The sequence below is a fragment of the Acinetobacter sp. 1207_04 genome, from assembly GCF_052850415.1.
The window spans coordinates 230,686-346,028 of record NZ_VXCQ01000001.1 but is presented as its reverse complement, the minus strand read 5'-3'; the positions used below and the strand labels follow the sequence as shown (position 1 = coordinate 346,028).

Below are 115,343 nucleotides of genomic sequence, written 5' to 3'. Positions count from 1 at the left end.
TACGAAGTTCACGCGCAATTTGCTCATCCGATGCTAACAATCCAGCACGTGCATCTACGACAAAAACAATAATATCGGCTTCATTAATGGCAGTCTTTGATTGCTCAGCCATATATGAGTCAATTCCCCCTTCATTTTCACCAATACCCCCAGTATCAACGACAATGAAAGATTTATTTTCATACTTAGCGTCGCCATATTTACGGTCACGAGTAAGACCTGCAAAGTCAGCAACGAGGGCATCACGGCTCTTGGTAATCTGGTTAAATAACGTTGATTTGCCGACGTTTGGACGACCAATGAGCGCAATTACGGGTTTCATAAAATAACCTTTATTCAAGATCAGCCAGTATGACTGGTCTGAACATCAGAAATGTATCGGAAGAAAACAGGCATATGCCTAAAATAAAAACACGGGGTATCGATTTTTCAATCACCCCGAGTTTTAGAATATAGTGTCTTTAGTTTAACACAAGACCGTTAAAAAATTAACGACTCTGCCAAATGCTTAATTCACCTTTGCGTGTCGCAACAAATAATTGGTTGTCAAGCACACGTAGTGTACGCACTTCGCCACTGGTTTTCGCACGCCCTACAAGAGTTCCAGTATTTGGATCAATCAGATGTAAAACTCCATCCAAATCCCCAACCACCAATTGTTGTCCGAGTAACACTGGGTTACTTAAATTACGGTTTAACAATTGCTCATTTTCCCACAACTCTTGACCTGTTGCTAAATCAAAAGCTTTTAATTTGCCATCACGTTGTGCAACAAAAACTTTATTTTCTGCAACTTCCGGACGGTTAATACTACTTGCATCAACACTCCAAGCCACACGCTGTGCTGCCAAATCAAGTACAGTCACTTGTCCTTGGAAGCTATTGGTCACAACATACTGACCTACAACAACAGGCTCAGCATCAATATCGACCAAGCGCTGAATATCAGAGCGACCATCAGACACTGCAACACGGCGCTGCATACGTGGAGCACCAGTTAAACTATCAATGGCATATAAATAACCATTTGATGATGCTACAGCAATGGTACGAGGATCTAGACTAACAGGTGATGCTTGACCACGTAAGCTAAATGCTGCATTTGCCATTTTATAGGTCCAAGCTTGTTGACCTGTTGCTTCATCCAGTGCAAAAACAGTACCATCATTGGCCACTAAAATCACACGTCCTGTTTGAATCAAAGCTGGACTAATCACTGCACCAGACAATTGTGCAGTCCATTTTTGCTCACCCGTTTGTTGATCTAAAGCAAAAACTTGACCTTTACGGCTTGCGACAACAACTAAGCCATCAGCTGCTTCAACACCAGAAGTCAACTCCTGTTTAGTCACTTTGGTTTCCCAAAGACGTTGTTTACCTTTATATGCTGTAACTTCACCTTTAGGATTCATCGCGAAAATTACGCCATTATCGACATCTAAACGTAAACGTAATGGGTCTTGCTCAGAAGATGCGGAAACCTTATGTGAAAATACTTCAGTTAAACTGGTTGCTTGCACTAATTTTGGTAACGGATTCGGTTTTACTTTTTCAACTTTAACTTTGTTACTTGAACATCCAACCATAGCAACCGATAAAATTGCTAATGCAAACGGTATTTTATATTTTATATCCATCAAGACTCATCCACTTGTGTTTCCAGAACCGGGCGTTCAAGTTCAGGATCATCTACTAATATTCCAACACTTTCGAGTTTAATTTGTAAAATCTGACGTTCTTGTTTACGTTCAAGTAAACTGTCCCATGCAGCTTGATACGATTTTTTTGCATTTTCAATATCATTTTTAGCAACATAAATATCACCTTTTTCTTCTTCGGCTGTCGCTTTAAATGCTGGCTCTGTGACACTTGCAAGGGTTTTCAAAGCTTCATCATATTTCTTTTGTGCAAGCTGTGCATTGGCAAGGCGTAATTTTACAATCTGCAAAATACCTGCATCTTTTAACTTTGAATTTTCAACTTTTTTCAGCTCACGTTCTGCTGTTGCATAATCACCTTTATCATAAGCAATACGCGCCATAATAAATTGTGACTCAATCGCATGAATTGAATCAGGATTTTCTTTAACCAATTTATCTGCTGATGCAACCAACGCACTATAAGCCGCAGGATTTGTTGCTGCAACTTTAGCATCTTCAATTAATTGTTGGATTTTTGCTGTACGAACTTGATTTTCTGCTAGCGTTTTCTTCTGCCAATATTCCCAACCGAAAAAGGCAATCAACGCAATTAAAATTCCACTCAACATTGCTGAGCCATATTTTTTGAAAAATGACTTTAAACCATCAAGTTGTTCATCTTCAGTCATCGCGTTCATGTGACTACCCTTTCCTTTATGGTTGACTTATTGTGAAGAAAATTTTTCTGTAAAAACGGATACCACTTCAGTTACGGCAACGTCAAACTGTTCGGCCGTAGCCAATTGTTTTACCGTAAATTGTTGTGCTTCCCATTCACGTTCACCGAGAATTAAAGCATAAACTGCACCCGATTGGTCTGCTTTTTTCATCTGACTTTTCATTGAGCCATAAGAGCCCACTTTCAAGCGGATTGAACTATTCGCAGTTTCGAGTTGATCACGAATTTGTTCTGCAAGAACCAAGGCTTTACCTTGTGATGCTGGATCTGCAACAAGGAACAGTTCACATTCACGTACGGGTGTATTATCTTCAAGTTGCTCTAGAAGAAGTAATAAACGCTCCATGCCCATCGCAAAACCAACAGCCGGTACAGATTGATCTGGTTTACCTTTGAGTTGACCAACCAAACCGTCATAACGTCCGCCTGCACATACAGTGCCTTGCGAACCTAAATGTGTGGTTGTCCATTCAAAAACTGTTTTATTGTAGTAATCTAGGCCACGAACCAATTTTTGGTTAATAACAAATTCTAAGCCAGCATCAGTTAAATACTGTTTGAGTTGCTCAAAATGAGCCAGTGTTTCTTCACCCATGAAATCATGCAATTTTGGTGCATTTTCAAGAATCTGCTGCGTTTTCACATCCTTAGAATCTAAAATACGCAGTGGATTGGTCTCTAAACGGCGCTGAGAATCTTCATCAAGATCAGCTTTATGCGACGTTAAAAACTCAACCAAAGCAGCACGGAATTCAGCACGTTCAGCAGATTCACCAAGTGTATTTAATTCAAGTTGTACTTTGTCCGCAATGCCCATACGTTTCCACAAACGTGCAGTCATCAAAATCAATTCTGCTTCTTGATCTGGTGTTGCAATACCAAAAGTTTCTACACCAAACTGATGAAACTGACGATAACGACCTTTTTGCGGTTTTTCATAACGGAACATTGGACCCACATACCAAACACGCGGGTTTGCGCCACGAAGTAAGTTGTGTTCCAACATTGCACGTACGCAACCTGCGGTACCTTCAGGACGCAAAGTCAAAGATTCAGGTGGATTACCTTTGTCTAGGAATGTATACATTTCCTTTTCAACAATATCGGTTGCATCACCAATAGAACGTTTGAATAAATTGGTTTGTTCAACAATCGGCAAACGAATTTGTTGATAACCATAAGCATCCATCAACGATGCGAGATGTTGTTCTAAACGTCTCCATGCAGCAGTCTGAGATGGAAGAACATCATTAAAACCTTTAATTGCAACTATTGAACTCATGACTTACTCAAAAACTTGTACGAATAATTTCTTTAGCTTTAGCTTCTTCAAGCTCGATAACACGTTGACGAACCATCGCCTCAATTTCATCAACCAACTGATTGGTATCAATCAAATGGCTCTTTTCACCATTACGATAAACCAATGAACGTGGTGCTGCGCCCACTACACCAATGTCTGCTTCTTTGGCTTCACCTGGACCATTGACCTTACAACCAATCACCGAAACATCCATTGGAGTACGAACATCTTCAAGACGTTCTTCTAAAGCTTGCATCACTTGAATCACGTTAAATTCTTGACGTGAACAACTTGGACAAGCAATAAAATTAATCCCGTTTGAACGCAAACTGAGTGATTTTAGAATATCAAAACCAATCTTAATTTCTTCTTCCGGCTCTGCTGCCAATGAAATACGCATAGTGTCACCAATGCCTTCCATAAGCAGACCACCTAAAGCAATCGCAGACTTGACTGAACCTGTACGGTAAACACCTGCCTCAGTTACACCCAAATGTAGCGGATTATCAATTTGTGCCGACAATAAACGATACGCATCCATGGTCAAAAACACATTAGATGCTTTAACTGAAATTTTAAACTCTTGGAAATCCAAACGGTCTAAAATATCAATATGACGCATAGCAGATTCAAGTAAAGCCTGACCTGTCGGTTCGCCATACTTCTTCTGAATGTCTTTTTCTAGCGAACCGGCATTGACACCAATACGCATAGAAATATCATTGTGGCGCGCTGCTGCAACAACCTCACGAATTTTGGCTTCTGAGCCAATATTTCCAGGGTTAATACGCAAACAATCTGCACCTAAATCGGCAACACGTAATGCAATTTTATAATCAAAATGAATATCGGCAACCAAAGGAACTGGCGAACGCTTACGAATTTCACCAAACGCTTCCGCAGCTTCCATACTTGGCACTGACACCCGCATGATGTCTGCACCAACATCGGCACAGCGTTCAATCTGTGCAACCGTTGCATCTACATCACACGTTTCAGTATTGGTCATACTTTGGATGCTGATTGGGGCATCGCCACCCACATACACTGAACCAACTCGGATTTTACGTGTCGGACGGCGTTTGATCGGATTTACAATCATGATAATGCTCTACGCTTTGTCCATTAACGAGACAAACGGAATTCTGCCTTTCCGTTCACTGTATATGGAGACAATGAAATCTGCTCGTTATTTAGAGTCAATGATACAGCTGTCGCATCATCAAGACGAATTTGGAATGGTGAGTTACCATTTAAAGTCAATGTCGATGACTGACGACCTGATGCTAAAACTTTACCCGTACTATCCACAATATGTACAGATGTCGGATGGCTAAAATTCAACACCATCTGTTCACCTGTTGCTGAAGTCGCATTATTCAAATTCAACACTTCAACTTCAGATTCTTGCTGTGGTTTTACCTCGGTATCATCAGATTTTGATGATGACCAATTTTGAACAGCCGCAATCACGCCCCAAATCACAGCAATTGCAATAATTGCAATTAAACTACGTTTGAGCCATTTTCTATTACGGTCACTGTTTGAACCTGGCAATTTACCCATAATTTTAATAGGTGAATTATTTAAAGCATGATTCGGTAACAAACCCGTATCATTCTGATAAATATCATCAAAACGTTGAATAATAGTTGAAGCATCGACTTTTAAATATTTTGCATAAGCACGATAGTAACCTTTAATAAAGGTCGCTTCTGGCAAACTCTTATAATCGTCCTGTTCTAATGCCTGTAACGTTTTTAATGGCATCTTTAAATCAGCAGCAACATCATTAATATCACGAATCTGTGAAACTCTGATCTGGCGCAGATATTCTCCAGGACGTTGAACATTGCCCAAAGAGTTCTGTACTGCATTTGAACCAGTAGGTTGCTGTGAATTCGGATTTACTTCCATACGGCCTCAGTACTGTACTGTAATTGCAAATAGCGTTTATATTCCTGACTTTCTGGAAATAATGCACGGAGCTGATTCACTAGCACCTGCATTCCCATCGTGTCATTATTGGCCCGCGCAATACGCAGCCCAATCCAAAGTGCCCGAGGGCTTAGGTTTTTCTGCCCCATCACACGAACATATTGTTCGTAAAGCTGAGTGGCAGACGGTATATTACGCTGTAAATAGAAAATTTCGGATAACTCTAACATTGATACAACAGAATCGCGATTTACAGTCAGTGCTTGCTTGAATGTTTTTTCAGCATTTGCAACATCACCAACCTTTAAATAGATCCGCCCTAAGTTTTCTAACGCACGATAACGTTGTTCATACCCTAAAGTTGTTCCCGCAATACTTAGTTGTTCAATAGCTTCATTATAGCGCCCCATCTGATACAAGTACGTACCATAATTATTACGCGCTTGGGCATCTTTAGGATCTATCGAAAGGGCTCGCTTAAAATAAGCATCAGCCTTTTCCATATTTTCCTTACTACCTTCTTGTTGCAACAACACCCCCATCATCATGTTGGCTGTTGCATCTCGTGATTCCGCTTCAAGTGCCTGATCTAAAGCGCGTTTAGCAGCATCTAAATCGCCTGTACGAATATATTCTGCTGCAAGTTGCGTTCTAACTTTGGCTGCTTTTTCGGGGTCTTTTTTAACAATCGTACCGGATGTTGTGGTTTGACAACCCTGCATATGCATTGCAGCAACACATATTGCAATCATTAAACCTGTTTTTTTATATCCAAATATATGCAAAATCAGCCCCCAAAAAATTTAACCTTGTGATCGTATAATTACATTCTGTTCTTCAACTTTTTTCTTCCATTGTTCTGCACGGCGGGTACGATCCGCAACCTGTCCAACAAGTTGCCCACATGCTGCATCAATATCATCACCGCGCGTCTGACGAATCGTACACACAAAACCAGCATCAGACAAAGTTTTTTGGAAAGAAATAATACGATTTCGGCTTGAACGACCATAAGGTGCATGCGGAAATGGATTAAATGGAATGAGGTTAATTTTACTTGGTAAGTTTTTCAGTAACTTAATCATTTGCTGTGCATGTTCAGGCTGATCATTAACGCCTTCTAACATCACATATTCAATAGTCACATGCTTACGGGAACTTTCATTACCATCTTTGGCAATATAACGCTGACATGCTGCAATAAGTTTTTCTAATGGATATTTTTTATTGATTGGAACCAATTCATTACGAAGTTCATCATTTGGTGCATGCAATGAAATTGCCAAAGCAACATCAATATCTTTCACCAATTGATCAATTTTAGGCACAACGCCAGACGTTGAAAGTGTTACACGGCGCTTAGACATACCATAAGCAAAGTCATCAAGCATAATATGCATTGAACTGAGCACAGCATCATAGTTGAGCAAAGGCTCGCCCATACCCATCATCACGACATTAGTCACTGAACGTTCACGATCCGCAACAGGAACATCTTCCATATAAGAATAGTTTGCAACCCATAACTGTCCAATAATTTCATCTGGCGTTAAATCACGTTGAAAACCCTGCTTACCTGTCGAGCAAAATGAACAGTCAAGTGCACAACCCACTTGTGAAGAAATACACAAAGTACGACGCAATCCTGAGCGGTGTTCCGCAGGAATCAATACAGTTTCTACAAGAGAGCCTGCACCCTCTCCGACACGAAAGACCCACTTACGAGTACCATCTTTAGAATAATTTTTATGAACAACTTCGGGTGCTTTAATTTCAGCAATTTTTTCTAATTTCTCACGCAACTTTGCTGAAATATTACTCATTTCAGCAAAATCAGTCACAAAGAACTGATGTACCCATTTCATCACCTGACCTGCGCGGAATTTTTTCTCACCCATATCTTCAAAAAACTTTTCCAGCTGCGCACGGGACATTCCCAATAAATTCACTTTCTGAACAGGATTGATCTGTGCAGACTTTAATGGTGCTTGCTGTTGTTCATCAAATGTTGATGATGAAGCGACAACTTCAGAATTCATGTGTAGTACCTAAACCATGCTGGGAGATGAAAGATGCTCAATATATAAGCGGATAATATTTTAAAGGAATAAAAAAACCAGACAAGTATTATATCACTTATCTGGTTCTTGGTCTGTTAACAATTTATAAATCGTGAAACACGATTTTGACGTTCAGCAGACCTAACGCAGTTCGAATTAACGAGTACGTGGGCAAACTTCAGTTTGAGCGAAGAAGTAGTTAACTTCACGATCAGCAGAAGCTACAGAGTCAGAACCGTGAGCAGCATTTTCATCGATGCTTACAGCGAAATCTGCACGGATAGTACCAGGAGCAGCTTCTTTAGGGTTTGTAGCGCCTAAAATTTCACGGTGAGCAAGAACTGCGTTTTCGCCTTCAAGAACTGAAACAACAACTGGACCAGAAGTCATGAACGCAACTAAATCACCAAAGAAACCACGTTCTTTGTGTTCAGCATAAAAACCTTCAGCTTCAGCTTTAGAAAGCTGTTTCATTTTAGTTGCAACAATTTTAATACCCGCTTTTTCGAAACGAGAGAAAATGTCACCAATGTTGTTATTGCCAACAGCATCTGGTTTTACGATAGATAAAGTACGTTCAATAGCCATTGATAGGCTCCTTAAGTCAAATTGACACGAAAATTTTGCGCATTATAACGGTATAAAATGCTTTTTTCTGCGTTTGATGTGTAAAAAATAAGTTTTTTTAGACAGATTGATTAATTTGCTTCGTCAATCCATGCCATTTGAATACCTTCAAGCAAACCTTCAGTCGATTTAGTCGGATCATCGGTGAAATTAGGCAATGCGCAAATCCAAGCATGCATATCGGTAAAACGTACCCATTGTGGATCGACATCGGGGTGTGCGTCTAAAAGTTCAATGGCGATATCAAGCGTATCTGTCCAACGTAAGCCCATAGCAATTTCCTGTAGTTTTAAGCGCTACTACTTTAGCAAATTTATGGTCCATTGAAGAGAATTTACCAAGTAATTTATGCACATCAATAACGCATATTTACAACATGATATTCAATAATGGCGCACAGAGAATAGTTAAACTTGCGACAGTTATCCCAATCAACGCACCGACAATCACATCACTCGGATAATGTAAACCTAAAACCATACGAGATAAGGCAACCAATATCGTGAAAGGCAACATTAAAAATAACAGGATAGGTGCAATATAACCAAGTACCGTTGTTGCCATGACTGCATGCAATGTATGACCAGAGGGAAAGCTGAAATGATCGAGTGGACGCTCACCCATCACAATCACCTGATGTACTTGGTAAGGTCGAGGACGTACTGTGGTTTTTTTCAATACTTTGTAAATTGCTGTACCAATGCTTCCGCCCAACAAAATATAAAGCAATTGAAAACCGTAAGCAAAACCCTTTTGTAGCCAGACCAATAACACCATGGCATACCAAAAAGCACCATCACCCAACCGACTAATAATTTTAAAAAATAGTGCTATACGCTGAACATTGGATAAATGGTTCAGGTAAATGCAGCCTTTCAAATCGAGATCAAGTATTTTAATTTTTGTGGCTTTTAAATTCATAATGATGCTCCTCTTTCTCAGCGGAGTGAAGCACAACATTTGTGCAATATAAAATTGATAAATTTATGAGACCATTCGACGATCCTGTACAACTTGATACAGCGCTGTTTCAAATTGCTGTACCGCATGTTGCCAACCTGTTTTTTGTACTTGTTGCATCGCAACTTGTCCCATTTGGTGCAATATTGCTTGTTCAGGAAGTTGTAACATTGTTTGAGTAAAGACTTCCGTTCGCCCTAGTGGGCACAACCAACCCGATTGCTGATGTTGAATTTGTTGCTGTGCACAGGCGTAATCATAAGCAATTACGGGTAAACCACTCGCCATTGCCTCAAGCACAACATTACCAAAGGTTTCAACTTGGCTCGCAAATACAAAAACATCTGCACTTGCATAAGCTTCAGCAAGTTCCATGCCGACAAGACTACCTGTAAAAATAACTTCAGATGCTATGGGCATTTTCTGTAAGCGTGAAAGATCAGGACCATCACCAACAATCACTAATTTAACTTTCTGTTGTTGTCTAAGCATGAGTTGATAAGCGCCTATCAACACATGGATTTCTTTTTCAGGCGATAAACGTCCCACATACAGCATGACACGTGTATTTTCATCGGCACCCCAACGCTTACGTAAAATTGCTGATCGATACTTCGAGGAAAAACGCTGCGTATCGACACCTCGCCCAACCACTGCCAACGGACAAGTTACACCAAAAGCTCTCAGTCCTTGCTCTGTATGCTTACTCGGGACACAGGTCAGTTGAGTATGATTATGAAACCATCGTAAATAATGCTGGATTGGCTTAACCAAAAATGCTAAATCAAAGAAACGACTAAATTCTTGAAAGGGCGAATGAAAACCACTAGATACCACAATTTTGCGAACTTTAGCGACATGTAAAGCAGCAAAACCCAAAGGTCCTTCCGTCACAATATGCACCACATCAGGTTCAAAACTGTCTATCGCCTGTGTAACCTTGCCATATTGTGGCCAACCAAATTGCATACTTGGATAACGCGGAATACCTTGTGGCATAACCAAGCATTCTTTATTTGGTGAAAATTCCTTACATTTTTGTTTTTGCGTAGGACGAATTAATAAAATTTTATGTCCCTGCTTTTGCAGACCTTTACAGAGTTGTAATAAAGACAAGGCTACACCATTAATTTCAGGTGCCCAAGTTTCAGTCACAATCGCAATTTTAAGGCGTGGGCGAGTCAACTTCTCCAAAGATGTCTTATGATTTACCTGAGAATGCTGATTATTTTTACGAAAGTAAATTTTAAAATATTCAGGAAAATTTTGTTGTTTGTAATACAAGGCTTCTGCGTACGGTCTAGTCATACGTCACCTGATCTGTTTTATTTTCTAGAGTTTAATCTGCATTATTGACAGTTTTATGATAATTATATGACCGTTTTTTGACTCACCCAAAAACATCACATTGGAGCAAACCACATCGTAATATTTTTCTGCCTGCATACGAATAAAAGCCTGATACCCTAATTGCACTGTAATAAAATATATTTCTTCCCTATTTTTATATTTTACTCTACAAAAAACAGCCCACATATTTGATTATTGACTACTCATACTTATTTTTGTGCTGAGCTTATACACAATTGCCCTTAGAATATGATGATTATTTTAATCATAAAAAAACTTTAAATAGCTTTAAACTGAATGACTAACAACTAAATAAAACTATTGAAAGATTTATTTACACTACTGTCTAATCTATTCATCTTAGTCAAGACTAGACAGTATATTTATACATTTATGATCATAAAATATTGATATTTTGACATAAATTAAATCTGTCATCATATTTAACCCTATCTTTAAAACTCAAGACTGACATATAAATGATCTTGATAAGTACCTGCTGGTGTAAAAGCTGTTGGTCGCTCCAACAATTGAACCAACACGACAAATTTTTCATTTATACCTGCTGGTTGCACTAAAGGAACATTCCAGCGTGAACTAGAAGCACCTGTAATATTCATTTGAGTTCTCAGCTTGTTGTTGCGCTGGTTAACCAAATAGCTTGCTCCATTCGTATTTGTTAAGTTTCGAGCATTAAACTGAATGGCATATCTCGTATCACATGAAACCGTAAAAGAGGTTGCCGCCTGACTCAAATAAGATGAACTTAATCTTAATTGATTTGATGTAAATCGATCAATCTGACATGGTTTCGCATCCACAGAAGCCACATAAAAGAATGATGCAATGATGATACAAACTTGAAGTTTCATATCCTACTCCTTCTATTTACAACTTATATCAACAGGCTGATTATTTTGCTCAGTCTGTTTATCCTTAACGACTAACTCAGCCTTACAATCCTGCTCCTCCTTTGACTTGATTGTTAAATGATATGTTTGTGGTATCAAACCATACAAAGTGACTGTTCCATCCGAAGATAAAGGATAGACATCTCCATCACTATTATTGACATAAACTTCCGAAGCAGCATCGAAGGTTTTTCCTTGAGCATTAACAGGACGAACAGTCACTTGTTTGGCATGATATATTGGAAAATCAATTGCATAACCACGCTGATTTAATGCTGTAATTTGCTTATTGGAATATAAAATTTTATCTTCAACAGGTAGCTGATTTTCATCAAAAGCGATGTCATATTTCACATAAGGAATAATGTCATGTACAAAGGCATAACCTTCTTTATTGGTTTTATCAACATGATTTAAAGCCCGATAAATATCAATGTCTGGATAAGAGTCAACTTTCACCAACGCAAATGCGTTATCTACTGCTTTGGTAAAGTTGAACTTTTTATTCAACATAACAACTGCACCACGATAGTAAACCTGCGACTCTCGATAAGAATCACTTTGTTGATGACTCAACTCCAAATCACCGACTTCAGTTTTTAAACGACCATCTACATTATATAAAATCTCGCCATTTCTCCGATTTGCACCGAAAGCATAGTCAAAACCAACTTGATTCGTATCATTTTTAACAAATTGAACATTACTATCTTCAGCGGTCGAATGACTCATATATAAAGTTTTTTGACTATCAAAACTATAACTTAACGATAGTGTCGCACCTGAGTCAGAACGATCTCCTGTTTCATTAAAATAATTTAAACCGAGAATCATTTTTCGCCCAATTTGACGACTAAAACCAGCACGGAATATTCGCCTATCATCTCGTTCAAAAGTTTCATTTTTATAATATTTTTGTTCTGCAAAATTCAAATTAATATTTTGCACCAGTGGAACACCACTTATGCCCAAATAGACAAGATTCTCAAATTTTGGATAGCTACTTTCATTATTTAGCTCATCTCCTAAAAACTTAAAATGTTGTTCGGTATATTTACTATTTGCACCAAAGGAGAAACGACCAATGTCTTTACTTAATGATAAACCATATGAAAAATTGGTATCATTTCGATCATCATGTGAAGCTTGAGCAACACTTTCAAATAAAAACCAATTGCTTACCGCTTGTGTCCACATTAATCCTAGATTTTGAATATCTTGACTATATAACGCATTAATACCTAATGATGTACTATTTGATATACCTCTTCTGAAAAATGTGTTCGCAAAAAAATCACGGTAATCACTACTTTCTAAATTGTAGTTATAACGCAACTTTCCGAGGGAAACATTGTATTCATTCAAGCCCGGACGAAGTAATTTACTGGTCACCATAATTGGAAAACTCTGAACACTCCGATTACCCAAAATATCTTCAACAACAATTTGAGCATTACCAGATTGTTGAATTTGTGCACCCGTCTGTAAATTATAATCCCCAGGACTAACTTTTTGATTATAAATATTGACGCCATTAACGTAGAGTTCAACTGTCGATGGCACTCGAGCACTACCTTCCAAAGAAGGTACATTCCAATAAATAAAGTTAGGTCTTTCTGTAAAATTAGTTCCCCAACTTAACCCACCAAAACGCAGTGAATTGATAAGTGGATTGTAAACTGTTGTGGTATCACCCAATGTCAGCCTTGTCATTTTTTCTGGAAATTCAAAATCAATGCTACTGTTGAGACGAATAAACTTATTTATTTCATCCTGATTTTGATAAAGCATCGCATTTTTAAATAGCCAAAAATCTTTAAAAACACCAAGTTCAGTTAAGCCGCTATAGCGATTTCCAGCATCACTATTGGCATAAAATAATTCATAATTAAAAAATCCACCTAGACTCGCTTTCTCAGGCATTTGAATAGTTTGATCAAATGTATTGGAAATAAAAAAACCTGAAGGTACCGTGACTTTTATTGCTTGTGACCCTTCATCAAAAAGCGATTGAACCTGTCCATCTGAAATAGAACAAAATTCGGGTTTCGACTGTAAGATTTGAAATCGTGCAATATCAATTCCCTTTTCTTTTAAAATACTGCATTCAATATAAAATTGATTGTTTTGTTTAATGAGCGTGACATCCGTATTCATATCCAACTCATTGACCCACAAATTTGCAAGAATTGGATCTACATTAGATTCACTCGCCTGAGCACTAAAGGCCCAGAAAATATTAATCATGATTAATATTTTATTTTTAATAGGCATATAACCCCCTACAAACTACATACTAGTCTGAAATTTGGAATTCAACGACCTTGTCATCTTTATCTGTATTGACTTGGACAGCATATTTTTGAGCACTATTTAATCGAGTATTTCCAAGATCATAGCTATAGCTCTTTTTAGCCAATAAATAATTCATTTCATTACTTTTAAAGATTTCTTTTTTTGCAGTATCAACTATTTTTAAATTTGTAATTTGAACATGTGAATTTGCTTCATTGATAACTTTCAACTGGCTTCCAGAATGTTTAAAGATAAGCTTTAAATCATCTTGCTTACCGACAAAAAGCGGTAAGTTGAAATTAAATAAAAAGTTAACCGAATTATCTTTGACCACTTGTGGCATTTCTTCAAGAATAATACGCCAAGCTTTTTCTTGACCACTCTCAACAATTGAAGCAACAGGACGTGAAAAACCAATTCTAATGGTTTGTTGTTTATATGGATTTAGGATAAAACTTTTTGGATTGATCATCACACTATCATCTGGACTTAAAATATTTTTCCCAGATTCATCTTGTGTCCAACTCAATGCCTTAATTTCAAATATTTTTTTTTCGGTTTCATCGATAGATTCAACAGTTAATGTTGTTGATTTTTGTTTTGCCGTATCACGAATATAAAGCTGAACAGGATTAACAGCCACACCCGCATAAGTTATGCTACCCAATAGCATGCTTATGGTAAAAAAAGAGATTCTTTTTTTCATTTTTACACCCTCTTATTCTGAAAAATAAAACCTAACTCAATTAAGTCATTAAGTTAGGTTCATATCGGGCTTATATGTGTTTAGTAGAACACTCTGATTTTGTATGTATCAGTATAAGTGCCAGCTTTATTTGCTGCTGTTGTTGCAGGATTATCTACGGTCACTGTGTAGTTATCAGTACCAAAACCTACATGGTTTGAAGTACCCCAACCCACTGCACCACCATTCGTTTTAATTGTTGTACTCACTTTCGCCAATGGATCGGTTACATGACGTACAAATGTTGCTGAACTTGTGCCTGCGTTAGCAGTGGATAACTCCAATACATAGTTTGTATTACTTTGTATTGAATATGCCGAAGTTTTAGTACCACCATTCGCACTTAAAACAATCGGATTCCCCCCAGTAACTACACATTTTTTAGGAACTTCGAGTGTAATTGGAATATCCTTACTACATCCTAGCTCTGTACAGCTATTCCAGTCTGGACCACCACCTCCACCACCACCTTTTTCTGCAAGTTCGTCTGCATAAACGCCTGTTGAACAAACACCCAATACCAATGTCGCTAATGCGGCCTGTGTCATTTTATTCATGTTATTTCTCCCATTTTTCTTTATTCAAGAAAATGTTTTAGTAAATAAAACAATCCACAACTACACATATTTTCAACTCTTCTTTGAGTTATCGTGTAACTGCAACTAAAAGCTTATTCCCATCTTTCTAAACTTGACTGAAATATAATCAATTCACATGATTTATCACATACTCGTATTTTTAATAAAAGTTATAACCAAACTACTGTTTTAATTATTTATTGAATAAAAAAAATATCATCGAAATTACAATGCAAAATCATAAAATCAATTACTTACATCACTAAACACAACAAATATATAATTTTTATAAGATTTTATAATTTACAAAATATTTCTAGACTTTTCATTTTGAATTATAACGTTACAAAAACCGCCTATTTTTTTATCATTATTAAAAAAAAATATTCAGACTTCTTCTTGATTATTTTACTATTCCATTAAACTATTTAGAATATCTAAACACTTAATTAAATTATGGATTAATAATGCGCAAATTACGTCACATTTTGCTCAAATTTGTGCGAATAAATATATGGTATTTATAAGTTAAACCAACAGATGTTTAAAAAATCAAGTAAAAACCAATCTATAGAAATGTTAAATAATAATAACAAGTGAATAGATTATTTCAGCGGTTCCTGCACATTATCAAAGAATACAGACTGGACTTCTAAATTGACCATTGAATAGAATCACCTCAAACAAAAACCACCAACCAGTAGAGTTAAAAAAATTAAAAAACAGCTAGATATTAAAAAAAAATACCAAAAAAAAGGCAGTTTTTAACTGCCTTATATATTCAACCTATGCCTCTTACTGACGATCAATTTTCCTTAACAGACCTTTCTCTACTTGATATATTTGTCCATTACCAAAATCAATTTGTTGTTTTTCACCATGTAATACTGGTAAACCTACAATTTTTTCCATTTGTGCTGAACGCTGAAACTGACTAGTCTTTGGGTTATACATCCAATAGATATAACGTTTATCTGCAATATCTTTACCACCCGATAAGTCAGATAAAATGACATCATAATAACCATCAAAGTTAATATCCATATAACCCATACTACCGGCATAGGCGGTAAAACCTGTCAGGCTTTGGACAATCGAGTTATCAACTTTATTCAAAACATCAACTCGCTTTAACGCATTTCCAAGCGGTTGCTTAGGATCATTTTGACCATAAAATTTAAAAATAAATGTTGGTTTATTTGCAACTTTAAATGCTGGTTCAAACTGCATCGACTTACCTGTAGTTTCTGCATTTTCAGAAAATAGAACCTTGAAATTCCCCGTGTTGGCATTTAATGTTCCGCTAATTTGATATTTCCCAGCCTCATCACGCTCACTCGCTACCGACTTCATAATGATCTGATCTGCTTTTTGAGTACCTTTAAATGCAATCTCTTTTACGCTCATCAAGTCATATAAAGTGCCATGTGGATTGGGAATACCTGCATATAAGCTCATGAAATAGCGACCTTCACCCGATTTCAACATTCGTTGCATCGATACACGTACGCCTGACAAAGGTTTAAGCTCAGTTGATACGATTTGTGCAGTTTCAGCAAAGCTAAAGCATGAGATAGACAATGCAGTCAAAGTGATAAGTAGTTGCTTTTTCATGAGTTAGCCCAAAAAATTAAATTCATAATAAGTATTAAAATTATGCGTAATCTATCACAATTAAATTTTATAAGCAGTATTATAAATACTGTAAAGCCCCCATTATCCCAAGCAAAAAATCTGCATATTGAATTGAAAACAAGTTTTCAATAAAAAACCCACTCAATTGAGTGGGTTTTTTTAAAGAACTAAGTTTTAGTTCTTTTCTTTATCTACGATTTTATTCGCTTGAATCCAAGGCATCATAGAACGTAACTTGTTACCTGTTACTTCGATGCCATGTGCAGCATTTTGACGACGACGAGCAGTCATAGAAGGATAGTTTAAAGCACCTTCGTTAATAAACATTTTCGCATATTCGCCAGATTGGATACGCTTAAGTGCATTACGCATTGCTTCACGAGATTGTTCATTGATAACTTCAGTACCAGTTACATATTCACCATATTCAGCATTATTCGATACTGAATAGTTCATGTCTGCGATACCGCCTTCGAACATCAAGTCAACGATCAATTTAAGTTCGTGTAGACATTCAAAATACGCCATTTCTGGTGCATAACCCGCTTCAACCAAAGTTTCGAAGCCCATTTTAACCAATTCAACCGCACCACCACAAAGAACTGCTTGCTCACCAAAAAGGTCAGTTTCAGTTTCTTCACGGAATGAAGTTTCGATGATACCTGTACGACCACCACCCACGCCTGAAGCGTAAGAAAGTGCTACGTTGCGCGCATTACCAGAAGCATCTTGGTGAATAGCGATTAAGTCAGGAACACCTGAACCACGTTGGTATTCTGAACGTACTGTGTGACCTGGTGCTTTTGGAGCAACCATGATTACATCTAAGTCAGCACGTGGAACAACTTGGTTATAAAGAATAGAGAAGCCGTGAGCAAATGCTAAAGTTGCACCTTGCTTAATATTCGGTTCAATTACGTCACGGTAAAGTTGTGATTGGAACTCATCTGGAGTCAAAATCATAACAACGTCAGCTTGAGCAACAGCAGCAGGAACTTCTGAAACTTTAAGACCAGAATTTTCAGCTTTTTTCCAAGAAGTAGAACCTGCACGTAGACCAACAGTTACATCAACGCCAGAATCTTTAAGGTTAAGCGCATGTGCATGACCTTGTGAACCGTAACCAATAATTGCTACTTTTTTGCCTTGGATGATCGATAAGTCTGTGTCTTTATCATAAAAAATTTGCATTGCTGTCTCCGCTTAAATGCTTTGTTTCCTCGTCTTAACCTGAGGATCTTGTTTTGATCAATTTACAGGTTAAGTCCCTCTCCTGTTTGTAAGGAGAGGTTATACATGAGGTTATAAAAAATCAATTAACCAAATGGTTAAAACCTTAAATTTTTAATATCTGAAAAAATTAAATCGATAAAACTTTTTCGCCACGGGCAATACCAGATACACCTGAACGCACGACTTCTAAGATCGTGTTTTCAGCAAGTGCATCAATAAAACCGTCAATTTTCTCTGTTGTCCCTGCAATCTGAATCGTGTAAGTCGTTGGTGTTACATCAACCACCTGACCACGAAAGATGTCTGCTGTACGCTTAATTTCAGCACGCGCAGAACCAAGCGCTTTTACTTTAATCAGCATCAACTCACGTTCAATGTGTGCACCTTCTGACAAATCTACAACTTTCACAACTTCAACTAATTTGTTTAATTGCTTCGTGATTTGTTCAATTTTATGATCATCACCATAAGTCGTCAGCGTTAAACGTGACATGGTTGCATCTTCAGTTGGCGCAACGTTTAGCGTTTCAATGTTATAACCACGTTGAGAAAACAAACCAACTAAACGAGATAACGCACCAGCTTCGTTTTCAACGAGTACAGAAATTATATGTCTCATTCAGTGCGCTCCCCTTTGCCTAACCACATATCTTTCATCGATTGACCTGCAATCAACATTGGATAAACGTGTTCTGCACGATCTACCATAACGTTGATAAATACGCACTTATCATTTATTGCCATTGCTTCAGCAAGTTTTGACTCAAGTTCATCGGCATGATCAATTTGAATACCCACATGACCGTAAGCTTCCATCAATTTTGCAAAATCAGGCAATGAATCAATATAAGAACTTGAATGACGCCCTTCGTAATTCATATCTTGCCATTGTTTAACCATACCCAAAGCCTGGTTATTCAAACAAAGAATTTTGACATTCAAGTCATACTGTTTACAGGTAGACAACTCTTGGATACACATCTGAATTGATGCTTCACCTGTAATACAAACTACATCTTGCTCTGGGAATGCAAGTTTTGCTGCCATTGCGTATGGCAAACCTACACCCATTGTGCCCAAACCACCTGAATTGATCCATTGACGTGGACGTGTATAACGGTAGTAGTTCGCACCAAACATTTGATGTTGACCAACATCAGACGTAATGATCGCTTGGCTATTGGTGATTTTATCGAGCGCTTCAACCACTTGCTGTGGCTTCATTACCCCATTTTCACCCGCTTCATAACGTAAGCCGTGAACTTTGCGCCACTCATCAATTTGAGACCACCAAGCCGAAATATCTTCAGGGTTTGGCTTAGAAACATTGAGTTGTTTTAACTGGCTCAACATTTCCTGCAACACAGGCTCAACCGCGCCCACAATTGGAATGTGCGCCATAATGGTTTTTGAAATTGTTGCAGGATCAATATCAATGTGAATGACTTTTGCATTGGTACAGAACTTTGCAGGGTTATTGGTTACACGGTCATCGAAACGAGCACCAATTGCCAAAATAACATCTGCATTATGCATGGTCATATTAGCTTCATAGGTTCCGTGCATACCCAACATACCAATGAATTGAGGATCATTGCCCGGGAACGCACCCAAGCCCATCAATGTATTGGTTACAGGGTAATTTAATAAGTGTGCAAGCTCTGTCAATAATGCAGATGCATTGCCCTGAACCACACCGCCCCCCGTATAAATCACAGGACGTTTAGCATTCAATAACTCATCAATTGCTTTACGAATCTGACCAGAATGCCCACGATGTGGCGGCTGATAAGAGCGCATTTTTACTTTTTCAGGATATTCGTAAGCAAATTTATCAACAGGATTGGTCACATCTTTTGGAATATCAACAACCACAGGACCTGGACGACCTGAAGATGCAATATAAAATGCTTTTTTAATAATGCCTGGAATTTCACTTGCATGACGCACTTGGAAACTATGTTTTACGATTGGTCGAGATACGCCAACCATATCGGTTTCTTGGAATGCATCTTCGCCAATTAAATGTGACGGAACCTGACCTGATAAGATCACCATTGGAATGGAGTCCATGTAAGCAGTCGCAATTGGCGTTACAGTGTTGGTGGCACCTGGACCTGAGGTCACAAGGACAACGCCTGTTTTACCCGTTACACGCGAGTATGCATCTGCCATATGACCAGCAGCTTGCTCATGGCGTACAAGGTAATGATTGATTTTTTCTTGTCTAAATAGCGCATCATAAATATGTAAAACTGCGCCGCCTGGATACCCAAAAACATGTTCTACGCCTTCATCCGCTAAAGCGCGAACAAGCATGTCACCACCAGATAAAAGTTCCAACGTATTCACCCTAATCTTTATTCCACGACCTGTATGGGAGACATACAGCGTGCTTCATTGATTGACTTGTGTGCACTGTTATAGCACACATATTTCATAAGTTTTTGCTGCAATATAAAAAAATGTGACTGCACTGTCTTTTAAAAAGTTTGGTCAACCTAAAATACGCTGGGATAAGCATATTTAAGTAATATTCAATTTTTCGGCTTAGAAAAATTGGTACTGCAAGCGATGTATTTATTCAAAGGGTGGTCGAATAAAAACACATAAAACTGTTTAGGCATTTTTGTAGGTTCAGCGACCAAAGTCAAGGTTTCAAAGACGCTTTTCTGGATTATTTTCAGTCTAATATTTTAAGCAACACATAACTTTTTTTTATCAATTGTATTTTTTATCATTAATTTTATTATTAACTTTTGCACTAAAAAAAGAACTAGCCTTTTCATTTTCTAAAAATCGTATAAAATACAGACAGAAATAAAAATCTCATCACAACCCTTATTGTTGATGTATCCATCCATTTCTTCCGATAAAATAATCACAAAATATTTTTCTGCATATATAAGGTAATTCACATGCAAAAGCTTCAATGGTTCAAAACTTCTTTGCTCTCTGTTGCTTTGGTTTCAATCACAGCCTTCACCGCAACACAAAGCTTTGCCAAGCAATATTATAAATGGGTCGATGCAAATGGCTCTACCCACTACACCACTACACCACCACCAGCAAAAGCGAAAAAACACGGTAAAGTCGATACTTATGGTGCTTCACGTAGTTCTTCTAGTGCACCGGTACAAAATAATACAACATCACAGCCTCAAAATAATGCAACACAGAATAATACCGAACAAGCTCAGCATATTCCTGTTGCTCAATCTCAAAGTGCGCCTGTCGAAAATCGCCTAGATGCACCACAATAAAATTTTCAAATATTTCACATCATTTTAGCTGTATAAATTTCAGCGCAAAACTCACTTTTTAGTGCGTTTTGCGCTATGCTGTATTTCAAATTTTCTAACCGTTCTCTTATATTACGTATATGACTACTCACATTGACCCTGAATATCAAGCAAGTGCGATTGAACCGACTGTCCAACAGGACTGGGAAACTCGCAAATCATTCAAAGTTGCCGACATTGTAGAAGGCCCACGTCGTTATATTCTCTCGATGTTCCCTTACCCAAGTGGCAAACTGCATATGGGTCATGTGCGTAACTATACCATTGGTGATGTGATCAGCCGTTTCCACCGCCTCAAAGGTGAAACCGTACTACAACCGATGGGTTGGGATGCCTTTGGTCTACCCGCTGAAAATGCTGCAATTGCGCATCAAGTTGCGCCTGCAAAATGGACATTTGAAAACATCGCGTATATGCGAGACCAACTGAAAAAATTAGGTCTTGCTGTCGATTGGGATCGTGAATTTGCAACCTGTACGCCTGAATATTATCGTTGGGAACAATGGTTATTTGTTCAGCTTTATAAAAAAGGTTTAATTTACCGTAAACTTTCAACAGTAAACTGGGATCCTGTCGATCAAACTGTATTGGCGAATGAACAAGTTGAAAATGGTCGCGGTTGGCGTTCAGGTGCATTGGTTGAAAAACGTGATATTCCAATGTATTACTTCCGTATTACAGACTATGCACAAGAATTATTAGATGATTTAGATACGCTTAAAGACGGTTGGCCACAACAAGTATTGACCATGCAGCGTAACTGGATTGGTCGTTCACAAGGGATGGACATTACTTTTCCATCAGCAAACCCTGATGTTTATGCAGATGGTTTAACAGTATTTACCACACGTGCCGACACCTTAATGGGTGTAACGTATGTTGCAGTTGCAGCAGAACATCCAATAGCGCTTAAAGCTGCTGAAACAAATCCAACATTGGCTGCATTCATTGAAGAATGTCGTATGGGTTCAGTAGCAGAGGCTGATCTTGCCACTGCAGAAAAGAAAGGCATGGCAACAGGTTTATCTGTTAAGCATCCAGTCACAGGCGAAGAAGTTCCTGTTTGGATTGCAAACTACGTGTTGATGTCCTATGGCTCAGGCGCAGTGATGGCTGTTCCCGCACATGACGAACGCGATTTTGAGTTTGCCAATAAATTTGGTTTAAATATCCAACAAGTGATTGATGCTAAAGGTGCAGAAGATGCAGATTTTGATGCAAGCACTTGGCAAGAATGGTACGGTTCAAAAGAAGGTACATTGGTCAATTCAGGCGAATTTGATGGTCTAAATTTACAAGTGGCTTATGATGCCTTCCTTGCAAAATTAGCACCAACAGAGCTTGCGAATTCTAAAGTTCAATTCCGTTTACGTGACTGGGGTGTATCTCGTCAACGTTATTGGGGTTGTCCAATTCCAATGATCAACTGTACCAAGTGTGGTCAAGTACCTGTACCTGAAGACCAGCTTCCTGTGGTTTTACCAACCAATGTCGTTCCCGATGGCTCTGGTAATCCACTGAATAAAATGCCTGAGTTCTATGAAACGACATGTCCAACCTGTGGTGGCGAAGCTCGTCGTGAAACTGATACTTTAGATACTTTCGTAGAATCTTCTTGGTACTATGCGCGTTACGCATCACCTGAATTTACAGGCGGTATTGTTGATCCAGCTGCAGGTCAAACCTGGTTACCTGTAAATCAATATATCGGTGGTGTTGAACATGCCATTCTTCATTTACTATATGCACGCTTCTTCCATAAATTAATGCGTGATGAAGGTGTCGTACAAGGCAATGAACCATTCACCAATTTGTTAACCCAAGGTATGGTTCTTGCAGATACTTACTACCGTGAAGCAGATTCAGGTAAGAAAACATGGTTTAACCCTGCTGATATTGACCTTGAACGTGATGAAAAAGGTCGAATCATTTCTGCAAAATATCAAGGTGATGGCCAAGACGTTGTGGTTGGTGGTCAAGAGAAAATGTCGAAATCGAAAAATAACGGTATCGACCCACAATCTATTATTGACCAATACGGTGCAGATACTGCACGTGTATTTATGATGTTTGCTGCGCCACCTGATCAATCACTTGAATGGTCTGATGCTGGTGTTGAAGGCGCGAATCGCTTCTTAAAACGTGTATGGCGTTTAACGGCAGGCTTCCTTGAAAAAAGCAACAATGCATCTGCAATTGATACCACAAAATTATCAACAGAAGCGCAAGACTTACGCCGTAAAACCCATGAAACCATCCAAAAAGTGGGTGATGACATCGAACGTCGTCATGCATTTAACACAGCAATTGCAGCGATGATGGAATTGCTGAATGCAAATAATAAGTTTGAAACTAAAGATGATAATGATGTTGCTGTTGCTCGCGAATCAATCACCACGCTTTTAACTTTGCTTGCGCCATTTGCACCGCATTTAAGCCAAGTGTTATTGGCGAAGTTTGATATTGAGTTAACATCTGTTTTATTTCCTCAAGTGGATAAATCAGCTTTAACCCGTAATACGCAAACTATTGTGGTTCAGGTGAATGGTAAACTTCGTGGCAAATTAGAAGTTGCAGTTGATATTTCTAAAGATGATATTTTGGCACTTGCGAAAGCATTGCCTGAAGTTCAACAATTCTTGACAGGTCCAACCAAGAAAGAAATTGTTGTTCCAAACAAATTAGTCAATTTGGTGGTTTAATGCTTTTAAGCCTCCCTTTTTGAAGGTGAGAACATCGCTTCGCAAGGGAGAGTTTTAAATAAATGAATCCCCCGAAGTCCCCCTTTTGCAAAGGGGCACTTCCTCTCCAAAAATAAAAAGAGAGATTCTCCTCTCTTTTTTAAAAGGACTTGCGTAGCGATGCTACTCAGGAGGGATTTAAAACAAAACCCAAACAAAGCCCGTTGTCAGTCAACGGGCTTTGACTTTACAATCAAGATTCCAATTGGGAAGATATTCCCATCAATTTTTAGACAAGATGAACAGAGGACAAAACATGCACTTAGCACAACGTTTGGCAGCAATTGTTTTAACTTTAGGCTTAAGTGCGGGCTTAGTCGGCTGTGGCTTTCATTTAAAAGGGACAAACCCTCAAACAACACCTTTGGTCTATACTAAACTTGAATTGGCTTTGCCTAAAAATGCCAGCGACCTTGAGAAAAAACTCAGCGTTTATTTGGCTGCAAGTGGCGTACAGCTCAGCAATGCAAACGATGCTTACGTTTTACGTGTACTCAATTACACACCCTATCGCCATGAGCTCAACGGTACATTGGTTGAAACATTACTCCGCCTGAGTGTCACCTTCCAAATTGAAGATCGCCAAGGTAATCCAATTACAGAACCTCGTACATTAACGTCATCTCGTAGCTATCAATACAACATCAATACGGTCAATACCGACGATCAACAATATCATTATTTAAGTCAGATCATGGTTGATGATATTGCTCAACAAATTTCCCGCCAAATTTCGGCAAATCGCTTACCAAAAGCAAAAGTGAACGCAACGCTTCCAACTCAACAAGCTGTTCAATAATCGGTTGTACTCATTCTTATGAAATTCGATTATATTCAAGCACTCAAACGCACACATGAAGCCCGTGGTGCTTGGATTATGCACGGTCAAGAGCCTTTGCTTGAGCAAAACTTGATAGATGCTTTTCGCAAGAGTTGGAACATCCAAGAAGTTGAACGCCAACGCTTTGACATTAGTAGCGTAAGTGAGTGGAAAAATGTCTTTAATGCACTCAATAGTTTGTCACTATTTTCGCAAAATCTTGCGATTGAAGTTCATGGTAATATCAAACCTGATGCCAATGCGCTTAAACTTCTAAAACAATACATTCAGCATAATGAACATAATTTACTACTGATTATTATGCCGAAGCAGGATGCGAGTAGCCTAAAATCTGCATTCTTTCAAATGGTCGAAGCTAATGGTGTCGTGGTTCAACTGACTGCGAATTACCCTCAAGATCGTCAACGAATTTTAAGTATTGAAGCTGAAAAATTAGGCATTGAACTGAATCAGGATGCTTGGTCTTGGCTTGAACAACACCATGAACATAATTTATTGGCTGCTCGTAATAGCTTAATGCGTGTCGCAGATACCTTTCCTGAACAAAAACAGATTCAAATCGAACAGTTGTATGAATGTTTACAAGATCAATCTCGCTATACGACATTTGATTTAAGTGATGCCCTCATTGCAGGAAATTTAGCTCAATCTGCACGTATTTTTCAATTTTTAATATCTGCAGGTGAGCCCGCAAGTTTAGTTTTATGGACGATTAGTAAAGAAATGCGTCTTCTCATGCAACTTTTTGAGCAACCACAAAATGCACTACAACTTGGTATTTGGAAAACCAAAATTTCCAATTACCAACAAGCCTTAAGACGACTCAATCCACAGGCTTTTTTACATTGGCCACAACTTCTGTTACGCATTGATGCTGCCATTAAAGGGATGAGCAAAGAAAATCCTGAGCATTTAATTCTGCAAAGTATTACTGAACTTTGTGGTAAAACTCTATTCCGCTAAGTGATCATTTTCATGATGCCATTTAATAAAAACCCAAAACTCTTCAACACCCACATAGAAAAATAAGTCATTGTATTATAAATATATTTACAGAAATCTCAAATAAACATCTTAGGCTTAATATTTATGTCTATAGCATTAACACCTGATCAAATTCAACAGCTTAAAACACTATTTTCAAAGGCTGATAGTCTAATTTTTAGTGCTGGTGCAGGCATGGGAGTCGATTCAGGTCTACCTGATTTTCGGGGCAATCAAGGGATGTGGAAAGTCTACCCTGAACTTGGGCGAAAAAACTTTGATTTTACTCAAATTGCCAATCCTGCCGCATTTCGTTCTCAGCCTCACCTTGCTTGGGGCTTTTATGGACATCGCTTGGCTTTATACCGTAAAACCCAACCTCATCAAGGCTTTCAACTTCTAAAGCAACTCGCAGAGCAATTGAATATACCCTATTTTGTATTTACCTCTAATGTCGATGGTCAATTTCAAAAAGCGGGTTTTGATCCAAAATTCATTTATGAATGTCATGGTTCTATTCATCATATCCAATGCCTCAATGCATGTACCAATGAAGTTGAAACTTCCGACACGCTTAAACCTCAAATTAACTCAGATAGTTGTCAATGGCTTGGCAATCTTCCTAAATGTCTTGAATGTGGTGGCTTAATGCGTCCCAATATTCTCATGTTCAATGATGCAACATGGATTTCAACACAGTCAGATCAGCAAGATAAACGCTTAAAAAAGTGGTTAAATCAATACCGCTCACCTTTAGTCATTGAAATAGGCGCAGGCACCGCTATTCCGAGTGTTCGCATGTTTAGTGAACAGTTTTCACCTCATCTTCTTCGGATCAATCCACGTGAGGCAAAAGTGGCTAAAAATGGTGGAATGTCACTTCCATATACTGCACTCAATGCTATTTCATTGATTTTTAATGCACTCATCACCAATTAAAAGTAAATAATTCTCATTTAAGTTTCAAAAAATCCACGCTTTATCCTTATTTCATCTCTATAATTTGTCCATCTTTCAGTTTGCCTAGACTTGCAACTATGCCAAAAATAAAACCGTCAAAAATCATTGTCATTGTATTGGGCATTGCCCTACTTATTGGACTCACATGGGCATATTTCAAACCAAAAAATACCCAACCACAGTACATCAGCACTGAGGTCACACGGGGTGATATTGAAGATTCAGTCCTTGCAACAGGTGATCTTGAAGCGACTAAAATGGTCAGTGTGGGTGCGCAGGTATCGGGTCAGGTCAAACGCATGTATGTAAAATTGGGTGATCAAGTCAAACAAGGGCAATTGATTGCACAAATTGACTCTGTACGTCAGACCAATGATCTTAAAACAGCTGAAGCAAGTATTAAAAATCAACAAGCACAACTTGCAACCAAACAAGCGAACTTGACCAAAGTCGAAGCGGAATATAACCGTCAAAATACGATGTATGCACAAGATGCGACATCAAAAGCAGAACTTGAATCTGCTTTGGCAAGTTTTAAAACGGCACAAGCCGATATTGCTGCGGTCAATGCACAAATTGAGCAATCTCGCCTCACCCTTGCAACAGCAAAAGAAGATTTAGGTTATACGCAAATTCTTGCACCTATTGATGGTACGGTTGTTGCGATTGTGACTGAAGAAGGTCAAACGGTAAATGCGAATCAAAGTGCGCCAACCATTGTTAAACTTGCAAAACTCGACACTATGACCATTAAGGCTCAAATTTCTGAAGCCGATGTTATGAAAGTTCAAGAAGGTCAAACGGTTTATTTCACCACATTGGGTGATAGCGAGAAAAAACGCTATGCAACTTTACGTCAAGTCGAGCCTGCACCAGATTCAATCAATACAGAAACAAGTAATAATTCAACATCTACGTCAAGTACAGCAATTTATTATAATGCCCTATTTGATGTTCCAAATGATGATGGCAAATTGCGTATTGATATGACTGCACAGGTTTATATCATTTTAAATGAAGCAAAAAATACCCTTACTGTACCTTCAGCGGCACTTCAAGTATCAAACCGTTCAAAGCGAGCAAGCAGTAAAGATGCTTCATCAGCAGATCTGAAATCAGGTCAAAATACAAATACCACGGGTACAAATAAAGACAGTAAAAATAGCCCACAAGGCGAACGTCCTGAACGCCTAGAACTCACAGCAGATGAAAAAGCACTTATTGAACAAGGCAAAGCTTCTGTTGCAACAGTTCGTGTCTTACAAGCTGATGGTTCAGTAAAACGTAAACAAGTTTTAATTGGACTAAACAACCGAGTCACGGCACAAGTTTTACGTGGCTTAAATGAAGGCGACAATGTTGTTATTGCTGATGGTTCTGATACGTCTAACGATTCAGCAAAACGTAGCAATAAAAACAGCGGCCCAATGAGATTATAAGCATGGATCAGAACAACAATCAGAAGAAACAACCTCTGCTTGAGGTTCGTGATCTGATTCGTGAATTCCCTGCGGGTGAGTCCACCATTCAGATTCTAAAGCGTATTAATTTAGAGATTTTTGCAGGAGAATTGGTTGCCATTGTTGGGCAATCAGGTTCAGGTAAATCGACCCTAATGAACATTCTCGGTTGCTTAGATAAACCGACATCGGGTAGTTATAAAGTCAGTGGGCGTGAAACAGGACAACTTGAACCCGATGAGTTGGCACAACTGCGCCGAGAATATTTTGGTTTTATTTTCCAACGCTATCATTTACTTGGTGATTTAAATGCAGCGGGAAATGTCGAAGTGCCTGCCATTTATGCAGGGCTTGATCCTGAAGAACGTCAAAAACGTTCACATGAACTTTTGAGTGAACTGGGACTTAGTGACAAAACTCAAAACCGTCCAAGTCAATTGTCGGGGGGGCAACAGCAACGTGTTTCCATTGCCCGTGCGCTGATGAATGGCGGTGATGTAATTCTTGCCGATGAGCCTACTGGTGCCTTGGACAAAAACAGTGGTGTTGAAGTCATGCGTATTTTGCGTGAATTGAATGCCAAAGGACACACCATCATTCTTGTCACACATGATATGAATGTGGCAAAAAATGCAACCCGTATTATTGAGATTAGTGATGGAAATATTATTTCCGATCAACCTAATGTACCTGAAGTTCAGGTTGCAGAAGATCACAGCTTTGATGCGAATATCAATAAAGTACAGAAAAAATCATCGACTTTTCGTGCCACTTTAGACCGCTTTAGTGAAGCCTTTAATATGGCATTGTTAGCGATGAATGCACATCGTATGCGTACATTTTTGACTATGCTTGGGATCATTATTGGTATTGCTTCTGTGGTTTCTGTAGTTGCACTGGGTAATGGTTCACAAAAACAAATTTTAGAAAATATTAGCAGTTTAGGCACCAATACCATCACTGTGTATCAAGGGCGAGGTTTTGGCGATAACTCCAAAACAGCACAAGTCAAAACCCTTATTCCAGCAGATGCAGAGGCACTTTCAGAACAACCTTATGTCGATGGTGTTAGTCCATCGGTCAGCTCAAGTGTCACAGGACGTTTTAAAGACACAGAAGCCTCCATTAGTGTCAATGGTGTAGGCGAGGACTTCTTTTACGTCAAAGGACTCACCTTCCAATCTGGACAAGCCTTTGACAAACAAAGCGTAACTGAACGTGCGCAAGATGTTGTCATTGATTCCAATACCAAAAATACATTCTTTGCTGATGGTACAAATCCTGTTGGACAGGTCATTTTATTGGGTAATTTACCAAGTCGAATTATTGGTGTGACCGATGCACAAAAGAGCATGATGGGGAATTCTGACAGTTTGAATGTGTATTTACCTTATTCTACTGTGATGAGCCGTATGCTCGGGCAGTCTAACGTCCGCAATATTATTGTTCGAGTAAAAGATGAATACCCAAGTGCGATTGCTGAAAATGCCATTCTTACTTTACTTGAGCAACGTCATGGCGCACAAGATGTCTTTACGCAAAACTCCGACAGTATTCGTGAAACCATTGAGCAAACCACTCAAACTATGACCCTGCTTGTGTCTGCTATTGCTGTGATCTCGCTCATTGTGGGTGGTATTGGTGTCATGAACATTATGTTGGTATCAGTGACCGAACGCACGCAGGAAATTGGTGTACGAATGGCTGTAGGTGCACGTCAAAGTGACATTCTGCAACAATTCCTCATCGAAGCGATTTTGGTTTGTATTTTGGGCGGTATTTTAGGTGTGTTGTTATCGCTCGGTATTGGGCAGGTGATTGGACACTTTGCCAAAGGTACATTCCAAATGGCGTATTCGACAACGTCCATTATCGCAGCCTTTGTTTGTTCAACCATTATTGGTGTAGTGTTTGGATTTATTCCCGCACGTAATGCCGCACAGCTCGATCCTGTCGATGCACTGTCTAGAGAATAAGGACTCCATTTATGCAAATGAATATGACAAAACTTGCAGCCGCCTTAGTTCTAGGAAGCTCACTCATTGGGTGTGCGGCTGTGGTGAAAACACCGTATCAAGCCCCTGCCGTACAAATTCCTGAAGGTTTTGCTTATAACAAAGCCAATCAAGCACAACTGCATACCGATGTATATGCAGACCAATGGTGGACGCTATTTGGTGATCAGCAACTCAATACCCTAGTCAATCAAGTCTTAACGCAAAATACCGATTTAGCCGTTGCAGGCATCCAGTTACAACAAGCACGTTTACGTGCAGGCTTGGCAGCAAATCAGCAAGGTATTCGGGTCAACTCTGGTGTTTCTACAGGACATCGCTTTGATTTAAATTCAGGCGATGACACATCATCTGGACTTTCACTCAGTGCAGGCGTGAGTTATGAAGTTGATTTATTTGGTAAACTTGCACGTCAAACTGAAGTAAGTCGTTGGGAAGCTTTAGCGACTGAGCAAGATTTACAAGCGACAGGTCAAAGTCTGATTGCTACAACTGCCAATTTATACTGGCAATTAGGTTATTTAAATGAACGCTATAATACTGTTCAGCAAAATTTAGCATCAACGCAAAAAACCTATGAATTAGTACGCTCACAATATAAAGCAGGCGCAGTTTCAGGCTTAGATTTAACCCAAGCAGAACAGGCTGTACAAAGCCAAAAAGCAAGCTTGAGCCAAATTGATCAGCAACGTGTTGAAACGCGTACAGCGTTGGCTGTGCTACTGCAAATACCTGTACAACAGCTCAATATTCAAGAACCAAAACAACTGCCACGTATTAGTCTACCTAAAGTATCTGCTGGTTTGCCTGCTGAATTACTCTCACGTCGCCCCGATTTAAAAGCGGCTGAGTTACGTTTACGTGAAGCTTTGGCATCTAAAGATGCGACCAAAGCAAGCTACTATCCTTCAATAAGTTTAACGGGAAATTTAGGTTCAAGCAGTACCTCACTGACACAGCTTTTACAAAATCCCGCGCTGTCTTTGGGTGCAAATTTAAGTCTGCCTTTTCTTCAATATAACGATATGAAAAAGGACTTAAAAATAAGTGAATTGGACTATGAAAAAACCATTATTCAATATCGCCAAACCTTATATCAAGCTTTTGCTGATACTGAAAATGCATTGTCTAATCGTAGCGAGCTAGACAAACAAGTGGCTTTACAGCAACGTAATTTAGAACTTGCAGATAAAACTGAACGTCTGACCCAAGTACGTTATAAGAATGGTGCAATTGCGTTAAAAAATCTTTTGGATGCACAAGAAACTACACGTAATGCACGCCTGACCTTAGTACAGACCAAACAAAGCCAATACAATGCTTATGTGACACTAATGCAAGCTTTGGGTGGAAGTCCAATAAAACAACTCCCGTTAGTTGAATAGTTTTATTGTTTAAGCTTGTTATTTTCTATTAAAAATAAAAAAGAGCTTCAATTGAAGCTCTTTTTTATTTACAAAATTTCTATGCCTATATTTACGATAAATTAAGCTTCTGGCTTTTCTTCAGCAATTTTCACACGAATACCATGACCATGTAAGCGTAAAGTATTTAAACCTTTCACTGCTTTAACACCTTCACGTGCATTTGGCATATCAACAAAAGCAAAACCTTTCGACTTACCTGTTGCTGCATCCATAATCAAATCACATGCGGCTACAGTGCCGTATTGTTTAAACAATTCAAGCAGTTCTGCTTCAGTTACAGTACGCTGTAAACTACGAACTAAAATTTTCATCTCACAACCTTCAATCTAAAATAGGCAAAAAACATCAAAAAGCACTCGCCTACACTACTTTTTGAATGAAAACGGGATTGCTATAGTTTAATCGAGATCAATGCCAAAATCTAAATTAATCGCCTGTCGTTCGAGTAAAGCACTTTTAACGGTTTGTTGACGCTGTTTATAATGTGTTTCCGTGGTACATAAATGACGTGTTAGATCATTGAGAAAATAGCTTTCAACCTTACGACCTTGCTCATCAACTTGACTACTTGCCCACATATTTAAATTTTGTTTGGTCAATATTAGCTCATTCTTCGCACGTGTCATCGCCACATAAAGCACACGGCGTTCTTCTTCAACTTCATCAAAATTTCCTTGCGCTCGAGCATGAGGGTACTGTCCTGCAGACACATTTGCCACATAACAGACTTTTTGCTCTGTACCTTTTGCTGAGTGGATGGTAATAAGTGTGACTACATCATCTTGCGATTGACGTTCAATTTCTGAAATGGACACAGGATCTAAAACATATTCTTCTAAAAACTCACTGAGCTGAGAATGTTTAGATGCAAGTTGTTTGACGAGATCAAAATCACCTATACGCTTGTTCCAATCTTTCTTAGCATAATTTTCTTCAAGCTGGTTAAGAATCGCTTCCACACCCAATTTTACGCAAGCTTCCACTTCCGTTTTGAGTACATTCATTTGTTTCATAATCAGCAATGTACTTTCAGGAATGCGCCCAAATTTTTCGAGTTTTTCAGTAATTTTATCGAAATCGGGCTCAGCTAGTAATTGTTGAGCAAGTTTACTTGCACTCACATCGCCCACACCATTCCACAGCGTCAGAAAACGCATCCACGCAATGTCATCGAGCGGATTGGCAATCACACGTAATAAGCTGAGTAAATCCTTCACATGCGCTGTTTCAAGTAGTTTCATGCCACCAATAAAACGATACGGCACATTCGCTTGAATAAATGCAGCTTCAATATGTCGTGCAGCAAAGGCCGAACGCACCAAAACCATATGATTGTTCCAAGCAGAACCTTCAAGCAAATGACGCTCTTTAATGTCAATGGCAATCCATTTGGCTTCATCAAATTCATTCGGAAATACGTGCATACGAGGTTTAATGCCGTCACCGCGATAAGCCTCAAGTTTTTTATCATAATCAATTGAGCTTTGATCCAACAACCAATTGGAAAAATCTAAAATTTCTTGGGTTGAACGATAATTTTTTTCGAGTTTGAAAATTTCAGCATCAGGTACACGATCTTTAAAATGGTGAATGTTTTCAAAATCTGCACCACGAAAACCGTAAATCGACTGTGCATCATCACCGACACAGAACAATGAAGTTTTGTCTTTTAAAGGTTCTAAAATTGCCCATTGCAAAGGGTTTGTATCCTGCATTTCATCGACAAGTATGTGATGACAAAGTGATGCAACATAGTCAGTTAGACCTTCCGATTGCGCTAAACCTGAAGCCACCACAGCCAAAATATCGTCATAATCTAAAAAATAACGTGCCTGTTTCCGAGCTTCGTACTCTTTCATTACTTCGGCAATTTGATCTTTATATTCTAAAAATTCAGGCATCTGCTTTTCTAAAGCAAGGCTGAGTTTTTGACGAGTATTTCGTGCAAATGAATACAGATCACAGAGTTCTTTCGGCTTTGGTAAGGCATTTGGATTCTTTTTATCGTCTTTGCCACGAATCAGGCGAAACAACATGAGCTGATCATCACGATCAATAATTGAAAATTGATCTAAGCCAAATGCTTTTGGTACACGGCGCAACAAATACATGCAGAATGTATGGAATGTTGATGCACGTAAGCCTTTAGCATCATCACCCAAAGCAAGTTCAACACGAGCGACTATTTCACTTGCTGAACGACGAGTAAAAGTGAGAATTTGGATTTGATTGGCAGGCACGCCTTGATCAATCAGATAGGCTGCTCGTGCCACGATGGTTTTGGTTTTACCACAACCTGCCCCTGCAAGGACTAGACTGTGCTTAGTTTCAGTCATAGCAGCTTGTTTTTGTTGAGGGTTTAATTCGTTAATCAGGTTGGCTAAACTCATGGGTACTCATCACATTGTGGATGATGCTAGTTTAACAGAGCTATAGGTAAATGAGGCGGTTTCTACTTTAAGATGATGTCATCTTAACATAAGCTATAATTTCACTTATAAACTCGAATTGTATGGCGATCAATTACTTGATAATTCAAGCCCAATTTCTTCGTTGTTACATCAAGATATACGAGAAAATTTTGGTCTCGTAAATTAATAGGAAAGCTTTTTTTCGTATCTATATTTTTATCAAAAATGACTTTTATCCCTTTTTCATGTTGGATGAGATATGCCACAGTACCGATTGAATTATCTTCGAATCGGAAAGAGGTTTTCTTCCCTTGTTGTAAATAATTTTTGACTTCATTTGTCATATCAGATTGAGCAAAACCAAAATTTTGAATACTCAACATTAAAATACCAACCATTATTTTTTTCATTTTTGATCTCTATATTATTTCAATACCTTAACCACATTAACACAACAGCGTTCCAAATTTTTTTCACCATTTTTTAATGCCGTTTGCAAATCACATGCACCATCTACTATGCCGAAAATTGCAGTAAATCCCTCATCATATAATTCCTCAATACCTTTCCCCACATATCCTGCAAAGGCAATCACAGGTTTATTGAATCGCTTCGCTACTTGTGCCACACCAAATGGTGTTTTACCAAACTTCGTTTGAAAGTCAATTCCCCCCTCACCTGTAAATACATAATCTGCCTGGGCAATTTTTTCACTTAACCCTGTTTCTTCAATCACAATTTCCACACCTGAGCGAATCTTTGCCCCTGCAAAAGCCATTAAACCAAAACCCAACCCACCTGCTGCGCCCGTACCTTGAACATGGGCAATATCAAGATTTAATTGCTGTTTAACCAAGTTAGCAAAATGGCTGAGATTTTGATCTAAAACATCTACCATTTCAGATGTTGCACCTTTTTGTGGAGCAAATACATGAGATGCGCCATTTTCACCACATAAAGGATTATTTACATCACTGGCAATAACAATTTCAGTCGATTTCAAACGTGGATCAAGTTGTGAAAGATCAATGCTTTGAATTTGATCCAGTTGACCACCACCCACTTGAACAGCCTGACCATTTTCATCCAAAAATTTTACACCTAACGCCTGTGCCATGCCTGCACCTGCATCATTAGTCACACTGCCACCTAAACCAATAATGATTTTGGATACACCTAATTCTAAAGCCACTTTAATTATTTCCCCTGTACCTAAAGTCGATGTCAGTAACGGATTTCGCTGTGATGATTCAATCAGGTGAATACCATTTGCTAACGCCATTTCAATCACAGCGGTTTGATCATTTTCAATTAAGCCAAAATAACTTTGCACTTTTTGCTGAATAAATGGACCTGAAACATCTAGCTCAACTTTTCGACCATTTCTGGCAGCAACTAAGGCATCTACCGTTCCCTCACCGCCGTCTGCCATAGGTACATAAATAAATTGTGCATCGGGTAGAGCTTTTACAATGCCTCGTTGCATAGCAGCACAAGCTTGCTCAGCCGTCATACTTTCTTTAAATGAATCAGGTGCTAGGAGAAAAGTTTTCATAATTTGTGAATATTTGATGTTTCAAATATTATTAACACAAATCTAAGCTTAGATAAATTTTCATTCATAAACGATAACTACAAAATAAAAATGCCTGATTAAATCATCAGGCATTTCTTTAAATCAATAATATTTAACATTTAATAACTTGCGGGAGGAATCCGTTTAATTGCTGCAGCAAAAGTGAGATAATTCACGCCTTGAAATAAGATATCAACAGCTAAAAATAAACCTAGCACCCAAAATGGCGCATCTGGTGAAGCTAAAATCATAATACCTGTAATGAGTGTGAGTAAGCCCGAAAATAATGTCCACCCCCAACCTGACATTGGTTTAAGTATAAATGCATTAAATATTCGAATAAAACCAGCAATTAACAATGCAACCGCCAATAAATTTGTGAGTACTATGGCTGTAGTGATTGGTGATTTAAATGCGTAATATCCAGCCACAAGATACAAAATACCAAATAGCGCCCATAACCATCGAAAACCGCCATCAAAGATTTTAAATGCAGCAATAAGATGAAGTACACCGCCGATCATCATCAATACACCAAATAGTGTAACAACTGTGAGTGTTGCCATACCTAAAGATGCCAATAAAACTAAACCAAAGATGACGAGCAATGCCCCCAATAACAAATACCATTTACGATTTTCATGTAATTGATGACGAACAAGATCATTTCCCACAGTTTTCATCTGACGTACTCCTCTGTTCTATATTCATTTTTTAATTGAAGTTTTATTGTTAGCTCAAATATTTCCAACTGTCTGTTTCATTTTGTCGATTACTTTTAACTATTGAGCTGAAATATTTTCTATGATTTATGATCATTGTGGATAAAACAATATTTATCCACATTATAACTTCTTAAGTTTTCAACAAATACTTATCACTATTTCATCCAACCTATTTCCTGTGCCGTTGTTGGACTCATCATCGTATCTTGTAAGCTTTTAGGCGTCACACTTTTATTTTCAGATAACGGAATATAACCGCCCATGATTTCCGCCATACTTTGTGGATACAAAGGTTTACGATCAGGCTCTGCATATCCCAAAGGATAAATTGGCTGTCCACTTAGCATGTCATATTTATCTGTTGCACCAAAGGCATGCAATAACTCATGTGTCGCAACCACTTGATTCGAGCCACGATATTTTTCGGATGCAAATAAATTGACTGTACCAATGCGACCACGTTGTAATGCCACAGAATGCTTAAGTACATTGGTTTTTTGCGGATTATAAAAATTTAAATAAAGTGTTACATCGGGAGAACCATCTGCACTTTGATGCTGTTTCCAAGCATAATAACGGAATTTTAAACTCCATAAAATATTATCCAACATACTGTTCGATACTGGTACTTTCGGAGGAAGTTCCGTCAATGTTCGCCCCAATTGAAAGTCAAAAAAGATAGCTTGCCCACGGAACTGTCTAGAATTTTCAGCTAGGAAATGCTGTGTTTGATCTAGGTTTTCAATGGAAATTTGCTCAATATATTTTGCCGTTACTGGATCCCCATCAGCATTGATAGGATGTAGCAATACAATCACTGATTTGTTCCAATCTTGATTCATATCTTGCCAAGTACTAAATGCTGCCCATGCTAAAATCAGCAGTAATATCGAAACTCGAATTTTTTTCCACACTTCAATATACTCCTTGATTCTATCTTTTCATTATGCTGAATAATCTTTCAGTTTTATTTAATTTTTAGGAGTAATGATGGCTTTTGTAGTACGAAATTTTCCCAAATAAAATCATACAACTTTCTCTGATTTGAAAATACTGCTAATTTTTTTGCTTTTTGTATACTACACCACTGATATTCTGTATGTTCATGATTCAATTCAATGCTCTGATTCGGCTCACAATAGCCAACAAAGACAGGGATCATTTCAATCACATTTAAGCTCGGTTCATAAAACTGTTCAATAAAATCTGCACTAAATAATTGCTGAACATGAGTGCCCGTTTCTTCTAGAATTTCACGTAATATAGCTTGACTCGCAGTTTCGTTAGGCTCAACTTTACCTGCAACATGACACCAAAAATTACCCTTAACACGGTTCATTAGCAAAATTTTGAGTTCACCTTCTATTTCTGATAATAGAACGGCTGAAACGACGACTGAACGAATTGGAATCATAAGTAAGTGACTTCACTTTATTCAATTATATATTTCACATCATATAAAAAATGCCCACTAAAGTGAGCATTTTATTTGTATTTTTAAGCGCGCTAAAACTTAAGCTTCAACCCATTTTCCATCTTGGTAAACCAAAGACCATTTGGTTTGTTTTCCTTCAGGCGTTTCAGAACCAATATATTGCACTTGGTTTTTACGACTGAATTTTACCAAAGTTGGGTTTCCTTCAGGATCTTGATCGGGTGCTTGCAAAATAAATTGGTATTTTGGATCAAGCTGATCAGCAACGGTACGTAGCTCTGCAACCTTCGGTGCACGAGTTTCACGAACTTTCGGGAACTTACTTGCAGCTAAGAATAAACCTGCTGCACCATCACGTAAAACAAAGAAGTCATCGTGCTTAGTTGAACGTAAATGTTCCATTTTGATCGGATCTACACGAGGTGGTGCAGGCTGACCACTTTTTAAAACTTTACGCGTATTATCACAACTCATACAGGCAAAATAAGGACCGAAACGCCCAGTTTTCAACTGCATTTCGCCATCACACTTATCGCATGGAATAGTTGGACCATCATAGCCTTTGATCTTGAACTCACCTTCTTCAAGCTCATAACCATCACAATCTGGATTATTCCCACAAATATGTAATTTACGTCCACCATCAATCACATAACTGTCCATTGCTGTTTCACAGATTGGACAACGTTTTTTCGACATCAAATCTGCAGTTTCAGCAGAGTCATCATCAGATAAAATTGCAAGTGACTCTACAGGTGTCAGGTTCAACGTTCCTTTACAACGCTCTTTCGGTGGTAAGTTATAACCTGAACATCCTAAGAATACGCCTGTTGTACCTGTACGAATCTGCATTGGGCGTTCGCATTCTTTACAATGCACAGCTTCAACTTCGACAGGTAAATTACGGCGCATGCCATTTTCACCCTGAGCTTTGGTTAAACGCTGTTTAAAATCGCCATAGAAGCTATTGAGTAGTTCTTTCCAATTACGTTCACCATCGGCAACTTTATCGAGTTGAGCTTCCAAATCTGCGGTAAATGCATAATTCATCAGATTATTAAAGTTTTCATCTAGACGATCTGTAACAATCTCGCCCATCTTCTCTGCATAAAGGCGACGGTTATCAAGCTTCACATAACCACGGTCTTGAATAGTCGAAATAATCGCAGCATAAGTCGATGGACGACCAATGCCTTTTTTCTCTAACTCTTTGACCAACGATGCTTCAGTAAAACGTGCAGGCGGTTTAGTAAAGTGCTGTGAAGGGTCAAGTTTTTCAAGACTTAAAACTTCACCAACTTTTACAGCAGGCAATAATACATCATCATCAGATTTGTTTTGACCACGAACACGGGTAAAACCATCAAAAACTAAAGTACGACCTTTGGCTTTGAGTTCAATGCCATTAGCATCTACCAGAATAGTCGATGACAAATACTCAGCAGGTGTCATCTGACATGCCACAAACTGACGCCAAATCAGATCATATAAACGCTGTGCATCACGTTCCACACCTACTAAGCTGTCACCTTTTAAAGTCACATCAGATGGACGAATCGCTTCATGGGCTTCTTGCGCACCTGCTTTATTACCATAACGATTTGGCTTTACAGGAACATACTTTTGACCAAATTCAGTTTCAATATGTGTACGTACCATATTGACTGCATCATCACTTAAGAACGTTGAGTCAGTACGCATATAGGTAATAAAACCAGCTTCGTACAAGCGCTGTGCCAACATCATAGTTTTCTTCACTGAGAAGCCCAGACGGGTACTGGCTGCCTGTTGCAAAGTCGATGTGATATACGGCGAACTTGGATTAACCTTGGTTGGTTTATCTTCACGTACAGCGACTTTATATTCCGCATCATTTAAAATTTTTAATAAAGCATCTGTTTGCGCTTTATTTTGCAATTTTAAAGTTTTACCACCTTGTTTGACGGCTTCTAAACGAATGTGATCTTTTTTAGATTTCGTATCAGCAAAAACTTGCCAATATTCTTCAGGAATAAAAGCACGAATCTCACGTTCACGCTCAACAACAAGTTTAGTGGCAACAGATTGAACACGACCTGCCGATAAACCACGGGCAATTTTTTCCCAAAGTAATGGTGAAATCATAAAGCCCACAACACGGTCTAAGAAACGACGTGCTTGTTGTGCATTAACTTTATCAATATCAAGGCGAGAAGGTTGTTTGAAGGCTTCTTGAATCGCATTTTTAGTGATTTCGTTGAAGACTACACGTTGATAACGTGACTCATCACCACCAATCACTTCTTTTAAATGCCAAGCAATCGCTTCCCCTTCCCTATCCATATCCGTTGCGAGATAAACTTCGTCAACTTGTGAAGCAAGCTTTTTCAGTTCCGCAACGACATGTTCTTTACCTGGCAATACTTCGTACTTGGCTTTCCAATCATGTTCTGGATCAACGCCCATACGATTAACGAGGGCATTTTGAGCTTTTTCAGCTTTCTGTTCATCCGTCAATTTGGTGCGTGTTACTGGTTTTTTTTCAGTCGACTTACTTGAACCACCAGTAGGTAAATCACGAACATGACCAACCGATGATTTCACAATGTAATTTGAGCCAAGATATTTATTAATGGTTTTCGCTTTTGCAGGCGACTCCACAATCACTAGGGCACGTTTTTTTCCAGCATCAGGAGAGTCTGCTGTAGTGCTTTTGCTTGTTGTAGAGCGAGGAGCTTTCGCCATGTGAACTGTTAATCCTATTTTTAAAGTTAAATTTCAGCCAAATGCAGTAGATATGCTTTCATATCTTCTAGCTGGGATGCTTTTAGGTCTGATTCTTCATCCCAATAAATGCCCACATAGTTAGCCTGCATATCAATAGCATAAATCCCTTTTAATGCAATGGGAAAATCATTAAATTTCTCATCACCCTGAATCAGTTTCAGTTTTTGATCTTCGACTTTGGCACGCATTAAAGGTAAGCGAGTATCAGGCATTATTACACTATAATATGCGACCATGCTCGCACGGTTTTCTGTTGCCATTGGTACACCCGTCCAATCAGGTGCAACAATTAACCGAGGATTTAAACCCATTTTACGGGCTTTTTCCCGCATCATTCCCAATGCTTTTTCTCTTGGGCTGACACGTAGTCCAAAAATTGATCCCAATAAAAAAACACCAATAAAAATCGCAACCCAAAGACCTGTGTGTTCCATAACTCACCTTTTCATTCTCCTATTAGATTTGCATAAGCAATAGGTCAAAGGCAAGTTTTAAATGTTTCACAATCTCATTGGTAGATTAAAATACAACAATAATTATTTATAGGACATTCATATAATTATGATTTTTGAAATTAGGTAATAAATTCTGAATATTACCCGTTACTTTTGGTCAATAAAAAGGATTACCCATATTCATCAAAAAATAATGACTTTAAACACTAAGTCATGGTCTTAATTCAAGTACATCTCATGGCTATAAACCACCTCATAACCATTCCAATAAATATACCCTTTTTCAATCAGCTCTTTCAGTAAAAGTCGAATGTCAGATTGTGGGAACATCTCTTCAAGCATGTCACGTAAAGCATAAATATCTTTAGGTTTATCTGTTTTTAGATCATGCAACTTACGAATCACTTCCATTTGCATGGGATCAATTTGTGTAAAATTTTTAAATAAAGGGCGCTGCACACCATGAACATCTTCACTTAAAGCATCATCCATGCGAACCAATTGATGCGTATCAGATTGTAAATTCTCCAGAATCGTATCAATTTTTTCCAATTTTGACTGCTCAATTTCTTTATTGAGATCAAGATCGACCCATTGTTTCAAAACCTTTTTCCGCACAGATACTTTCTGTTCTTCACGGCGAATAATATTTAGGTTAATAAGTATTCCCACTAAATTTTGAGCTTTTTCTGGGACAATTTTTAAAATATTACTCACTGAATTACGTAAACTTTCTACTGTATTAGGCTGACCTGTCATTTGCCCCAAAGCATCACAATATTTTTTAACCAAGCTCAATTGTGGCTTTTGTCTAATCGTTTCAATATCGGGTAAAGATACTTTTTTCTTACTAGATAATTTGACTGGTTCACGTTCAATTTGAATCAAACTACAATCTAAATTGGAAGAAGCCATCATCTTGACCAACAAAGTGCTTTCAGGCATGGCTGATATAACTTCTGTATGGGTTTCAGGCTCAAGCAACGCCATTAACTGTCCAACAATCATGGCATATTCAAATTCTTTTTCACGTGCAGGTGGTGTCTCTAAAATGACAATCTGCCCACTGCTGATCCATGTTGAAAGCTCAGTCATATCTTCAAGTGCAAACTCAAACTGACCTGTACAATTAAAAAAGTAAATGACAGGATAGTGCTCAACAATATCGCTTAACATTTTTGCTGTCGGCATATTATTTTCAAGGTCAAGCAAAACAACTTTTTTTAACATGGGAGAGTATAATTGTGTAGAACAGAAAAGAGATATTACACAAACCTTTATGAAAAAGGTCAAATAAAATAGATAAATAAATAGATTTTATGGTAAAAATCACTCAATAAAAACATCAAAAAACTCCATAAATTATAAGTAAAATTATGGAGTTAATGTTGTTTTTTTAATCTAAAAATAATAATTAATGGACTTCAAATTCTGCATCTGCAGGGTCAAATCGCCAAGTTCGAACAATACGTAGTTCTGAAATATCTTTCATTTTGGCATCAAAACGACCAAAAGGCGCACCCTTTCGAACAGAGTTTTTCGCAGCTTCATCCAAAACACTATGTCCTGAACTATCAATCAAACGGATGGCACGAATCCCACCTTCCCGATTCAAAATTACCATTAAACGCACTTCGCCCGATAAGCGTTGTTGTTTAGCCAAATCAGGATAATATTGATTGCCGTACGCTTCTACTTTTTCACGAAATTTATCGAGATAGCCTGCCGAAGCATCCTGTTTTGCTTGAATACCATCAAGCGTTTTAATTTGTTGCAAGCGACTAAAATTTTGCTGTTTCTGCATATATTGGGCTTCTAGACTCGCCACCATAGCAGCTTTTGCCTGAAACTGACTTTGCATTTCATCTAAGGCTTTTTTACGTTCACTCTCTTCGGTTTGCTTCTGCCAACTCAACACTGTCATCAGCACTTTTTCTTCAAATTTGAGTTCACGTTTTTGTTGAATTTGTTCAAGCGCTTGTAATTGCTGATCGCCTGCACTGATATCTTCAGACTGTGCTGGCATTTCGCTGGTCATTCTATGCGCTTCGCGAAATATTCCTGAACCTTGCTGATCTTCTTGTGCCAAAAAATCTGCATTTTTTATTTTTTCACTACTTGGTCGCAATGTCACAGCAATATCTTTACTCTGTGTGTCTGATTCTGTAGGCATACCAAACTGTATTGCTAAAACTCCACCGTGCACAAGAATAGCTGTTAAAACAGCGCCTAAAAATAAGCGATCGTGCCACCACGTTGAAACAGGCTTTGGGAAATGAACTATCGTTTTTATCATGATTTTAAACCGATCAAACACCTGATCTTGAAAACAAAAAGAGTATAAAACAGTACGAACCTACAGTGGTTTTAAACAGTTATCACAATTATGCTAAAGCGTGATGATGATAAAAATTTCCGACCTGTTATTTTAAATCAAGAAAAATGGTGCATGGAATTTTGCTAAACTGCAATCACTAGACTTGAAAATTTTTAAAAAATCGACAAGATAACAGCCCTATAAAATGTCGTTCACTTAGGAAAACATCTATGCCGACGTTGCTTACCAACATTGCGAATCGCATTCGTCAAGTATATCAAAAGGCGGAAGGATTCATAGAAGAAGAACGAGAGTTTCCTGTTTCTCAAGTTTTTCTGAACGCGACATTTAAGCGTTTTGTCACCGATAATGTCAAAATTCTTGAAGATTTACACGCCGATTTACATGATGATTGGTTACGCCTATATGCGACAATCAACGTCAAAGGTATGCATTTGGTTTTAGGTGTAAACCTCAAATTGGTTCAGATGGAATTTAACAAAGATATGCAGCTAATCGTCTTTGAACAAATCAGCAATACTGAAATTATTGAAGCACGCTATCCAAGTATTTGGATGAAAATGGCGGTAAAATGCGCAGTATTTTTCTATCATAATTTTTTACATAGCGACCCTTTAGGTCCAATTTTACAAAAATTTAATGTCATTGAAGTCAAAGATGATTTACTGCATTTGGACTTAAATCGTTGGCTCGGAAAAAATCGTTCAATCATGCAAACACTAAACAAGGTTCATGTGAACCATGCTGAACTTAGAGAAACCGAACTTGTTGTTGTAGGCAATGTCAATTTAGCTGCGGTCTTTAGCAAACTTGCGGTCAATCGTATGTCTTCTACTTTTGAAGATGATGAGGATCTACCTGAAGAAACAGTCACTCCGATCCGACAGAAAGAAAATACTTAACCTATGCATACGGAACACAAGTTAAATTCAAAAGATACACAACTCTACATTTTTGCGCTAAAAACTGATTTCTTCTCCTTAATTGAGTCGCATAATAGCGAGAATGAACCATCGCAATTGAATTTGCACAGGATTATTTCAAATGACACAATATCTATTTAAAACACCCGTCTTTAAAAAATTAGGTCTTGCTACAGGAACAACTGCTGTCCTGCTACTGTCAGCTTTTTCAGGACAAGCCTATGCAATGAGTCCATTTCAGGCAACTTATCAATTTGCCTACAACGGTAAAAATGTCGGAACAGCAACCCGTACATTAAGCCAAAGTGGTAACAACTGGAATTATGTCTTTGCAGCCAAAGCAGCAGGACTTGCATCAGCAACAGAAACGAGCAATTTTACGTTCAACAATGGTCAAATCATTTCAAATAACTTCACTCGAACAAGTAAAGTTTTAGTCCACAATGATACGATGAGCATCAAATTTAACCCTGCTGCTAAAGTCATTAACACCAATAAAAGCAATAAAGCACGCTCATTTGCTTGGAAAGTAGGTGCATTGGATGAACTAAATGCTGAACTCCAATTACGTGAAGATTTAAAAAACAATGGATTAAAAGCAACTTATCTGATTGCAGGTGCAAAAAGTCTTGAAGCACGTCGCTTTGTGAAACAAGGCAATGAAACAGTTAAAACGCCTTATGGGACATATAACACTCTTAAAGTTGTCTTAACACATGATAATGGCTCAAAAAGTTCAACCTTCTGGCTTGCACCCAATTTGGACTATTTACCCGTTAAAATGGCGCATCAAGATGAGAAAACATCATTTAGCTTGTTGTTGACTGGTTACAAAAAATAAGTAACTTTTCAATATTTAATCATTTTCAGCTTGCTTTTTTTTTAGTGCTTTCTAAAATATGCGTTTGCTATAAATAGCACCTTGCTCTTAGAGGAATCTCCCGTGCACGCTCTGGAACAGAAAATCCTGGCTGAAGGTATTGTCTTATCTGACGAAGTACTAAAAGTCGACTCATTCTTAAATCACCAAATTGATCCTGTGATGATGCAGCAAATTGGACAGGAATTTGCTCGTCTATTTAAAGATTCAGGTATTACTAAAATTATTACCATTGAGGCTTCAGGTATTGCTCCTGCAGTCATGGCAGGTCTTGAACTTGGTGTTCCTGTTATTTTTGCACGTAAATATCAATCTTTAACCCTTAAAGATGATTTGTATCGTTCAAAAGTATTTTCTTTTACCAAACAAATTGAAAGCACCATTGCGATTTCAAAGAAACACATCAATGAAAATGACAAAGCTCTTGTGATTGATGACTTTCTTGCCAATGGTCAAGCTGCATTAGGTCTTGCTGATCTTATTCATCAAGCCAATGCTGAAGTCGTAGGTATTGGTATCGTAATTGAAAAATCATTCCAACCAGGTCGTGAACTTCTACTCGATAAAGGTTACCGTGTAGAGTCTTTGGCTCGTGTAGAGTCTTTGGCAAATGGTACAGTAACTTTTGTTCAAGAATAAAAGCTAAACAAATTATTGTCGAAAAGCGCTACGATAAATCACTCGTGGCGCTTTTTTATGCCTGACCTTTATCTCAAATAAAAAGATCATTTTCATCATTCATTTCAGTGCATCGTTCTACTATATTGGTTTACATATAAAAATTAGACACGGATGTACAATGCAATCACTGACGCAAAATTTAATTGATCTACTCAATGTAAAACAAATCGATCAATATCTCTTTCAAGGACAATGTACTCAACTGTTTGGCTCGCATTTATTTGGTGGACAAATTCTCGGGCAATCGCTGATTGCAGCCTCTAAAACCACAGATCGCCCTGCACATTCACTTCATGCTTATTTTATTCGTAGTGGTCGAACTGATGCGCCAATTTTATTTAAAGTTAAAAATCTCAGAGATGGACGAAGCCTTGCCACACGACAAGTACATGCGATACAAGATGGTGAAGTTATTTTTTCTGCAATGATTTCATTTGCTAAACCTGAAGAAGGTTTGAATTATCAACTACCTGAGCCTGAGTACCCTGCACCAGAAACACTCATGTCAGAGCAAGAATATAAACAAATGATTTTTGATGATATTCCTGAATATATGCGTAAAACAATTATGCGACAGTTTAACCTACGCATGCATCCAATCAATCCGCTCAATCCATTTCGCCCAAAAAAAGCCGAAGCAAAGTATGCCGAATATATGCAAACCTTTGATCCTATTCCACCCGAACATGATCAAGTCATGATCCATCAAGCGATTATTGCGTATTATTCAGATTACAACTTACTGACGACATCGTTACGACCACATAGCGTAAGCTATGCCAATGGCAGTGTCCGCAGCGCAAGTCTTGATCATAGTCTGCATTTTCATCACAAATTCAAAGCCGATGAATGGTTACTTTATGACATGGACGCTACACGCACGAGTCAATCACGTGGAATTAATTTCGGACGTCTATGGCAAAATGGGCAACTTGTCTGTAGCGTCACGCAAGAAAGCCTCATGCGAGTACCACAATAATGGATACTTATCACACCAATCTATTGACATAAAATATCAAAATTTCAGTCATTGTTGATTTACAATTCAAAGCTATACTAAACAGGTATATCTGCTTTACATCGCTTACCGACAATACATGTAAAATAGATATTCGTAACAGACAGAAACGTATCGATTCACCATAACTCGATAAAGACAAATGGACTTTGCCGAGCGAGTAAAAATCAATGACTGATGTACAAGCTTTAAGTTGCCCAAAATGTGGCTCAACTGAAATTGCCAAACGTAATCATGAACAATTACTGCAAAAAACTGGCGGTGTTTTATTATCTGCTGCAGGCACAACCGCAGGAACAGTCGGTGGTGCAGCATCTGGTGCAACCATAGGTGCTGCTATTGGTGCTGTTGCTGCAGGACCACTCGGTGTCATCATGGGTGGAACTATTGGTACACTTGTTGGCGCAGTCGGCATTGGCATTACAGGTGGTTTTTTAGGACATCGTTTTGGTAAAAAAGCAGGTGAAATTGTTGATCAAAATATTTACCTTGATTATCAATGTTTAAAATGCAAGCATCGTTTTAAAGCACCCGATTCTGAACAAATAACTCAAATCAATCACAAAGATCAATAATTTTGCTTTGTTGTAAAGTTTTATTGTGAGCATTAAAAAGTCAGCATATTTAAGCTGACTTTTTATGCAAAAATGAATCAATCAAGATGATTGTAATTTTTTAACCACTTCACCTAAGCGTTTACCTTGTACTTCACACAAAATTTTCTCATCTTGGCTGAGGCTTTGATCATGGCGTGGACCACTGACATGCGTTGCACCATAAGGTGTTCCACCCGTTTTGGTATTAGATAGAGCAGGGGTTGCATTGCTTAACCCCATAATCATCATGCCATGATGAAACAAGGGCGGAAGCATGGTGAGTAATGTACTTTCCTGCCCACCATGCATTGAACCTGATGATGTAAATACGCAAGCAGGCTTATTGTGCAACGCACCATTCAGCCATAGGCTTGTTGTTTGATCCCAAAAATATTTCATTTCCGATGCCATATTACCAAAGCGTGTTGGCGAACCAAGTGCCAAGCCTGAACAGTTTTGTAAATCATCTAAAGAACAATAAATATCACCTTCTTCAGGAATACTCGCTTCAGCTTGCTGAACCACAGTGGATAAATTGGGTACTGTACGTATTTTTACTGCCACGCCTGCAGACTCAATACCATTGGCAATCAGGTGTGCCATTTCTCTGGTTGAGCCATATTTGCTGTAATATAAAACCAATACGTACGCTTGCATCTTTGACTCAAATTTATAGAAAAAGAAAACTATACGATATTTTCACCATTTTTTGGTTAAGCTAGTAATGTAAATTGTAAGAATGATGAATAAAAACAGAGACCCAAGCTTTATGATGAATTTGTTAAAGAAACTACCCTTTTACGACAAGACTTGGTTTCAATTTATTTTTTTTGTTTTAAAACGTTTTGAAGCTGACCGTTGCCGAGAGCAAGCAGGCTCACTTACCTATACAACCCTATTTGCCGTTGTACCGATGTTGACGGTTTTTTTAGTGATTATTTCATCCATTAAAGCACTTGAACCCGCCCGTCAACAATTACAACAAATGATTTATAGCAACTTTCTACCTAAAACGAGTATTGCATTCGATAAGGCATTTAATGTCTTCACAGAAAATTCGAGCAATTTGACTGTAATTGGTGTGCTATTTTTATTTATTACCACAGTGATGATGCTCACAAGTATTGAAACCGTGTTTAATCGTATTTGGCGCGTCACTGATACCCGTAGTGGAATAGTAGGTTTCATGCGTTATTGGACGATTATTTCTCTCGGTCCAATTCTACTCGGTAGTGCTTTTGCAATTTCATCAACGCTTGCCTCTATGAGCATTTTAAGCAACAGCTTTGGCGGTTATCAACTCGATGGCGCATTTTTATTGAAAATGCTGTCTTTCGGTCTGACCATTCTTGGCTTTTTCATTCTGTATTGGACTATTCCCAATCGTACTGTACCCATTCGGGCAGCGATGATTGCGGGATTATTTGGTGCTGTTGTGTTTGAGTTACTGAAACACCTATTTGGTTTCGTCATGACCAATTTTACAAGCTATACCATTGTGTATGGCGCATTTGCGGCTATTCCTATTTTCTTATTATGGATTTTTTTATCATGGAATATCGTACTGCTTGGTGTAGAAATCAGTTATGCTCTGACTGCATTTCACGCCCATCAAACTCAAAATCGCCATCCTATTCTCATGCTACTCGATTTATTACAACTGTTTTATAACAAACAGAAGCATGGTCAAGTGGTTACAGATGCCGAAGCCTTAGACATTATTGGACGTAGCGAGATTGGGCATTGGCCTAGTTATGTATCCATGCTTGAAAAGCAAAAGTTAATTAGACGTACAGATAATAATGAATATGTCTTGGCACGCAATTTAGATACGATTGATTTTTGGACATTTTATAAAGCATTACCCTACCCATTACCACGGCGTAGTGAAATTGGTGGCATTCCAGCAAATCATCATTGGATGCAACGTATTGCCCCTGCACTCATCGAATCTGATGAATATCTAGCGGCTAAACTTTCTATTCCGCTTTCGACCATTTTAGATGAAAAATAATGATCAAAAATATTAAACAAAAAGACCTCAAATGAGGTCTTTTTGCTTTTATACATAAAATCTGCCGAATGATTTGATTAACTTATTGCTCTTGAATTACTGAACCAACCTCGAATACTAACGACCATAATTCCACACATCACCAATATTGTTCCGACAATAAAATTCAATTCAATTTTTTCATCCAAGAACCATACTCCAAATAACATGCCAAAAATTGGAGTTAAAAATGAAAATACACCGATTTTTGAAGCAAGATAATGTCTAAGTAACCAAAACCAAAGTAATAAACAGAAAAACGATACAACCAAAGTTTGGAAAGCCAAAGTCGACAATGTGAGCCATGTCCAATTGATCTCCGATTGCCCTGTAAAATATGCCAATGGAAACATGACCACAAATGCTCCAATCAATTGATAGAACATAGTATGAGTCGGATGTGCTTCGCCCAATTTACTCATACGCAGTGAAATGGTCGTCAATGCCCAAAATAGCCCTGCCATCAATGCCAAAAAATCACCATAAAGCACTTGCATCAAGTTTTGTGACTGTGTCGCATCTCTCCCCACAAAAGTCACAATGATGCCGATAAAAGCAAGTAAAATTCCACCCCACTGAAATTTGGATAATCGTTCAGATGGAAATTTAAAATGCAGCCCTAATGCAGTAAAAATTGGTGAGGTATACAAGAACATAACCGTATGTGAAGCAGAGGTATAACGTAGCGCTTCAGCGACTAAAACAAACTCAGCAGTAAATAAAAGTGCAACCAAAATTCCAGGACGTAAATATTCTTTTGACAATAAACCAACCCCTTCGGGTAAACGAATCAATGGAAAGACCAAAATTGCTGCCAAACCCGAACGTAATGCCAATTGCATCATCGGTGAAATATCTGTCGCAGCCAATTTTAAGACCACTTGCTGTAAACCCAAAATAATGCACAGTATGAGCATGAGTATAGAGGCTTTCGAATCGAGATCCTGACGTTGATCCACAAGGCATTCTCAAAAGATAAACAATGCATTACTATAAAACTGTCAATTTTGAAATATATATTTCATTTCAGACAAAAGATCATCTCTTTCAGGCAATTTCACACTTATGGTCAAAAAGTCATTTTCAAAACATTCGACTGAGCAACTGTTAAAACTCGAAACCAATGATGAAATAGTTGCACCCTTATGGATTGATTTTAGGGATGATCCTGCACAGTCTGTTTACCCAGTTCATGGTCATGCTTGGGGGGAATTTATCTATGCATTTAATGGTGTTATGCAGGTCACTATTGATCAAATTAACTATATTACTCCACCACCTCATGGACTATGGTTACCGCCACACATACAACATAGCGGGCTCAATCGGACTTCTGTGTCACATGGAACGTTATATATCCATGAAAGCCTGTGTCATGCACTTCCAAGCCAAGCCGGTATTATGTTGTCCTCAGCATTAGTGTCAGCGATTTTTCTGCATTTAAAGCAACATCGCCTGCCCGATACTCATCCTGAACACATCCGACTTTTACACGTTCTACATGATCAACTTCAACATGCGGAACTGATTGGAAATTATTTACCGCATACAGAACATGTGGGGCTTAAAAAAATTTTAGATTATTTGCATCAGCATCCTGCCGATCAAAGTAATTTGGCTGTCTTATCTCAGAAAATGAATATGACTGAACGCACGTTGGCACGCTTGTGCCAAAAAGAATTAAACATGTCTTTACATGAATGGCGACAGCGTTTAAAAGTGACTCAAGCTATGTCAATGCTCAATCGAGGGCAAAGTGTCGAGCATATTGCCTATGATTTGGGTTATGCCAATGCTTCTGCATTCATTAATATGTTTAAGCGTTGGATGAATATCACGCCTGATCAGTTTCGTAAACAGTGTCAAAGCTGATGATGATTCACATATAAGTTCAAGAAAACACTTATAAAAAATGGATTGAAATTTACATTCCAATCCATTAATTCTAATAACTTACCATTTATTTAAAAAATTTAAAGCCTTTATTTTACAAAGGTTTTCCATACAAAATCTTGTGTTTGACCATGTAAAGTCATGGTCAATTGATCACCTGATGCAAGTGCTGCAACACCCGCAGGCGTACCCGTCATCACCACATCACCCTCTTCAAGGCTGAACGCTTGGCTAATGTCACAGAGCAAATATGCGATACTAAAAAGGAGCAATGCCGTATCGCCCTTTTGACGCACCTGATCATTGACCTGAAAATCAAATGTCACTGCATTCCACGCCTTGACTTCACTGACTTCGACCCAATCTGCCAATACACACGCACCATCAAATGCTTTGGAACGTTCCCATGGATGACCTTTTTTCTTCAAGCTATCTTGTAAATCTCGTAAAGTAAGGTCAAGTCCAAGTGTCACAGCACCAATCGCTTCTAAAGCTTTTTGTGGATCCGTTTCATTTTTTAAAGGCTGATCAAGGCGTAGAGTCAATTCACATTCATGATGTAAATTACCTAAGTTTTTATTCCAAGTAATCCCATCTTCAAGTGAAATGAGGCTACTCGGTGGTTTAATAAATAACACAGGGCTGTCTGGAATCGCATTGCCTAATTCCTGAGCATGCTCGGCATAACTTCGACCAACACAGACAATTTTTGATGGACGTGTATTCATCTTATTCCCTTCTATAGAATGCGATAATTCAAACAAAGCGATAATATAAATCTATTTTTTAAAGGTATTTTCAAAAGCAGTTTGATCTGCCGCTTGTGCAAATGCTCGCTTCGGTACAATCACCACAGTACGATTTTTTAGCTCAATCATATAGGTCATTTTACCCACTAAGAAAGACTGAACTTCGGCATAATTAAACTTTTGCTTCGGACGACCACTCGTAAACAATTCAAAGTAATCTTGAAATAATTCAATACCCTGTTCACTCTTTCCAAATTGGTACTTAATAAATTGACGCTTAAACATCATTGGTAAAAACCAATAACGCATAAAAACTTGTAACAATAGGAAAAAACCTCCGAGCATCACATAGTATTTACCAATCCCTGAAAAACCAAGATAAAGCCCCCAAGCGATAATTCCTACACTCACCAAAGGTGTCAAAAAACGACTGAGTTGTTTTTTCCCAAAAGTCGCAAGTTTAAAACCATCCTGAGATTCTTCGAGATTCAAGTAATAACGTAGAGAGATTGTCGGCTGAACGTCTGACATAGCTTTTTTCAACACAATAAATATTTTGAATGTCCGAATAGTACACCACATTTGTGTCTTTTCGCTTCACTTTCAGTCATACAGGCACGAATCAATCACATGGCTGTATTTAATCGTACTTTACATATTCATTATAGATTTTTAATTTGAAAAATTAAAAAATCAGCACACAATTAAGGCGCACATAACGATCAAAAATACAGACACAAAGATAATGACACGGATGACACCACAATGCGTATACTCATTTTTACCACATTAAGCTTAATACTGATCAATACGAATTGTTTTGCTCAGCTCGTTAAATGGAACGATCAAATTCCAAGTGCGGTTCAGCCGTTTCAAAATAATCCACAGAACCTTGCAGCCTATGCTCAAGACAGTATTTTTATATTTGCTCACCCAACAACAAAAACGACTGTTCCAACACTTAAAAAGAACCCTCAACCGAATGCAAACTTCACGACTTCAGCGATTGTCGTTTCTGCCAATCCACAAGATGTGGCGAAAACATTATCTAATTTTAATCAATATGTTGGATTATTTCCTACGCTCAAATCTGCCAAAATCATTGAGAGTTCGGGAACAATTCAGCAGGTTAAATATAAGGTTTCTATTCCCACGCCTATTCCTGTGCTGAATTTCAATGAAGATGTCACCATGCAACACCAAATTGGACAAAACAGTATTTCTACCCTTGTGATTGATGCTCCCATTCCCTATGGGGTCGGCAAATTTGAATGGTTTAATTTGGGTAATAACAAAACCTTAATTACCCTGACACAATGGGGTGACCTAAATCAACCTCAAGGTTTTCTATTTAAAAGCATTTTAAATGCTTTACCTGAAGCTAAACTTGGTATTCCAAGTGGAACCAATGCCTTTATTATGGAGTCACTAAAAAATCGTTTTAATGCGAAAAAAGTTACCGCATTAAACCCTGGTCAATTTCCCACTCTAACTTTTTCAGTAGCACAACTGCAAAAAATTAGCGAACTCAGTCAAGCATCTAGACAACCTGTGAGTATTGTTCATTCACAAACAACTGTGCCCTATCAACATGGCCGTGAAGATATGCGATTTACTACAACCTATCAGTATTACAACCAAACACCTCAGCAACTACAAAAATGGACTGTGCCTAGTGCTTATAAAGCTTTATTTCCTCGACAAATTAAAGACATCAAAGCAAGTACTGTAAGCCCTCAAGGACAAGATGCGGAATTTAAAGTCAGTGTGGGTTTGGGTGTAATCAGTATTCCTTTTAATTTCAAAATGCACTTCACGTATCCCAAATCCACTGAAAACAATTTCTCAGCTAATGGTGGAGATTTACGCTATTTAAAAGGCATGACGCAATTTAATCCCAATGGAAATGGTACTTTACTTAAAATGACCACAGCGATGAAAGTTGATGAAAAAGCGTCTTTTTTACTTCGAGCGTCACGTAGTCTGCCCTACCATGAAATGCTTCCTGCTATTGGCGGAAATGCGGTGTTTGTACAAAAAATTAGAAATTCAGAATCTTAATACTGCAGACATGACAACTGATTTTTTAATTGAATATTTTCATTTTTTATCTTTAAAGCAACTAAAAACATTATGTTTATTTTTCATCAAATTTTAGGCACAAAAAAACCGCAACTAAGCGGTTTTTTTCATTACATCATCAAGTTGGTGCGCTCAGAGAGATTCGAACTCCCGACCCCTTAGTTCGTAGCCAAGTGCTCTATCCAGCTGAGCTATGAGCGCGACGTCTTGATAGGGTGCATTATACGCCTTTTAATTTTCTTGAAAAGCCTTTTTGTATTTATCAAAGTTCAACTGCATAGTTATTGGACAATTCACGTAGTACCATGCTAAAAAATATACTCCTATTATTTTTATCACCTTATTTCAAACCATAATAATTTAAGTTACAACTCATCAATCAACAAAATCTCTAATTGTTCCATACAGTTTGCACAAAAAATTACGATTTCATTTTCTAAACTTTGAATTTTTAATTCATAAACAAAACCCGTCATTGTACGGTTACAGCCATCGCAATGTTGCAAATTAAAATGACAAACAAAATTTGCATGGAAATAGGTATAGTAACCGTCTGTATAGATTTTCATATTCTTTTCAATACATCTGTTATTGTATTTATTTTAATAGTTTTAACTTATAAATAATTGATAGATTTCAGGCTTTACGACAATAACTGACGCACAAAGAATGAACCAAAAATTAATTTTCTAAATCGAACAATTAAAATCATCGTTATAAAACTATGACCCTTAAAAATCTAAAAATAACTACTTAATTTATATAAAAATATAATCACTACCCTTTTCTTCACTTTTTAAGCTTCTCACAAAAAATACCGATATAAAAGATGATCCATTCCAATAAAGCTTGATTGATAGAGTTGTTGCTTCATTATTTTTAGCTCTATTTTCTTATCTTTAACAAAGCTACAAACACAAAAAAACCACAACAAGTGTGGTTTAATTACCATCCGAAGATGTTTAAGTTGGTGCGCTCAGAGAGATTCGAACTCCCGACCCCTTAGTTCGTAGCCAAGTGCTCTATCCAGCTGAGCTATGAGCGCAATACTTATGTGTCGTAAACGACATCGTTACTTTTAGAATACTTAAATTGGTGCGCTCAGAGAGATTCGAACTCCCGACCCCTTAGTTCGTAGCCAAGTGCTCTATCCAGCTGAGCTATGAGCGCATCGTAAGTATTCGTTGGCGGTGAGAGAGGGATTCGAACCCTCGATACAGTTACCCGTATGCATCCTTAGCAGGGATGTGGTTTCAGCCACTCACCCATCTCACCGTAACGAGGCGCCATAATACAAATTAAAATAAGATTCGGCAAGTACTCTCATTAAAAAAAACCTCTTTTTTGATTCAACCATTCATTTTTTAAACGATTTTACTATTTATGTGTGTTTTTCATACGTTTTGTAGAGTATTTATTTAAGAAAAAATTTGCATGACATAAAAACTGCAATTAAAAACACATTATTGCAATCAATTACGTGCAGTCTGCAACGTGATGACTTATGCTAAACCTATCTTCTGTTATCAAGCCTTATACATGATGAAAAACTGGGTCGATCCTGAAGCCAAAGCTGAAGCGCAACGGTATGACAATCCGATTCCAAGCCGTACGCTTATTTTGGAAACCATCGAACAAAAAAAGGAACCACTGTCACATGCTGACTTCGTGGAAATTTTTGAAATTGCCGATCAAAAAAGTATTGATGCACTGAGTCATCGTCTAAGTGCTATGGTACGTGATGGTCAGCTCATGAAGGATGGTTTCAAATACCAACCAATGGCAGATCAACCCGTTATCGATGCTACAGTTTACGTCAATAATAAAGGACTTGGTGTTGCGAGCATTGATGGTAAAAAAGAAGAATTTTTACTGCCTGAACGTGAAATGCGCCAAGTCTTTCACGGCGACCGCGTTAAAGTGCAACAAACTTCAGTAGACCGTAAAGGTAAAGCTTGGGGCTACATTACAGAAGTGACTCAACGTCGAGTTAAACAACTGATTGGTAAAGTGGTAGAGTTTGAAGGTGAATATTTTATTCAGCCAGCAAATCCTAATGCACACCAACCGATTACCTTAGAAAAAGAATTAATTGAACATGCAGGTGCAAAAGTCGGTGACAATCTACGTGTAGAAATAGACGACTACCCAACACGGGATGAGTTTGCAACAGGTCATATTATTCAGTCGATGGCAGATAAAGCCGATACTGAGATTATTATTCCACAAACCATTTTAGAGTATGGTCTACCCTACGAATTCCCTGAAGAAGTCGTAAAAGAAGCTGAAAGCTTTAAAGAGCCAACGGCAAAAGACCGTGAAGGTCGTATCGACTTGCGTGATTTACCATTAGTCACCATTGATGGTGAAGATGCTCGTGACTTCGATGATGCTGTATATGCTGAAAAACGTCCGGGTGGCGGTTATCGTGTCGTCGTTGCGATTGCCGATGTAAGTCACTATGTTCGTCCAGGTAAACCATTAGATGATGAAGCGCAAGAACGTGGTACGTCAGTGTATTTCCCACACTATGTATTACCAATGTTGCCTGAAGCGCTATCAAATGGCTTATGTTCGCTAAATCCTGATGTTGACCGCTTATGTATGGTCTGTGACTTGAATTTAAGCCGTGCTGGCAAAGTTACAAAATTTGAGTTCTACCCTTCTGTAATGCATTCAAAAGCACGTTTGACGTACACACAAGTCGCACAGTACTTAGATGGTGACAGCAAAGCGCTCACAGAAGATCGTGATGTCCGTAAATCATTAAATACGCTGTATCAACTATATGAAACACTCAAAGGCTTACGTGCTGAACGTCATGCAATGGAATTCGAAACCGTTGAAACGTACATGACCTTTGATGAACTCGGTGGAATTAAAGAAATTTTACCGCGTACACGTAATGTTGCACATAAACTGATTGAAGAATGTATGTTGCTTGCCAATGTAGCAGCAGCAGAATATTGTTTGAAAAATGAAGTGCCTATGCTCTACCGTGTGCATGAAGCACCTGAGTTCTCGCGCATTCAAAAAGTGAAAGATTTCGTCAAACTGTTGGGCTTAAAATTCCCTGACCAACCAACTCAGGCAGATTATCAAGCCGTTATTGAGGCGACTAAAGACCGCATTGATGCACCAAGCATTCACGCCGTGTTATTGCGCTCTATGATGCAAGCCTATTACGGTGCAAATAACCTTGGTCACTATGGTTTGGCATATGAAGCGTACACGCATTTCACATCACCAATTCGCCGTTACCCAGACTTACTATTGCACCGTGCGATTAAAGCCAGTTTAACCACGAAGCAATATCCACTTTCAGGTGCAGCTTTAGATGAAGCAGGTGAGCATTTCTCAATTACGGAACGTCGTGCAGATGAAGCATCTCGCTCAGTAACATCTTGGTTGAAATGCCACTATATGAAACAACACTTGGGTGAAGAGTTTGTCGGCATTATTAGTGCAACGGCTGAATTTGGTTTATTCGTGACACTGAAAGATTTGTATGTTGATGGCATGATACACGTCAGTCAATTGGGCGATGACTACTTTGTCTTCGATCAAGCAAGCCAAAATCTTGTTGGTCAAAACCGAGGACAATCTTTCGGTTTAGGTGATGAAGTTAAAATTAAAGTCGCTGCGGTAAATTTAGATGATCGTAAAATTGATTTTGAATTGATTCAGCAACTTTCCCATGCAGGTCGCGCGATTCGTAGTCGTGCTCCGCGTGTTGCTAAAACTCAAACGACTGAGCAAGTCTTTTCTGAGCGTCCGGCCAAATCCACTGAAAAAACTGATGTTAAACGTCAGGTCAGTGAAGATGGAGAAAAACCGGTGCGTAAGAAAAAGGAGAAGGCCAAACGAAGCTCTTTCGATAAAAAGCCTAGTAAAAAATCTTCAGCAAAGCCTGAAACAAAGGCTAAAGATAAAGTGAAGAAAAAGGCGAAAGCGAAAAAGAAAAAGTCCAATGCAAAAGCATCAGATGAATAATCTTTTGATCATATAAAAAAGAGCGCTTCGGCGCTCTTTTTTTGTTTATAATTATTTAAAATTGAACAATAAACACCACTATGACGAAAAACTTAATTTCGAAATATTATTATCATTATTATGTCATTTTCATGATATTTATTTTAGGCATCAGCGCCGTATATAGCATTTCATTTGTTAATTTTTATTCAACCAAAGCTGTAAATATATTTGCACTTATCGCTTCATTTATTCTCTACTTTGGAATTATTCTTTATTTTTATTTTCTAATTAAAAAACAACAATGGGTAATTCCGAGAACTTGGAGCAATGTCCAAAAACGACCACCATTGTATTGCTTCATCGTCTTTCCAATTTTTTTTATCCCTCTTTTTTGGATCAATTTTTCACAACTTATACCCATGACTTATACTAATTTTTTGGGTGCTCAATCCACTGAAACGATAGAAGCATACACAACAAAAAATACATATAAAGGTAACACGACGTATTGTCTATCTAACAAATATTCATGCTTACCTATTTTTAAAATAAATCGTGATGAATTTAAATATTACCAAGACAAAAAAATAATTTTACAAATTACGTGCAAGAAGAGTTCGTTAGGTACAATCATTGAATCCATTGATCATATTCAATTTTAAATACATTAATTTAATTAAGAAATATTCAACGTCTCACTCAGCAAATCCACCACCAACTGCACCGCAGGTGAACAGAATTTTAATGTGGTTTAACGATATAAACCCCACCTAAATCTTGCCAATAATCATCCAAAATAGGAATTAAATTTCCTTGCTGTACTTCAACTAATGCCAATAATTAAGGTAGCAAAACAATGCATAAACCTGCTTTTACCGCCTGTAATTGGTCAACAATAGAATTAACATTAAAACACCGATTGACCTGAATACTGAATTTTTGCTGTTGCTGATCATGCTGTAAAATCCAAACACCACCATTGGCATCAGACGGTTTCAATATTCACGGTATATGCCTTAGATCATCCAATTTTTCAGGCTTTGGATCATGTTCAAACAAAGATGAATGTGCGAACAACCCTGCTTTATTTTCCGAAACTTTTTTTAGCAACCAAACTCGAGTCTTCAAATTTGCTAATCCGCACGGCGATATCAATATTTTCTTCAACTAACTCCAAATTGCGATTATCAAGTAAAAACGACAATTCAATTTTTGGGTATTGCTGCATGAATTCAACAATAGCTTGATCGGAGAAATGCCTAAAGAAGTCCACAGATGCACTCAATCGAACCACACCTTGCGGCTCTCGTTGCGACAAAGCAATACTTTGATTCGCCATTTCTAAACCTTGAATATAACTCAAGCATTCATCGAAATGGAACTTTCACTTTAAAATCTCAAACAGATTTATCAGACAATCCGTTAATTATTCGACAAATTTGCTTGATTTCCCTCAGTGAAGCCCCTACATCTATAAATAACTTAAAAGATTATTTGGCATGATGATATGACATTAGAAAAGGCGACTTTGCCTGTACCCCAATTTGATCAAATCACTTTAGATCGACTAAAACAAAATATTGAAACTGCCATTCAAAATGGGCAAACATTTCTCAAAGAACTAACTGAAGTTCCTGAAAGTATTCGCCAACAACTCGATATTTTAGAAAAAATTGATGCTTTAGAAAATAATATGAGTGAGTCTTGGGGTGTGCTTTCACATCTCAATGCCGTGATGAATAATGCTGAAACTCGTGAAGTGTATCAAGCACTTTTACCTGCTCTGAGCGAGTATTACACTCAACTTGGGCAGCATGTACCACTTTATCAAACATATCAGCATGTACATGATCATGCTGTATTTACTGATCTTCCTGCTGCACAACAAAGTGCGATAAAACTCGCATTACGTGATTTTAAACTTTCGGGTGTCGCTTTAGAAGGTAAAGCAAAACAGCGTTATGCAGAAATTTCTGCACGCTTGTCACAACTGTCATCTGACTTTTCTAACCATGTTTTAGATTCAACACAGGCTTATTTTAAACCGTTGAATGAAGATCAACTGAAAGGTTTACCACAAAGTAGTATTGAATTGCTGAAACAATATGGTCAACAACGTGAGCTTGAACTAGCAGTTGCAACGCTCGATATTCCATCTTATTTAGCAATCATGACCTATGCGGATGATCGTGCATTACGTGAGGAACTTTATCAAGCCTATGTCACGCGAGCATCTGACTTAGCGCAGGATACGCAATTTGATAATGCCCCAGTGATGGTTGAAATTTTAAGCCTCCGTCAGGAAATGGCAAAACTGCTTGGTTTTGACAATTATGCCGAATATTCACTTGCTTCAAAAATGGCTCCTGATGTTGAAACGGTTGATCAGTTCCTTGTCGATCTTGCAGGACATGCACGTACACCTGCACTGAAAGAAATTACAGAATTACAAGCGATTGCTCAAGCAGATGGAATAACTGAGCTCAAACCGTGGGACAGCACTTATTATTCTGAAAAGCTTAAAGTTCAACAATTCAATTTATCTCAAGAAGATTTAAAACCTTACTTCCCTGCACCGAAAGTGATTCAAGGTTTATTTAATGTTGTGAATCGTTTATACGGAATCAATGTCATTGAGCGTGAAGCTCCACTTTGGCATAGCGATGCGCATTACTATGAACTTGAAGATCAAGGCACAGTGATTGGTGGTTTTTACTTTGATCTGTATGCACGTAGTGGTAAGCGTGGTGGCGCATGGATGAGTGGTTTCCGCTCTCGTATGCAAACAGAAGACGGTTTACAAAAACCGATTTGCTATATGGTTGGTAATTTCACGCCACCTGTAGGTGATCAACCTGCCCTACTCACCCATGATGAAGTAAATACCTTATTCCATGAGTTTGGTCATGGCTTACATCATATGCTCACAGAAGTAGATAATATTTCTGTGGCAGGTACACATGGCGTAGCTTGGGATGCAGTAGAACTGCCTAGCCAATTTATGGAATTTTGGACATGGGATAAAGACAGCCTAGATCTACTGTCAGAACATATCGAAACGAAAGAAACTTTACCTAAACATTTGCTCAAAGCATTACTTGATGCGCGTTTTTTCCAATCGGGTATGCAAACTTTACGTCAAATTGAATTTTCACTTTTTGACTTAAGCATTCACAAACTGACGCCTGCATTGAATGCAGATGGAATCCAAGCGACTTTGGATGATATTCGTCAAAAATATGCGGTACTACCAACAACCGACTACAACCGCTTCCAAAACAGCTTTAGTCATATTTTTGCAGGTGGTTATGCCGCAGGTTATTATTCATACAAATGGGCGGAAGTGTTGGCGAGTGATGCCTTTGATCGCTTTGAAAAAGAAGGCGTATTTAACACTGAGACAGGAAATGAGTTTAGAAAAAATATTCTAGCAGTTGGCGGAAAAGATACAGCCCTTGATGCATTCATCAATTTCCGTGGACGTGAACCAAAAATAGATGCATTGTTACGTCATCAAGGTTGGACGAACAGCCAATAAAACGCTTAAACTAGGCATCGTTATAAATTAATTTGTGGTGAGTATATGAATATTAAACGTCGTTTCATTGCGGGTGCAAAATGTCCTCGCTGTGAAGCTATGGATCGTATTGTCATGCTCTCCACAGACGATGCTGAATGGATTGAATGTATCGAGTGTGACTACTCAGAAAATCGTCCGACTCATGTCGATGAACCTACTGAGCCTGCTACACCCGACGAAATTGGGGTCATTCAATTTAAGCCTCGTCCTGCAAAATAAACTGGACGTCATAATAAAATGAATTTAGATCAACGAAATAATTCGAAGCTGATCTGGATGATTGCCGCAGGATTGGTGGTCATTCTATTGCTTATAGTCGTATTTCTCTGGTTGAATAATACCAACTCAACAACTGAGCAAACAAAACAATCAGCAATACCTGTAGCACAGCCTGCAAAAACACCACAGGTTGCACAGCCTTTAGAGGAAACTGTTGCGTCTACACCAGCAATAGAGTCAAATCAAGCATTAGTGAATGAAAGTATTCTAAAAGATGAAGTTCCGCAAAATGAAAGCCTTGCCAAAGAAGAAGTCGCTCGTTTAGACGATATTCAGAAACAATTGGATGAACAGGCCAAAATACTGAAATCACAACATGCCGATGCAGACCAACTCATTAAGCTTAAAGAAGAACAGATTAAGTTATTGGAACAGCAATTATCTGCTCAACAAAATTCTTAATATTTTAATCAAATATCTAAATTTTAATGACATATAATTCTATAAAAAGCATTCTTTATGAATGCTTTTTTTCATGGCGTATCTCTTGAACCTGACTAAACCTCGTTTTATTTTTCAGGCTATTTTACTTTTTTATCTCATTTCTCAATGCTTTTTGAAATCATCTTCATCGAATTTAAATATTCACCTGTATATTTCTGGTATAGCAATCTCACCCCAAACAAAAAGCACCTAAAGGTGCTTTTTGTTGTTTCTAACTTATCAATTACTTGGCGTTATACCAATCAAACATATTAAATAAGTATGGTACATAGGTGACGATTAACAAGGCTGAGAATAAGACCACAATCGGTAGAATCCAACGCTCATAACGGTAGTAGAAGCTCGTATATTTCTCCTTCGCTTCTGCGTCCGCGGCGGCGACTTCCGCATCACCGACCGAGAGCCTCGTCAGTAGATGGTTCAGTGCCACAGGTGGCGTTACATAACCAAATTCAAATGCAACCAATACAATCATCCAGAAGTGAATCGGGTGAATGCCATTTTCAAAGGCTACAGGGGCAATGGTTGCTGCAACCAAAATTACCGCACCAAATGGATCTGTTGTCATACCAATTAAAGCAAGTAACAACGCCATAAAGCCGAGTGTAATGAGAATGCTACCCAAATGTGTCGGTACCATTGTCACAATTTCACTACGTTCAATCAGACCACCAACACTTGCAGATAATGCCATCAGCATAATCAATGCACCGATATGTCCAACACTTTCAGATGTTGCAAACCAAACTGAATTTTTAAAACTACGCTTACTTTCAGCAGTCGCACCATGTTCTTGCAAGTACTGAGAGTGTTTCTCATGCTCAAGTGCCAGTGCTTTTTTTGGATTTTCAGGAACAGGTAATTTCGCACCAAAAATCTTATCAAACAAGATAAAGGCTAAAAGCATAATCGGTAGAATCACTGGTGCAGTGAATTCGTCCATTTGTGTATCTAGACCGAATTTATAGAAACCAACAACAGCAAATACAATTACGATATACGGAATCACAGGTACAAATGCACGCAACATGCCCGGCACTGCAATTTTTGGTGAATTAATACGGAATTTATCTTCAGCAAGGAATAATGAAACTCCAAGGAAAATAAATGCTGTTAACCAGAATACATAAATACCGTGATCAAATAACTCATCAGAAGTGACATGACGACTGTCGAGCATTGAAATTAAAATCACAAGTAAACATGGACGTAAAACAACACCCAACGAGCCTGACATTGCAGAAACAGCAAGTGCATATTGACGACGTGCGCCTGAGTTCCATACTTCACGGTAGATAATCGCACCCGCAGCTACAACGAAGATTCCTGAGGCTCCCGTATATGCTGTTGGAATTGCTGCACCAATCAAAATCAACCAAGTTAATGTTTCCGGTGCAAGATTCCATGGTCGCAACACAGCAAGGAATAAATCCATGACACGAGTTTGTGTCAACAACATCCCTGCCCAAATAAACAGTGCTAAGTTTAAGAAGATTCCTGAGAACTCAATCAGTAGACCAAGATAAATCCCTTGACCCATCGAATAATCCATAAAGAAGGTGAACGCAATACCCGTCACAATCGCCATGAATGCATACAAAGGAATACTCAGTAAAGCCAAACCAAAGTTACCGCCTGATTCCGCATTTTCAGGTGTTTGAAATAGCTTATAAATGCTGATAATGGTCAGAACGACAAAGAGGAACATCCATAACCAATACACACCAATGGTTTCATAGGTTGAAACTACGCCTGAATTGATGACTGAACGATATTGGCTAATCACCGATGCACTCAGTAAGCCATTACCCACGATCATTGCAATGTTATAAACTTTAAAATCAAGTTTAGTACGTGCTGGACGTAAACCAATGTGATGCATTTTCAATGATGCTGTGATTGCAGCAATCACCACCATCAAGATCAATAATAAAACTCGGTTTTCCGTCCCCCATTTGAGGATCCAGAAGAATCCAGTTTCCATACTACGATAAGCACGGATAGATGAATGATCTTCCATGTATTTAATCGATTTATCATAGAATGCGTGTTTTTCTTCACATTGCTGTTGAGCCGCCACAACTGACTGACGTACATCAGATTCTGACGTTGTACCAAAAATATCAGCAAACTCATCATTTGAGTTTGACTTCATTTGCTGTTGTACAAGCAAGTCAATATTAGGATGGCGTTCACATTCTGGTTTTATAGGTTCCGCACGCAAAAAGGAATATTGCATTCCTATTTGCTCATTTCCATATAGGCGTTCGCCTATACGAAGCATCTGACCATGGATCATATCCCCCGTCCCAACAATCAGGGTCAGAAGAAGTAAGATAAGTATGGAAAAAGTTGAGAACCACTCATTCCATAGATAACCGAGTAGACCTAATCCCGATCTTTTATTTACAGGTTCTTGCATTGTTATTCCAGTTTTTATATGTTTCCACCATACAATTGCTTGTACAGTTCATATTTTATTTTTGGTCTCAGGTAAAATCCTTTACCTAATATCCATTCCTGATATTACACAATTCAATGTGCATTATTTCATCGTTCAATAACATGACATAGTTGGATTTTTTTTGGATACTTTATGCCAACTCATTCAAGTTCATCACAAGAATATAAGCATTTTATACGAAATTTAATGCTCCATCTTGTTTACTAACATATCTTTAATTACAAAAGAAGCAAGAAAAACAAACGACTGTAGCACCTACATAGATTCATTCTGATTTTAAGACAAGGTACATTTGAGCTTAAGACTACATTTAGATACAGTTTTCTTATCCAATGATTTTTATGAGCAATTTTATGGAAAAATTATGTGAATCACTATTCTAACTTTGCAAACATTATATTTTTAATTTTTTGTGGATAAAGTGTTTGTACAGATAACATCAACGCAGTGCAGATTGCACCAATTATTACACCCATTAAATGTGCTTCCACCAAAACTGGACTCCCAATTAAAGTTGCCGTCTGTAAAGAGCCAAAACTATTTTCCCAAACTATTTTTAGCAAAACCAAAACCAAAACTAAAATTGAAAATTTACGTTCTTTTTTCAATTGTAAACATGCCAAAGCACATGCCACATATAAACCATGCAATACACCAGATAAACCCGCATATGCTTGAACATCAGGGTAAATAAAGTAAAAACAAAAACTAATACAGGGTGCTAATGTCAAAAGCAGAAAAATTAAATAGCGTTTTCTCATCATAGGAAAGATAAAAGGCAGACAGATAAAAGCGAGCATATTCAATAAAAAGTGAATCCACCCAACATGTACCCAATGCCCTGTCCACCATCGCCAAGGTTCAGTAAAAAAACTGAATCGCCAATAAATGAAATATTGTTGAAAAATTTGTAAACAGGCAGAAATAGAGACACAAACTGCCAACATGAGTAATGTTTTTTTAAGCCATTCCGTTTCATGCATCATTCATACTCCCATAATCAAGAAAGAGCCTTTTTATAGCTCTTTCTTGATTCTTCACTTTAAAACTCAATCCCTTTATTTTAAGGTTGTGTTTCTTCAGTTACTGTAGCGGGCATTTCTGCTCCACCTGTATCTGGTGATTCGCCATTATTAACAGAGTCGCCAAACAATTCATCATCACCTGTTGTCGCTTGGTCATCCCAGAAATTACTCATACCATCATCGGCTGCACGTACACCTGTATTTTCAGTCCAATAACGATCAGCAATCCCTTGAACCATTTGCCCGGCCATACCATCAACTAAGCGAAACTCAGGATTAACGGGCTTATCTTCTGCTCGTGATGCTGCATAAGCGCGTAAAGCATCACGAATTTTTGTATCATCACCACTCGCTTGCGCAGCTACAGCATTTAGGGCGTGTGCTAAGCGGACACCTTTTTGCTCACCTATTTCCATAGATTGTTTCAATGTCACGTATGGATCTGGTTTACCATCACTAGCACCTGGCAATAGCGTCCAAATGACAGCACGTGTTGCCATTGGTGCACCCCAGAACTTGGTATTATCCAAACACGTCATCCCGCGTTCAACAATAGCAGCGATATCTTTTGGAACATTTACTGCACCACCTGAGTTAATATCATTGGTCATTGCTTGTAAGCCACTGAGCATACCAAGTAAATAAACGGTCTGATCTATATCCTTATGCATCGTTGGGCAAGAATCTCCCAATTTATACTTATACTTTGCCTGCCAACGCTCTGCAAATAACTGATACCCCGTATACTGACGCTCTGCTGCCAATGCCGCCCAACGTTTCTGTTCAATACGCGCATCTTGAGCTTCAGTCACTTTGCCATCTTTCGAAGCACGCAAATAACGGAGTTCTGCATTTAAGGCATTATTTTCAGCACACAATCCTGCTGCAGAGTACAGTAATACTGCCATCCGCGTTGGATCTGCACCCATATCTTTCGTTGCCATCACGGCAGGTGTTAAAGCTGTGCCTGTATTACAAGCCATATCTGTATCACCACCTGCTAAAATAGGTGGAACAATATGCTTTTCACTAAAACCTAGAGCGACATTTGCACCTGTTTTAACAACATAAGAACAACCTGATAAAATAGACGAGGCAACGATAGCAGTTGCAACAAATTGACCAATTCGATGGACCTTAGACATACTTCCTGTCCTCAATATAATTTTGTTTATTCCTTTTTGATTAAAATATCAGATGCATACTCTTTATTAAAGAGTAATTACTCTAATTTTAATTCTGTCTAGTGTGTCATTTATAATTGTATTAGAAATTGACCTAATTTTAGTTTAATGCAAATTTCAGGCAAAAAAAAGTAGCATTGCGACGGTTCAGCACATGCTACTTATTAAACGATAAACTCTCAGGAGAGTTTGTTAGTTTTGAGTTTTTGCATTCTCACTTTATTATCGTGAGCTTTCTCAATCTGTTCCCTCAGTATAGTTCCTAGTCTTCCTATGGTAATCGCAAGAACAATTGCGATGACTAGAAACCAATAGTTGTGAATTTCAGTCATTTTGAAATCCTCGGTTACTGTTGGTAGATTTAATTTACATCGATTTGAAAAAAGACAGCCACATAATTGTCTGACAATTTTATTTTCATCATCATTTATTCATTTTTGATTAGACAATTTCAAAATAACTTTAAAAAAAATATTTAATTATATGATTTTTATTATTTTTTTAATAATTATCACTTTTAAAACTGTCAAACAATTAACTTAAATTCACTCTGGTTTTAAGCATTTTCCACGAAATTAATGGCAGTTGGTCTTGCCAAATGATCAATGGTTTTAATTTTTGATTAGAAAAATACAAAATCACATAAAACTGATGATCAAACATACCTGTCACTTGGCTACGCTGAATCTGTGTGGAACTCGATATCTTGAATGACCATTCAGCATGATCGAGCTGTTCTAAATGCTCAACATAAGGCTGACGAAAGTGAATACCCCATACTACACATCCGACCAATAACACAACAATACAAAGTATAGGATGTAATAATTGAAATAATCCAAACATCATTAAAGCAAAAAATACAGACTGAAACACAATCACAATTCGACTGCGTTTCAGATGAAAGGCATGATGCGATGCCACAATCGGCACATCAGCCATGAACGTAGTGCTTCAGTTTATTGATCAACGCGCGCAATTCTGGACGAGATGGTTCTGAAACTTCCATAAACCAATCAAGTAAATCAGGATCTTCTTGATCAACCAATTCTTTAAATAATGCTTTTTCAGCATCATCTGCAAGAAGATAATATTGTTTTACATACGGGTCGAAGTACACATCAATTTCTTTGAGCCCACGACGTGCACGATAAACCACTTTACGTTCTTCAAGTGTAATTTCTTCAGACATGATATTCCCCCCAAATTGAACTGTTTACTCTTCTAGTGTACCCGATTACCTGCATCACACCGTAATAAATTCTTTTGACTGACCAAATTTATCAAATCGATCAAGTAAATGATGATTCATCACATTGTATCTTGATTCAATTTTTCGTATTTTCTAACTGAACAATAATTCTTCCTAGGGAAAATATAACAATGCAATCAGGTGCAATTCGTCCTTTAACTAACATGTTGCCACGTAATTTATTTAATGCCGAACATGAAGCATTTCGTGAAACTGTACGTAAATTTTATGAAAAAGAAGTTGTTCCAAATATTGAAAAGTACGAACAACAACAACATGTAGATCGTGATTTATGGAACAAAGCTGGGGAAATGGGGCTTCTGTGTGCCACAATGCCTGAAGAATACGGTGGTTATGGTGTAGACCGTCTTTACAGTATGATTTTGATTGAAGAGCAAGCCTATGCTATGGATTCTTCGACAGGTTTTTCATTACACTCTGACATTGTTGCCAATTATGTCAACAATTTCGGTAATGAAGAACAAAAGAAAAAATGGTTACCTAAAATGGCTTCAGGTGAAACTGTTACAGCGATAGCAATGACCGAACCGGGAACAGGTTCAGATTTACAAGCGGTACGAACAACTGCTGTGCTAGATGGCGATGAATATGTTATTAATGGTTCTAAAATTTTTATTACCAATGGCTATTTATGCGACATGGCGATTGTCGTCTGTAAAACAGGCAGTACTGACAAAGGTTCAGCAAACTTATCACTACTTATTGTTGAAGCTGATCGTGTAGGTTTTAGCAAAGGTAAACCGCTTAATAAAATAGGCATGAAAGGTCAGGACACTTGTGAGTTATTTTTTGAAGATGTTCGTGTACCAAAGGAAAATTTACTCGGTATGGAAGGCATGGGCTTTATGATGCTCATGAAAGAATTAGCTTGGGAACGTATGCTTGTTGCTATTATCTGCCAAGCAGGTTCAGAAGCTGCATTTTCTCATACTGTTCAATATACAAAAGATCGTAAAGCCTTTGGTAAGCCAATTAGTGCATTCCAAAATACACGTTTTAAACTTGCTGAAATGCGTACCGAAATTGACTTCTCTCGTGCTTATTTAGACCGTTGTATGGAATTACAACTTGAAGAAAAACTCGGAATTGATGCGGCTGCGGCTGCAAAATATAAAATTTCGGAATTATTCTCAAAAGTCGTCGATGAGTGTTTACAATTACATGGCGGCTATGGCTACATGCTTGAATATCCAATTGCCCGTGCGTATATCGATAACCGTGCAAATCGTATTTATGCAGGAACCAATGAAATTATGAAAGAACTTATTTCACGTTCATTATAAAAATAAAATTATAAAAAAATAAGGAGCATATGCTCCTTATTTTTATCAACTCAATTAAATTTATACAAAGAATCAAAAAAAGGAGCTTACGCTCCTTTTATCATAATGAACAACATCAATCCATCAAGAAACCAATTTAGGCTTTTTTACAGCATCAAGCTCTCTTTTACTGAATTGTAAAACATCATCATTAAAGCTCGCATTTTTTAATTCTTTACGATCAGCAAGATAATTATTAGTCACTTTCCAAGGCGCATGTTTACCTTGTTTCGGCATCACATCTATCGCACGGGCAACATAACCTGAAGTCAAACTGCCCATCACAGTATCATCTTCCATTTCAGATGCATCACCTTTTGCAATGACTTCATCATAACCATTCTTCTCCATATGATTAAGAAGTCGGCTAATATATTGACCCGCAATATCCACCTTTAATGTCCAAGATGCATTGATATAGCCAATAATCATCGCCATATTTGGTACATCACTAACCATCACACCCTGATATAACATATGTTTAGAGGTATCCAATGGCTTCCCATCAACACTTCCTTTCACACCACCTAAAATTTGAATTTCAAGACCTGTTGCAGATACAATAATATCTGCATCTAAGTGCTTACCTGATTTAAGCTGAATGCCTGTTTCAGTAATTTTTTTAATATGGTCTGTTTCAACAGAAGCTTTACCTGAACGCAAAGTTTTAAATAAATCACCATCTGGAACAACACAAAGGCGCTGCTCCCATGGATTATAGTTAGGTGTAAAGTGTTTCATATCCACTTTACCTTTTAGCTGCAATTCAATAGATTTCAATAATAATTTACGCAAAATTTTAGGCTGTTTCTCTGCCAATGCATAAATACCACGTTGCATACCGATATTTCGTGCGCGCGTCAGTTTATATGCCACATCTTCAGGCAAAATCTTACGCATCTTGTCATAAACCATATCTACCGATGGAATCGTAGCAATATAAGTTGGAGAGCGCTGTAGCATTGTCACATGACTAGCTCCGCCTTTAGCAAGCGCAGGCACAAGTGTAATGGCTGTGGCACCACTACCAATAATCACTACTTTTTTACCTTGATAATCTAGGTTTTTAGGCCAAAATTGCGGATTAACAAATTCACCTTTAAACGACTCTTTTCCAGGAAAATCAGGCTGATAACCACGATCATGATTATAATAACCAGTACAACCAATTAAAAAATTTGCTTGCCACGTTTGAATTTTTTGATTCTCATCTTCAATTTCTACAGTCCATTTTTTGATTGAAGAATCATAATTTGCAGATAACACACGATGCTTAAAGAGAATTTTTTCTTTCAACTTATATTCATCAACAACTTCTGAAACATATCCCTTGATTGATGTTCCATCTGCTAAAACTTTCGCTTCCTGCCAAGGTTTAAAATTAAAACCGAATGTCGACATATCTGAATCTGAGCGAATACCGGGGTAGTTAAAAAGATCCCATGTTCCGCCAACATTTTCACGACGTTCAATAATCGTAAAAGAGCGGTTTGGTGAATTACGCACAAGATGTGTTGCAACACCAATACCAGAAATACCTGCACCAACAATGAGAATATCAATTTGTTTATCCATGTTCTTTTTATAACCTTTTCATGAGTACATTTTTATTAAAGCACAAATTTGACAATACACAATGTCAAGTTTGAGTTTTTATCATTTTTTTTATATCAATTCAGGACAAGTCACATATTTTGTCTAACAATCAGGCAATAAAAAAGGTCGGTAAAATACCGACCTTTTTCGAACAACCGACTGTTCTATGGCGTTAAGTAATTAGTTTACTTCACGATCCACAAGCTCTACATAAGCCATCGGCGCAGCATCACCTGCACGGAAACCAGCTTTAAGAACACGTAGATAACCGCCGTTACGTTCTTTGTAACGAGGGCCAAGAACGGTAAATAATTTACCAACAGTTGCTGCTGAACGAGTACGAGCAAACGCTAAACGGCGGTTTGCTACTGTATCGTTTTTAGCTAAAGTGATTAAAGGCTCAGCTACACGACGTAACTCTTTTGCTTTAGGCACAGTTGTTTTAATCAACTCGTGTTCAAACAAAGAATTAGCCATGTTTTGGAACATCGCTTTACGATGACTGCTTGTACGGCCTAATTTCACACCACTATTACGATGACGCATGGTGATAGTCCTACTTAATTAACGGCTACGATAAGCAAAGCGATCATCCATACGGAGGCTAGCCGGAGGCCAGTTCTCTAAACGCATGCCGAGTTGCAAAGCTTTCGATGCCAGAACATCTTTGATTTCAGTAAGCGATTTTTTACCTAAGTTAGGAGTTTTTAACAACTCAACTTCAGTACGCTGTACCAAATCACCGATGTAGTAAATATTTTCTGCTTTCAAACAGTTAGCAGAACGAACAGTTAGCTCTAGATCATCCACTGGACGAAGCAAGATCGGATCAACTTCTTCACGAGGTTCTTGAGCAACAGGAGCTTGATCTTTCTGAAGATCAACAAAAATTGCAATTTGTTGTTGCAAGATTGTTGCCGCTTTGCGGATTGCTTCTTCTGGATCAACTGTACCATTAGTTTCAAGATCAATGATAAGTTTATCAAGGTCAGTACGTTGTTCTACACGAGCATTTTCAACTGTGTAAGACACACGTTTGATCGGGCTATAAGAAGCATCTAACTGTAAACGACCTACAGGGCGAGTTTCGCCTTCAGGGAAGCGTGAGTCAGATGTTTCATAACCACGGCCTTGAGCAACTTTCAGGCGCATTTTTAATGAGCCTGAAGCACTTAAAGTACCAATCAAATGTTCAGGGTTAACCACTTCAACATTATGAGGTAAACGAAGATCGGCAGCAGTTACGTCACCAGCCCCTTGCTTTTCTAATGTTAAATATGCTTCGTTCTGATCGAACAGCTTAATCGACAATCCTTTTAGGTTCAGCAAGAGCTCGACGATGTCCTGCTGCAAGCCTTCTAAAGTACTGTACTCGTGCTCGACACCTTCTATCTCAACTTCAACCACAGCAGCGCCAGGCAAAGAAGACAATAGAATGCGACGTAAAGCATTACCTAAAGTATGGCCAAAACCACGCTCTAAAGGCTCAAGAATCACTTTTGCCGAGGTCCCGCTTGCCGCATCGACCTTGATCGCTTGCGGAGTTAGAAACTCGTTTGCAGTACGCGTCATTATTGCTACCTCAAGGATTATTTAGAATACAATTCTACAATCAAGCTTTCGTTAATTTCAGCAGGTAGATCAGAACGATCTGGTGCAGCTTTAAACGTACCTTCAAGTTTCGAATGATCGATCTCGATCCAAGAAGCCGTACCACGTTGAGTAGCTAATTCAATTGCGTTTTTAATACGTAATTGTTGTTTAGCACCTTCGTGAACTGCAATCACGTCACCCGCTTTAACTTGGATTGAAGCGATGTTAACGCGACGACCATTTAAAGTGATTGAACGGTGAGATACAAGCTGACGAGCTTCTGCACGTGTAGAACCAAAGCCCATACGATAAACTACGTTATCAAGACGGCTTTCAAGCAACTTCAACAAGTTTTCACCTGTTGCGCCTTTAACACGAGCAGCTTCTTTATAGTAGTTACTAAATTGACGCTCTAAAACACCGTACATACGACGTACTTTTTGTTTTTCACGTAATTGTAGTGAGTACTCAGATTGTTTACCACCACGAGCTCCGCCATGTTGGCCAGGAGCTTTAGCAGCTTTTTTAGTTTTGACGTCAAATGGTTTAACGCCAGATTTTAATTGCAGGTCTGTCCCTTCGCGGCGAGAGAGTTTGCATTTTGGACCAATATAACGAGCCATGAATGTTTCTCCTTACACACGACGTTTTTTAGGTGGACGACAACCGTTGTGCGGAATCGGTGTCACATCAGTAATGCTGTTAATTTTATAACCCACTGCACCTAATGCACGAACCGCAGATTCACGACCTGGACCAGGACCTTTTACAAGGACGTCCAAGTTTTTCAAACCGTAATCCAAAGCAGCTTTACCAGCAACTTCAGCAGCTACCTGAGCAGCAAACGGTGTTGATTTACGCGATCCACGGAAGCCTTGTCCACCTGAAGTAGCCCAAGCCAATGCATTACCTTGACGATCAGTAATCGTAACAATGGTGTTATTAAAAGAAGCGTGAATGTGTGCAACACCTTCAGAGACGGTACGAGTGACCTTCTTGCGTGCGCGAGTATCTTTAGCCATCTTTTAGCTTCCAGAAATCTTATTTCTTAATAGGTTTGCGCGGACCTTTACGGGTACGAGCGTTAGTTTTGGTGCGTTGTCCACGAACAGGCAAGCTGCGACGATGACGAAGACCACGGTAGCAGCCTAAATCCATTAAACGTTTAATGTTCATGGAAATTTCGCGACGTAAATCACCTTCGGTTGGAACCTTAGTAATTTCTGCACGAATCGCATCAAGCTGAGCATCATCTAATTCACGGATTTTAGTCGTAGTAGCAATACCAACAGCAGCTAAAATGTTTTTAGCTGTATGGCGACCAATACCAAAAATATACGTAAGAGAGATAACAGCATGCTTGTTATCCGGAATGTTTACACCGGCAATACGAGCCATTCAAATTCTCCAAAAAGGCAGTAGAGATAATCAACCGCCCTACAAAAATCTTGAAGGGCGGATAATAACCTAATTAGCCTACTGAAATCAACAGGTCTTAATTAAATTAACCTTGACGCTGCTTATGACGAGGTTCAGCGCTACAAATTACGCGAATAACCCCATTACGACGGATAACTTTACAGCTACCACATATTTTTTTTACAGAAGCCTGTACTTTCATGATGAAACCTCTAAGTGCGCTTATCCTTTAGGATGAGCAGTCGTTTTTTTCATTAATGATTGATTATCATATTGATGCGAAGTGAGATGAGCTTGTAGCTGAGCCATGAAGTCCATCACAACAACCACTACAATCAGTAATGATGTTCCACCCAAATGGAATGGAATACCAAATGAACTTTGCAGAATCATTGGCATCAAACATACGACTGTAATATAAATTGCACCAATAAATGTCAATCGATTAAGAATATGATCTAAGTAACGAGCAGTTTGCTCACCTGGGCGAATACCAGGTACGTAAGCTCCGCTGCGTTTCAAGTTTTCTGAAACTTCCTTAGGACTGAAAACCAGCGCCGTATAAAAATAACAGAAAAAGATAATTAACGCACCAAAGAGTACCAGATACAAAGGCTGTCCAGGCGATAAGACCAATGCTAGATCTTGAAGACCGCGTTTAATAAAACCTGCATTTGGATCAGCACTACCTAACCATTGACCTAAACTTGCAGGGAACAGCAATAACGAACTTGCGAAAATTGCTGGAATAACCCCTGCCATATTAATCTTCAATGGCAAGTGTGTCTGTTGTGCAGTGAATACACGACGACCTTGTTGTTTCTGAGCATAATTCACAGCGATACGACGCTGTGCTTTCTCAATAAATACAATTGCAGCCAAAACCGCAACTGAAAGCAAACCAAATACCGCTAATCCAATCAAGCTCGCAGACCCATTACTCACGCTAGTGAATGACTGAGTCACAATGCCTGGTAAACCAGCTACAATACCTGCAAAAATGATCATAGAGATACCATTACCAACACCACGTTCGGTAATCTGCTCTCCTAACCACATTAAGAACATTGTGCCTGCGACTAAAGAAGTCAGTGCTGGAATATAAAATGCCAATCCAGATGTCAAAGTAATCCCTTGACTAATAAGACCAGCACACATTCCCACACCCTGCACAAGTGCAAGTATCAAGGTACCATAGCGCGTATATTGATTAATCTTACGCTTACCCTGTTCGCCTTCTTTCTTTAATGCCTCCAACGAGGGAACAACTGTCGACATTAACTGCACGATAATCGATGCAGAAATATACGGCATAATTCCCAACGCTAGAATGGACATTCGTTCCAATGCCCCGCCCGAAAACATGTTAAATAAGCCAAGGAAGGTTCCTTCATTGTCTTTAAAAAACTGACTCAAAGCGACATTATCAATACCTGGCAGCGGAATATGCGCTCCTAGTCGAAAGACAACCAAAGCACCAATCAAGAACATTAATCGGCGAATAATTTCACGATATTTCACATGAAATGGCTGACCTTTCATCATGTTGACATGACCTGAAGAACTAGGAGACATAGACACTTGCGATTACTCCTCGACTTTACCGCCAGCAGCTTCTAGAGCAGCTTTAGCGCCTTTAGTCAGAGCTACACCCTGTACAGTAAATGCACGAGTGATTTCACCAGAAAGAACAATACGAGCACGCAACATATCTTTACGTACAACGTTTGCAGCTTTTAAAGTTTCAAGTGAAACAATATCACCTTCAACTTTAGTAAGTTCAGACAAGCGTACTTCAGCAGTTTTCAAAGCCAATTGGCTAGTGAAACCGAATTTAGGTAAACGACGATATAACGCAGTTTGACCACCTTCGAAACCTGGACGAGTACCACCGCTCTTACGTGAGTTTTGACCTTTGACACCACGGCCACCAGTCTTACCAACACCAGAACCGATACCACGGCCTAGACGACGGCTATCACGTTTTGCACCTTCAGCAGGTGAAAGTTCATTTAAACGCAGAGTCATGGCTTACTCCTCTACACTAACCATATAGTAGACTTGGTTGATCATACCACGGTTAGAAGGCGTATCTTGCACTTCTACAGTATGACCAATACGACGCAGACCTAAACCTTTAAGGCTAAGCTTGTGATTTTTCAAGCGATGCGCAGAAGATTTAGTCTGGGTAACTTTAATCGTTTTCATGATTGATTACCCTTGAATTTGTTCTACTGAAAGGCCACGTTTAGCAGCAACTTTCTCAGGAGAAGTCATGTCACGCAAACCATTAAAAGTAGCGTTCACAACGTTAGCTGCATTTGTAGAACCGTAGCACTTAGTCAATACATTACGTACGCCAACTGCTTCAAGTACTGCACGTACTGAACCACCAGCAATTACGCCTGTACCTTCAGATGCAGGTTGCATGTAAACACGGCTTGCACCGTGACGTGCATTGATCGGGTGCTGTACAGTACCATCAACAAGATCAACAGTGATCATGTTACGACGCGCAGCTTCAAGTGCTTTAGAAATAGCAGCTGGAACTTCACGTGCTTTACCACGACCAAAACCTACACGACCATTACCATCACCCACAACAGTTAATGCTGTGAAAGAGAAGATACGACCACCCTTAACAACTTTGGCTACACGATCAACGGCAACCAGCTTTTCAACAAGACCTTCGTTTTGTTCAACTTTAGCCATGATTAGAACTCCAAGCCGTTTTCACGAGCAGCATCAGCCAAGGCTTTGATACGACCATGATATTTAAAACCAGAACGGTCAAATGCTACTTTAGTAACACCAGCAGCTTTCGCGCGCTCTGCGATTAAAGCACCTACTTTAGTAGCAGCATCTACATTACCTGTAGAACCACTACGTAAAGATGCATCCAAAGTAGAAGCTTGCGCTAATACTTTGCCACCATCCGCAGAAATAACTTGAGCATAAATGTGACGCGGTGTGCGGTTTACACACAAACGAGTCGCACCCAATGCACGGATGTGCAAGCGTGTGCTTTTCGCACGACGCAAACGGGATTGTTTCTTTTCGTTCATAAGAACCTCGCGCCTTATTTCTTCTTAGCTTCTTTACGAAGTACAACTTCGTCAGAATAACGAACACCTTTACCTTTATACGGCTCTGGTGGACGATATCCACGGATATCTGCAGCTACTTGACCAAGCAAATGTTTGCTTGCTGATTTCAAAATGATTTCAGTTGCAGTAGGAGTTTCAGCAGTTACGCCTTCAGGAAGAGCGTAATCAATCGGGTGCGAAAAACCAAGGTTAAGATGTACAGTTGTACCTTTAACCGCAGCTTTATAACCAACACCGATAAGCTGCAACTTACGTTCGAAGCCTTCGCTAACACCTTTTACAAGGTTATTTAACACAGCGCGAGCAGTACCAGCTTGCATCCAAGAATCTTTCGATTCTGAAATTGGAGCAATTTGAAGTTTACCTTCTTCCTGTTTAAGCTCGACCAGCGCATGCAGGTTGAAAGACAACGTACCTTTGCTGCCTTTCACTTCGACCTGCCGGCCGTTCTGAGTAACTGTTACACCATTCGGTACAGTTACTGGGGCTTTAGCCACACGAGACATGAGGAATCACCTATTAAGATACAAAAGCAATAACTTCACCACCAACGCCTGCAGAACGTGCAGCGCGATCAGTCATGATGCCTTTGCTTGTAGAAACAATTGCAATACCTAAACCTTGCTTAACGCTAGGAAGGTTATCTTTACCGCGATACTGACGTAGACCTGGACGGCTTACGCGTTTCACAGTTTCAATAACTGGTTTGCCTTCATAGTATTTTAACGTAATTGTTAAAGTTGCTTTACCTTCAGCATCAGCAACTTCTACGTTAGAAATATAACCTTCTTGTTGAAGTACGCTAGCAATAGCAACTTTCAACTTAGAATTAGGCATAGAAACAGTTTGTTTTTTAGCCATTTGTGCGTTACGAACACGTGTTAGCATGTCGGCAACGGTATCTTGCATACTCATTTATAGTGCTCCTTACCAGCTTGCCTTAACAACGCCCGGTACATCACCTTGCATAACTGTTTCACGCAATTTGTTACGGCTTAAGCCAAACTTACGGAAATAGCCATGTGGACGACCAGTTAAACCACAACGGTTACGTAGACGTACTGGAGATGCATTACGTGGTAATGCTTGAAATTTCATCATCGCTTCAAAACGTTCTTCATCTGTAGCATTTACGTTTGCAATAATTGCTTTTAATTCAGCACGTTTTGCAGCGTATTTAGCAACAGTAGCTTCGCGTTTCAACTCGCGATTAATCATACCTTTCTTAGCCATATCGACCTCTTATTTGAACGGGAAGCCGAATGCACGCAATAGCGCACGGCCTTCGTCATCGGTGCGAGCAGTCGTAGTAACGGTAATATCCATACCACGAATACGATCAATCTTATCAAAATCGATTTCAGGGAACATAATCTGTTCCTTAAGACCCATTGAATAGTTACCACGACCATCGAATGATTTCGCAGAAAAACCGCGGAAGTCACGAATACGAGGAATCGCAATAGAGATCAAACGGTCTAAGAATTCGTACATACGTTCGCCGCGTAAAGTTACTTTACAACCAATCGGCCAACCATCACGGATTTTAAAACCTGCGATTGATTTACGAGCTAATGTAAGAACTGGTTTTTGACCAGCAATAGCTTGCATATCAGATAAAGCACCATCAAGGAGTTTTTTGTCAGCTGCTGCTGCGCCAACACCCATGTTGATCGTGATTTTAGTAATGCGAGGAATTTCCATCACATTCTTAACACCTAAAGTCTCTAATAATTGAGCTTTAAGTTCGTCGTTATAACGTGTTTTAAGTCTGGCCATAGCCTATTTCAACCTATTACTTCGCCGCCGCCACTGATTCACCATTTGATTTATAAACACGAGTTTTCGCGCCTTCAATCACTTGGTAACCAACACGGTCAGCCTTTTGGGTTGTAGCATTAAAAATTGCTACGTTTGAAATATGAAGCGAAGCTTCTTGTGTAACTACAGCGCCTTCAGCACCTGTTGCACGGTTCGGCTTTTGATGCTTCTTAACCAAGTTAAGGCCTTCAACCATAACGCGGTCATTTGAAACAGACAAAACAGTACCTTGTTTGCCTTTTTCTTTACCTGCGATCACAATTACTTGATCGCCTTTTCTAATCTTAGCCATGATTGCCTCTATTATAGAACTTCAGGAGCCAATGAAATGATTTTCATGAACTGTTCAGTACGAAGTTCACGAGTCACTGGTCCGAAAATACGAGTGGCAATCGGAGCCTTGTTGTTGTTCAAAATAACTGCAGCATTATCATCAAAACGGATCACAGAACCATCTGGACGACGAATACCGAATTTAGTACGAACTACAACTGCATTCATCACGTCACCTTTTTTAACACGGCCACGTGGAATTGCTTCTTTTACAGTAACTTTAATAATGTCGCCAACAGAAGCATAACGACGATGTGAACCACCTAGTACTTTAATACATTGTACGCGGCGAGCACCACTGTTGTCTGCTACGTCTAGCATACTTTCGGTTTGAATCATTGCCCTACTCCAAAACCGAGTCGCATCACCGGTCGCAATTTCGAAAGGCTCAAAGAGTACTCGAAATTGACCAATGATGCAACCAGAACGTTAATTACTCAGCAGCAGCTTCAATCACTTCAACTAAAGTCCAAGACTTAGTTTTAGACATTGGGCGGCTTTCTTTGATAGTTACAACATCACCAGTTTTAGCTGTGTTGTTCTCATCATGAGCGTGTAATTTAGTTGAACGGCGAATTGATTTGCCATACAACGGGTGTTGAACGCGGCGTTCAATAAGTACAACGATAGATTTTTCCATCTTGTCGCTTACTACTTTGCCTGTTAACGTGCGAACTGTTTGCTCACTCATTGTCCGTTCCCCTGTTTTTCGGTAAGGAGTGTCTTGATGCGTGCAATAGTTTTACGAGTAACCGCAACTTCATGCGATTTACCCAATTGACCAGTTGCTTTCGCCATGCGAAGACGGAATTGGTTAAGCTGTTGCTCATCAAGCAAAGCTGTCAATTCTTCTACCGATTTTTCACGTAGATCTTTAGTTTTCATTACATCACCGTCTTAGTAACGATAGTGGTTTTGAAAGGAAGTTTAGCTGCAGCAAGCTTAAATGCTTCTGTAGCCAATTCATCACTAACACCATCCATTTCGTACAAGATCTTACCTGGTTTGATTTGGCAAACCCAGTATTCCACAGAACCTTTACCTTTACCCATACGAACTTCTAATGGTTTTTCAGTAATTGGTTTATCAGGGAAAACACGGATAAAGATCTTACCACCACGTTTTACACGACGGCTAATTGTACGACGCGCTGCTTCAATTTGACGCGCAGTCATTTGACCACGTTCAACTGATTTAAGAGCAATAGTACCAAAAGAAATAGTGCTACCGCGATGCGCTAGACCAGTGTTACGGCCTTTTTGTACCTTACGAAATTTAGTACGTTTAGGTTGCAACATGGATTATTCTCCTTTTTCAGCAGAACGATCATTGCGACGACCACGACGCTCCTGACCTTCACCACGACCACGACCGCGTTTAGCTGGACGATCTTCTGCAGGAGCAGGGTTCATGACTTGTTTCATGCCACCTAAAATCTCACCACGGAAAATCCAAACTTTAACACCAATCGTACCGTAAGTTGTTTCAGCACGCATAGTAGCATAGTCGATGTCAGCACGAAGTGTATGCAAAGGTACACGACCCTCACGATACCACTCAGTACGAGCAATCTCAGCACCGCCTAGACGACCTGAAACTTCAACTTTGATACCTTTAGCACCAGCACGCATAGAATTCTGAACCGCACGCTTCATAGCACGACGGAACATTACACGCTTTTCTAATTGAGAAGCAATTGCTTCAGCAACTAAACGAGCATCTAGGTCTGGACGGTCGATTTCATTGATGCTTACTTGCGCAGGAATACCCATAATTTGAGTAAGTTCACGCTGTAATTTCTCAATATCTTCGCCTTTTTTACCGATAACGATACCAGGACGAGCTGTGCTAATAGTTACTTTAGCAGCGCCAGTAGGACGTTCGATAAGAATATTGCTGATCATCGCGCTTTTAAGTTTTTTAGTTAAAAACTCACGAACCTGAAGATCTTTAAGCAAATATTCAGCGTATTGTTTCGGACTCGCATACCAGTTGGCGTTATGACGTTTTACAACACCAAGGCGGATACCGATTGGATGAACCTTCTGACCCATATCAAACCCCTACCTTAACGGTAATGTGACAAGTACGCTTAGTAATACGATCTGCACGGCCTTTAGCACGCGGCATAATACGCTTAAGGCTAGTGCCTTCATCAACGTAAATCGTAGAAACTTTAAGGTCGTCTACATCTAAACTGTTATTGTGTTCAGCGTTTGCAATCGCAGATTCCAATGCTTTTTTAACTAAAACTGCAGCTTTTTTGTTGCTGAAGTTCAAGATGTTAAGCGCGTGAGCAACTGATTTGCCACGGATTAAATCTGCAACCAAACGAGTTTTTTGTGCCGAGATAGCGGCACCGCGTAATTTAGCAGTAACTTCCATCATAGCACCTTAACGTTTAGATTTCTTGTCAACACCGTGACCACGATAGGTACGAGTTGGCGCGAATTCACCGAGTTTATGACCAACCATGTGTTCAGATACAATCACTGGAACATGGTTACGGCCATTATGGACAGAAATTGTTAAACCAACAAAATCCGGGAGGATCATCGAGCGACGCGACCAAGTTTTGATCGGCTTACGGTTATTAGCCGCGATAGCCGCTTCAACCTTAGCGAACAAGTGCGCATCGACGAATGGGCCTTTTTTCAGAGAACGAGGCATTGTCAGATTCCTTTACTTGTTACTTAACGCGACGGTCGCGAATGATCATCTTAGTCGTACGCTTATTGGTACGTGTCTTGTACCCTTTAGCTTTTTGACCCCATGGGCTTACAGGTTGAATACCTTTGTTACGCCCTTCACCACCACCATGTGGATGGTCTACTGGGTTCATCGCCATACCACGAACGGTAGGACGAACGCCACGCCAGCGAGATGCACCTGCTTTACCAAGTGAACGAAGGTTGCTTTCTGAGTTAGATACTTCACCTAACACAGCGCGACATTCAACGTGTACTTTACGCATTTCGCCAGAACGTAGACGAATAATTGCGTAAGAACCGTCACGACCCAACAACTGAGCAGAAGTACCAGCAGAACGTACTAACTGTGCGCCCTTACCAATTTTAAGCTCGATGTTATGAAGTGTAGAACCGATTGGCATATTACGAAGTGGTAAGCAGTTACCTGGACGAATTGGAGCATCGTTACCAGACTGAACTTTATCACCAGCGCGCAAACCTTTAGCAGCGATGATATAACGACGCTCACCGTCAGCATAAAGCACAAGTGCAATATGTGATGTACGGTTAGGATCGTATTCAATACGCTCTACAGTTGCTGGAATGCCATCTTTATTACGTTTAAAGTCAACAAGACGGTAGTGCTGTTTATGACCACCACCTACGTGACGAGTCGTAATGTGACCGTTGTTATTACGACCACCAGTACGTTTTTTAGCTTCAACCAACGGTGCATGCGGTGCGCCTTTGTGAAGGTGGTCATGAACCACTTTCTCTACAAAGCGACGTCCCGGAGACGTTGGCTTACATTTTTGAATCGGCATAATCTTCGTCCTTATTCCGCTGCGGTTTCAGCGGTATCGCCCAAGTCAGCCATTTCAACATCTTGGCCAGCTTTCAGGGTGACGTATGCTTTTTTAACATCAGAACGACGTCCTAATGTTTTACCAAAGCGTTTTGTTTTCCCTTTAGTGATCGTCGTGTTAACTTTAACAACTTCGACACCAAATAGTTGCTCAACAGCTTTTTTGATTTCAAGTTTGTTTGCGTTAATAGCAACTTTAAAAACTTGAACACCAGCAGTTTCGCCTAAAACTTGTGCTTTTTCTGAGAATACAGGTCCTTGAAGGACTTGATAGATACGTTCGTTGTTCATCCGAGTTCTACCTCAATTTTCTTAGCAGCAGCTACAGACATAACAACTTTGTCGAACGCGATCAAACCAACAGGATCGATCCCAGCAGCATCAACCACATCAACATGTGGAATGTTACGTGCAGCTAAATATAGATTTTCATCTACAGCTTCAGTAACGATTAATGCGCGAGTAGCGTTCAAGTCGTTAAGCTTTGCAAGCAATTCTTTAGTTTTAGGAGCTTCAACAGAGAACTCTTCAACCAAAATAAGACGATCCTGACGAACTAGTTCAGCAAGGATACATTGCATTGCACCGCGGTACATTTTACGGTTAACTTTTTGAGACCAATCTTGTGGACGAGCAGCAAAAGTCTTACCACCACCAACCCAAATTGGGCTACGAATAGAACCAGCACGCGCACGGCCTGTACCTTTTTGACGGAAAGGTTTTTTACCACCGCCAGATACTTCACCACGTGATTTTTGAGCTTTAGAACCTTGACGGCCACCAGCTAAATATGCTGTTACTACTTGGTGAACAAGTGCTTCGTTAAAGTCACGACCAAACGCAACTTCAGACAACTCAACAGCTGAACCGGAAACAGTATTTAAATTCACAATATTTCCCCTCAGGCCTTGATCGTAGGACGAACGATAACGTCGCCACCGGTAGCACCAGGAACCGCGCCTTTAACAACTAGAACTGAACGTTCTGTGTCGATAGAAACGATTTCAAGACCCTGTGTAGTTACGCGTTCAGCACCTAAATGGCCAGCCATTTTTTTGCCTTTGAATACGCGACCAGGTGTCTGGTTTTGACCAGTAGAACCTAAAACACGGTGAGAAAGTGAGTTACCGTGAGTTGCATCTTGCGTACGGAAGTTCCAACGCTTAACACCACCTTGGAAACCTTTACCTTTAGATTGACCAGTTACGTCAACAATTTGACCCACTGTGAACAATTCAACGGTAAGAGAACCACCAACTTCACGACCTTCAAGATCAGCTTCTGTAGCGCGGAATTCTTGAACTAGACGACCAGCAGCAACACCAGCTTTCGCAAAGTGACCTTTCTGAGCGTTAGTTACGCGAGATTCGCGACGTTCACCAGTAGTGATTTGAATCGCTTGATAACCATCAGTTTCAAGCGTTTTGATTTGAGTGATACGGTTAGGATCAACCTCAATCACTGTTACAGGTACAGAAACACCAGCATCTGTAAAGATACGTGTCATACCGCACTTGCGACCGACTAAACCAATAGCCATGTGCATAAACCTCTAAAAAAGCGGCCTAATTAACTTAGAGCGTTAATTAACCCGAAAGCCTTAACCCAATGCGATCTGAACATCAACACCAGCTGCAAGATCCAACTTCATCAACGCATCTACAGTTTTGTCTGTAGGTTGAACGATGTCGATCAAACGCTTGTATGTGCGGATTTCATATTGGTCACGCGCATCTTTGTTTACATGCGGTGATGTCAAAACGTTAAAACGTTCGATACGTGTAGGCATAGGGATTGGACCACACACCTGTGCACCTGTACGTTTTGCTGTTTCTACGATCTCTTGAGAAGATTGATCAATTAAACGGTGATCAAAAGACTTAAGACGGATACGAATTCTCTGGTTAGACATACCAGTTAACTCCAAGCCAAATATATAAAGAATCACTCCTGACGCATCTCACCCCACTAAAAAAGGATAAGTGTCAAGAGCAGTGAAAATCACTATGGTCATGATCGATGCCATGACTGTAACGATATCTGAACGACGTTATTTGCCATTCAGCCCATCATATTGAAGGGTCACTTATTATAGCGACTGTTTAACACTTAAGCAAACGCTATTGCCATTTTTTCCCAGATTTTAGTGAATTAATTGTAAGCTATCACTTTTCTGTATAGTCATTGCCTTTAAGGCTGTAGCACATATTCAATTGCACGATTCAATAATTGATGCCCTGGAATAAATGCAGTTTTATCTGACTGCTCCAAATCTCTTAACGACTGCTGATTTTTCCCATAAAAAACATTTTGTTCTTCTTCATGTGCAACAAAAAGCTTTAAAGCTTGTGGTGTAATTTCAGGATGAAATTGAAAACCAAGTACATTGTTCCCAATTTGATACACTTGGTTATGACACACACTATTTTCCGCCAACCGAATTGCACCCTTTGGAAGGTCAAACGTTTCGCTATGCCACTGCATTACATCAACATGCTCAGGCAACTGAAAGTCACCTTCTTTACAATACAGGCTTTTAAAAACTCTAGTCCAACCAATCTCTTGAGTGTGGTGTCTGTGTACATTTGCACCCAATGCACTTGCAATGAGTTGCCCCCCCAAACATAAGCCTATAGCAGGTTTTGATGATGCTAAGTACCGTCTAAGCCAACGCTTTTCTATGCGTAACCATGGGTAATTAGCTTCATCATTCACACTCATTTCCCCTCCCATAATCATTAATAAATCAACATCTTCTATGTTGGGTAATGCTTCTATTTCCAGCTTAAAATCTTTAGGTAATGCAAAAAATTCGGTTGCACTAATTTCAGCTCCTTGTTGTTTTAGATATTCATAACAACTGCCAAAACCCTCACCTGCAATATGTTGAAAATAATGTACTTTTAACTTTTTCATCATGTTAGACCCTATTCTTGTTATTTCATTTGAGATTAAAAATATTCATTGTTCTAATGCATAGTGCAAAAACGAAGCCAATATTTTGAATGGTGATAAATTTTCACAATTTAATTCTTTGCTCCGTAAATTTAATGTGCTTTTCTTTCATAAATATTTGTTTTCTAAAATTTAGAGTTTTCTGTGAAATATAATCATCAAACAGCTTTAATTCATGCACCTCGCAAAGCACCTCAATATATTGCGACAGTTCAACCGCCTTTATTTCGTGCATCGACCATTATTTTTAAAAATACCGATGCACTGTTTAATCGCCATTGGACGGATGCTTATGACTATAGTTATGGTACACATGGCACACCCACTACTTTTACTTTAGGCGATCATATTGCTCAAATAGAAGGCGGAAAATATTGCCTGCTTGCACCAAGTGGTTTGTCTGCCATCAACCTCGTCAATTCTTGCTTTTTAGCGCATGGTGATGAAGTGTGGGTCTCAGATAACATTTATGGCCCCAATATGGAGCATTTGCGCTATCTTGAAATGCGCTATGGTATTACTGTCGAAGTCTATAACCCGATAGATATTGAATCATTTCAACCTACAGAAAAGGCGAAATTAATTTGGTTAGAAGCGGCTGGCTCAGTGACTTTAGAGTTTCCCGATTTAATCAATTTGGTTCAAAAAGCCAAAGTGCACAATATTCTGACTGCTCTCGATAATACTTGGGGGGCAGGACTTGCCTTTAATGCTTTCGACTTTTCAAGCGAACATTTAAGTATAGATGTAACTGTGCATGCACTGACTAAATACCCAAGTGGTGGTGGTGATATTTTGATGGGTTCAGTGGTGACACGGGATGAAAAATTGCATCATCAATTATTCCGTATGCACGCCATTCAAGGCATCGCGATTTCAGGTGATGATGCAGCACAAGTTCAGCGTAGTCTTTCATCAATGCAACTACGTTATGAGCATCAATCTGCTTCAGCGATTACGCTGTTAGAATGGCTTAAAACTCAACCTGAGTTTGCACAAGTCCTCCACCCTGCCGACACAGACAATATTAGTCATCGTTTTTGGAAAGACACTTGCCAAACAGCGCAAAGTGCAGGGTTAGTCAGTGTTATTTTTAAACCTGAATATGATATGAGTGCCATTCGCTCATTTTGTGATAATTTATCATTATTCAAACTTGGCTTTAGCTGGGGTGGTCCAGTCAGCTTAGTGATGCTTTATAACCTCAAAGATATGCGTCATTTGGATACTCCACATTTAAAACAAGGTTTATTGGTGCGTTTTTGTATTGGTCTTGAACATCCACAAGACTTAATTCAAGATATCACCACAGCACTACATCATATGAAAACAAAATAAGCAGCGACATCAACGGAATAATCACAATAGGAACCGTACATGAGCACACCAATCGTAATTGCAAAAAAAACGTCAGATACTACACAAGATATTGTTTTACATTCACAGTTTGCTAACCGCCACGGTTTGATCGCAGGAGCAACAGGAACTGGAAAAACCGTAACATTAAAGGTACTTGCCGAAAGTTTTTCTCGTATAGGTGTGCCTGTATTTTTGGCAGATGCTAAAGGTGATGTTTCAAGTATTGCCAAAGCAGGCAGTAGCAATGCTAAGTTTGATGAGCGTATTAAAAGTTTAGGTATAAATGCTGTCCCATTCGCGGCATCTCCAACCACTTTTTGGGATTTATTTGGTGAACAAGGGCATCCTATCCGAACCACTATTTCTGAAATTGGTCCTTTGCTTTTAGCACAAATGCTCAATCTAAATGAAACACAAGAAGGTGTACTTTCTGCGGTGTTTCGTATTGCAGATGACCAAGGTTTACTACTAATTGATTTTAAAGATTTAAAATCAATGCTGACTCATGTCAGTGAACATGCAGCCGAATTAAAAGCTGAATATGGCAATTTATCTCCTGCGAGCTTAGGTGCAATTCAACGTAATTTGCTCGCATTGGGTGATCAAGGTGCAGATCGCTTTTTTGGTGAACCTAGCCTCGATATTATGGATTTTATTCAAACCGATCCTAATGGTCATGGTTACATTAACTTATTGGCTGCCGACAAGCTCATGAATACCCCGAAACTCTATGCAACATTTTTATTATGGATGCTGTCTGAGTTATTTGAAAAATTACCTGAAGTCGGTGATATGGATAAACCTAAATTGGTATTCTTCTTCGATGAAGCCCATTTACTGTTTGACAATGCAAGTCCTGCGTTACAAGAGAAAATTCAACAAGTTGTACGCCTCATTCGTTCTAAAGGCGTAGGTATTTATTTTGTTACACAAAGCCCTTTAGACATTCCTGAGAATGTTCTTGGACAATTAGGTAACCGTGTGCAACATGCTCTCCGTGCTTTTACTCCAAAAGATCAAAAAGCCGTAAAAACAGCTGCGGATACGTTTCGTGCCAACCCAACCTTCAAAGTCGATGAAGCCATTACTGAACTTGCAGTAGGTGAAGCCCTTATTAGCTGTCTAGATGAGCAAGGGACACCGCAAATTGTAGAGCGCGGCATGGTTATGCCTCCCTACTCTGCATTTAATCCCATTACCCTAGATGAGCGTAAAGCACTCATGGCTCAAAGTATTGTTGCTGGTGTTTACGATCAAATTGTTGATCGTGATAGCGCTTTTGAAATGTTACAACGTAAAGTCAGTGAAAATGAGCAACAGCTTGTTGCATTGCAAGTGGCAACTGAACAAGCCAAACAACTTGAGCAAATGCAAAAAGAACAAGCCAAGTTTCAAGCCAATATGGAAAAACAACAAAATAAAGATCAAGAACGCCTAGAAAAACTTCAAGCTAAAGAGGAAGAGAAAGCCGCTGCAGCACGCGCAAAAATAACACAAGATGTACTTGGTACTTTTGCAAAAAGTGCAGCACGTAGCTTAGGTGGTAGTACTGGGCAAAAACTAGTTCGTGGTCTATTAGGTTCATTGTTTGGTGGGCGCTGACCTTTTTTTATTTCACCAATAAACACTTCATTTTAAAAAGCTTAAATTAAGGATAAACATTATCCTTAATTTTTTTATGCCTTTTTTTACAACAAAGTTATTGTACATTTAAATATAAAGATGTATTTTAAATACATCTTTTAAATAGCCAGACAACAAGAGGTCCAGCAAATGACTCCTGAACATATTGAACTTGTAAAATCAACTGTTCCTGTATTACGTGAAAATGGTGTTGCTTTAACAAGCTACTTTTACAACCGCATGTTAAACAACCATCCTGAGTTAAAAAATATCTTTAACTTAGATAGCCAAAATTCTGGTCGCCAACCAAGAGCTTTAGCTGCTGCGGTTTTGGCGTATGCGGAACATATCGAAAATCCATCTGTTTTAGCCAAAGCAATTGAACACATCACCACAAAACATGTCAGCTTAGATATTCAACCTGATCAATACGCAATTGTGGGTGAGAACCTTTTAAACTCAATCAGTGAAGTTCTCAATGTACCGATGGATTCTGAACTGATTGCCGCATGGAAAGTTGCATATTTACAATTGGCAGATATTTTAATTGGTGTTGAAAAACAAAAATATGAACGCTTAGCGACACAAAATGGTGGATGGGCAGGATGGCGCGACTTCACTATTAGTGACATTATAGCGACTGAACATGGGAAGCGCTTTACGGTTAAAGCAAGTGATGGTTTAACTATTATAGCTGCACCTGCTGGTCAATTTATTTCGGTAAAAGTTAAAGTACCTGGACAAGAACTACAGCAACCCCATCAATTCATCTTACTTTCAGGTGATGAACAACAGTACCAATTTGAAGTAAAAGCAACCGACAATCCAACCGAGTACTCGGTTTCAGATATTTTACTGAATCAATATAAAGTCGGCGATCAAGTTCAACTCACCGCTCCACAGGCAAAATAAGACTTTTCTATCTGCATTTAAATAGCCATAAATCTTAAATTTCAACTGAAAGCTCCCGAAAAGGGAGCTTTCAGGCTAAAATAATACAAACTACTAAGTCGCATCGATAAGATCACGCCAAAATGCAACTCAATAAATTCACTGATTATGCTTTACGCATACTCATGTATATTTCACGCTCTAGAGATACGCCTTATACCATTGCAGAAATTGCAGCAGATTTGCACGTCTCTCAAAATCATTTGACAAAAATTGTGCATTTTATGGCAAAGCAACATTGGATTATTACCACACGAGGTAAAGGCGGCGGCATTCAACTCAATCCAACAACTTTAAATGCCCAACTTGGCAATGTTGTTCAAGTCCTACAAGGCTATGCGCCTATTGTAGAATGCAATAATCCACCTTGTGTTTTTCGTACAAACTGTGGTTTAAAAGGTATTCTTGATCATGCCATACAACAGTTTTATCTTAGCTTAAACCAATACACCCTATCTGATGTTCTCAATACATCACCTCAAGGCTCAACAAATCAAGCTCCTTTGATTTCACTGCTTAATCTGTAACATTTTTCATCATGATAAATTGGCTTGTTGATCTGCAAAATTCGCCTGAATCACCGACTTCCTTTATAATGCATCTTATTCCGTTATTTTCGAAGTTGGATTATGCATCGCCACAGTGGTAAATCAAGAAACGCCAAAATTGCTCAAGCACCTAAGCAAAAAATTAGTTATGAACGCAAAGTGGACTCTGTGGTTGAAGAGTATGCAAATTCGTCTTTAAACTGGTTACGCAGAGCTGAGTTTCTGATGAGTGCACCAAAACTGAATTTATGCGTAGAAGATACGGGATATGAAGTTGCTTTTGCAGGTCGCTCAAATGCAGGTAAGTCAAGTGCAATCAATGCATTGACTAATCAAAAACAACTAGCACGAGCATCAAAGCGTCCTGGTCGTACCCAAATGATTAACTTTTTCAGCTTGGGGAATCCTGATCAACGTCTTGTCGATTTACCTGGCTATGGCTATGCTGCCGTACCTGAATCGATGAAAATTGTTTGGCAAAAAGAACTTGAAAACTACCTGATTCATCGTCAAAGTTTACAAGGTTTAGTGTTATTGATGGATATTCGCCATCCTCTACAACACTTCGATGTCATGATGTTAGAGTGGGCGTATTCTCGTCAACTTTTTGTTCATGTTCTATTGACTAAATCAGATAAATTGAACCGTGGCCCAGCTAGTCAAGTGCTCATTGATGTACAACAAAAACTGCGTAAAATGAAGCTCAATTTCTCCATTCAGTTGTTCTCATCAATGAATAAACAAGGACTTGAAGAACTTGCAAGTGTTATGGCAGGACGTTTAAATTACACATTGGAACAAAATACAGTGTTTGATTTAGATGCTATTCCTGAAGCTTCGGAAGATGATCTTTTAGATGATGAACAAGATATGGATCAAGATGATGATTTAGGCGATGAACAGCCAAATTTAAACTAAAACCTTCTTTTTTATAGATTGTCCAACAAAAATCATCACCAATTGATATTTGATTGTCCCAAATTGCTAAATACAATTTGGGACTTTTTTTTATACTCAGTACATGTAAGCATTGTTGATGATTACAACAAATAAAATCATAAACAATTAGAATCAGGGACTCTGCTATGAAATTACTCTCACGCATCAAAAACAGTAAAATTGGTTCTTCCATCCAATACTCAATCAAACCGCGTAAAGTCAAATTTGAATGGAAAGATACACCGATTGATTGGATTCCAAATCAACCTTTCATTAGCTATTTTATTAATGAAATTAATATGATTTTACCTGCTGGTGAATTTTGGTTTTGTCGTTTATACAACAAAGTTTTACCACAAATTACCGATGAAAAACTTAAAGAAGATGTTCGTGCATTCATCCGCCAAGAAGCTATGCATGCTCAAGCACACAACTCAGCAAATAAAGAATATCTCACTATTCGTAACATTGATGTTGATCGTAATCTAAAATTGATGGATTTGTTATTTACTAAAGTTCTAGCTGACAAACCCCTCACCTTTATTCCCGTACCTGGCCCACTTGAGCATCAATGGGATTTATTCCGATTAGGCATTATTGCCACTGTAGAGCACATGACTTGTGTACTCGGAAAATACGTTCTGTACAACAAAAAGTGGGAAGAGCTCGGTGCAGATGCCAATATGCTTGATTTGGTCAAATGGCACGGTGCAGAAGAAATTGAACATCGTACTGTCGCATTTGATCTTTATCGCCATTTGGGCGGTGGTTATATTTCTCGTTACTATCAGAGCTTACTTGTAATTGCTGCTGTTATAGGGCTATGGGTTGATGGTGCAGCACATATTATGAGACAAGACCCACGTTTCGCAGACAAAAAACCTGCGCTTTATAAACCATGGATTTGGCGTGAATGGGTTCGTATTGCGCAAACAGATAACCGTCTTATGCCACATCCGCTTTGGTTGGTTTCACAGCAACTTGGTTATTTGATGCCTTGGTATGATCCAGTACATGAAGCAAAAACTGAAGATGCAATTGCCTATTTAGATAAATCACCTGCTGCAAAACGTGCATTACTGAAAGTTGCATAATACAAATTACAGAAAATTTTAAAATAAAAAACCTGCTTTATCAGGTTTTTTATTTTCTCTAAACACTTCTAAATTAATTATTTACGACATTTCTCGTATGGCGATCAACCACCACACTAATCATCATATCACCTTGAACATTGACTACAGTACGTACAGTATCAAGTAAACGATCTATAGGAAGTAGAATTGCAATTGCTTCGGCAGGTAATCCAACAGACTGTAAAACCATAATCATCGTCACCATGCCTGCACTTGGAATTCCTGGTGCACCAAGCGATGCAATCATTGCCGTCAAACAAACAATCAATTGTTGTCCTATACTTAAATCAAGTCCCATCAAGTTTGCAATAAACAAAGCAGCGGCAGCTTCATAGAGTGCCGTGCCATCCATGTTTAATTGTGTACCAAGCGGGATCACAAAACCTGCAACTTGCGGACGAACGCCTAAATTTTCTTGTGCACATTTCATCGACAATGGCATGGTTGCAGAACTCGAGCTTGTTGCAAATGCAGTGATCAGTGCTGTGCGTGTTCCCTTAAAAAAGGTGATCGGACTCATCTTGCCAAAAATCCACAGCAGTAATGGCAGTACAACTGCTCCATGAAAAATAGTTGTACCCGTTACAACAGCAGCAAACTCCGCTAAACGACTCAATATTGAAATATCTTCTGTCGATACCAATTTTGCAAGGAGCGCAAAAATACCAATGGGTGCAAGTTTCATGACCCAACCAACTAGCATCATCATCACTTCAAAAAATTGCGTGCTAAGCTTTTTGATTGAATTAAATCGTTCACCGCCTTTCACCAAAGCCACACCAAGCATCAATGCGAAAACGACAACAGCAAGCACATTACCATCCGAAAATGCCTTGAACGGATTAATTAAGGTATTTTGAATAAAGTTGGTAAAGAATGCAGATGGCGTCAGTGTATCTGGTGTTTGATGTTCATTCATTGCATCCTGAAACATAGCAATATCAACGCCCTGTCCGACACCAAATAAATGCGCTGCACCAATACCGAGTATCAATGCCAATGTCGTGGTCGTCACACAGCAGAGCAATGTAATTTTCCATGTCCGACTCAACTGCCCGCCCGACTGTAAATTAGATACCCCAACCACAATGGAGCTAAAAATAAGTGGAACCAAAAGCATTTTTAACAGACCAATAAAAATGCTACTCAAAATACTCAAACCATAAATACTATGGTCAAAAAAAGCGGTCTGAGGAAATTGATTGAGTAAAAATCCAAATGCGACGCCCAATATGGCTGCAATCAGAATCTGAGTATTCAGGTTCATCGTCATTATGCTTTCTTATAAATTCAAATTGAAATATGCCATTGAAACATTGAATAATCGAGAATTTTTTTGTGAAAAGCACATAATCAACTCTTCTATTGAACAATAAAAAGCCCTGAATTATTCAAGGCTTTTATCATGTTACATGTCTTTTATAGCTATTTTAAATCATATTATTGCGTTTCAATTTCACGTAAACGCATTAGGCCTTCTTGTGTTGTACTACAAACCAACTGACCATTTTGCCACATACGCCCAAAGTTCAAACCACGTGAATTGGCACTCACCGTTGCATCCATGTCATACAGCATCCATTCATCGGCACGGACAGGTCTATGAAAATAGATGGCATGATCAATGCTCGCACATTGCAAACTTGGCGATAAATAATTCACGCCATGTGGGCGTAAAGCCGTCATCATTAAAGTGTAGTCTGAATAGAAAGCAACAATTGCTTGATGCAAGGAAATATCATCAACAACATCTGTAGGCAAGTCTTGATGCGTCCGTAAATAATGCGCATACGACGGTGCTTCAGGCTGTGGCTGAAATGGATTACTTGCATTTACCTGACGAATTTCAACCTGACGTGGACGCATAAATGCGGTACGAATATTTTCAGGAACGAAGCTCACCAAATTTTCTTTGAGCTCTTGTTCAGGCTTTAATGTTTCAGGCGCAGGATATTCTGGCTGCTCAATTTGATACTCCAAGCCCTCTTCATAATTTGCAAAAGACACCATTGCTGTGAAAATGATACGACCGTGCTGAATAGCTTTCACTTGGCGACTTAAGAAACTTTTCCCATCACGCAAATTTTCAACTTCATAAATAATGGGTGCGTTAATATCTCCCCCATATAAGAAGTAAGCATGTAATGAATTTACAGGACGATCTGCTGTATAAGAAGCCGCACGTAAAGCCTGCCCAAGGACTTGTCCACCAAATACACGCTTGCCTACAAGGTTACGGCTTTGTCCACGAAAAATATTCGCTTCAAGCCTTTCTAAGCTTAGTAGTTCAACCAATTCTTGGGTTAGATTATTCATATACAATCCGTACGATAAGAGATAAGACTCTAAAATAGATTCCGTATTTTCTGTATTTGGCTGCTATTTTTAATCAAAAATAGTGACTCAACACAGATGATTTTTTATTTTGCCACAACTCCCTAGCAAAATACTAAATTTTGATTGACTGTGTTGTCACAACTTAACTTTGTTATAATCTGTAAAAATACGATTTTTAACGATAAAGTCCGCGTATTTCACTATAATTTGGCTGAAAATGACCTATTGTTTGTCTACTAATTTATAGAAAATATTGCTCATTGAAATACATGTGCTGTTCATCATTTGCTAGGAGTTTTTATGTCCAAGAGTGGTTTTGGTCAAATGTACCGTCGGCTTTCCAGTAAGCTGCTTGACCTTGTGGTCACACCGCATGTTCTTGGAGAAATTCCGTCCGATGTAGCAGCGGATTCTCAATCTCCACAACAAGCCAATAAAAAAGTGGTCTGCTATGTTTTACAAAACCATTCTCGTAGTAATGCGTTAGTGGTTGATGGTGAAACACGTCGCTTAAAACTCCCAGCAGCACTTGATCCACTTGTACTTGAAACACAAAAAGAAAAAGCAGCGGTCATCTTTTTACAACATCAAGATGATCATAATTTACTGCAATCGACGACGCATTCATTTCCACCGCGTCTATTACGTCTCATTGAATTTTTAGAAAAACACCCTGATTACGACATTGAGCTGATTCCAGTCACGGTGCTTTGGGGGCGTTCACCCGATAAAGAAGATTCATTACTGAAACTGTTGTTTGCAGATACATGGGCAACACCAGGTAAAGTCAAACAACTAATGAATATTGGCGTTCATGGTCGTCAGTCTTATCTAGAGTTCCATGATGCACAATCGTTAAAAAGCCTTGTGGAATATGCCAATATCCATCATCCAAATATATCACCTGTCACTTATATTGTTAGTCATCTCAATCAATATTTAGATCGTCAGCGTGAAGTGATTTTAGGGCCTGATTTATCTGACCGCCGCAATGTTATGCACTCATTGATTAAAGCGCCTGATGTACAAGATGCCATTCGTAAAGAAAGCATTCGTTCTAAAGTAAGCATGATTGATGCTGAACGCAAAGCCATTGGTTTTGTCAATGAAATCGCTTCGGACTACTCAGCGTCAGCAGTACATTTTGCCGATAAAGCACTAACTCGTTTATGGACTCAGCTTTATGATGGTGTGGAAGTGCATAATTTCAGTACCGTTCGTGAGTTGGTCAAAGATTACGAAGTCATTTATACGCCATGTCACCGTAGTCATATCGACTACCTATTATTGTCATATGTGATCTACAAACGTGGTTTGATGGTGCCGTATATTGCCGCAGGCGATAACTTGAATATGCCGTTTGTGGGTCAACTTCTGCGTGGTGGTGGCGCATTCTTTATTCGTCGTTCATTCCGTGGTAATGCACTTTACACTTCTGTATTTAAAGAATATTTATTTAATATTTTGTCACGTAACACACCTTTAGAATACTTCATTGAAGGTGGTCGCTCACGTACAGGTCGCTTACTTCCACCAAAAACAGGTATGTTGGCAATGACGGTACATAGCCATTTACGTGGTCGTGCGAAACCGATTGTCTTCATTCCAACTTATGTGGGTTATGAGCGCTTGATGGAAGGTGCAACCTATGTCGGTGAGATGAATGGTAAAGCCAAAGAGTCTGAATCCATTTGGGGTATTGTTCAAACTTTGAAAAAGATTGAACGTATTTTCGGTAAAGTTCACGTTAACTTTGGCGAGCCTGTATTCTTGGATGATTTACTCAAAGCACACGGCGCAGACAAGATCAAAATTGAACATAATGATGATCCGATTCCACAAGAAATTTCAAATGCGGTAAATAGCTCAGCCAATGCAATTTTAGAAAATATCAACCGTGCTGTAGTGATTAACCCTGTTTCATTGCTCTCGTTGATTTTATTGGCGACACCGAAACACACGCTTGATGAAGAAATTTGTGTGAAGCAACTCGATACTTATCGCAATTTGCTCACCGCTATTCCTTATGATGGTCGTACGCAAGTCACGCCACTTTCAGGGAAAGAAATCATTGCTTATGGTCTTAAACTAAAATTGATTAAGCGTGTACCTCACGTCCTTGGCGATATTATTGCGATTGCAGACAATCAAGCAGTTTTACTAACATATTTCCGCAATAACATTTTGCATGCTTTTGTTTTACCATCACTTATTGCTGCCTTGGTAGAGCATAATGGTCGGATCAATAAAACTGATTTGTTAAATGTCATTCGTACGCTTTATCCATTTTTGAAAGCTGAATTGTTCTTAAAATGGAAAGATAGTGAAATAAATGCTCAAGTCACTGAATATATTGATGCTTTGGCGCAAGCAAACTTGATTTTTGTCGATGATGAAGATTTTATTTTCTGCCCTACGCCAAATTCGGAAGACCATAACCAGCTTGCAGTTTTAGCTGCGCCTGTACGTCAGAGTCTTGAGCGCTATTACATGACGATGGCTTTAATTTCACAACGTGGTTCGGGCAATATTTCGATTCGTCAGGTTGAGGAATTGAGTTATTTGGTCGGTCAGCGTTTGTCTGTGTTATATGAGTTCAATTCACCTGAGTTCTTTGATAAAGCACTATTCCAAAGCTTTGTAAAAGTATTGACGGAACAAGGTTATATCAAGACCAATGAAGATCATGCAATTGTGTATGGTGAGCAATTTAGCAATGTTGCACAGTATGCAAACTTGGTATTGGATGATGTAACTTTACAAATGCTTCAACACATTACGTCATTTACCGATGATGAGTTAAAAGCGGCTTTAGATGCTTTAGCTGCGCAGCAAGCGAAGAAACGCTTAAAACGGAAGAAGAAGTAAATCCTTATACAGCCCTCCTCTCCTAATTGGAGAGGGGGGATTAATTTAAAATATAATCGATATCTTTTTGAAAATAAAAATCAATTTTACATCCCTCAATATCTTAAATAAGCTATATTTGAAGCTAAATTTAACTCAAAAATATTTATAAGCTCAGTGGCTTTTCAATTTTATAATTATTGATGGATTAAATGAACCTGATCTCTATCAGGCAAATAAATTAGACATGATACTTGCTCAACGCAAGGAGATATCAATGATAAAATTGATCAAGCCTATATGTTTAAGTCGACTATTACAGTCTATCGTAATCATCAATATCTGCTCTACTGTCAATGCGAATACCTTACCGATTACACTTAACTCGTCAAATGATGTTAGTTATCCCGCAATAGATGAAGGTCTAAATGAACACCTTTATCCAAATGAAACAACCACAGCTATAGAAATTGCAGATATCATTGAAACATCCATTCGAAAGCAATATACAACAGGTATCGCACTACGAGATGCACATCCTAAAGCCCATGGCTGTGTACATGCAGAATTCAAGATCAATGAAAAACTACCTAAAAATTTAGCTCAAGGTGTTTTTATTCCTGGAAAAACATATCAATCTTGGATTCGCTTTTCTAATGGATCTCGCGATGCGACGCAAGCAGACATAAAAAAAGATGCTCGAGGCATCGCAATAAAAATTTTAGGAGTACCAGGAACAAAGCTTTTAGCGAATGAAGCATCTACTCAAGATTTTATTATGATTAATCACCCTGTTTTTTTTGTAAATAACCCTGCTCGTTATTTATCGTTAATGCAGGATATAAATAGTGAGCATTCTTCTAAACAACTTCATATCCCCTTTGCATTAGGGGCGAAAGGCACTTGGATCGCATTCAACTCTCGAAATAAAATTTCAAATCCTTTGCATACAAGGTATTGGTCTATGGTGCCATACCAGATGGGACTAGGACAGAATCGTGAAGCTGTAAAGTATTCTATACAAGCATGTTCAGCATTTAAAGAGACTATTCCATACGCTCCGAATCATGATTTCTTAAGAGAAGCACTCAAAACAAGTCTGCAAAAAAATGATGCTTGCATGGAGTTTTTAATACAGCCTCGAACATCAAATACCATGTCAGTCGAGGACTCTATGACTGAATGGAAAGAAAACAAAGCCCCTTTTTATAAAGTAGCAACAATTCGTATTCCACAACAAGTTTTTGATACTCCTGAACAAAATAAGTTTTGTGAAAACCTTTCTTTTACCCCATGGCATACGCTACCTGAACATAAACCGCTTGGAGCAATAAACAGAATGCGAAAAGTAATTTATGAACGTATTAGCCGGGTGAGACATGAGATGAATTCTACTCAAAGAATAGAGCCACATTCATAAATTCATTTATATAGAAGTTATAAAATTATAGAAAGATATAAAAAAGTCCGTTTATTTAAACTGACTTTTTTATAGATCACTCATGTTTCACAAAAAAATTCTTAGTTTTTAAATTTTTAATAAAATCAATTACAAAATAACATGCATCAAACATTTATAACAACTTTCTATAATCTAGCAAACAACTATCATGCTTTAATTTATACCCACTCTTCACCATATTATCCGCAAAAATCTTTTTCCCAGTTTCATTCTGACTTTGCAAAACCAACTCAGGTAAATTCAAATCACGTTGAATTTTTAAAATCATTTCATGCAAAGGTTGGGGTTGGTTATTTGTACAAATATATGATTTTTCAGGATGTTCCACGTGAAGCAAATGCGCTAAAAAGTTCGCCAGATCATAAATATGAATCCGATTAGACCAATGAATATTAGAATAAGTCTTTGTGACTTCAGCAAGTTTTACCATTCTTGCAGATGAAGTCCCATAAATCCCTGTCGGGCGTACAATTACACATTCATTTGGATAAGCCTGTTGCCATAATTCTTCCATTTTTAACAGCAAATTACCTTGCTCATCACACGGAATAGTCGGTGAATCATCGTTAATCACCGCACCATGATTTTCCCCATACACACGAGTTGAAGACACCACAACAATCCTCTTTACAGGATGATCCTTTAATGCACGAACAATGGGCTGAACAGAATTGACATAAGTCTGCATGTAAGCTTCAACAGAACTTAAAGACGTATTTCGAGGTGGTGCTAAAAGTACATAGACAGCATCGACAAGTGAAATCTGCGATAAATCGAGTTGATGTATATCTTGCGTCAGATGTTGAGCAAAATCATCAGCCTTTGGACTACGACTCACTGTGGTAATTTGGTGATTCTGCTGAAATAATTGTTTAGCAACCCGCGAAGATGTTTTACCATAACCTATAAATAGAATATGCATGATCCGACCTATTTAAACCGATTCATCAAAAATTGACTCACCGAAACTGATGATTAAATCAGTACACACTAAGTTGAGGGAAAATGGCTGCTGTTCATCAATTACAAGGCGTTGGCAATGCTGCCGCAACTTTACTTGAAAAACTGAATATTTTCACGACAGATGATCTGCTGTTCCATTTACCACGTGACTACGAAGATCGTAGCACGATCATTGCCATGAACCAATTACAGGTTGGACGTAGTTACCTTATGGAAGGCGTGGTCAAGTCTATTGAAATGCCACCTGGAAAACGCAAGTCGATGGCGATTTTATTGCAGGATGATTTCGGTAAAGTCACCTTACGTTTTTATCATATTTATAAAGCCTTGATGGATCGAGCCAAAGCAGGTAATCGCTTGAGAATATTCGGTGAGGTTCGAGTCGGTGCAAGAGGTTTAGAGTTATATCATCCTGAAATACAACTCATTACCGAACTTACACCACTACCCCACACTGAACTCACCGCAATTTACCCTGCGACTGAAGGCTTAACCCAACCTAAACTACGTGAATACGTCAAACAGGCACTGAATCATCACGCCGATGATTTACCTGAATTACTCCCTGAAAAATTCACCAATGGTTATGCGCTAAATCAAGCACTTGAATATATTCATCATCCACCTGTAGATGCCAATATGTTGCAACTGTCGCAAGGTTCACACCCTGCTCAGCAACGCCTAATTTTTGAAGAATTGGTGGCACATCAAATTAGCTTATTGACTCGCCGTGCATATATACAACAAATCGCAGCACCATCATTTAGCTACAGTAAAACCTTTGCCAAGCAACTATTGGCGAGTATGCCTTTTGAAATGACCAATGCACAAAAACGTGTATCAAATGAAATTGCCAAAGATTTAAAGCAAAACAAACCAATGCTTCGCCTTGTTCAAGGTGATGTAGGCGCAGGAAAAACACTCGTTGCAGGAGTTGCCGCCTGCCATGCACTTGAGGAAGGTTGGCAAGTTGCACTCATGGCGCCGACTGAGATTTTAGCGGAACAGCATTATTTAAACTTTAAAAAATGGTTTGAACCACTCGGTTTAAATGTGTCATGGCTTTCAGGCAAACAAAAAGGTAAGGCACGTACTACGGCTGAACTCACGCTAAAAGATGGTACTGCAAATGTAATTATTGGGACACATGCGCTATTTCAGGATAATGTCGAATTTGCCAAACTCGGTTTAGTCATTATTGATGAACAACACCGTTTCGGGGTCGATCAGCGTTTAGCACTGCGTAATAAAGGTATAGACAATACCACGCCACATCAATTGGTGATGACTGCCACCCCCATTCCTCGAACACTTGCAATGTCTGCCTATGGTGACTTAGACACTTCAGTCATTGACGAACTTCCGCCAGGTCGCACACCTATTCAAACCGTGACAATTCCGCTAGAGCGTAGAGAAGAAGTTTTACATCGTGTTGCGAAAAACTGTGCCGAAGGCAAGCAAGCCTATTGGGTATGTACACTTGTAGAGCAGTCTGAAACCTTGGATGCTCAAGCGGCTGAAGCCACTTATGCGGAAATTAAAGAACGTTTTCCACAACTGAATATTGGACTTGTACATGGCAAAATGAAGGCTGATGAAAAGCAATCTGTCATGCAACAATTTAAAGACAATGAATTACAGCTATTGATTGCTACCACCGTGATTGAAGTGGGTGTTGATGTGCCGAATGCCTCTATTATGATCATTGAAAATGCTGAACGTCTTGGGCTTTCACAACTGCATCAGCTTCGTGGTCGTGTCGGACGTGGAGCAACAGCGAGTTTCTGCGCCCTGCTGTATAAGCATCCGCTGTCCCAAAATGGGCAGGAACGTTTGCGTATCATGCGGGAAACTAATGACGGCTTTCTGATTGCTGAAAAAGATTTAGAAATACGTGGACCAGGTGAATTACTTGGCACAAAACAAACAGGTGATATGGGCTTTCGTGTTGCCAAACTCGAACGAGATGACCACTTATTAAATCAAGCACATTATGTCGCAAGTCAAGTTTTAAAAGATTATCCTGTAAATGCAGAAGCCTTGCTGAAACGATGGCTACCTGAAGCACCAAGGTATGCATATGTTTAAACAAAGTCCTCATCCCTTTTAGGGGGGGGACTTACTTTATTAATTTCACTATGCAAAAATCATTTTTTAATAGCTAAATTTACTTTAAAATTGATATTTAAAATTAAAAAAAAGAATAAAAATATGTTCCAACTCATCAGCCGAATTCTACAAAAAAGCGTACAAAGCATGTCAAATTGTCTACTCTGTGGCATAGACCAACAACAATATCATTCATTATGTAACGATTGTTGGGAACATCTGCCATGGCTCAAACAACATATCATACGGCATGAACAACAAATTCTTTGCGCTCATCATTATCAATTTCCCATAGACCGAGTGATTCTGACCTACAAATATGAACAACAATTACAATACCAAAATTTACTGGCACACAGCTTATTAAATTTAAGACTGCCTAAAGTCCAAGCCATTGTACCTATGCCTATTTCAACGCAACGGCTCGCAGATCGTGGCTATAACCAAATGCTGATTATTGCCAAAATTATGGCTAAGGAACTAAATATTCCTGTATGGCAACCCATTAACCGTGAAGCACAACACTCGCAAAAAGGTTTAAGTCGAATCGAACGTATTGAAAATATCGAAAATCAATTTCAAATCATTTCTACCGAAAGACGTAAATATAAAAAAGTACTCATCATCGATGATGTAGTGACCACAGGTAGTTCTATTCAGGCGCTTATACAAGCACTGAACAAACTCGGCTGTCAGCAAATTTATAGTGCCTGTATTGCCGCAGCAGACTAAAACCTATAAATTTGCCCTACACCACGGAATAACCACTTCCCTTGTAAGCGGTGCAAGTAAAGTCTGATCATGGTCTAAATCAATCCATTTCATTTCTGCAATTTCAGCATCCATTTTTGGTGCGTGATCTAAATTTACCTGATAAACATAACTCACCAATTGATGCCCTGCTTCATTAGCAGCGAGCGTTTCAAAGCGACCTAAAAATTGCTGTATTTGTGCAGTCGTACTAATTTCTTCTTCAATTTCACGTAGCATTGTTTGTTCAGGTAATTCATTGAGCTCAAGTTTTCCACCAACTTGCATAAAAAATTGAGTATTTTTCTTTCTCACCAATAATAACTGATTTTGATCATTCAAAATAACAGCCGCAGCAACAGTAATAACATTCATACATCAAAATAATTAAAAGCAAAAAACACAATATATTGTGATGTTAATTAAAATTAAAATCAATATATTGTGTTTTTACAACTTAACAAAAACTAAGCACGCTTTTCTTCTTGCACTCTTTCTTGTTTACCCCATTTTGGTTCAGGTGCAACAAATACTTCAAATTGAGCCATAATCGCTTCTATAGAATCTGAACAAATCAAGGCATCAGTAAAACGTTCTTTAGTAAAACCCTTGTATGTACTCAATTGAATAAACTTAAATAAATCACTATAAAAACCTTCAACATTTAAAAATGCACACGGCTTTAAATGAATACCTAGCTGTGCCCAAGTCCATTGTTCAAAAATCTCTTCCCATGTCCCAGAACCACCTGGTAAAGCAATAAAACCATCGGAGAGTTCAGACATTTTAGTTTTACGTTCATGCATATCTTTAACAACATACAGTTTGGTTAAATCTGGATGTGCCAATTCAGCATCGACCAAATTCTGTGGAATCACACCAATGACCTGACCACCAACAGCCAATGCGCTGTCTGCAACAATACCCATCAAGCCTGAACGACCACCACCATAAACTAAGGTTTTCCCTTGCTTAGCGATTAATTCACCCGTTAATTTTGCCGTTTCAGCAAAGATAGAATCTGATCCAAATGCAGATCCACAAAAAATTGCGATAGAATTCATATAAATCTAACCCTGTTATGCTATGGTCATGATGTAAAATTAAACAATACGAGAGATTTTTTAAAAATAAGCGATGTATTCCGTGTTTTCCTCGGAATCCTTGTCTAAAATACACCCATCAATTAACTCAGTATACTGCGCAAAGGAGAAAGAGACGATGCTTGAAGCCTTTTATGCCACAGAGCGCGGTAGCTTGGAAGATGCAACCATTAATGGCGGTTTTGACTTACACCCTGAATTGGTTTGGGTTGACCTTATTGCACCTTCACAAGAAGAACAAGAATGGGTGCTAGACGCCTATGAACAAAATCTTCCTACGCTAAAATCACTCGAAGATATTTCATCCTCTGCTCGATTCTATCGTGATGATGATGGAATTTTACATATCAGTACCTATTTTTTAACAAAAAATAAAAACTATCAGGTTGAAGGTGATCCTGATGATTCAACTAACATGCTGGCAACGGTACAAACGGTTGCATTCATTTTGCATAAAAACCGCTTGTTCACCTTACGTGGTGAAAAACTTGTAGCATTTCGTGCATTTCGTGCCCGTGCCCGCCGCAATGATTATGATATTGACTATAAAGATCCGACTTGGATTTTACTTGGTCTACTTGAAGCTAAACTCGATGAACTTGCCGATATCCTCGAAGATATTCACAAAGACCTTGAGTCGTATTCAACTGAAGTCTTAAACGTGCGTCATCGTGAAATGATTTTAGACCTTGATGATATGATTACACGTTTGGCTCAAAAAGAGGATATGCTCGGAAAAGCACAACTCTGCCTGATTGATTTACGCCGAGTACTGACCTTCTTATCCCGACCTCGTGCATTGGGTAGTCATATTTATGATGCAGATATTCGAGAGCTTAGTGAGGATGTTCGCTCACTGGTCGAACACGATGCATTCTTATTCCAAAAAGTTCGATTCCTGCTCGACACCACGTCAGGCTTCATTAATACTGAGCAGAATGATACGATTCGTCGATTCTCCATTTTACCCAGTATGCTTGCACCACCCATGCTAATTGCAAGTATTTATGGTATGAACACCGAAGTTCTACCTTTTGCACATGGTTCGACAAGCTTTTATGTTGTGATCACCATCTTGATCGCGTTCTTTGTAGGACCACTCATTTACTTTAGATGGAAAAAATGGATTTGATGAGCAAGGCTTTGAAACACTGCTTCAAAGCGAAGTGCAAGAAATGCACCACATCTACAATCATGTCTGAATATTCTTGAATATATTGAATATTGCTCATATCAAAATTTTACAGAAATAAAAAAGCACCTTTCGGTGCTTTTTTATTTACTTTAATGATTTAAATCAATTTCAAATCATCTTGTAAATGACAGGCTTGAATAATTTTCATCATTTTTGTAGGTACAGCTTTAAATTGTAATCCTTGCACATTCGGTGTTTGGCGCAACCACTGTACCAACACTGACAATGCCAAAGTACTCCCATGTTCAAGCTGAGATAAGTTGATTGTCAGTGGAAATTTATTTTCATCACGAATAATCTTCAAACCACTTTGATAATAGCTTTCAGCATTATCATAAGAAATTTTACCGCTAACATACAATTCCTGATCTTTTAATTCAATCACGCATCCACCCATCATTCACAATCAATTATTTTTTCACTGCTGCATCAGCATCAGGTTTGAATGTTGCAATTGCCTTATCAATATTGCCATTGTTACGTTGAACGTTTGCTGCAAACTGATTGCGGAACTGTAAGCCAAGATCAATACCAGATACATTGATGTTACGGATTTTCCATTGTGAACCTTGATCCGACAGTTGGAATGACACAGGGATTTTTTCACCTTTGTTATTAAAGTCGATCGTCACTACAGGATTTTTACTTGCACTCGCTTTATACGGGCGCATGGTATAAGTTTGATTCGTAAATTTCGCAAACGCACTACCGTAGTTTTCGATCAATGTATTACGAAAATTTTGTTCAAACTTAGCACGCTGTGCAGCATTACTGTATTGATTCGTCGCATATGTTCCCATCACAATACGTGTAAAAGCCTGACCATCGACATACGGATCAAGGTTTTGACGTACAATCGCTTTTACAGCATCGGGGTTACTCTGAAGTTTCGCATGATCTGCTTTCAAACGTGAAATAAGACCATCAGCAACACGCTTAACAAAAGCGGGAGGCGCTTCAGTAGGTGCTGCATTGGCAACTGTCGCCATCATTGTTGCAAGAATACCTGCTGTAAAAGTTTGTTTTAATACTATATTCATGTTCACCTTCAGTTACTCCTCTAATGCTTATTCGACAAACGAATTTTGAGCATCAGTTGTTTCGGTCGTAGCAGGTGCATCTTTAGACTCAGATGCAACGCTTGATGATTTACCTGCACCACCTGTAATAAATTTAGAAATTAGATCTTCAAGATCCATTGTGCCTTGTGTATTACCTACAGCATCACCACGTTTGAGGTAATTCAAACCACCACCAGGTACAACTTTTAAATATTTTTCACCCAACAATCCATTGGTCGCAACCATAATATAAGCATCTTCATCAATACTTGTGATGGATGTCATGTTACTAATCAGTGTCTTTTCCATTTCTTTTTGTTTCACAGCATCTGCAGACTGATAATCAGCACTGTAACGCAATTCTTCGAGTGCATTTTGCTGTACATCTTTCAATTGTTTACTATCAAATGATGTCAATTGACCGTCCAAATCAAATGTGACTTTTGCAAGGCGTGAAACAGGGTCTAGGGTAATAGATTCCACACGACCAATGGTGACACCACTCATCGTTACTTTGGCACGAGGTTTTAAGCCATTCACATTATCAAATGTAGCTGTCATGCTATAGCTATCTTTGAGATTTGTCCCCATCAAACCACTGACCTTCATGGCAAGGAAAAATAGAGCAATCCCAAAGACAATGACAAAAATACCTACGGCTAGCTCACTACTACGTGATTTCATTAAACCCCTCCGAACATGACCGCAGTCAACACAAAATCAAAACCAAGTACACAAAGCGATGAATAGACAACCGTACGTGTTGTCGAAGTAGCAATACCTTCCGATGTTGGCTCACAAGCGTAACCTTGATATACCGCAATCCAAGTACAAATAAGTGCAAAAACAATACTCTTGATAATTGTGCCATTAAGCACATCTTTACTAAACTGTACTGTGCCTTGCATACCGCTCCAAAATGAACCTTCATCAACACCCAAAAAGTCCACTCCCACCAATTTACCACCCATAATTCCAATGGCAGCAAAAATAACAGATAACATAGGTAAACTTACAATCCCCGCCCAAAGACGCGGTGAAACAATACGTTTGAGTGGATCAACACCTATCATTTCCATACTTGAAAGCTGTTCTGTCGCTTTCATTAAACCAATTTCTGCAGTTAATGCAGAACCTGCACGTCCTGCAAACAACAACGCAGCAACAACTGGTGCAAGTTCACGCAGTAAGGTCAATGAAACCATTGTACCAAGCATAGACTCAGAGCCAACATTAACCAAAATTGAATAACCTTGCAGACCAATGACTAGACCAATGAACAGCCCAGATACTGCAATGATTAATAATGACATGACCCCAACACGGTACATTTGATACAGAAATAGTCGGAAGCCCAAAGCTGTAGGCATAGAAAATAAGATCTGCAACAGCATCTGCGTTGCAACCCCAATGCCCTGTACACGCTCAATAACACGTCTACCTAATAAGGCAATTGCATTCATGAATGTACCTCATTCTTTAAATACGGCTGATGACTAAACTGATAATCGACAGGTCCTTCCATCGAACCTGTCAAGAATTGCTGTACAAACGGTGAAGCATGCTGACGCAATTCATCAGGTGTGCCCTCTCCTTGTACTTTGCCCTCGGCAACCACATAAATATAGTCAGCAATAGATAAAGTTTCAGATACATCATGTGAAACAATAATTGAAGTCAAATCGAGCGCATCACGTAAAGAGCGAATCAAGCGCGTTAAAACCCCCATCACAATTGGGTCTTGCCCGGCAAATGGCTCATCATACATAATGAGATCAGGGTCAAGTGCTATAGCACGCGCCAAAGCAACACGGCGATTCATGCCACCCGACAGCTCAGCTGGCATCAATTTTTCAGCACCACGTAAACCAACAGATTCAAGTTTTAAAGCCACAAGTTCTGCAATTAAATTTTCAGATAATTTCGTATGTGCACGAATGGGAAAAGCCACATTTTCATACACCGTCATATCTGTAAACAATGCACCACTTTGGAATAACATTCCCATACGTGCACGTGCAGCAAAAAGCTCATTTCGTGACATGGATGCAATATTTTTTCTATCAAGCAATACTTCACCATGATCAGGCGTCAATTGCCCCCCAATTAGGCGCAATAAAGTTGTTTTACCTGTACCTGACGGCCCCATGATTGCGGTAATTTGTCCACGTCGAATTTTAAGATTTACATTGTCATAAATGACACGTTCACCACGATTAAAACTTAAATTGCGTACTTCAATTAAAGCCTGATCGTCGGGAAGTGTTTGATTATTCATAATTGAACATTTCCTGCAATTACAGTCCGCATACTATACTCTGATCAGTCTGAGTTGTATTAAGATGAAATAATAATAATTTGGGATGCAGTGTATCATTTTTATACTTAAAGTCTGAATCTTATGCTAAATTTATTATTGAATAATGTACTTAAAATGTTCTTATTTATTAAATTATTTTAGGCAAAACAAAATGCATTTACAGCAAAACACTAAAAACAAAATATCCGATATTACATAACAAGAGTAGGAAGAAAATATTAAACATAATCACTCCAAAATGGGAATTTCCATAAATACGAATATTTACATTATTACCTATATTTATCTAAAAATAAAAAAAGCATGAACTGCAACACACTTTATTGTATCAGAATAAATTTTGCATGCAATAAAAAACCAGCCCTAAAGCTGGTTTTTTTAAATTTACTTAAACTATTTTATATTTAGTCGTTAAATTTGCGACGTGGACGATCTTCTCCACCTTCACGGCGCGGACGATCTGAATTAAATTCACGTTTAGGACGATCTTCACCACCAAAAGTGCGTTTTGGACGGTCGTCACCAAAAGAACGTTGTGGACGATCACCGAAACCACCTTCACGGCGTGGCGCTGGACGATCACCAAAATCACGCTTTGGACGGTCGCCGAAGCTACCTTCACGACGTGGTTTGTAATCTACGCTGTTACCACGGTTGTCATCATTAGAGCGAGGACGATCACCATAAGATGGACGATCGCTACGCGGAGCTGAACGATCACCGAAATCACGCTTTGGACGATCATCGCCATACGATGGACGGTCACCACGTGGACGATCACCGAAACCGCCTTCACGACGTGGTGGACGATCGCCAAAATCACGCTTTGGACGATCATCGCCATACGATGGACGGTCGCCACGTGGACGATCACCGAAACCACCCTCACGGCGTGGAGCTGGACGATCACCAAAATCACGCTTTGGACGATCATCGCCATACGATGGACGGTCGCCACGTGGACGATCACCGAAACCGCCTTCACGACGTGGACGATCTTCACCACCTTCACGACGTTTGAAGTTGCTTTCGCCTTCAAAACGACTACGACCACCGCTATCACGGCCACCAAAACCGCCACGACCGCCGCCGTTACGACCACGACCGCCACCATCACGACCACGACCGCCACCATCACGACTACCGCGTGCAGGAGGTGGAGATGGCTCAAGGCCTTCGATTTCAGAAACGTTCAAACGCGCTTCTAAGTAATCTTCTAAAGCACGAATTTTACCGCGTTCACGGTAAGTTGCCAAAGTGATTGCTTTACCTGTACGACCCGCACGACCTGTACGACCAATACGGTGTACATAGTCTTCGTTCTTCATAGGAAGACCGAAGTTAATTACGTGTGAAATTGTTGGAACGTCAAGACCACGAGCAGCTACATCTGTAGCAACAAGGATTTTTGCACGACCTTCACGAATAGAACGTAAACGACGGTTACGTACAGTTTGTGGCATAGCACCATGAAGTGCTACAACTGAAAGACCAGCTTCTGCAAGCTCTTCAGCAAGCATATCTGTATCTTCTTGAGTTGACGCAAATACAACAGCCTGATCTACATCTTCAGCACTTAACCAATGCGTAAGCAATTTTTTCTTATGCTCAAAACCATCAGTCCAATGCAAAGTTTGGGTAATGTCAGTATTTGTAGAATGACCTGTTTCAATTGCAATACGCATTGGATCATTCATCATGCGTTCAGCAAGGTTAATGATACGTGGTGCAAATGTTGCAGAGAACATTAATGTTTGTTTACGATTTAACGCTAAATCGCTGATTGCTTCCAAGTCTTCAGAGAAGCCTAGATCAAGCATACGGTCAGCTTCATCGACAATTAAAGCGTCAACTAAATCAAGTTTAATTTGACGACGGTTTACAAGATCAAGTAAACGACCTGGAGTCGCAACTACAACTTGTGCACCTTTTAATTGTTGAATTTGTTTACCAAAAGGCATACCGCCCATGATTGCAGCAACACGAACACCTTTCATGTGACGTACAAGTGCAATAGCATCTTGACATACTTGCTGTGCAAGCTCACGTGTAGGAGAGATAACAAGGATATTCGGTTGAGTTACCGCTTTCATGCGATCTTTAAATGAATTAAGCGTGTCTTGACCCGCTAAAGCATTTAATGTTGGAAGTAAAAATGCAGCAGTTTTACCAGAACCTGTTTGGCTTGATACAAGAAGGTCTTTACCTTCCATAGCCGCAGGAATAGATTGCTCTTGAACTGGCGTAGGCGCAGTAAAACCAAGAGATTCAAGTGCTTTTTGTAGCGACTCGTCTAAAGAAAAATCAGCAAAAGTTTTGCTCATAGAGTATGTCACCCGAATGTGGGTGCTCCATTAAATATATAGTCTGATGGACATCGGCAAAAACCGGCACAGCAATAATCGCTGAAAAAATAGAAATCAGCGGAAATCCGAGAACGACGATGCGTATAACGCACATTTGATAACAGCCGCAACCTGAAGGAATCGCTTAAGCGATTGGGTGGGGCGCGAAATATTGTCCTCTCTTGGGACCGGACGCGCTACACAATATAGAAGAGAAATGTTCAGGTAATGAACGAAATTTAGTGCGTGGGCGGAGTATAGCAGGATTTAAAATAAAGTCACGAAGTTTTATTGTTTTTTCCTGTGAGTAAATGAGATATAATTATTTTGAAATAAAACACTTCTATTTATCCCTAAAAACAACAAAGCTAGATTAAAAAAATGTCTACACAAACCATTGAACAAGAAATTATTCAAGTGATTAGAAAAAACTTCAATAAAGATCATTATATTATTCGCTTTATTAAAAACCTATTCACTAGATCTAAACAACCTAAATGGATGAATGCTGATGATCCACTATCCGAACAATATCGACAACAATTAAAATTACTCAATCATGGAAATATTGTTTGGGCGGCAGTCGTACAAGCGAATAATTTATTATTTCAAGATGGTCCGATGGATCATCCCGTGCATATTGTCTACTCTTCTACTCAAGACTTTGATAATAATCCTGAATACTTATCAGAAATCGCATCAAAAATTTATAGTTTAAAAAATACTGTTCCTGATGATATCCAATTGAGTAAACTTGCAGAAATGGTCACGAATGAGCAAGAGCGTGGCTTAGATTGGGAGTTGCCATCATCACTTACAAACGCATCAATACGTTCAACAACATTTGTCTTTGCCAGAGAACATAGTCCGAATCGCATATTGTCCAGTAATAAAATTCCAATTTTAATACACCCTTCTACTCATGCATGCATGATGGTTCCATCACGATTTTGGACACAAAAGTTGACAGATAGTTGGAGCAACCCTGAACAAGAACAAGAACAAGAACAAGAACAAGAACAAGAACAAGAACAAGAACAAGAACAAAAAATCTATCAAAAAATTGGTGAACTTCTGTGGTCTATCATGCCTGAAGAAGCAACTGTAATATATTTTACAGGTGATATTTATCCTGAACATTGGTCAGGTGGAGCAGATTGGCTTCTCAAAAATGGGAAAATCGAGAGTTTTCTATTTGGTGAAAGTCCTTACGAAATTGAAAGTCAAATATATGAATTAATGAAAAAGTTAAGATCACTGGATATGTTTGCAGAGAAATGGACAAACTATAAAATCACATTAACAGAAACAGGAAAGATTGATTTCGAATTTGCCTATATTCCTGAAGAAGATCATTGGCCTGGACTACTTATGAAAGGTGTAAGTGAATTAAAAGAAGATGAGTTAGATCTACACAATATTCCATTTGAAGAATGGGAAATGCGTATTAAACATAGGGAACAAAATAAAGATTAAATTTCAAATAACGCATAAAAAAGCCTTCATAAAAATGAAGGCTTTTCAAACTCAATCTACGAAAGTATAAATTACTTCGCAGCTTCACCCCAAGCAGGAACAACTTGTTGCATGAGTGGTTTTAACATTTTCATAGAACAAGCGATCACTTGACCATTTTCCATAGAATCAGAACCACCACGTGCATCAACAACAGTACCACCCGCTTCTTTCACGATTAATTCACCTGCTGCGATATCCCAAGGCTTCAGGCCAAGTTCAAAGTAAGCATCAAAACGACCTGCTGCAACATAAGCAAGATCCAGTGCTGCTGAACCTGAACGACGATATTGCGCGCCTGCCTCAGTGACATTCAACAATGAATCAAAATGGTTTTTTGCATAAGAAACGACTTCACCATTACGAACTTTACGGAATGCATGACCTACGCCCATGAAAGTCTTTTCAAGGCTGTCTTTTACATTTACACGAATACGGCGTTGGTTCAGCATTGCACCACGACCACGGCTTGCAGAGAATAACTCATCTTTCACAGGGTCATAAATAACACCGTGTTGAGTGATACCTTTGTGCTGAACTGCGATAGATACGCAGAAATGAGGAACACCATTAATGAAGTTTAATGTGCCATCAAGTGGATCAATAATCCAACACCAATCAGCGTCGTGACCATTACCTTCTTGATAACCAAATTCTTCACCAAGGAAGCTGTGATTTTTATAACTTTTACGAAGTGTATCAATCGTCAACTGTTCAATATAACGGTCTACACGCGTTACAGGACCATCGATACCTTTTTCTTCGACTTGTAGATCGAGTTTATGACGATTTTGATGCGCTTTTAAAAGCTCTTGACCAACTAATTGAGCCGCACGCGCAGCCATAACCACCATAGGTTCCATTGAACACCCACTACAAATTTGAAGATATTGATAAAGAATAATGCATAAAAGCCCGAATATTTTAGCAAATATTCGGGCTTTTAGGGGAAAAATGTTTATGAAGTTTATAAGCTATGAATTTATATCGCTTAATTGAGCTAAATCATCCAATTCAATATCAAAATAATTTTTAATACTTTTAAACATGCTGAATCAGTTTCGTCCATGCATGTTGAACTGAAAGTTGAATGCCTTTAGCATCTAGACCGCAAGATTGTAACATTTCAGCATGGCTCGCTTGTGCTAAGAACGTATCAGGCAAACCTAAATTCAACATAGGTTTTAAAATTTGCGCTTGCGCCATAAATTCATTCACAGCACTTCCCGCTCCTGCCATTACTGCATGTTCTTCGACAGTAACAAATAAACTCGTTTGATCTGCCAAATCTCGAATAATTTGCTCATCAAGTGGTTTGACAAAACGCATATTCACGATACGTACAGCAACATCTAGCTGTTCAGCAAGTTGCTTTGCAGCTTCAAGCGCAGGTTGAACACGACTACCAAAAGCTAAAATCGAAATACCGTCTTCATGTTCAGTATTAAACGTCGCTAAAAGTTCAGCTTTACCTATATCCATTGTGATCATTGTTTGCTGAATTTCTACACCCAAGCCATTACCACGTGGATAACGTACTGCGGCAGGCCCCTGATGCATATACGCCGTATGCAACATTTGACGACATTCATTTTCGTCTTTCGGCGCCATAATCACAATGTTCGGTACGGTACGCATAAAGGCATAATCATACGCCCCTGCATGTGTTGGACCATCTTCACCGACTAAACCTGCACGATCAATACCAAAAGTGACATCAAGGTTTTGCAAAGCAACATCGTGAACCAGTTGATCATAACCACGTTGTAAGAATGTCGAATAAATCGCAACAACAGGTTTTAAGCCTTCACATGCCATACCAGCAGCAAGTGTGACCGCATGCTGTTCGGCAATCGCAACATCGAAATAACGCTCAGGATATTGCTGTGCAAATTGCACCATACCCGAGCCTTCACACATTGCAGGTGTGATCGCGAGCAATTTTTCATCTTGTGCTGCCTCATCACACAACCATTGCCCAAAAACATCGGCATATTTTGGGGCGGTATTTTTTGAAGCTACCGCGCTGAGTTTACCAATCGCATGGTACTTAATTTGATCCGCTTCGGCAGGTGCAAATCCTTTACCTTTAACGGTATAAATATGGATTAAACGAGGTCCCTTACGCTGTTTTAACGCATTAAAGACCTGAACCATTTGATTGACATCGTGTCCATCAAATGGACCAAAATAATCAAAACCAATGGCTTTAAATAGATTATCGGCAGCATCAGTTGCAGATTCATGCAAACGAGAATTAAAGTCCCATTCAGGGCAATCTTGAACGAAGGCTTGCCCCTGTTCATCAACATTAATAAATTTACCTTGTTCCCAAATAGACGCTAGATGTTTGGCAAATCCACCTGTGCTTTGTGAAATTGACATATCGTTGTCATTTAATACAACCATTAGGTCTGCATTGTGGGCAACCGCATCATTCATGGCTTCAAATGCCATACCAGCTGTCATTGCACCATCACCAATGATGGCAACAACTTCTCGCTTTTTTTGTTGATATCGGCTTGCCAAT

The 115,343-nt window shown here is 38.9% G+C and carries 118 protein-coding genes, 4 tRNA genes and 1 pseudogene (2 of these 123 only partly in view); 33 read left to right on the top strand and 90 right to left on the bottom strand.

Annotated features, from left to right (window positions below):
• The 20 genes from der to FW754_RS01510 all read right to left on the bottom strand — a co-directional run.
• Positions 1 to 322, bottom strand: partial view of a ribosome biogenesis GTPase Der gene (gene der / locus FW754_RS01605; RefSeq protein ID WP_409510810.1) — the beginning only. 1,088 nt of this gene lie to the left of the window's left edge; only the first 322 of its 1,410 coding nucleotides appear in the window; it begins with the start codon at positions 320 to 322; its stop codon lies beyond the left edge, outside the window.
• A 166-nt stretch (positions 323 to 488) separates the two neighbouring features.
• Entirely contained in the window at positions 489 to 1,637 is a 1,149-nt protein-coding gene (gene bamB / locus FW754_RS01600; protein WP_409510809.1) for an outer membrane protein assembly factor BamB, read from the bottom strand.
• Positions 1,637 to 2,338, bottom strand: a complete 702-nt coding sequence (locus tag FW754_RS01595; RefSeq protein WP_419346336.1) for a YfgM family protein — start codon at positions 2,336 to 2,338, stop codon at positions 1,637 to 1,639. Before FW754_RS01595 ends, bamB begins: the two co-directional genes overlap by 1 nt.
• Positions 2,339 to 2,365: 27 nt before the next feature.
• Positions 2,366 to 3,661 (bottom strand): histidine--tRNA ligase, encoded by a 1,296-nt coding sequence (gene hisS, locus FW754_RS01590; protein WP_446323640.1) that lies wholly within the window; start codon positions 3,659 to 3,661, stop codon positions 2,366 to 2,368.
• Between the two features lie 7 nt (positions 3,662 to 3,668).
• Positions 3,669 to 4,784 (bottom strand): flavodoxin-dependent (E)-4-hydroxy-3-methylbut-2-enyl-diphosphate synthase, encoded by a 1,116-nt coding sequence (gene ispG, locus FW754_RS01585; protein ID WP_409510806.1) that lies wholly within the window; start codon positions 4,782 to 4,784, stop codon positions 3,669 to 3,671.
• A gap of 23 nt (positions 4,785 to 4,807) precedes the next feature.
• Positions 4,808 to 5,599, bottom strand: a complete 792-nt coding sequence (locus tag FW754_RS01580) for a helix-turn-helix domain-containing protein (protein WP_446323639.1) — start codon at positions 5,597 to 5,599, stop codon at positions 4,808 to 4,810.
• Positions 5,590 to 6,372: a type IV pilus biogenesis/stability protein PilW gene (gene pilW, locus FW754_RS01575; RefSeq protein WP_419346462.1), complete on the bottom strand. Its 783-nt coding sequence runs from the start codon at positions 6,370 to 6,372 to the stop codon at positions 5,590 to 5,592. The genes FW754_RS01580 and pilW overlap by 10 nt, the downstream gene beginning before the upstream one ends.
• Positions 6,373 to 6,423: 51 nt before the next feature.
• Complete coding sequence (gene rlmN, locus FW754_RS01570; protein ID WP_446323638.1) at positions 6,424 to 7,659, bottom strand: 23S rRNA (adenine(2503)-C(2))-methyltransferase RlmN; 1,236 nt, start codon at positions 7,657 to 7,659, stop codon at positions 6,424 to 6,426.
• Between the two features lie 177 nt (positions 7,660 to 7,836).
• Positions 7,837 to 8,268 carry a nucleoside-diphosphate kinase gene (gene ndk / locus FW754_RS01565; protein WP_446323637.1) on the bottom strand — a complete coding sequence of 144 codons (432 nt, stop codon included), beginning with the start codon at positions 8,266 to 8,268 and terminating at the stop codon, positions 7,837 to 7,839.
• 110 nt (positions 8,269 to 8,378) lie between these two features.
• On the bottom strand, positions 8,379 to 8,579 hold the full coding sequence (iscX, locus tag FW754_RS01560) for a Fe-S cluster assembly protein IscX (protein WP_446323636.1): 201 nt from the start codon (positions 8,577 to 8,579) through the stop codon (positions 8,379 to 8,381).
• Positions 8,580 to 8,676: 97 nt separating this feature from the next.
• Positions 8,677 to 9,228, bottom strand: coding sequence for a phosphatase PAP2 family protein (locus tag FW754_RS01555; RefSeq protein WP_409510800.1), 552 nt, complete (start codon positions 9,226 to 9,228; stop codon positions 8,677 to 8,679).
• Between the two features lie 63 nt (positions 9,229 to 9,291).
• A complete protein-coding gene (locus tag FW754_RS01550) occupies positions 9,292 to 10,575 on the bottom strand; it encodes a glycosyltransferase family 4 protein (protein ID WP_446323635.1) in 1,284 nt (427 codons plus the stop codon).
• A gap of 497 nt (positions 10,576 to 11,072) precedes the next feature.
• On the bottom strand, positions 11,073 to 11,489 hold the full coding sequence (locus FW754_RS01545; RefSeq protein ID WP_409510798.1) for a hypothetical protein: 417 nt from the start codon (positions 11,487 to 11,489) through the stop codon (positions 11,073 to 11,075).
• A gap of 12 nt (positions 11,490 to 11,501) precedes the next feature.
• A complete protein-coding gene (locus FW754_RS01540; RefSeq protein ID WP_419346330.1) occupies positions 11,502 to 13,802 on the bottom strand; it encodes a fimbria/pilus outer membrane usher protein in 2,301 nt (766 codons plus the stop codon).
• 22 nt (positions 13,803 to 13,824) lie between these two features.
• On the bottom strand, positions 13,825 to 14,529 hold the full coding sequence (locus tag FW754_RS01535) for a fimbrial biogenesis chaperone (RefSeq protein ID WP_409510796.1): 705 nt from the start codon (positions 14,527 to 14,529) through the stop codon (positions 13,825 to 13,827).
• A gap of 80 nt (positions 14,530 to 14,609) precedes the next feature.
• Positions 14,610 to 15,125 (bottom strand): hypothetical protein, encoded by a 516-nt coding sequence (locus FW754_RS01530; protein ID WP_409510795.1) that lies wholly within the window; start codon positions 15,123 to 15,125, stop codon positions 14,610 to 14,612.
• Between the two features lie 816 nt (positions 15,126 to 15,941).
• Positions 15,942 to 16,760, bottom strand: coding sequence for an XAC2610-related protein (locus FW754_RS01525; protein WP_419346328.1), 819 nt, complete (start codon positions 16,758 to 16,760; stop codon positions 15,942 to 15,944).
• Between the two features lie 195 nt (positions 16,761 to 16,955).
• Positions 16,956 to 17,972: a ketol-acid reductoisomerase gene (ilvC, locus tag FW754_RS01520; RefSeq protein ID WP_409510793.1), complete on the bottom strand. Its 1,017-nt coding sequence runs from the start codon at positions 17,970 to 17,972 to the stop codon at positions 16,956 to 16,958.
• A gap of 169 nt (positions 17,973 to 18,141) precedes the next feature.
• On the bottom strand, positions 18,142 to 18,633 hold the full coding sequence (ilvN, locus tag FW754_RS01515) for an acetolactate synthase small subunit (RefSeq protein ID WP_409510792.1): 492 nt from the start codon (positions 18,631 to 18,633) through the stop codon (positions 18,142 to 18,144).
• Positions 18,630 to 20,357 carry an acetolactate synthase 3 large subunit gene (locus tag FW754_RS01510; protein WP_409510791.1) on the bottom strand — a complete coding sequence of 576 codons (1,728 nt, stop codon included), beginning with the start codon at positions 20,355 to 20,357 and terminating at the stop codon, positions 18,630 to 18,632. The genes ilvN and FW754_RS01510 overlap by 4 nt, the downstream gene beginning before the upstream one ends.
• 575 nt (positions 20,358 to 20,932) lie before the next feature.
• Between FW754_RS01510 and FW754_RS01505 the strand changes: the two genes are divergently transcribed.
• The 8 genes from FW754_RS01505 (at position 20,933) to FW754_RS01470 (ending at position 31,702) form a co-directional block, all read left to right on the top strand.
• Positions 20,933 to 21,277, top strand: coding sequence for a DUF4124 domain-containing protein (locus FW754_RS01505; RefSeq protein ID WP_409510790.1), 345 nt, complete (start codon positions 20,933 to 20,935; stop codon positions 21,275 to 21,277).
• A 119-nt stretch (positions 21,278 to 21,396) separates the two neighbouring features.
• Complete coding sequence (gene leuS / locus FW754_RS01500; RefSeq protein WP_446323634.1) at positions 21,397 to 24,018, top strand: leucine--tRNA ligase; 2,622 nt, start codon at positions 21,397 to 21,399, stop codon at positions 24,016 to 24,018.
• 295 nt (positions 24,019 to 24,313) lie between these two features.
• Complete coding sequence (locus FW754_RS01495) at positions 24,314 to 24,856, top strand: LPS-assembly lipoprotein LptE (protein WP_409510788.1); 543 nt, start codon at positions 24,314 to 24,316, stop codon at positions 24,854 to 24,856.
• 18 nt (positions 24,857 to 24,874) lie between these two features.
• Positions 24,875 to 25,861, top strand: coding sequence for a DNA polymerase III subunit delta (holA, locus tag FW754_RS01490; protein WP_446323633.1), 987 nt, complete (start codon positions 24,875 to 24,877; stop codon positions 25,859 to 25,861).
• A 126-nt stretch (positions 25,862 to 25,987) separates the two neighbouring features.
• Complete coding sequence (locus tag FW754_RS01485; RefSeq protein WP_446323632.1) at positions 25,988 to 26,821, top strand: SIR2 family NAD-dependent protein deacylase; 834 nt, start codon at positions 25,988 to 25,990, stop codon at positions 26,819 to 26,821.
• A 98-nt stretch (positions 26,822 to 26,919) separates the two neighbouring features.
• Positions 26,920 to 28,281, top strand: coding sequence for a MacA family efflux pump subunit (locus FW754_RS01480; protein WP_409510785.1), 1,362 nt, complete (start codon positions 26,920 to 26,922; stop codon positions 28,279 to 28,281).
• A 2-nt stretch (positions 28,282 to 28,283) separates the two neighbouring features.
• On the top strand, positions 28,284 to 30,278 hold the full coding sequence (locus FW754_RS01475; RefSeq protein ID WP_409510784.1) for a MacB family efflux pump subunit: 1,995 nt from the start codon (positions 28,284 to 28,286) through the stop codon (positions 30,276 to 30,278).
• Between the two features lie 23 nt (positions 30,279 to 30,301).
• Positions 30,302 to 31,702 carry an efflux transporter outer membrane subunit gene (locus FW754_RS01470; protein ID WP_409510927.1) on the top strand — a complete coding sequence of 467 codons (1,401 nt, stop codon included), beginning with the start codon at positions 30,302 to 30,304 and terminating at the stop codon, positions 31,700 to 31,702.
• 101 nt (positions 31,703 to 31,803) lie between these two features.
• Here the strand turns inward: FW754_RS01470 and FW754_RS01465 are convergent, their stop codons facing one another.
• The 11 genes from FW754_RS01465 to FW754_RS01415 all read right to left on the bottom strand — a co-directional run bounded on the left by FW754_RS01465 (position 31,804) and on the right by FW754_RS01415 (position 43,408).
• A complete protein-coding gene (locus FW754_RS01465) occupies positions 31,804 to 32,055 on the bottom strand; it encodes an RNA recognition motif domain-containing protein (RefSeq protein ID WP_409510783.1) in 252 nt (83 codons plus the stop codon).
• Positions 32,056 to 32,142: 87 nt separating this feature from the next.
• Positions 32,143 to 34,134: an ATP-dependent helicase gene (locus FW754_RS01460; protein ID WP_419346320.1), complete on the bottom strand. Its 1,992-nt coding sequence runs from the start codon at positions 34,132 to 34,134 to the stop codon at positions 32,143 to 32,145.
• A gap of 101 nt (positions 34,135 to 34,235) precedes the next feature.
• The gene (locus tag FW754_RS01455) at positions 34,236 to 34,565 is read right to left on the bottom strand and encodes a hypothetical protein (protein WP_419346319.1); all 330 of its coding nucleotides are present in this window, start codon (positions 34,563 to 34,565) and stop codon (positions 34,236 to 34,238) included.
• Between the two features lie 14 nt (positions 34,566 to 34,579).
• Positions 34,580 to 35,713 (bottom strand): glycerate kinase family protein, encoded by a 1,134-nt coding sequence (locus FW754_RS01450; protein ID WP_446323699.1) that lies wholly within the window; start codon positions 35,711 to 35,713, stop codon positions 34,580 to 34,582.
• 137 nt (positions 35,714 to 35,850) lie between these two features.
• On the bottom strand, positions 35,851 to 36,414 hold the full coding sequence (locus FW754_RS01445) for an HdeD family acid-resistance protein (RefSeq protein WP_409510780.1): 564 nt from the start codon (positions 36,412 to 36,414) through the stop codon (positions 35,851 to 35,853).
• Positions 36,415 to 36,611: 197 nt separating this feature from the next.
• On the bottom strand, positions 36,612 to 37,370 hold the full coding sequence (locus FW754_RS01440; protein WP_409510779.1) for a hypothetical protein: 759 nt from the start codon (positions 37,368 to 37,370) through the stop codon (positions 36,612 to 36,614).
• 53 nt (positions 37,371 to 37,423) lie between these two features.
• A complete protein-coding gene (locus FW754_RS01435; protein WP_409510778.1) occupies positions 37,424 to 37,870 on the bottom strand; it encodes an NUDIX hydrolase in 447 nt (148 codons plus the stop codon).
• Positions 37,871 to 37,969: 99 nt separating this feature from the next.
• Positions 37,970 to 40,615, bottom strand: a complete 2,646-nt coding sequence (gene topA / locus FW754_RS01430) for a type I DNA topoisomerase (RefSeq protein ID WP_419346315.1) — start codon at positions 40,613 to 40,615, stop codon at positions 37,970 to 37,972.
• A 26-nt stretch (positions 40,616 to 40,641) separates the two neighbouring features.
• Positions 40,642 to 41,091 (bottom strand): ammonium transporter, encoded by a 450-nt coding sequence (locus tag FW754_RS01425; RefSeq protein WP_409510776.1) that lies wholly within the window; start codon positions 41,089 to 41,091, stop codon positions 40,642 to 40,644.
• A 240-nt stretch (positions 41,092 to 41,331) separates the two neighbouring features.
• On the bottom strand, positions 41,332 to 42,342 hold the full coding sequence (locus FW754_RS01420) for a hypothetical protein (RefSeq protein ID WP_409510775.1): 1,011 nt from the start codon (positions 42,340 to 42,342) through the stop codon (positions 41,332 to 41,334).
• Between the two features lie 184 nt (positions 42,343 to 42,526).
• Positions 42,527 to 43,408, bottom strand: coding sequence for a TonB family protein (locus tag FW754_RS01415; RefSeq protein WP_446323631.1), 882 nt, complete (start codon positions 43,406 to 43,408; stop codon positions 42,527 to 42,529).
• Positions 43,409 to 43,659: 251 nt separating this feature from the next.
• Between FW754_RS01415 and FW754_RS01410 the strand changes: the two genes are divergently transcribed.
• The 5 genes from FW754_RS01410 (at position 43,660) to FW754_RS01390 (ending at position 47,527) form a co-directional block, all read left to right on the top strand.
• Positions 43,660 to 44,352 (top strand): hypothetical protein, encoded by a 693-nt coding sequence (locus FW754_RS01410; protein ID WP_446323630.1) that lies wholly within the window; start codon positions 43,660 to 43,662, stop codon positions 44,350 to 44,352.
• 142 nt (positions 44,353 to 44,494) lie between these two features.
• Entirely contained in the window at positions 44,495 to 45,214 is a 720-nt protein-coding gene (locus FW754_RS01405) for a DUF3108 domain-containing protein (protein WP_409510772.1), read from the top strand.
• Positions 45,215 to 45,316: 102 nt separating this feature from the next.
• Positions 45,317 to 45,892: a xanthine phosphoribosyltransferase gene (locus FW754_RS01400; protein WP_409510771.1), complete on the top strand. Its 576-nt coding sequence runs from the start codon at positions 45,317 to 45,319 to the stop codon at positions 45,890 to 45,892.
• Between the two features lie 160 nt (positions 45,893 to 46,052).
• Positions 46,053 to 46,913 (top strand): acyl-CoA thioesterase, encoded by an 861-nt coding sequence (locus tag FW754_RS01395; protein WP_409510770.1) that lies wholly within the window; start codon positions 46,053 to 46,055, stop codon positions 46,911 to 46,913.
• A gap of 209 nt (positions 46,914 to 47,122) precedes the next feature.
• Complete coding sequence (locus FW754_RS01390; protein ID WP_446323629.1) at positions 47,123 to 47,527, top strand: hypothetical protein; 405 nt, start codon at positions 47,123 to 47,125, stop codon at positions 47,525 to 47,527.
• Positions 47,528 to 47,608: 81 nt separating this feature from the next.
• Here FW754_RS01390 and wrbA read toward each other — a convergent pair whose 3' ends face one another.
• Positions 47,609 to 48,205 (bottom strand): NAD(P)H:quinone oxidoreductase, encoded by a 597-nt coding sequence (gene wrbA, locus FW754_RS01385; protein ID WP_419346305.1) that lies wholly within the window; start codon positions 48,203 to 48,205, stop codon positions 47,609 to 47,611.
• Between the two features lie 112 nt (positions 48,206 to 48,317).
• Between wrbA and FW754_RS01380 the strand changes: the two genes are divergently transcribed.
• On the top strand, positions 48,318 to 49,562 hold the full coding sequence (locus tag FW754_RS01380) for a YihY family inner membrane protein (RefSeq protein WP_446323698.1): 1,245 nt from the start codon (positions 48,318 to 48,320) through the stop codon (positions 49,560 to 49,562).
• Between the two features lie 77 nt (positions 49,563 to 49,639).
• On the opposite strand, the gene FW754_RS01375 is transcribed toward FW754_RS01380, so the two are convergent.
• The gene (locus FW754_RS01375) at positions 49,640 to 50,560 is read right to left on the bottom strand and encodes a DMT family transporter (RefSeq protein ID WP_446323628.1); all 921 of its coding nucleotides are present in this window, start codon (positions 50,558 to 50,560) and stop codon (positions 49,640 to 49,642) included.
• A 106-nt stretch (positions 50,561 to 50,666) separates the two neighbouring features.
• On the opposite strand from FW754_RS01375, the gene FW754_RS01370 reads away from it, so the two are divergent.
• Positions 50,667 to 51,473, top strand: a complete 807-nt coding sequence (locus tag FW754_RS01370; protein WP_409510766.1) for an AraC family transcriptional regulator — start codon at positions 50,667 to 50,669, stop codon at positions 51,471 to 51,473.
• A gap of 110 nt (positions 51,474 to 51,583) precedes the next feature.
• Here the strand turns inward: FW754_RS01370 and FW754_RS01365 are convergent, their stop codons facing one another.
• Positions 51,584 to 52,222, bottom strand: coding sequence for a fumarylacetoacetate hydrolase family protein (locus tag FW754_RS01365; protein ID WP_446323627.1), 639 nt, complete (start codon positions 52,220 to 52,222; stop codon positions 51,584 to 51,586).
• Positions 52,223 to 52,273: 51 nt separating this feature from the next.
• On the bottom strand, positions 52,274 to 52,774 hold the full coding sequence (locus FW754_RS01360) for a YcxB family protein (RefSeq protein ID WP_409510764.1): 501 nt from the start codon (positions 52,772 to 52,774) through the stop codon (positions 52,274 to 52,276).
• 234 nt (positions 52,775 to 53,008) lie between these two features.
• On the opposite strand from FW754_RS01360, the gene FW754_RS01355 reads away from it, so the two are divergent.
• Positions 53,009 to 54,304, top strand: a complete 1,296-nt coding sequence (locus tag FW754_RS01355; RefSeq protein WP_446323626.1) for an SRPBCC family protein — start codon at positions 53,009 to 53,011, stop codon at positions 54,302 to 54,304.
• A gap of 145 nt (positions 54,305 to 54,449) precedes the next feature.
• Here FW754_RS01355 and FW754_RS01350 read toward each other — a convergent pair.
• From FW754_RS01350 to FW754_RS01330, 5 genes are all read right to left on the bottom strand, one after another.
• Positions 54,450 to 54,526: transfer RNA gene (locus FW754_RS01350), tRNA-Arg, on the bottom strand.
• A gap of 164 nt (positions 54,527 to 54,690) precedes the next feature.
• Positions 54,691 to 54,894 carry a hypothetical protein gene (locus FW754_RS01345; RefSeq protein ID WP_409510762.1) on the bottom strand — a complete coding sequence of 68 codons (204 nt, stop codon included), beginning with the start codon at positions 54,892 to 54,894 and terminating at the stop codon, positions 54,691 to 54,693.
• Positions 54,895 to 55,293: 399 nt separating this feature from the next.
• A tRNA-Arg gene (locus FW754_RS01340) sits at positions 55,294 to 55,370 on the bottom strand.
• A gap of 48 nt (positions 55,371 to 55,418) precedes the next feature.
• Positions 55,419 to 55,495 (bottom strand) — tRNA-Arg (locus tag FW754_RS01335).
• A gap of 15 nt (positions 55,496 to 55,510) precedes the next feature.
• Positions 55,511 to 55,600, bottom strand: a tRNA-Ser gene (locus FW754_RS01330).
• A gap of 264 nt (positions 55,601 to 55,864) precedes the next feature.
• Between FW754_RS01330 and rnr the strand changes: the two genes are divergently transcribed.
• Positions 55,865 to 58,318, top strand: a complete 2,454-nt coding sequence (rnr, locus tag FW754_RS01325; protein ID WP_446323625.1) for a ribonuclease R — start codon at positions 55,865 to 55,867, stop codon at positions 58,316 to 58,318.
• 822 nt (positions 58,319 to 59,140) lie between these two features.
• Here the strand turns inward: rnr and FW754_RS01320 are convergent.
• Positions 59,141 to 59,299, bottom strand: a complete 159-nt coding sequence (locus tag FW754_RS01320; protein ID WP_419345879.1) for a hypothetical protein — start codon at positions 59,297 to 59,299, stop codon at positions 59,141 to 59,143.
• Positions 59,300 to 59,384: 85 nt separating this feature from the next.
• Positions 59,385 to 59,663: a LysR substrate-binding domain-containing protein gene (locus FW754_RS01315; RefSeq protein ID WP_419345878.1), complete on the bottom strand. Its 279-nt coding sequence runs from the start codon at positions 59,661 to 59,663 to the stop codon at positions 59,385 to 59,387.
• Between the two features lie 129 nt (positions 59,664 to 59,792).
• Here FW754_RS01315 and FW754_RS01310 point away from each other — a divergent pair, with 129 nt between their 5' ends.
• The 3 genes from FW754_RS01310 to FW754_RS01300 are packed head-to-tail and all read left to right on the top strand — an operon-like array spanning position 59,793 to position 62,561.
• Positions 59,793 to 61,838 (top strand): M3 family metallopeptidase, encoded by a 2,046-nt coding sequence (locus tag FW754_RS01310; protein ID WP_446323697.1) that lies wholly within the window; start codon positions 59,793 to 59,795, stop codon positions 61,836 to 61,838.
• A gap of 51 nt (positions 61,839 to 61,889) precedes the next feature.
• Positions 61,890 to 62,099: a YheV family putative zinc ribbon protein gene (locus FW754_RS01305; protein WP_409510019.1), complete on the top strand. Its 210-nt coding sequence runs from the start codon at positions 61,890 to 61,892 to the stop codon at positions 62,097 to 62,099.
• An 18-nt stretch (positions 62,100 to 62,117) separates the two neighbouring features.
• On the top strand, positions 62,118 to 62,561 hold the full coding sequence (locus FW754_RS01300) for a hypothetical protein (protein ID WP_419345877.1): 444 nt from the start codon (positions 62,118 to 62,120) through the stop codon (positions 62,559 to 62,561).
• Between the two features lie 265 nt (positions 62,562 to 62,826).
• Here the strand turns inward: FW754_RS01300 and FW754_RS01295 are convergent, their stop codons facing one another.
• From FW754_RS01295 to FW754_RS01275, 5 genes are all read right to left on the bottom strand, one after another.
• Positions 62,827 to 65,025: a TRAP transporter large permease subunit gene (locus FW754_RS01295; protein WP_409510002.1), complete on the bottom strand. Its 2,199-nt coding sequence runs from the start codon at positions 65,023 to 65,025 to the stop codon at positions 62,827 to 62,829.
• A gap of 416 nt (positions 65,026 to 65,441) precedes the next feature.
• Entirely contained in the window at positions 65,442 to 66,050 is a 609-nt protein-coding gene (rrtA, locus tag FW754_RS01290) for a rhombosortase (protein WP_446323696.1), read from the bottom strand.
• Between the two features lie 80 nt (positions 66,051 to 66,130).
• Positions 66,131 to 67,237 carry a hypothetical protein gene (locus FW754_RS01285; protein ID WP_409510001.1) on the bottom strand — a complete coding sequence of 369 codons (1,107 nt, stop codon included), beginning with the start codon at positions 67,235 to 67,237 and terminating at the stop codon, positions 66,131 to 66,133.
• A 573-nt stretch (positions 67,238 to 67,810) separates the two neighbouring features.
• Entirely contained in the window at positions 67,811 to 68,218 is a 408-nt protein-coding gene (locus tag FW754_RS01280; RefSeq protein ID WP_409510000.1) for a hypothetical protein, read from the bottom strand.
• Positions 68,211 to 68,468 carry an FAD assembly factor SdhE gene (locus FW754_RS01275; protein WP_409509999.1) on the bottom strand — a complete coding sequence of 86 codons (258 nt, stop codon included), beginning with the start codon at positions 68,466 to 68,468 and terminating at the stop codon, positions 68,211 to 68,213. Before FW754_RS01275 ends, FW754_RS01280 begins: the two co-directional genes overlap by 8 nt.
• 191 nt (positions 68,469 to 68,659) lie before the next feature.
• On the opposite strand from FW754_RS01275, the gene FW754_RS01270 reads away from it, so the two are divergent.
• A complete protein-coding gene (locus FW754_RS01270; RefSeq protein WP_446323624.1) occupies positions 68,660 to 69,832 on the top strand; it encodes an acyl-CoA dehydrogenase family protein in 1,173 nt (390 codons plus the stop codon).
• A 123-nt stretch (positions 69,833 to 69,955) separates the two neighbouring features.
• On the opposite strand, the gene FW754_RS01265 is transcribed toward FW754_RS01270, so the two are convergent.
• From FW754_RS01265 to FW754_RS01120, 30 genes and pseudogenes are all read right to left on the bottom strand, one after another.
• Positions 69,956 to 71,446 (bottom strand): flavin-containing monooxygenase, encoded by a 1,491-nt coding sequence (locus FW754_RS01265; protein WP_446323623.1) that lies wholly within the window; start codon positions 71,444 to 71,446, stop codon positions 69,956 to 69,958.
• Between the two features lie 201 nt (positions 71,447 to 71,647).
• A complete protein-coding gene (gene rplQ, locus FW754_RS01260; RefSeq protein WP_004281488.1) occupies positions 71,648 to 72,013 on the bottom strand; it encodes a 50S ribosomal protein L17 in 366 nt (121 codons plus the stop codon).
• Positions 72,014 to 72,031: 18 nt separating this feature from the next.
• Positions 72,032 to 73,039, bottom strand: coding sequence for a DNA-directed RNA polymerase subunit alpha (locus tag FW754_RS01255; protein WP_409509996.1), 1,008 nt, complete (start codon positions 73,037 to 73,039; stop codon positions 72,032 to 72,034).
• Positions 73,040 to 73,056: 17 nt separating this feature from the next.
• Positions 73,057 to 73,683, bottom strand: coding sequence for a 30S ribosomal protein S4 (gene rpsD, locus FW754_RS01250; RefSeq protein WP_409509995.1), 627 nt, complete (start codon positions 73,681 to 73,683; stop codon positions 73,057 to 73,059).
• Between the two features lie 12 nt (positions 73,684 to 73,695).
• On the bottom strand, positions 73,696 to 74,082 hold the full coding sequence (gene rpsK / locus FW754_RS01245; RefSeq protein WP_004281491.1) for a 30S ribosomal protein S11: 387 nt from the start codon (positions 74,080 to 74,082) through the stop codon (positions 73,696 to 73,698).
• A 19-nt stretch (positions 74,083 to 74,101) separates the two neighbouring features.
• Positions 74,102 to 74,458, bottom strand: coding sequence for a 30S ribosomal protein S13 (gene rpsM, locus FW754_RS01240; protein WP_004650467.1), 357 nt, complete (start codon positions 74,456 to 74,458; stop codon positions 74,102 to 74,104).
• A gap of 106 nt (positions 74,459 to 74,564) precedes the next feature.
• Positions 74,565 to 74,681, bottom strand: a complete 117-nt coding sequence (rpmJ, locus tag FW754_RS01235; RefSeq protein ID WP_000867907.1) for a 50S ribosomal protein L36 — start codon at positions 74,679 to 74,681, stop codon at positions 74,565 to 74,567.
• Between the two features lie 20 nt (positions 74,682 to 74,701).
• Positions 74,702 to 76,021 carry a preprotein translocase subunit SecY gene (secY, locus tag FW754_RS01230; protein WP_409510017.1) on the bottom strand — a complete coding sequence of 440 codons (1,320 nt, stop codon included), beginning with the start codon at positions 76,019 to 76,021 and terminating at the stop codon, positions 74,702 to 74,704.
• Positions 76,022 to 76,066: 45 nt separating this feature from the next.
• Complete coding sequence (gene rplO, locus FW754_RS01225) at positions 76,067 to 76,507, bottom strand: 50S ribosomal protein L15 (RefSeq protein WP_409509994.1); 441 nt, start codon at positions 76,505 to 76,507, stop codon at positions 76,067 to 76,069.
• Positions 76,508 to 76,510: 3 nt separating this feature from the next.
• Complete coding sequence (gene rpmD / locus FW754_RS01220) at positions 76,511 to 76,687, bottom strand: 50S ribosomal protein L30 (RefSeq protein WP_067762901.1); 177 nt, start codon at positions 76,685 to 76,687, stop codon at positions 76,511 to 76,513.
• Between the two features lie 6 nt (positions 76,688 to 76,693).
• Entirely contained in the window at positions 76,694 to 77,191 is a 498-nt protein-coding gene (gene rpsE / locus FW754_RS01215; RefSeq protein WP_409509993.1) for a 30S ribosomal protein S5, read from the bottom strand.
• Between the two features lie 2 nt (positions 77,192 to 77,193).
• Positions 77,194 to 77,544 (bottom strand): 50S ribosomal protein L18, encoded by a 351-nt coding sequence (rplR, locus tag FW754_RS01210; RefSeq protein ID WP_004869518.1) that lies wholly within the window; start codon positions 77,542 to 77,544, stop codon positions 77,194 to 77,196.
• 14 nt (positions 77,545 to 77,558) lie between these two features.
• Positions 77,559 to 78,092 (bottom strand): 50S ribosomal protein L6, encoded by a 534-nt coding sequence (gene rplF, locus FW754_RS01205; protein WP_409509992.1) that lies wholly within the window; start codon positions 78,090 to 78,092, stop codon positions 77,559 to 77,561.
• A gap of 13 nt (positions 78,093 to 78,105) precedes the next feature.
• Positions 78,106 to 78,501, bottom strand: coding sequence for a 30S ribosomal protein S8 (gene rpsH / locus FW754_RS01200; protein ID WP_409509991.1), 396 nt, complete (start codon positions 78,499 to 78,501; stop codon positions 78,106 to 78,108).
• 12 nt (positions 78,502 to 78,513) lie between these two features.
• Positions 78,514 to 78,819: a 30S ribosomal protein S14 gene (gene rpsN, locus FW754_RS01195; RefSeq protein ID WP_166322118.1), complete on the bottom strand. Its 306-nt coding sequence runs from the start codon at positions 78,817 to 78,819 to the stop codon at positions 78,514 to 78,516.
• A gap of 9 nt (positions 78,820 to 78,828) precedes the next feature.
• A complete protein-coding gene (gene rplE, locus FW754_RS01190) occupies positions 78,829 to 79,365 on the bottom strand; it encodes a 50S ribosomal protein L5 (protein WP_409509990.1) in 537 nt (178 codons plus the stop codon).
• A 16-nt stretch (positions 79,366 to 79,381) separates the two neighbouring features.
• Positions 79,382 to 79,699 carry a 50S ribosomal protein L24 gene (gene rplX, locus FW754_RS01185; protein ID WP_409509989.1) on the bottom strand — a complete coding sequence of 106 codons (318 nt, stop codon included), beginning with the start codon at positions 79,697 to 79,699 and terminating at the stop codon, positions 79,382 to 79,384.
• An 11-nt stretch (positions 79,700 to 79,710) separates the two neighbouring features.
• Positions 79,711 to 80,079, bottom strand: a complete 369-nt coding sequence (rplN, locus tag FW754_RS01180; RefSeq protein ID WP_004725701.1) for a 50S ribosomal protein L14 — start codon at positions 80,077 to 80,079, stop codon at positions 79,711 to 79,713.
• A 94-nt stretch (positions 80,080 to 80,173) separates the two neighbouring features.
• Complete coding sequence (gene rpsQ / locus FW754_RS01175) at positions 80,174 to 80,431, bottom strand: 30S ribosomal protein S17 (RefSeq protein ID WP_409509988.1); 258 nt, start codon at positions 80,429 to 80,431, stop codon at positions 80,174 to 80,176.
• Positions 80,428 to 80,625: a 50S ribosomal protein L29 gene (gene rpmC, locus FW754_RS01170; protein WP_409509987.1), complete on the bottom strand. Its 198-nt coding sequence runs from the start codon at positions 80,623 to 80,625 to the stop codon at positions 80,428 to 80,430. Before rpmC ends, rpsQ begins: the two co-directional genes overlap by 4 nt.
• On the bottom strand, positions 80,625 to 81,038 hold the full coding sequence (gene rplP, locus FW754_RS01165) for a 50S ribosomal protein L16 (RefSeq protein WP_409509986.1): 414 nt from the start codon (positions 81,036 to 81,038) through the stop codon (positions 80,625 to 80,627). Before rplP ends, rpmC begins: the two co-directional genes overlap by 1 nt.
• A pseudogene (gene rpsC / locus FW754_RS01160) lies at positions 80,978 to 81,794 on the bottom strand (30S ribosomal protein S3). The gene rplP and the pseudogene rpsC overlap by 61 nt, the downstream one beginning before the upstream one ends.
• A gap of 1 nt (position 81,795) precedes the next feature.
• Positions 81,796 to 82,125, bottom strand: coding sequence for a 50S ribosomal protein L22 (gene rplV / locus FW754_RS01155; RefSeq protein ID WP_086179951.1), 330 nt, complete (start codon positions 82,123 to 82,125; stop codon positions 81,796 to 81,798).
• 9 nt (positions 82,126 to 82,134) lie between these two features.
• Positions 82,135 to 82,410: a 30S ribosomal protein S19 gene (gene rpsS, locus FW754_RS01150; protein WP_004281508.1), complete on the bottom strand. Its 276-nt coding sequence runs from the start codon at positions 82,408 to 82,410 to the stop codon at positions 82,135 to 82,137.
• 19 nt (positions 82,411 to 82,429) lie between these two features.
• Positions 82,430 to 83,254, bottom strand: a complete 825-nt coding sequence (gene rplB / locus FW754_RS01145) for a 50S ribosomal protein L2 (protein WP_409509985.1) — start codon at positions 83,252 to 83,254, stop codon at positions 82,430 to 82,432.
• Between the two features lie 11 nt (positions 83,255 to 83,265).
• Complete coding sequence (gene rplW, locus FW754_RS01140; protein WP_409509984.1) at positions 83,266 to 83,586, bottom strand: 50S ribosomal protein L23; 321 nt, start codon at positions 83,584 to 83,586, stop codon at positions 83,266 to 83,268.
• On the bottom strand, positions 83,583 to 84,185 hold the full coding sequence (rplD, locus tag FW754_RS01135; protein WP_409509983.1) for a 50S ribosomal protein L4: 603 nt from the start codon (positions 84,183 to 84,185) through the stop codon (positions 83,583 to 83,585). The genes rplW and rplD overlap by 4 nt, the downstream gene beginning before the upstream one ends.
• 11 nt (positions 84,186 to 84,196) lie before the next feature.
• Positions 84,197 to 84,835: a 50S ribosomal protein L3 gene (gene rplC, locus FW754_RS01130; RefSeq protein ID WP_409509982.1), complete on the bottom strand. Its 639-nt coding sequence runs from the start codon at positions 84,833 to 84,835 to the stop codon at positions 84,197 to 84,199.
• 60 nt (positions 84,836 to 84,895) lie between these two features.
• Positions 84,896 to 85,207, bottom strand: coding sequence for a 30S ribosomal protein S10 (gene rpsJ / locus FW754_RS01125; RefSeq protein ID WP_004725677.1), 312 nt, complete (start codon positions 85,205 to 85,207; stop codon positions 84,896 to 84,898).
• Positions 85,208 to 85,485: 278 nt separating this feature from the next.
• Positions 85,486 to 86,214 carry a type 1 glutamine amidotransferase gene (locus FW754_RS01120; protein ID WP_409509981.1) on the bottom strand — a complete coding sequence of 243 codons (729 nt, stop codon included), beginning with the start codon at positions 86,212 to 86,214 and terminating at the stop codon, positions 85,486 to 85,488.
• 180 nt (positions 86,215 to 86,394) lie between these two features.
• Between FW754_RS01120 and FW754_RS01115 the strand changes: the two genes are divergently transcribed.
• From FW754_RS01115 to FW754_RS01090, 6 genes are all read left to right on the top strand, one after another.
• Complete coding sequence (locus FW754_RS01115) at positions 86,395 to 87,588, top strand: PLP-dependent transferase (RefSeq protein ID WP_446323622.1); 1,194 nt, start codon at positions 86,395 to 86,397, stop codon at positions 87,586 to 87,588.
• A 39-nt stretch (positions 87,589 to 87,627) separates the two neighbouring features.
• Entirely contained in the window at positions 87,628 to 89,211 is a 1,584-nt protein-coding gene (locus FW754_RS01110; protein ID WP_446323621.1) for a helicase HerA-like domain-containing protein, read from the top strand.
• 171 nt (positions 89,212 to 89,382) lie between these two features.
• Positions 89,383 to 90,144: a globin domain-containing protein gene (locus FW754_RS01105; RefSeq protein ID WP_446323620.1), complete on the top strand. Its 762-nt coding sequence runs from the start codon at positions 89,383 to 89,385 to the stop codon at positions 90,142 to 90,144.
• A gap of 122 nt (positions 90,145 to 90,266) precedes the next feature.
• Positions 90,267 to 90,710: an RrF2 family transcriptional regulator gene (locus tag FW754_RS01100; protein WP_409509977.1), complete on the top strand. Its 444-nt coding sequence runs from the start codon at positions 90,267 to 90,269 to the stop codon at positions 90,708 to 90,710.
• A 102-nt stretch (positions 90,711 to 90,812) separates the two neighbouring features.
• Entirely contained in the window at positions 90,813 to 91,649 is an 837-nt protein-coding gene (gene yihA, locus FW754_RS01095; RefSeq protein ID WP_446323619.1) for a ribosome biogenesis GTP-binding protein YihA/YsxC, read from the top strand.
• A 167-nt stretch (positions 91,650 to 91,816) separates the two neighbouring features.
• A complete protein-coding gene (locus FW754_RS01090) occupies positions 91,817 to 92,764 on the top strand; it encodes a metal-dependent hydrolase (RefSeq protein ID WP_419345868.1) in 948 nt (315 codons plus the stop codon).
• A 73-nt stretch (positions 92,765 to 92,837) separates the two neighbouring features.
• Here the strand turns inward: FW754_RS01090 and FW754_RS01085 are convergent, their stop codons facing one another.
• Complete coding sequence (locus FW754_RS01085; RefSeq protein WP_409510016.1) at positions 92,838 to 94,073, bottom strand: dicarboxylate/amino acid:cation symporter; 1,236 nt, start codon at positions 94,071 to 94,073, stop codon at positions 92,838 to 92,840.
• Between the two features lie 173 nt (positions 94,074 to 94,246).
• On the bottom strand, positions 94,247 to 95,122 hold the full coding sequence (locus tag FW754_RS01080; protein WP_409509974.1) for an acyl-CoA thioesterase: 876 nt from the start codon (positions 95,120 to 95,122) through the stop codon (positions 94,247 to 94,249).
• 321 nt (positions 95,123 to 95,443) lie between these two features.
• Here FW754_RS01080 and plsB point away from each other — a divergent pair, with 321 nt between their 5' ends.
• Both plsB and FW754_RS01070 read left to right on the top strand, forming a co-directional pair.
• Positions 95,444 to 98,011 carry a glycerol-3-phosphate 1-O-acyltransferase PlsB gene (gene plsB / locus FW754_RS01075; protein ID WP_409509973.1) on the top strand — a complete coding sequence of 856 codons (2,568 nt, stop codon included), beginning with the start codon at positions 95,444 to 95,446 and terminating at the stop codon, positions 98,009 to 98,011.
• Positions 98,012 to 98,267: 256 nt separating this feature from the next.
• The gene (locus FW754_RS01070) at positions 98,268 to 99,410 is read left to right on the top strand and encodes a catalase family protein (protein WP_419345866.1); all 1,143 of its coding nucleotides are present in this window, start codon (positions 98,268 to 98,270) and stop codon (positions 99,408 to 99,410) included.
• Positions 99,411 to 99,564: 154 nt separating this feature from the next.
• Here the strand turns inward: FW754_RS01070 and FW754_RS01065 are convergent, their stop codons facing one another.
• Positions 99,565 to 100,374 carry an NAD-dependent epimerase/dehydratase family protein gene (locus FW754_RS01065; protein WP_446323618.1) on the bottom strand — a complete coding sequence of 270 codons (810 nt, stop codon included), beginning with the start codon at positions 100,372 to 100,374 and terminating at the stop codon, positions 99,565 to 99,567.
• 83 nt (positions 100,375 to 100,457) lie between these two features.
• Here FW754_RS01065 and recG point away from each other — a divergent pair, with 83 nt between their 5' ends.
• Together recG and FW754_RS01055 are read left to right on the top strand one after the other, a co-directional pair.
• On the top strand, positions 100,458 to 102,503 hold the full coding sequence (gene recG, locus FW754_RS01060; RefSeq protein WP_446323617.1) for an ATP-dependent DNA helicase RecG: 2,046 nt from the start codon (positions 100,458 to 100,460) through the stop codon (positions 102,501 to 102,503).
• A 123-nt stretch (positions 102,504 to 102,626) separates the two neighbouring features.
• Positions 102,627 to 103,256, top strand: coding sequence for a ComF family protein (locus FW754_RS01055; RefSeq protein WP_446323616.1), 630 nt, complete (start codon positions 102,627 to 102,629; stop codon positions 103,254 to 103,256).
• Positions 103,257 to 103,259: 3 nt separating this feature from the next.
• On the opposite strand, the gene FW754_RS01050 is transcribed toward FW754_RS01055, so the two are convergent.
• Positions 103,260 to 103,649 (bottom strand): NUDIX hydrolase, encoded by a 390-nt coding sequence (locus tag FW754_RS01050; protein ID WP_419345862.1) that lies wholly within the window; start codon positions 103,647 to 103,649, stop codon positions 103,260 to 103,262.
• A 92-nt stretch (positions 103,650 to 103,741) separates the two neighbouring features.
• Positions 103,742 to 104,338 carry an LOG family protein gene (locus FW754_RS01045; protein ID WP_446323615.1) on the bottom strand — a complete coding sequence of 199 codons (597 nt, stop codon included), beginning with the start codon at positions 104,336 to 104,338 and terminating at the stop codon, positions 103,742 to 103,744.
• 157 nt (positions 104,339 to 104,495) lie between these two features.
• Between FW754_RS01045 and FW754_RS01040 the strand changes: the two genes are divergently transcribed.
• Positions 104,496 to 105,509, top strand: coding sequence for a magnesium and cobalt transport protein CorA (locus FW754_RS01040; protein WP_409509966.1), 1,014 nt, complete (start codon positions 104,496 to 104,498; stop codon positions 105,507 to 105,509).
• Positions 105,510 to 105,669: 160 nt separating this feature from the next.
• Here FW754_RS01040 and FW754_RS01035 read toward each other — a convergent pair whose 3' ends face one another.
• The 6 genes from FW754_RS01035 to FW754_RS01010 form a co-directional block, all read right to left on the bottom strand.
• A complete protein-coding gene (locus FW754_RS01035; protein WP_419345860.1) occupies positions 105,670 to 105,957 on the bottom strand; it encodes an STAS domain-containing protein in 288 nt (95 codons plus the stop codon).
• Positions 105,958 to 105,982: 25 nt separating this feature from the next.
• On the bottom strand, positions 105,983 to 106,612 hold the full coding sequence (locus FW754_RS01030) for an MlaC/ttg2D family ABC transporter substrate-binding protein (protein WP_409509964.1): 630 nt from the start codon (positions 106,610 to 106,612) through the stop codon (positions 105,983 to 105,985).
• Between the two features lie 27 nt (positions 106,613 to 106,639).
• A complete protein-coding gene (gene mlaD, locus FW754_RS01025; protein ID WP_446323614.1) occupies positions 106,640 to 107,317 on the bottom strand; it encodes an outer membrane lipid asymmetry maintenance protein MlaD in 678 nt (225 codons plus the stop codon).
• Positions 107,317 to 108,096, bottom strand: a complete 780-nt coding sequence (gene mlaE / locus FW754_RS01020; protein ID WP_419345858.1) for a lipid asymmetry maintenance ABC transporter permease subunit MlaE — start codon at positions 108,094 to 108,096, stop codon at positions 107,317 to 107,319. The genes mlaD and mlaE overlap by 1 nt, the downstream gene beginning before the upstream one ends.
• Positions 108,093 to 108,911, bottom strand: coding sequence for an ABC transporter ATP-binding protein (locus tag FW754_RS01015; RefSeq protein ID WP_409509961.1), 819 nt, complete (start codon positions 108,909 to 108,911; stop codon positions 108,093 to 108,095). Before FW754_RS01015 ends, mlaE begins: the two co-directional genes overlap by 4 nt.
• A gap of 446 nt (positions 108,912 to 109,357) precedes the next feature.
• Complete coding sequence (locus tag FW754_RS01010; RefSeq protein WP_446323613.1) at positions 109,358 to 111,277, bottom strand: DEAD/DEAH box helicase; 1,920 nt, start codon at positions 111,275 to 111,277, stop codon at positions 109,358 to 109,360.
• Between the two features lie 402 nt (positions 111,278 to 111,679).
• Here FW754_RS01010 and FW754_RS01005 point away from each other — a divergent pair, with 402 nt between their 5' ends.
• Entirely contained in the window at positions 111,680 to 112,774 is a 1,095-nt protein-coding gene (locus FW754_RS01005) for a hypothetical protein (RefSeq protein ID WP_446323612.1), read from the top strand.
• A gap of 71 nt (positions 112,775 to 112,845) precedes the next feature.
• Here the strand turns inward: FW754_RS01005 and FW754_RS01000 are convergent, their stop codons facing one another.
• Together FW754_RS01000 and dxs are read right to left on the bottom strand one after the other, a co-directional pair.
• Entirely contained in the window at positions 112,846 to 113,676 is an 831-nt protein-coding gene (locus FW754_RS01000; protein ID WP_409509958.1) for an inositol monophosphatase family protein, read from the bottom strand.
• Positions 113,677 to 113,854: 178 nt separating this feature from the next.
• Positions 113,855 to 115,343: the 3' portion of a 1-deoxy-D-xylulose-5-phosphate synthase gene (dxs, locus tag FW754_RS00995; RefSeq protein ID WP_446323611.1), read on the bottom strand. The gene runs 416 nt beyond the window's last position; 1,489 of the gene's 1,905 nt are visible here — the last part of the coding sequence; its start codon lies off the right edge, out of view; the stop codon is at positions 113,855 to 113,857.

Coding starts and splice junctions, on each gene's coding strand:
- FW754_RS01030 (WP_409509964.1), bottom strand. CDS start 106,612: ATGAATATAGTATTAAAACAAACTTTTACAGCAGGTATTCTTGCAACA.
- FW754_RS01435 (WP_409510778.1), bottom strand. CDS start 37,870: ATGATTCCAATTCGTTCAGTCGTCGTTTCAGCCGTTCTATTATCAGAA.
- pilW (WP_419346462.1), bottom strand. CDS start 6,372: ATGATTGCAATATGTGTTGCTGCAATGCATATGCAGGGTTGTCAAACC.
- FW754_RS01275 (WP_409509999.1), bottom strand. CDS start 68,468: ATGTCTGAAGAAATTACACTTGAAGAACGTAAAGTGGTTTATCGTGCA.
- mlaD (WP_446323614.1), bottom strand. CDS start 107,317: ATGAAATCACGTAGTAGTGAGCTAGCCGTAGGTATTTTTGTCATTGTC.
- FW754_RS01010 (WP_446323613.1), bottom strand. CDS start 111,277: ATGAGCAAAACTTTTGCTGATTTTTCTTTAGACGAGTCGCTACAAAAA.
- ilvC (WP_409510793.1), bottom strand. CDS start 17,972: ATGCAAATTTTTTATGATAAAGACACAGACTTATCGATCATCCAAGGC.
- ispG (WP_409510806.1), bottom strand. CDS start 4,784: ATGATTGTAAATCCGATCAAACGCCGTCCGACACGTAAAATCCGAGTT.
- FW754_RS01425 (WP_409510776.1), bottom strand. CDS start 41,091: ATGGAACACACAGGTCTTTGGGTTGCGATTTTTATTGGTGTTTTTTTA.
- rpsE (WP_409509993.1), bottom strand. CDS start 77,191: ATGGCTAAAGTTGAACAAAACGAAGGTCTTGTTGAAAAGCTGGTTGCC.
- rplC (WP_409509982.1), bottom strand. CDS start 84,835: ATGGCTATTGGTTTAGTCGGTCGCAAGTGCGGTATGACACGTATCTTT.
- FW754_RS01595 (WP_419346336.1), bottom strand. CDS start 2,338: ATGAACGCGATGACTGAAGATGAACAACTTGATGGTTTAAAGTCATTT.
- rplF (WP_409509992.1), bottom strand. CDS start 78,092: ATGTCTCGTGTGGCTAAAGCCCCAGTAACTGTACCGAATGGTGTAACA.
- rpsS (WP_004281508.1), bottom strand. CDS start 82,410: ATGCCTCGTTCTCTGAAAAAAGGCCCATTCGTCGATGCGCACTTGTTC.
- recG (WP_446323617.1), top strand. CDS start 100,458: ATGGCTGCTGTTCATCAATTACAAGGCGTTGGCAATGCTGCCGCAACT.
- FW754_RS01100 (WP_409509977.1), top strand. CDS start 90,267: ATGCAACTCAATAAATTCACTGATTATGCTTTACGCATACTCATGTAT.
- rpsH (WP_409509991.1), bottom strand. CDS start 78,501: ATGAGTATGCAAGATACCGTTGCCGACATGCTAACACGTGTTCGTAAC.
- FW754_RS01085 (WP_409510016.1), bottom strand. CDS start 94,073: ATGAACCTGAATACTCAGATTCTGATTGCAGCCATATTGGGCGTCGCA.
- FW754_RS01475 (WP_409510784.1), top strand. CDS start 28,284: ATGGATCAGAACAACAATCAGAAGAAACAACCTCTGCTTGAGGTTCGT.
- rplN (WP_004725701.1), bottom strand. CDS start 80,079: ATGATTCAAACCGAAAGTATGCTAGACGTAGCAGACAACAGTGGTGCT.
- plsB (WP_409509973.1), top strand. CDS start 95,444: ATGTCCAAGAGTGGTTTTGGTCAAATGTACCGTCGGCTTTCCAGTAAG.
- leuS (WP_446323634.1), top strand. CDS start 21,397: ATGACTACTCACATTGACCCTGAATATCAAGCAAGTGCGATTGAACCG.
- rrtA (WP_446323696.1), bottom strand. CDS start 66,050: ATGCATGAAACGGAATGGCTTAAAAAAACATTACTCATGTTGGCAGTT.
- FW754_RS01265 (WP_446323623.1), bottom strand. CDS start 71,446: ATGGATAAACAAATTGATATTCTCATTGTTGGTGCAGGTATTTCTGGT.
- FW754_RS01070 (WP_419345866.1), top strand. CDS start 98,268: ATGATAAAATTGATCAAGCCTATATGTTTAAGTCGACTATTACAGTCT.
- rplX (WP_409509989.1), bottom strand. CDS start 79,699: ATGGCTAAGATTAGAAAAGGCGATCAAGTAATTGTGATCGCAGGTAAA.
- rplP (WP_409509986.1), bottom strand. CDS start 81,038: ATGTTGCAACCTAAACGTACTAAATTTCGTAAGGTACAAAAAGGCCGT.
- FW754_RS01550 (WP_446323635.1), bottom strand. CDS start 10,575: ATGACTAGACCGTACGCAGAAGCCTTGTATTACAAACAACAAAATTTT.
- rpsJ (WP_004725677.1), bottom strand. CDS start 85,207: ATGTCTAACCAGAGAATTCGTATCCGTCTTAAGTCTTTTGATCACCGT.
- hisS (WP_446323640.1), bottom strand. CDS start 3,661: ATGAGTTCAATAGTTGCAATTAAAGGTTTTAATGATGTTCTTCCATCT.
- FW754_RS01090 (WP_419345868.1), top strand. CDS start 91,817: ATGAAATTACTCTCACGCATCAAAAACAGTAAAATTGGTTCTTCCATC.
- FW754_RS01065 (WP_446323618.1), bottom strand. CDS start 100,374: ATGCATATTCTATTTATAGGTTATGGTAAAACATCTTCGCGGGTTGCT.
- rplW (WP_409509984.1), bottom strand. CDS start 83,586: ATGAACAACGAACGTATCTATCAAGTCCTTCAAGGACCTGTATTCTCA.
- rpsN (WP_166322118.1), bottom strand. CDS start 78,819: ATGGCTAAGAAAGGTATGATTAATCGCGAGTTGAAACGCGAAGCTACT.
- wrbA (WP_419346305.1), bottom strand. CDS start 48,205: ATGCAAGCGTACGTATTGGTTTTATATTACAGCAAATATGGCTCAACC.
- FW754_RS01410 (WP_446323630.1), top strand. CDS start 43,660: ATGCCGACGTTGCTTACCAACATTGCGAATCGCATTCGTCAAGTATAT.
- FW754_RS01525 (WP_419346328.1), bottom strand. CDS start 16,760: ATGAAAAAGCAACTACTTATCACTTTGACTGCATTGTCTATCTCATGC.
- FW754_RS01470 (WP_409510927.1), top strand. CDS start 30,302: ATGACAAAACTTGCAGCCGCCTTAGTTCTAGGAAGCTCACTCATTGGG.
- rplO (WP_409509994.1), bottom strand. CDS start 76,507: ATGACTCTGCGTTTAAATGAACTTTCACCTGCTGAAGGTGCAAAACGT.
- FW754_RS01110 (WP_446323621.1), top strand. CDS start 87,628: ATGAGCACACCAATCGTAATTGCAAAAAAAACGTCAGATACTACACAA.
- secY (WP_409510017.1), bottom strand. CDS start 76,021: ATGAAAGGTCAGCCATTTCATGTGAAATATCGTGAAATTATTCGCCGA.
- FW754_RS01460 (WP_419346320.1), bottom strand. CDS start 34,134: ATGAGTTTAGCCAACCTGATTAACGAATTAAACCCTCAACAAAAACAA.
- rlmN (WP_446323638.1), bottom strand. CDS start 7,659: ATGAATTCTGAAGTTGTCGCTTCATCATCAACATTTGATGAACAACAG.
- FW754_RS01395 (WP_409510770.1), top strand. CDS start 46,053: ATGCAATCACTGACGCAAAATTTAATTGATCTACTCAATGTAAAACAA.
- FW754_RS01535 (WP_409510796.1), bottom strand. CDS start 14,529: ATGAAAAAAAGAATCTCTTTTTTTACCATAAGCATGCTATTGGGTAGC.
- ndk (WP_446323637.1), bottom strand. CDS start 8,268: ATGGCTATTGAACGTACTTTATCTATCGTAAAACCAGATGCTGTTGGC.
- rpsM (WP_004650467.1), bottom strand. CDS start 74,458: ATGGCTCGTATTGCCGGTGTAAACATTCCGGATAACAAGCATGCTGTT.
- FW754_RS01270 (WP_446323624.1), top strand. CDS start 68,660: ATGCAATCAGGTGCAATTCGTCCTTTAACTAACATGTTGCCACGTAAT.
- mlaE (WP_419345858.1), bottom strand. CDS start 108,096: ATGAATGCAATTGCCTTATTAGGTAGACGTGTTATTGAGCGTGTACAG.
- bamB (WP_409510809.1), bottom strand. CDS start 1,637: ATGGATATAAAATATAAAATACCGTTTGCATTAGCAATTTTATCGGTT.
- FW754_RS01405 (WP_409510772.1), top strand. CDS start 44,495: ATGACACAATATCTATTTAAAACACCCGTCTTTAAAAAATTAGGTCTT.
- FW754_RS01545 (WP_409510798.1), bottom strand. CDS start 11,489: ATGAAACTTCAAGTTTGTATCATCATTGCATCATTCTTTTATGTGGCT.
- rplB (WP_409509985.1), bottom strand. CDS start 83,254: ATGCCGATTCAAAAATGTAAGCCAACGTCTCCGGGACGTCGCTTTGTA.
- rnr (WP_446323625.1), top strand. CDS start 55,865: ATGATGAAAAACTGGGTCGATCCTGAAGCCAAAGCTGAAGCGCAACGG.
- topA (WP_419346315.1), bottom strand. CDS start 40,615: ATGGCGAAAGCTCCTCGCTCTACAACAAGCAAAAGCACTACAGCAGAC.
- FW754_RS01050 (WP_419345862.1), bottom strand. CDS start 103,649: ATGAATGTTATTACTGTTGCTGCGGCTGTTATTTTGAATGATCAAAAT.
- rplR (WP_004869518.1), bottom strand. CDS start 77,544: ATGAACGAAAAGAAACAATCCCGTTTGCGTCGTGCGAAAAGCACACGC.
- FW754_RS01300 (WP_419345877.1), top strand. CDS start 62,118: ATGAATTTAGATCAACGAAATAATTCGAAGCTGATCTGGATGATTGCC.
- FW754_RS01455 (WP_419346319.1), bottom strand. CDS start 34,565: ATGAAAAAAATAATGGTTGGTATTTTAATGTTGAGTATTCAAAATTTT.
- FW754_RS01080 (WP_409509974.1), bottom strand. CDS start 95,122: ATGAATAATCTAACCCAAGAATTGGTTGAACTACTAAGCTTAGAAAGG.
- rpmC (WP_409509987.1), bottom strand. CDS start 80,625: ATGAAAACTAAAGATCTACGTGAAAAATCGGTAGAAGAATTGACAGCT.
- FW754_RS01580 (WP_446323639.1), bottom strand. CDS start 5,599: ATGGAAGTAAATCCGAATTCACAGCAACCTACTGGTTCAAATGCAGTA.
- FW754_RS01495 (WP_409510788.1), top strand. CDS start 24,314: ATGCACTTAGCACAACGTTTGGCAGCAATTGTTTTAACTTTAGGCTTA.
- yihA (WP_446323619.1), top strand. CDS start 90,813: ATGCATCGCCACAGTGGTAAATCAAGAAACGCCAAAATTGCTCAAGCA.
- FW754_RS01255 (WP_409509996.1), bottom strand. CDS start 73,039: ATGACGCGTACTGCAAACGAGTTTCTAACTCCGCAAGCGATCAAGGTC.
- FW754_RS01295 (WP_409510002.1), bottom strand. CDS start 65,025: ATGCAAGAACCTGTAAATAAAAGATCGGGATTAGGTCTACTCGGTTAT.
- FW754_RS01380 (WP_446323698.1), top strand. CDS start 48,318: ATGATGAATTTGTTAAAGAAACTACCCTTTTACGACAAGACTTGGTTT.
- FW754_RS01365 (WP_446323627.1), bottom strand. CDS start 52,222: ATGAATACACGTCCATCAAAAATTGTCTGTGTTGGTCGAAGTTATGCC.
- ilvN (WP_409510792.1), bottom strand. CDS start 18,633: ATGAGACATATAATTTCTGTACTCGTTGAAAACGAAGCTGGTGCGTTA.
- holA (WP_446323633.1), top strand. CDS start 24,875: ATGAAATTCGATTATATTCAAGCACTCAAACGCACACATGAAGCCCGT.
- rplQ (WP_004281488.1), bottom strand. CDS start 72,013: ATGCGTCATCGTAATAGTGGTGTGAAATTAGGCCGTACAAGCAGTCAT.
- FW754_RS01480 (WP_409510785.1), top strand. CDS start 26,920: ATGCCAAAAATAAAACCGTCAAAAATCATTGTCATTGTATTGGGCATT.
- FW754_RS01370 (WP_409510766.1), top strand. CDS start 50,667: ATGGTCAAAAAGTCATTTTCAAAACATTCGACTGAGCAACTGTTAAAA.
- FW754_RS01465 (WP_409510783.1), bottom strand. CDS start 32,055: ATGAAAATTTTAGTTCGTAGTTTACAGCGTACTGTAACTGAAGCAGAA.
- FW754_RS01505 (WP_409510790.1), top strand. CDS start 20,933: ATGCAAAAGCTTCAATGGTTCAAAACTTCTTTGCTCTCTGTTGCTTTG.
- FW754_RS01445 (WP_409510780.1), bottom strand. CDS start 36,414: ATGAAAACTGTGGGAAATGATCTTGTTCGTCATCAATTACATGAAAAT.
- iscX (WP_446323636.1), bottom strand. CDS start 8,579: ATGGGCTTACGTTGGACAGATACGCTTGATATCGCCATTGAACTTTTA.
- FW754_RS01120 (WP_409509981.1), bottom strand. CDS start 86,214: ATGATGAAAAAGTTAAAAGTACATTATTTTCAACATATTGCAGGTGAG.
- FW754_RS01000 (WP_409509958.1), bottom strand. CDS start 113,676: ATGGAACCTATGGTGGTTATGGCTGCGCGTGCGGCTCAATTAGTTGGT.
- rpmJ (WP_000867907.1), bottom strand. CDS start 74,681: ATGAAAGTACAGGCTTCTGTAAAAAAAATATGTGGTAGCTGTAAAGTT.
- FW754_RS01280 (WP_409510000.1), bottom strand. CDS start 68,218: ATGGCTGATGTGCCGATTGTGGCATCGCATCATGCCTTTCATCTGAAA.
- rpmD (WP_067762901.1), bottom strand. CDS start 76,687: ATGAAAACGATTAAAGTTACCCAGACTAAATCTTCTGCGCATCGCTTG.
- rplV (WP_086179951.1), bottom strand. CDS start 82,125: ATGGAAGTTACTGCTAAATTACGCGGTGCCGCTATCTCGGCACAAAAA.
- FW754_RS01285 (WP_409510001.1), bottom strand. CDS start 67,237: ATGTCTAAGGTCCATCGAATTGGTCAATTTGTTGCAACTGCTATCGTT.
- rplE (WP_409509990.1), bottom strand. CDS start 79,365: ATGGCCAGACTTAAAACACGTTATAACGACGAACTTAAAGCTCAATTA.
- FW754_RS01045 (WP_446323615.1), bottom strand. CDS start 104,338: ATGAATTCTATCGCAATTTTTTGTGGATCTGCATTTGGATCAGATTCT.
- FW754_RS01555 (WP_409510800.1), bottom strand. CDS start 9,228: ATGAATTTAAAAGCCACAAAAATTAAAATACTTGATCTCGATTTGAAA.
- FW754_RS01530 (WP_409510795.1), bottom strand. CDS start 15,125: ATGAATAAAATGACACAGGCCGCATTAGCGACATTGGTATTGGGTGTT.
- rpsD (WP_409509995.1), bottom strand. CDS start 73,683: ATGGCTCGTTATATTGGTCCAAAATGCAAACTCTCTCGCCGCGAAGGG.
- FW754_RS01360 (WP_409510764.1), bottom strand. CDS start 52,774: ATGTCAGACGTTCAGCCGACAATCTCTCTACGTTATTACTTGAATCTC.
- FW754_RS01015 (WP_409509961.1), bottom strand. CDS start 108,911: ATGAATAATCAAACACTTCCCGACGATCAGGCTTTAATTGAAGTACGC.
- FW754_RS01055 (WP_446323616.1), top strand. CDS start 102,627: ATGTTCCAACTCATCAGCCGAATTCTACAAAAAAGCGTACAAAGCATG.
- FW754_RS01420 (WP_409510775.1), bottom strand. CDS start 42,342: ATGTTAAAAAAAGTTGTTTTGCTTGACCTTGAAAATAATATGCCGACA.
- FW754_RS01345 (WP_409510762.1), bottom strand. CDS start 54,894: ATGAAAATCTATACAGACGGTTACTATACCTATTTCCATGCAAATTTT.
- FW754_RS01005 (WP_446323612.1), top strand. CDS start 111,680: ATGTCTACACAAACCATTGAACAAGAAATTATTCAAGTGATTAGAAAA.
- FW754_RS01540 (WP_419346330.1), bottom strand. CDS start 13,802: ATGCCTATTAAAAATAAAATATTAATCATGATTAATATTTTCTGGGCC.
- FW754_RS01040 (WP_409509966.1), top strand. CDS start 104,496: ATGCTTGAAGCCTTTTATGCCACAGAGCGCGGTAGCTTGGAAGATGCA.
- FW754_RS01485 (WP_446323632.1), top strand. CDS start 25,988: ATGTCTATAGCATTAACACCTGATCAAATTCAACAGCTTAAAACACTA.
- FW754_RS01415 (WP_446323631.1), bottom strand. CDS start 43,408: ATGATAAAAACGATAGTTCATTTCCCAAAGCCTGTTTCAACGTGGTGG.
- FW754_RS01105 (WP_446323620.1), top strand. CDS start 89,383: ATGACTCCTGAACATATTGAACTTGTAAAATCAACTGTTCCTGTATTA.
- rpsK (WP_004281491.1), bottom strand. CDS start 74,082: ATGGCTAAAGATACTCGCGCACGCAAGAAGGTCACTCGTACCGTCTCT.
- FW754_RS01390 (WP_446323629.1), top strand. CDS start 47,123: ATGACTGATGTACAAGCTTTAAGTTGCCCAAAATGTGGCTCAACTGAA.
- rpsQ (WP_409509988.1), bottom strand. CDS start 80,431: ATGAGTGAGCAAACAGTTCGCACGTTAACAGGCAAAGTAGTAAGCGAC.
- FW754_RS01355 (WP_446323626.1), top strand. CDS start 53,009: ATGCGTATACTCATTTTTACCACATTAAGCTTAATACTGATCAATACG.